Origin of the sequence: Occultella gossypii (assembly GCF_019947135.1) — a bacterium.
Classification (GTDB): domain Bacteria; phylum Actinomycetota; class Actinomycetes; order Actinomycetales; family Beutenbergiaceae; genus Occultella; species Occultella gossypii.
On the sequence record NZ_JAGSHT010000013.1, the window covers coordinates 1 to 115,343 of the forward strand.

At 71.3% G+C, this 115,343-nt stretch carries 99 protein-coding genes, 1 tRNA gene and 1 pseudogene; 34 read left to right on the forward strand and 67 right to left on the reverse strand.

Translation table 11 applies throughout. The features are described from left to right. A partial coding sequence (locus tag KCQ71_RS13355; RefSeq protein ID WP_223406661.1) for a choice-of-anchor G family protein occupies positions 1-2,357 on the reverse strand: 2,357 nt, incomplete at its 3' end. Between the two features lie 513 nt (positions 2,358-2,870). Between KCQ71_RS13355 and KCQ71_RS13360 the strand changes: the two genes are divergently transcribed. Beyond that, entirely contained in the window at positions 2,871-4,199 is a 1,329-nt protein-coding gene (locus KCQ71_RS13360) for a glycoside hydrolase family 15 protein (RefSeq protein ID WP_223406663.1), read from the forward strand. A gap of 51 nt (positions 4,200-4,250) precedes the next feature. Here KCQ71_RS13360 and KCQ71_RS27320 read toward each other — a convergent pair whose 3' ends face one another. Continuing rightward, positions 4,251-4,865: a LytR C-terminal domain-containing protein gene (locus KCQ71_RS27320; RefSeq protein ID WP_223406665.1), complete on the reverse strand. Its 615-nt coding sequence runs from the start codon at positions 4,863-4,865 to the stop codon at positions 4,251-4,253. Between the two features lie 27 nt (positions 4,866-4,892). Continuing rightward, the gene (locus tag KCQ71_RS13370; RefSeq protein ID WP_223406667.1) at positions 4,893-5,186 is read right to left on the reverse strand and encodes a DUF3263 domain-containing protein; all 294 of its coding nucleotides are present in this window, start codon (positions 5,184-5,186) and stop codon (positions 4,893-4,895) included. Between the two features lie 204 nt (positions 5,187-5,390). On the opposite strand from KCQ71_RS13370, the gene KCQ71_RS13375 reads away from it, so the two are divergent. The 3 genes from KCQ71_RS13375 to KCQ71_RS13385 all read left to right on the forward strand — a co-directional run bounded on the left by KCQ71_RS13375 (position 5,391) and on the right by KCQ71_RS13385 (position 7,320). Further along, on the forward strand, positions 5,391-6,089 hold the full coding sequence (locus KCQ71_RS13375) for a uracil-DNA glycosylase (protein ID WP_223406669.1): 699 nt from the start codon (positions 5,391-5,393) through the stop codon (positions 6,087-6,089). A gap of 95 nt (positions 6,090-6,184) precedes the next feature. Beyond that, entirely contained in the window at positions 6,185-7,096 is a 912-nt protein-coding gene (locus KCQ71_RS13380; protein ID WP_223406671.1) for an SGNH/GDSL hydrolase family protein, read from the forward strand. After that, on the forward strand, positions 7,093-7,320 hold the full coding sequence (locus KCQ71_RS13385; protein WP_223406673.1) for a hypothetical protein: 228 nt from the start codon (positions 7,093-7,095) through the stop codon (positions 7,318-7,320). The genes KCQ71_RS13380 and KCQ71_RS13385 overlap by 4 nt, the downstream gene beginning before the upstream one ends. 133 nt (positions 7,321-7,453) lie before the next feature. Here KCQ71_RS13385 and KCQ71_RS13390 read toward each other — a convergent pair whose 3' ends face one another. After that, complete coding sequence (locus KCQ71_RS13390) at positions 7,454-7,876, reverse strand: pyridoxamine 5'-phosphate oxidase family protein (RefSeq protein ID WP_223406675.1); 423 nt, start codon at positions 7,874-7,876, stop codon at positions 7,454-7,456. A 191-nt stretch (positions 7,877-8,067) separates the two neighbouring features. Between KCQ71_RS13390 and KCQ71_RS13395 the strand changes: the two genes are divergently transcribed. Beyond that, positions 8,068-9,984 (forward strand): acyl-CoA dehydrogenase family protein, encoded by a 1,917-nt coding sequence (locus tag KCQ71_RS13395; RefSeq protein WP_223406676.1) that lies wholly within the window; start codon positions 8,068-8,070, stop codon positions 9,982-9,984. Positions 9,985-10,034: 50 nt separating this feature from the next. Here KCQ71_RS13395 and KCQ71_RS13400 read toward each other — a convergent pair whose 3' ends face one another. Beyond that, on the reverse strand, positions 10,035-12,089 hold the full coding sequence (locus KCQ71_RS13400) for a S9 family peptidase (protein WP_223406678.1): 2,055 nt from the start codon (positions 12,087-12,089) through the stop codon (positions 10,035-10,037). Positions 12,090-12,170: 81 nt separating this feature from the next. Here KCQ71_RS13400 and KCQ71_RS13405 point away from each other — a divergent pair, with 81 nt between their 5' ends. Beyond that, positions 12,171-13,199: a peptidoglycan DD-metalloendopeptidase family protein gene (locus tag KCQ71_RS13405; RefSeq protein WP_223406680.1), complete on the forward strand. Its 1,029-nt coding sequence runs from the start codon at positions 12,171-12,173 to the stop codon at positions 13,197-13,199. A 65-nt stretch (positions 13,200-13,264) separates the two neighbouring features. On the opposite strand, the gene KCQ71_RS13410 is transcribed toward KCQ71_RS13405, so the two are convergent. After that, entirely contained in the window at positions 13,265-13,882 is a 618-nt protein-coding gene (locus KCQ71_RS13410) for an NADPH-dependent F420 reductase (RefSeq protein WP_223406681.1), read from the reverse strand. Between the two features lie 225 nt (positions 13,883-14,107). Between KCQ71_RS13410 and KCQ71_RS13415 the strand changes: the two genes are divergently transcribed. Further along, a complete protein-coding gene (locus KCQ71_RS13415; protein WP_223406683.1) occupies positions 14,108-14,773 on the forward strand; it encodes a TetR/AcrR family transcriptional regulator in 666 nt (221 codons plus the stop codon). A 73-nt stretch (positions 14,774-14,846) separates the two neighbouring features. On the opposite strand, the gene KCQ71_RS13420 is transcribed toward KCQ71_RS13415, so the two are convergent. From KCQ71_RS13420 to KCQ71_RS13445, 6 genes are all read right to left on the reverse strand, one after another. After that, positions 14,847-15,644 (reverse strand): excalibur calcium-binding domain-containing protein, encoded by a 798-nt coding sequence (locus tag KCQ71_RS13420; protein WP_223406685.1) that lies wholly within the window; start codon positions 15,642-15,644, stop codon positions 14,847-14,849. 100 nt (positions 15,645-15,744) lie between these two features. Continuing rightward, positions 15,745-15,820, reverse strand: a tRNA-Thr gene (locus tag KCQ71_RS13425). Positions 15,821-15,889: 69 nt separating this feature from the next. Next, positions 15,890-16,693 carry a DsbA family protein gene (locus KCQ71_RS13430; protein WP_223406687.1) on the reverse strand — a complete coding sequence of 268 codons (804 nt, stop codon included), beginning with the start codon at positions 16,691-16,693 and terminating at the stop codon, positions 15,890-15,892. Positions 16,694-16,697: 4 nt separating this feature from the next. Beyond that, positions 16,698-17,486 carry a DsbA family protein gene (locus KCQ71_RS13435; protein WP_223406689.1) on the reverse strand — a complete coding sequence of 263 codons (789 nt, stop codon included), beginning with the start codon at positions 17,484-17,486 and terminating at the stop codon, positions 16,698-16,700. Positions 17,487-17,577: 91 nt separating this feature from the next. Further along, positions 17,578-18,051, reverse strand: a complete 474-nt coding sequence (locus tag KCQ71_RS13440; protein ID WP_223406691.1) for a hypothetical protein — start codon at positions 18,049-18,051, stop codon at positions 17,578-17,580. A 94-nt stretch (positions 18,052-18,145) separates the two neighbouring features. Continuing rightward, entirely contained in the window at positions 18,146-20,290 is a 2,145-nt protein-coding gene (locus tag KCQ71_RS13445; protein ID WP_223406693.1) for a serine/threonine-protein kinase, read from the reverse strand. A 131-nt stretch (positions 20,291-20,421) separates the two neighbouring features. Here KCQ71_RS13445 and KCQ71_RS13450 point away from each other — a divergent pair, with 131 nt between their 5' ends. From KCQ71_RS13450 to KCQ71_RS13465, 4 genes are all read left to right on the forward strand, one after another. After that, positions 20,422-21,849, forward strand: a complete 1,428-nt coding sequence (locus tag KCQ71_RS13450) for an alpha,alpha-trehalose-phosphate synthase (UDP-forming) (RefSeq protein WP_223406695.1) — start codon at positions 20,422-20,424, stop codon at positions 21,847-21,849. Between the two features lie 78 nt (positions 21,850-21,927). Further along, positions 21,928-22,776 (forward strand): trehalose-phosphatase, encoded by an 849-nt coding sequence (otsB, locus tag KCQ71_RS13455; RefSeq protein WP_223406697.1) that lies wholly within the window; start codon positions 21,928-21,930, stop codon positions 22,774-22,776. A 116-nt stretch (positions 22,777-22,892) separates the two neighbouring features. Continuing rightward, positions 22,893-24,017 carry an ABC transporter ATP-binding protein gene (locus tag KCQ71_RS13460; RefSeq protein ID WP_223406699.1) on the forward strand — a complete coding sequence of 375 codons (1,125 nt, stop codon included), beginning with the start codon at positions 22,893-22,895 and terminating at the stop codon, positions 24,015-24,017. 120 nt (positions 24,018-24,137) lie between these two features. Continuing rightward, positions 24,138-25,385, forward strand: a complete 1,248-nt coding sequence (locus KCQ71_RS13465) for a DUF4032 domain-containing protein (RefSeq protein WP_223406701.1) — start codon at positions 24,138-24,140, stop codon at positions 25,383-25,385. A gap of 44 nt (positions 25,386-25,429) precedes the next feature. On the opposite strand, the gene KCQ71_RS13470 is transcribed toward KCQ71_RS13465, so the two are convergent. From KCQ71_RS13470 to KCQ71_RS13520, 11 genes are all read right to left on the reverse strand, one after another. Next, the gene (locus KCQ71_RS13470; protein ID WP_223406703.1) at positions 25,430-26,797 is read right to left on the reverse strand and encodes a Gfo/Idh/MocA family protein; all 1,368 of its coding nucleotides are present in this window, start codon (positions 26,795-26,797) and stop codon (positions 25,430-25,432) included. 37 nt (positions 26,798-26,834) lie between these two features. Further along, a complete protein-coding gene (locus tag KCQ71_RS13475) occupies positions 26,835-27,671 on the reverse strand; it encodes a carbohydrate ABC transporter permease (protein ID WP_372454034.1) in 837 nt (278 codons plus the stop codon). A 106-nt stretch (positions 27,672-27,777) separates the two neighbouring features. Further along, entirely contained in the window at positions 27,778-28,728 is a 951-nt protein-coding gene (locus KCQ71_RS13480) for a carbohydrate ABC transporter permease (protein ID WP_372454023.1), read from the reverse strand. Between the two features lie 74 nt (positions 28,729-28,802). Next, a complete protein-coding gene (locus KCQ71_RS13485) occupies positions 28,803-30,158 on the reverse strand; it encodes an ABC transporter substrate-binding protein (protein ID WP_223406705.1) in 1,356 nt (451 codons plus the stop codon). A 145-nt stretch (positions 30,159-30,303) separates the two neighbouring features. Continuing rightward, positions 30,304-31,371 carry a LacI family DNA-binding transcriptional regulator gene (locus KCQ71_RS13490; protein WP_223406707.1) on the reverse strand — a complete coding sequence of 356 codons (1,068 nt, stop codon included), beginning with the start codon at positions 31,369-31,371 and terminating at the stop codon, positions 30,304-30,306. 99 nt (positions 31,372-31,470) lie between these two features. Then, positions 31,471-32,685, reverse strand: a complete 1,215-nt coding sequence (locus tag KCQ71_RS13495; RefSeq protein WP_223406709.1) for a hypothetical protein — start codon at positions 32,683-32,685, stop codon at positions 31,471-31,473. Between the two features lie 58 nt (positions 32,686-32,743). Then, a complete protein-coding gene (rlmB, locus tag KCQ71_RS13500; protein ID WP_223406711.1) occupies positions 32,744-33,733 on the reverse strand; it encodes a 23S rRNA (guanosine(2251)-2'-O)-methyltransferase RlmB in 990 nt (329 codons plus the stop codon). Continuing rightward, positions 33,723-35,153 (reverse strand): cysteine--tRNA ligase, encoded by a 1,431-nt coding sequence (gene cysS, locus KCQ71_RS13505; RefSeq protein ID WP_223406713.1) that lies wholly within the window; start codon positions 35,151-35,153, stop codon positions 33,723-33,725. Before cysS ends, rlmB begins: the two co-directional genes overlap by 11 nt. A gap of 72 nt (positions 35,154-35,225) precedes the next feature. Next, a complete protein-coding gene (locus KCQ71_RS13510; RefSeq protein ID WP_223406725.1) occupies positions 35,226-36,086 on the reverse strand; it encodes a fumarylacetoacetate hydrolase family protein in 861 nt (286 codons plus the stop codon). Next, a complete protein-coding gene (locus KCQ71_RS13515; protein WP_223406727.1) occupies positions 36,083-37,186 on the reverse strand; it encodes a Gfo/Idh/MocA family protein in 1,104 nt (367 codons plus the stop codon). Before KCQ71_RS13515 ends, KCQ71_RS13510 begins: the two co-directional genes overlap by 4 nt. 22 nt (positions 37,187-37,208) lie before the next feature. Next, positions 37,209-38,324 carry an enolase C-terminal domain-like protein gene (locus KCQ71_RS13520; protein ID WP_223406728.1) on the reverse strand — a complete coding sequence of 372 codons (1,116 nt, stop codon included), beginning with the start codon at positions 38,322-38,324 and terminating at the stop codon, positions 37,209-37,211. 295 nt (positions 38,325-38,619) lie between these two features. On the opposite strand from KCQ71_RS13520, the gene KCQ71_RS13525 reads away from it, so the two are divergent. After that, the gene (locus KCQ71_RS13525; RefSeq protein ID WP_223406729.1) at positions 38,620-39,588 is read left to right on the forward strand and encodes a hypothetical protein; all 969 of its coding nucleotides are present in this window, start codon (positions 38,620-38,622) and stop codon (positions 39,586-39,588) included. Positions 39,589-40,008: 420 nt separating this feature from the next. On the opposite strand, the gene KCQ71_RS13530 is transcribed toward KCQ71_RS13525, so the two are convergent. The 5 genes from KCQ71_RS13530 to KCQ71_RS13550 all read right to left on the reverse strand — a co-directional run bounded on the left by KCQ71_RS13530 (position 40,009) and on the right by KCQ71_RS13550 (position 45,565). Next, positions 40,009-41,193: a mandelate racemase/muconate lactonizing enzyme family protein gene (locus tag KCQ71_RS13530; protein WP_223406731.1), complete on the reverse strand. Its 1,185-nt coding sequence runs from the start codon at positions 41,191-41,193 to the stop codon at positions 40,009-40,011. Between the two features lie 9 nt (positions 41,194-41,202). Next, positions 41,203-42,093, reverse strand: a complete 891-nt coding sequence (locus KCQ71_RS13535) for an SMP-30/gluconolactonase/LRE family protein (RefSeq protein WP_223406733.1) — start codon at positions 42,091-42,093, stop codon at positions 41,203-41,205. Next, the gene (locus tag KCQ71_RS13540; RefSeq protein WP_223406734.1) at positions 42,077-43,021 is read right to left on the reverse strand and encodes a carbohydrate ABC transporter permease; all 945 of its coding nucleotides are present in this window, start codon (positions 43,019-43,021) and stop codon (positions 42,077-42,079) included. Before KCQ71_RS13540 ends, KCQ71_RS13535 begins: the two co-directional genes overlap by 17 nt. Beyond that, entirely contained in the window at positions 43,018-43,974 is a 957-nt protein-coding gene (locus KCQ71_RS13545; protein ID WP_223406736.1) for a carbohydrate ABC transporter permease, read from the reverse strand. Before KCQ71_RS13545 ends, KCQ71_RS13540 begins: the two co-directional genes overlap by 4 nt. Before the next feature lie 124 nt (positions 43,975-44,098). Continuing rightward, on the reverse strand, positions 44,099-45,565 hold the full coding sequence (locus KCQ71_RS13550) for an ABC transporter substrate-binding protein (protein ID WP_223406738.1): 1,467 nt from the start codon (positions 45,563-45,565) through the stop codon (positions 44,099-44,101). Between the two features lie 173 nt (positions 45,566-45,738). On the opposite strand from KCQ71_RS13550, the gene KCQ71_RS13555 reads away from it, so the two are divergent. From KCQ71_RS13555 to KCQ71_RS13565, 3 genes are all read left to right on the forward strand, one after another. Beyond that, positions 45,739-46,653 carry a dihydrodipicolinate synthase family protein gene (locus tag KCQ71_RS13555; protein ID WP_223406740.1) on the forward strand — a complete coding sequence of 305 codons (915 nt, stop codon included), beginning with the start codon at positions 45,739-45,741 and terminating at the stop codon, positions 46,651-46,653. 83 nt (positions 46,654-46,736) lie between these two features. After that, complete coding sequence (locus tag KCQ71_RS13560) at positions 46,737-47,462, forward strand: SDR family NAD(P)-dependent oxidoreductase (RefSeq protein ID WP_223406742.1); 726 nt, start codon at positions 46,737-46,739, stop codon at positions 47,460-47,462. Continuing rightward, a complete protein-coding gene (locus KCQ71_RS13565) occupies positions 47,447-48,214 on the forward strand; it encodes a DUF624 domain-containing protein (RefSeq protein WP_223406744.1) in 768 nt (255 codons plus the stop codon). Before KCQ71_RS13560 ends, KCQ71_RS13565 begins: the two co-directional genes overlap by 16 nt. Before the next feature lie 12 nt (positions 48,215-48,226). Here the strand turns inward: KCQ71_RS13565 and KCQ71_RS13570 are convergent, their stop codons facing one another. Further along, positions 48,227-49,021: an IclR family transcriptional regulator gene (locus KCQ71_RS13570; RefSeq protein ID WP_223406746.1), complete on the reverse strand. Its 795-nt coding sequence runs from the start codon at positions 49,019-49,021 to the stop codon at positions 48,227-48,229. Between the two features lie 133 nt (positions 49,022-49,154). Further along, complete coding sequence (locus tag KCQ71_RS13575; protein WP_223406748.1) at positions 49,155-53,159, reverse strand: golvesin C-terminal-like domain-containing protein; 4,005 nt, start codon at positions 53,157-53,159, stop codon at positions 49,155-49,157. A gap of 364 nt (positions 53,160-53,523) precedes the next feature. Between KCQ71_RS13575 and KCQ71_RS27650 the strand changes: the two genes are divergently transcribed. Both KCQ71_RS27650 and KCQ71_RS13585 read left to right on the forward strand, forming a co-directional pair. Beyond that, complete coding sequence (locus tag KCQ71_RS27650; protein ID WP_223406750.1) at positions 53,524-58,233, forward strand: golvesin C-terminal-like domain-containing protein; 4,710 nt, start codon at positions 53,524-53,526, stop codon at positions 58,231-58,233. A 137-nt stretch (positions 58,234-58,370) separates the two neighbouring features. Next, the gene (locus tag KCQ71_RS13585; RefSeq protein ID WP_223406752.1) at positions 58,371-59,144 is read left to right on the forward strand and encodes a sialate O-acetylesterase; all 774 of its coding nucleotides are present in this window, start codon (positions 58,371-58,373) and stop codon (positions 59,142-59,144) included. Between the two features lie 50 nt (positions 59,145-59,194). Here the strand turns inward: KCQ71_RS13585 and KCQ71_RS13590 are convergent, their stop codons facing one another. Together KCQ71_RS13590 and KCQ71_RS13595 are read right to left on the reverse strand one after the other, a co-directional pair. Beyond that, positions 59,195-61,087, reverse strand: coding sequence for a DUF5107 domain-containing protein (locus tag KCQ71_RS13590; RefSeq protein ID WP_223406754.1), 1,893 nt, complete (start codon positions 61,085-61,087; stop codon positions 59,195-59,197). 68 nt (positions 61,088-61,155) lie between these two features. Further along, positions 61,156-63,000 (reverse strand): ABC transporter ATP-binding protein, encoded by a 1,845-nt coding sequence (locus tag KCQ71_RS13595; RefSeq protein WP_223406756.1) that lies wholly within the window; start codon positions 62,998-63,000, stop codon positions 61,156-61,158. Positions 63,001-63,085: 85 nt separating this feature from the next. Here KCQ71_RS13595 and KCQ71_RS13600 point away from each other — a divergent pair, with 85 nt between their 5' ends. From KCQ71_RS13600 to KCQ71_RS13615, 4 genes are all read left to right on the forward strand, one after another. Next, positions 63,086-63,529 (forward strand): MarR family winged helix-turn-helix transcriptional regulator, encoded by a 444-nt coding sequence (locus tag KCQ71_RS13600; protein WP_223406758.1) that lies wholly within the window; start codon positions 63,086-63,088, stop codon positions 63,527-63,529. A gap of 20 nt (positions 63,530-63,549) precedes the next feature. Continuing rightward, positions 63,550-64,380 (forward strand): hypothetical protein, encoded by an 831-nt coding sequence (locus KCQ71_RS13605; protein WP_223406760.1) that lies wholly within the window; start codon positions 63,550-63,552, stop codon positions 64,378-64,380. A gap of 88 nt (positions 64,381-64,468) precedes the next feature. After that, positions 64,469-64,798: a PadR family transcriptional regulator gene (locus KCQ71_RS13610; protein ID WP_223406762.1), complete on the forward strand. Its 330-nt coding sequence runs from the start codon at positions 64,469-64,471 to the stop codon at positions 64,796-64,798. A 15-nt stretch (positions 64,799-64,813) separates the two neighbouring features. Then, the gene (locus tag KCQ71_RS13615; protein ID WP_223406764.1) at positions 64,814-65,806 is read left to right on the forward strand and encodes a permease prefix domain 1-containing protein; all 993 of its coding nucleotides are present in this window, start codon (positions 64,814-64,816) and stop codon (positions 65,804-65,806) included. Positions 65,807-65,857: 51 nt separating this feature from the next. On the opposite strand, the gene KCQ71_RS13620 is transcribed toward KCQ71_RS13615, so the two are convergent. Both KCQ71_RS13620 and KCQ71_RS13625 read right to left on the reverse strand, forming a co-directional pair. Further along, complete coding sequence (locus KCQ71_RS13620; RefSeq protein ID WP_223406766.1) at positions 65,858-66,256, reverse strand: DUF1304 family protein; 399 nt, start codon at positions 66,254-66,256, stop codon at positions 65,858-65,860. A gap of 2 nt (positions 66,257-66,258) precedes the next feature. Continuing rightward, positions 66,259-67,353, reverse strand: a complete 1,095-nt coding sequence (locus KCQ71_RS13625) for a methyltransferase (RefSeq protein ID WP_223406768.1) — start codon at positions 67,351-67,353, stop codon at positions 66,259-66,261. 74 nt (positions 67,354-67,427) lie between these two features. On the opposite strand from KCQ71_RS13625, the gene KCQ71_RS13630 reads away from it, so the two are divergent. Further along, positions 67,428-67,847, forward strand: coding sequence for a MarR family winged helix-turn-helix transcriptional regulator (locus tag KCQ71_RS13630; protein ID WP_223406770.1), 420 nt, complete (start codon positions 67,428-67,430; stop codon positions 67,845-67,847). On the opposite strand, the gene KCQ71_RS13635 is transcribed toward KCQ71_RS13630, so the two are convergent. The 4 genes from KCQ71_RS13635 to KCQ71_RS13650 all read right to left on the reverse strand — a co-directional run bounded on the left by KCQ71_RS13635 (position 67,813) and on the right by KCQ71_RS13650 (position 70,495). After that, complete coding sequence (locus tag KCQ71_RS13635; protein ID WP_223406771.1) at positions 67,813-68,706, reverse strand: type II CAAX endopeptidase family protein; 894 nt, start codon at positions 68,704-68,706, stop codon at positions 67,813-67,815. The two genes, KCQ71_RS13630 and KCQ71_RS13635, sit on opposite strands and share 35 nt — an antisense overlap. Positions 68,707-68,809: 103 nt before the next feature. Then, positions 68,810-69,292, reverse strand: coding sequence for a 2-C-methyl-D-erythritol 2,4-cyclodiphosphate synthase (gene ispF / locus KCQ71_RS13640; protein ID WP_223406773.1), 483 nt, complete (start codon positions 69,290-69,292; stop codon positions 68,810-68,812). Then, positions 69,289-69,993 carry a 2-C-methyl-D-erythritol 4-phosphate cytidylyltransferase gene (gene ispD / locus KCQ71_RS13645; RefSeq protein ID WP_223406775.1) on the reverse strand — a complete coding sequence of 235 codons (705 nt, stop codon included), beginning with the start codon at positions 69,991-69,993 and terminating at the stop codon, positions 69,289-69,291. Before ispD ends, ispF begins: the two co-directional genes overlap by 4 nt. 19 nt (positions 69,994-70,012) lie before the next feature. Next, positions 70,013-70,495: a CarD family transcriptional regulator gene (locus tag KCQ71_RS13650; RefSeq protein ID WP_133107964.1), complete on the reverse strand. Its 483-nt coding sequence runs from the start codon at positions 70,493-70,495 to the stop codon at positions 70,013-70,015. Positions 70,496-70,757: 262 nt separating this feature from the next. Here KCQ71_RS13650 and KCQ71_RS13655 point away from each other — a divergent pair, with 262 nt between their 5' ends. Continuing rightward, on the forward strand, positions 70,758-71,240 hold the full coding sequence (locus KCQ71_RS13655) for a hypothetical protein (protein ID WP_223406777.1): 483 nt from the start codon (positions 70,758-70,760) through the stop codon (positions 71,238-71,240). A gap of 13 nt (positions 71,241-71,253) precedes the next feature. Here the strand turns inward: KCQ71_RS13655 and KCQ71_RS13660 are convergent, their stop codons facing one another. After that, complete coding sequence (locus KCQ71_RS13660) at positions 71,254-71,943, reverse strand: response regulator (protein WP_223406779.1); 690 nt, start codon at positions 71,941-71,943, stop codon at positions 71,254-71,256. Beyond that, positions 71,921-73,144: a sensor histidine kinase gene (locus KCQ71_RS13665; protein WP_223406781.1), complete on the reverse strand. Its 1,224-nt coding sequence runs from the start codon at positions 73,142-73,144 to the stop codon at positions 71,921-71,923. Before KCQ71_RS13665 ends, KCQ71_RS13660 begins: the two co-directional genes overlap by 23 nt. Before the next feature lie 227 nt (positions 73,145-73,371). Between KCQ71_RS13665 and phoU the strand changes: the two genes are divergently transcribed. After that, on the forward strand, positions 73,372-74,034 hold the full coding sequence (phoU, locus tag KCQ71_RS13670; RefSeq protein WP_223406783.1) for a phosphate signaling complex protein PhoU: 663 nt from the start codon (positions 73,372-73,374) through the stop codon (positions 74,032-74,034). A gap of 69 nt (positions 74,035-74,103) precedes the next feature. On the opposite strand, the gene KCQ71_RS13675 is transcribed toward phoU, so the two are convergent. The 17 genes and pseudogenes from KCQ71_RS13675 to dacB form a co-directional block, all read right to left on the reverse strand. Then, entirely contained in the window at positions 74,104-74,841 is a 738-nt protein-coding gene (locus tag KCQ71_RS13675; RefSeq protein WP_223406785.1) for a phosphoglyceromutase, read from the reverse strand. Positions 74,842-74,916: 75 nt separating this feature from the next. Continuing rightward, the gene (locus tag KCQ71_RS13680) at positions 74,917-75,945 is read right to left on the reverse strand and encodes a lactonase family protein (RefSeq protein ID WP_223406787.1); all 1,029 of its coding nucleotides are present in this window, start codon (positions 75,943-75,945) and stop codon (positions 74,917-74,919) included. Between the two features lie 101 nt (positions 75,946-76,046). Next, entirely contained in the window at positions 76,047-76,382 is a 336-nt protein-coding gene (locus KCQ71_RS13685) for a histone-like nucleoid-structuring protein Lsr2 (protein WP_223406789.1), read from the reverse strand. Positions 76,383-76,676: 294 nt separating this feature from the next. Continuing rightward, positions 76,677-78,218 carry a lysine--tRNA ligase gene (gene lysS, locus KCQ71_RS13690; protein ID WP_372454024.1) on the reverse strand — a complete coding sequence of 514 codons (1,542 nt, stop codon included), beginning with the start codon at positions 78,216-78,218 and terminating at the stop codon, positions 76,677-76,679. A 9-nt stretch (positions 78,219-78,227) separates the two neighbouring features. Next, a complete protein-coding gene (gene panC / locus KCQ71_RS13695) occupies positions 78,228-79,223 on the reverse strand; it encodes a pantoate--beta-alanine ligase (RefSeq protein ID WP_223407331.1) in 996 nt (331 codons plus the stop codon). Between the two features lie 60 nt (positions 79,224-79,283). Next, positions 79,284-80,156 (reverse strand): annotated as a pseudogene (locus KCQ71_RS13700) (Rossmann-like and DUF2520 domain-containing protein); the annotation flags it as partial. Further along, positions 80,153-81,736 carry a PH domain-containing protein gene (locus tag KCQ71_RS13705; RefSeq protein ID WP_223406791.1) on the reverse strand — a complete coding sequence of 528 codons (1,584 nt, stop codon included), beginning with the start codon at positions 81,734-81,736 and terminating at the stop codon, positions 80,153-80,155. The gene KCQ71_RS13705 and the pseudogene KCQ71_RS13700, both read right to left, overlap by 4 nt. Beyond that, positions 81,733-82,227 (reverse strand): PH domain-containing protein, encoded by a 495-nt coding sequence (locus KCQ71_RS13710; protein WP_223406793.1) that lies wholly within the window; start codon positions 82,225-82,227, stop codon positions 81,733-81,735. The genes KCQ71_RS13705 and KCQ71_RS13710 overlap by 4 nt, the downstream gene beginning before the upstream one ends. Before the next feature lie 86 nt (positions 82,228-82,313). Then, complete coding sequence (locus tag KCQ71_RS13715; protein WP_223406795.1) at positions 82,314-82,775, reverse strand: DUF3180 domain-containing protein; 462 nt, start codon at positions 82,773-82,775, stop codon at positions 82,314-82,316. Between the two features lie 3 nt (positions 82,776-82,778). After that, entirely contained in the window at positions 82,779-85,070 is a 2,292-nt protein-coding gene (gene folK, locus KCQ71_RS13720) for a 2-amino-4-hydroxy-6-hydroxymethyldihydropteridine diphosphokinase (RefSeq protein ID WP_223406797.1), read from the reverse strand. Continuing rightward, positions 85,067-85,918: a dihydropteroate synthase gene (gene folP / locus KCQ71_RS13725; RefSeq protein WP_223406799.1), complete on the reverse strand. Its 852-nt coding sequence runs from the start codon at positions 85,916-85,918 to the stop codon at positions 85,067-85,069. Before folP ends, folK begins: the two co-directional genes overlap by 4 nt. A gap of 126 nt (positions 85,919-86,044) precedes the next feature. Beyond that, on the reverse strand, positions 86,045-86,635 hold the full coding sequence (gene folE / locus KCQ71_RS13730; protein WP_223406801.1) for a GTP cyclohydrolase I FolE: 591 nt from the start codon (positions 86,633-86,635) through the stop codon (positions 86,045-86,047). 14 nt (positions 86,636-86,649) lie between these two features. After that, complete coding sequence (ftsH, locus tag KCQ71_RS13735) at positions 86,650-88,812, reverse strand: ATP-dependent zinc metalloprotease FtsH (protein WP_223406802.1); 2,163 nt, start codon at positions 88,810-88,812, stop codon at positions 86,650-86,652. 140 nt (positions 88,813-88,952) lie between these two features. Next, positions 88,953-89,507 (reverse strand): hypoxanthine phosphoribosyltransferase, encoded by a 555-nt coding sequence (hpt, locus tag KCQ71_RS13740; protein WP_154795670.1) that lies wholly within the window; start codon positions 89,505-89,507, stop codon positions 88,953-88,955. Then, on the reverse strand, positions 89,508-90,710 hold the full coding sequence (gene tilS / locus KCQ71_RS13745; RefSeq protein ID WP_223406804.1) for a tRNA lysidine(34) synthetase TilS: 1,203 nt from the start codon (positions 90,708-90,710) through the stop codon (positions 89,508-89,510). Positions 90,711-90,730: 20 nt separating this feature from the next. Continuing rightward, positions 90,731-91,810 (reverse strand): Rv3626c family coenzyme F420 biosynthesis-associated protein, encoded by a 1,080-nt coding sequence (locus KCQ71_RS13750; RefSeq protein ID WP_223406806.1) that lies wholly within the window; start codon positions 91,808-91,810, stop codon positions 90,731-90,733. A gap of 161 nt (positions 91,811-91,971) precedes the next feature. After that, entirely contained in the window at positions 91,972-93,396 is a 1,425-nt protein-coding gene (dacB, locus tag KCQ71_RS13755) for a D-alanyl-D-alanine carboxypeptidase/D-alanyl-D-alanine endopeptidase (RefSeq protein WP_223406808.1), read from the reverse strand. 103 nt (positions 93,397-93,499) lie between these two features. On the opposite strand from dacB, the gene KCQ71_RS13760 reads away from it, so the two are divergent. Both KCQ71_RS13760 and KCQ71_RS13765 read left to right on the forward strand, forming a co-directional pair. Beyond that, positions 93,500-94,015 carry an inorganic diphosphatase gene (locus KCQ71_RS13760; RefSeq protein WP_223406810.1) on the forward strand — a complete coding sequence of 172 codons (516 nt, stop codon included), beginning with the start codon at positions 93,500-93,502 and terminating at the stop codon, positions 94,013-94,015. Positions 94,016-94,114: 99 nt separating this feature from the next. Further along, positions 94,115-94,618: a pyridoxamine 5'-phosphate oxidase family protein gene (locus KCQ71_RS13765; protein WP_223406812.1), complete on the forward strand. Its 504-nt coding sequence runs from the start codon at positions 94,115-94,117 to the stop codon at positions 94,616-94,618. Between the two features lie 24 nt (positions 94,619-94,642). On the opposite strand, the gene KCQ71_RS27655 is transcribed toward KCQ71_RS13765, so the two are convergent. Next, complete coding sequence (locus KCQ71_RS27655) at positions 94,643-96,019, reverse strand: C40 family peptidase (protein ID WP_223406814.1); 1,377 nt, start codon at positions 96,017-96,019, stop codon at positions 94,643-94,645. Between the two features lie 351 nt (positions 96,020-96,370). Between KCQ71_RS27655 and KCQ71_RS13775 the strand changes: the two genes are divergently transcribed. Together KCQ71_RS13775 and metX are read left to right on the forward strand one after the other, a co-directional pair. Then, the gene (locus KCQ71_RS13775) at positions 96,371-97,723 is read left to right on the forward strand and encodes a bifunctional o-acetylhomoserine/o-acetylserine sulfhydrylase (RefSeq protein WP_223406816.1); all 1,353 of its coding nucleotides are present in this window, start codon (positions 96,371-96,373) and stop codon (positions 97,721-97,723) included. A 75-nt stretch (positions 97,724-97,798) separates the two neighbouring features. Continuing rightward, on the forward strand, positions 97,799-98,995 hold the full coding sequence (gene metX, locus KCQ71_RS13780; protein ID WP_223406818.1) for a homoserine O-acetyltransferase MetX: 1,197 nt from the start codon (positions 97,799-97,801) through the stop codon (positions 98,993-98,995). A gap of 24 nt (positions 98,996-99,019) precedes the next feature. Here metX and KCQ71_RS13785 read toward each other — a convergent pair whose 3' ends face one another. Then, positions 99,020-100,015 carry a Gfo/Idh/MocA family protein gene (locus KCQ71_RS13785; RefSeq protein WP_223406820.1) on the reverse strand — a complete coding sequence of 332 codons (996 nt, stop codon included), beginning with the start codon at positions 100,013-100,015 and terminating at the stop codon, positions 99,020-99,022. A gap of 89 nt (positions 100,016-100,104) precedes the next feature. Here KCQ71_RS13785 and KCQ71_RS13790 point away from each other — a divergent pair, with 89 nt between their 5' ends. Next, on the forward strand, positions 100,105-100,809 hold the full coding sequence (locus KCQ71_RS13790; protein WP_223406822.1) for a maleylpyruvate isomerase N-terminal domain-containing protein: 705 nt from the start codon (positions 100,105-100,107) through the stop codon (positions 100,807-100,809). Here KCQ71_RS13790 and KCQ71_RS13795 read toward each other — a convergent pair. The 5 genes from KCQ71_RS13795 to KCQ71_RS13815 form a co-directional block, all read right to left on the reverse strand. After that, a complete protein-coding gene (locus KCQ71_RS13795; protein ID WP_283248693.1) occupies positions 100,763-102,157 on the reverse strand; it encodes a hypothetical protein in 1,395 nt (464 codons plus the stop codon). The genes KCQ71_RS13790 and KCQ71_RS13795 overlap by 47 nt on opposite strands. Positions 102,158-102,265: 108 nt before the next feature. Beyond that, complete coding sequence (locus tag KCQ71_RS13800; RefSeq protein WP_223406824.1) at positions 102,266-105,214, reverse strand: FAD-binding and (Fe-S)-binding domain-containing protein; 2,949 nt, start codon at positions 105,212-105,214, stop codon at positions 102,266-102,268. Between the two features lie 163 nt (positions 105,215-105,377). Beyond that, positions 105,378-106,823 (reverse strand): hypothetical protein, encoded by a 1,446-nt coding sequence (locus KCQ71_RS13805; protein WP_223406825.1) that lies wholly within the window; start codon positions 106,821-106,823, stop codon positions 105,378-105,380. 204 nt (positions 106,824-107,027) lie between these two features. Beyond that, positions 107,028-107,561: a sigma-70 family RNA polymerase sigma factor gene (locus KCQ71_RS13810; protein WP_223406827.1), complete on the reverse strand. Its 534-nt coding sequence runs from the start codon at positions 107,559-107,561 to the stop codon at positions 107,028-107,030. Between the two features lie 151 nt (positions 107,562-107,712). After that, on the reverse strand, positions 107,713-108,663 hold the full coding sequence (locus KCQ71_RS13815) for a DUF6461 domain-containing protein (protein WP_223406829.1): 951 nt from the start codon (positions 108,661-108,663) through the stop codon (positions 107,713-107,715). 135 nt (positions 108,664-108,798) lie between these two features. Between KCQ71_RS13815 and KCQ71_RS13820 the strand changes: the two genes are divergently transcribed. After that, on the forward strand, positions 108,799-109,167 hold the full coding sequence (locus KCQ71_RS13820) for an ArsR/SmtB family transcription factor (RefSeq protein ID WP_223406831.1): 369 nt from the start codon (positions 108,799-108,801) through the stop codon (positions 109,165-109,167). Beyond that, on the forward strand, positions 109,164-109,685 hold the full coding sequence (locus KCQ71_RS13825) for an SRPBCC family protein (RefSeq protein ID WP_223406833.1): 522 nt from the start codon (positions 109,164-109,166) through the stop codon (positions 109,683-109,685). The genes KCQ71_RS13820 and KCQ71_RS13825 overlap by 4 nt, the downstream gene beginning before the upstream one ends. A 69-nt stretch (positions 109,686-109,754) precedes the next feature. On the opposite strand, the gene KCQ71_RS13830 is transcribed toward KCQ71_RS13825, so the two are convergent. Continuing rightward, on the reverse strand, positions 109,755-110,687 hold the full coding sequence (locus tag KCQ71_RS13830; protein WP_249422986.1) for an alpha/beta fold hydrolase: 933 nt from the start codon (positions 110,685-110,687) through the stop codon (positions 109,755-109,757). A 293-nt stretch (positions 110,688-110,980) separates the two neighbouring features. Between KCQ71_RS13830 and KCQ71_RS13835 the strand changes: the two genes are divergently transcribed. Then, positions 110,981-111,223, forward strand: coding sequence for a hypothetical protein (locus KCQ71_RS13835; protein WP_223406837.1), 243 nt, complete (start codon positions 110,981-110,983; stop codon positions 111,221-111,223). A gap of 8 nt (positions 111,224-111,231) precedes the next feature. On the opposite strand, the gene KCQ71_RS13840 is transcribed toward KCQ71_RS13835, so the two are convergent. After that, complete coding sequence (locus KCQ71_RS13840; RefSeq protein WP_223406839.1) at positions 111,232-111,543, reverse strand: hypothetical protein; 312 nt, start codon at positions 111,541-111,543, stop codon at positions 111,232-111,234. 252 nt (positions 111,544-111,795) lie between these two features. Then, entirely contained in the window at positions 111,796-112,389 is a 594-nt protein-coding gene (locus KCQ71_RS13845) for a TetR/AcrR family transcriptional regulator (protein ID WP_223406841.1), read from the reverse strand. 65 nt (positions 112,390-112,454) lie between these two features. Here KCQ71_RS13845 and KCQ71_RS13850 point away from each other — a divergent pair, with 65 nt between their 5' ends. After that, positions 112,455-113,612, forward strand: a complete 1,158-nt coding sequence (locus KCQ71_RS13850) for an FAD-dependent oxidoreductase (RefSeq protein ID WP_223406843.1) — start codon at positions 112,455-112,457, stop codon at positions 113,610-113,612. A 310-nt stretch (positions 113,613-113,922) separates the two neighbouring features. After that, positions 113,923-115,197: a tyrosine-type recombinase/integrase gene (locus KCQ71_RS13855; protein ID WP_223406845.1), complete on the forward strand. Its 1,275-nt coding sequence runs from the start codon at positions 113,923-113,925 to the stop codon at positions 115,195-115,197. Positions 115,198-115,343 lie beyond the last annotated feature (146 nt).

Sequence of the window (115,343 nt, forward strand, 5' to 3'; positions counted from 1 at the left end):
TCGGCGTTGGACGCCGCCTCCGCCGCAGCCGCAGCAGCCGCATCGGCATCCGCAGTGGACGTCGCCGCAGCAGACGCATCAGCGTTCGCCGCATCGTTGGCATCGGCATCCGCCGCCGCCTGTGCAGCAGCAGCCGCCGCAGCGTTGGCATCCGCATCCACGTTCACCGACGCATCAGCCGAAGCATCCGCGTTCGCAGCAGCCGCAGCAGCCGACGTCGCGTCCGCATCAGCCGCGGCCGAAGCCGTCGACGTCGCATCCGCATTCGCCGCCGCCTCAGCAGCAGCCTCCGCCGCCGCATTGCTGTCATCATCAGCCGTCGCCGCAGCAGCCGCCGACGCCGACGCGTTGGCGTTCGCATCGACCGAGGCATCAGCATCGGCAGTGGCGTCAGCATCGGCGGTGGCCGAGGCCTGCGCCGAGGCGTCGGAGGAGGAGTCGGCGTTGGACGCCGCCTCCGCCGCAGCCGCAGCAGCCGCATCGGCATCCGCAGTGGACGTCGCCGCAGCAGACGCATCAGCGTTCGCCGCATCGTTGGCATCGGCATCCGCCGCCGCCTGTGCAGCAGCAGCCGCCGCAGCGTTGGCATCCGCATCCACGTTCACCGACGCATCAGCCGAAGCATCCGCGTTCGCAGCAGCCGCAGCAGCCGACGTCGCATCCGCATCAGCCGCGGCCGAAGCCGTCGACGTCGCATCCGCATTCGCCGCCGCCTCAGCAGCAGCCTCCGCCGCCGCATTGCTGTCATCATCAGCCGTCGCCGCAGCAGCCGCCGACGCTGACGCGTTCGCGTTGCTGTCGTCGTCCCCAGCGTCCAGGCGGACCGTCGCCGAAGCGATGGACACCTCGGCGAGCGGAGTGCTCAGTGCCGGCAGCAGGGTGATCTGCACGGCCCGCTGCGTGAACGAACCGGCATCCTCGGCCGTGACGGTCGTGAAGTCGCCCGGCTCTTCCTGAACGTTCGCGATGACGGAGACGAGGTTGTTCGTGATCAGTTCCGCGATCGGTGAGATCAGCACGTTCGCCGTCTCGACGATCGGGCGGAAGATCGTGTCCAGCGTCCCCTCGTCGGTGATCGCCGCGCTGATCGGGGTGACCAGTGCCGGCAGGAGCGTACCGGTGACGAGCTGGGCGATCGGCTCCAGAAGGTCGCCGACCGGAAGGCCGATGATGCTCGTGCCTTCCAGGTCGACCACCGGGGGCGTCGAGCCCTCGGCTCCGACGAAGTCGCCCAGCGTCCCGGTCAGGTTGATCGCCAGGTTGCCGATGGGCAGGTTGAGCGGCGGGAGGCCGGTGACCTCCCCGGTGATCGCGATGGCGAGCTCGGTGGAGTTGATCGCGTCCGTGACCGCGTCGACCAGGAGGGCTGGGAGCTGATCGAAGATGCTCCCGATGGCTCCGTCCATGGCGGCTTGGATGACGTCCGGGCCGAGCACTTCGGTGTTCGGCGGCAGCCCGTTCAGGGTGCCGTCGTAGTCGCCGCCTTGTGAGTCGGCCACCAGTTTGGCGAGGTCGATGCTGATCTCGCCGGTGCTGAAGTCGATGGTCACGGCGCTGTCGGCGCTCGTGATCGGCTCGCCGAGCACGGAGTCCACGGCGGCCTGCAGGTCCACGTCGGCGGTCACGGACACGCCCAGGTCACCGACGGTCCCGATACCCAGCAGGAGCGTGTTGACCAGGGTCTGGACGTCCACCAGCAGGGGATCAAGGGTGCCCGCAATGGTCCCGTCGGCCCCGATCAGGCCGTTGATCGGGTCGGAGACCTGGCCCAGAGCACCGGAGAGGTCTGCGGAGAGGGCACCGAGTGCGTCGCTCTGCAGGATCAACCTGCCGTCGGCGATCTGGTAGTCGCCCACCGGAATGCTGCTCGCGTCGTAGGTCGCCGACGCCGAGAGGGCCCCGAGCTCGAGACGGGCCTGGGTGAGGAGCTCGGCCAAGCCGGCCTGCGCGAGGAGCGGCCCGAGATCGAGATAGGCGTTCTGAGCGGGGTCGCCCCCGCCGACGGCGATGGAGCCATCGGCATTGACCGCACCGGACGATGCGAACGGCACTGTGTCGGGCGCAGTGTTCGCGTACTGACCCAACGCACCGACCGCCACGATCCCGTTGGGGCCGAAGAGCTGTACCCCGTCGCCGAGGTCGATGTTCAGCGCTGCGAGGACCTCGAGCGAGAGCGGGTTGGTCACCGCGCCGGACGCGCTCGGATCGGCACTGTAGGCCGCTGCAAGGGCCGCGACCGCGTCAAGGTTGACAACGCCACCGCCACCCAGGATGCGTCCCTCTGCCTCCGACTGGTCGGTCGGTAGTGCGGCTGCGGGATCTGTGAGCCCGGTCAGCCCAAGAGCACCGGCGGTCATGGCCGAGACGGCCACAGTCGCTACTGCGGCCAGCGGCCGCTTCCATCGAGAGCGCGCGTGAGGTCGCGGCTCATCTTTCACGTCGTGCATATGACTCCCCCGAGTATCGTGATGATCCGCCGGGCGGCGATGCCCTCATGCGCTTCGTGGAGCACGAACCTCGCGAGGAGGGACACGAACGCCGCGACGGTATGGCGCCGACATCCGTTCCCTGGTTGGGATCTTGTCGACAGTTGGAACGTAGGCGAGGCACGCACCGACCGCGGAACCCGTAGGCGACGACGCATCAGCATGCTGCGAGCTCACCCGTGGCGTTCCGCGGATCCTGGCCCGCGTACCGCCCGCCGGCTCACCCCCGAATCGCCCTGGCTTCATCTCGTCTTCATCCCCGGCGATCTCACGCCTCGGACGCGAGGGCGGCACGCCGGCTGGCTGCGCGCAGCCGGAAGGACGGCGGATGCCACGAACCATCACGGATCCGGTCGGGTGGTAGGTCGCCTAGACTCCCTGAGGGTGAGCCGCTCACGTCGTGCACTCCTGGTCGTCACTGCCGCAGTCGCCGTGGTGACGCTGATCGGTGCGGCGGCGGTTCGTGATCAGGGCCGCGTGGACGAGGTGGGCCTCTACACGCTCGGGATCGGGGTCCAGGCCGATGGATCGGTGACGACGATCCCCCCGGACTCCGACGTCCACTACCTGCCCGGCACCCGCGTGATCGACCCGGGACCGGACGCGAGCGATGCCGACCGTGAAGCCGCCGAGACCCTGGCCGACGAGACGAGGACCTGGCTCGACGCGGGAACCGTGCCCGGCGCCGGCGGCCCGCACGAGGAGCTCGCCACGGACGCCCTCCTCGACCTGCACACGCTGACCCTCGAGGGTGGCGCCGCCGTCGCCGGGTTCTCGAGCAAGTGGCGCTACGTCTGGCCGCGCGACGCGTCGTTCGTGGCGGCCGCGCTCACCGTGACCGGCCACCACGAGGACGCCGTCGAGGTCTTCACCTTCCTGGACGGCGTGCAGCACCCGGACGGCAGCTTCGAGGCGCGCTACCTGCCGGACGGGTCCGGGCCGCCCGATGCCCGTGGCCTGCAGACCGACGGCACCGGCTGGGTGCTCTGGGCGCTCGCGTACGTGGCGGACGTGCTGGGTCCAGGCGCCGAGCGCGACGAGTTCCTGGCCACGTTCACGCCGATGATCGAGCGGTCCACCGGCTATCTGCGGACCCAGGTCGCGAACCCGCGGTCCCTGCCCGCGCCGTCGGCGGACTACTGGGAGCACCGCGAGAGCGCCCTCACCCTCGGCACCGCGGCCCCGGTCCTGGCCGGCCTCAAGGCGTCCGCGCGTCTGCACACCTGGCTGGACCGCGACGCCGACGCCACGGCTGTGGCTTCGGATGCCGACCGGCTCGAGCAGGCGGTCGTGGCGAACTTCGGGCAGACCGGGTACGGCCGCTACGCCGGGCGGTCCCCACGGGACGCGGCGACCGCGTTCGTGCTGCCACCGTTCCAGCCCGAAGCCCTACCCGGGGCGGCCACGGCCTGGGAGTCCTCGATCGACGAGATGAGCCGGCCCGCCGGCGGCCTGGCACCGGGCGGATCCTGGCCGGAGACCTCCATCTCCTGGACGCCGCAGACCAGCCTGTACGCCTGGTCCGCCGCGGCGAACGGTCAGACCGACCGCGCCGACGGATGGCTGAGCTGGATCACCGAGCACCGCACCCCGCTCGGGGCGATCCCGGAGAAGGTCGGGCCGGACGGCTCACCCGCCGGCGTCGCGCCGCTGATGTGGTCGGCGGCCGTGGTGATCCTCACCGTCGCCGAACTGGACGGCAACGCTCCCTGAGCCCGACGGCGGCACTCGCCGCCCACAGGTCCGGCTCGGTGGGGTGGGGCGTCAGTTCCGGAAGGCGTCGTCGCGCAGCACCACGACGATGCCGTTCGAGGCCGCCGAGGAGTCCTCGATGAGGTCGGTGACGCTGAGCAGTTCACCGACGGCCGCAGCCTCCTCGGCCATGTCCGCGCTGGTGTAGAAGACCGCCGAGGCGGTGGGCAGCTGCCGCGAGTAGTTGTCCGGCGTGACGGTCGTCCAGCCGTCCTCGGTGAGGACCTCGGCGGCCTCACCGGCCAGGCCGGAGATGCCGGCGCCGTTGAGGACGTATACGGACAGGTCCCGGTCGAGGTCCGCCGGTTCCGTGCTCGGCTCCTCGGTGGGCTCCTCGGTGGGTTCCTCGGTGGCAGGGGGCTCCTCGGTGGCGCCGTCCGTCGTGGTCGGCTCGCCGGCGTCGGTCGTGGTGGTCGGCGCGGCGGTGGGGTCGTCCGCACCACCGAACCCGCCGGAGAGCAGGCGCACGGCCCCGAACGCGAGCGTCGGGGCGAGGATGATCACCAGGATGAACGGCAGCAACTGCCGCCAGCGCGACTGCTGCGCGCGGTGCACGCCCTGCGGGGTCCGATCCGCGCCGAGGGCGTCGAACTCGTCCTCGGAATGCGGATAGTCCCTGTTACTCACACCGGAAGGTTAACGGTTCGGACTGACTCAGAGTTCATTGCCGAGGCGGCGTGCCGAGCGCTCGCGCTGGCGGGTGCTGCGCATCCGGCGCAGACGCTTGACCAACATCGGCTCCGCCGCGAGCGCCGCGGGGTCATCGATCAGGGCGTTCAGGACCTGGTAGTACCGCGTCGCGGACATGTCGAAGAGTTCCCGGATGGCGGTCTCCTTCGCCCCGGCGTACTTCCACCACTGCCGCTCGAAGGCGAGGATCTCGGCGTCGCGTTCACTCAGTGTTGCTGCGTCCGAAGTCTGCGTGGACAACACCCGCGCTGCCGACATCGTGCCTCCTCGTTCCCGGTTCAGTCGTGGACCGCTCAGCCTGCAGCGACCCGTGGTGGTTCATAGTAGGGGCAAACGACACGCGTGTCATTCCTGCCGCGCCGGACCCGCTGTGGTACGCGATCGGCCCGATCGGCGGACGCTGCCGTCAGCCCGTCGGGACCGGATCGACCCTTACAGCCGTCGATCTGCCAGGGTAGACGGGTGAACAGCGTCAAGGAGGGCGGCCCCCGCCCACTCACGGATCTGATCGACCCGGGCTGGGCTGCGGCCCTGGCAGAGGTGGAGCCGCAGGTGCACGCGATGGGCGAGTTCCTGCGGAGCGAGGTGGCCGCCGGGCACGGCTATCTGCCGGCCGGGGACCACGTGCTGCGCGCGTTCACGAACCCGTTGGCCGACGTCCGGGTGCTGATCGTCGGGCAGGACCCTTACCCGACCCCGGGTCACGCGATGGGCCTGTCCTTCTCCGTGGCCCCCGACGTACGACCGGTGCCGCGGTCGCTGCAGAACATCTACCGGGAGCTCGGCACCGACCTCGGCCTGCCGACGCCGGCCAACGGCGACCTGTCCCCGTGGGCAGACGCCGGTGTCCTGCTGCTGAACCGGAGCCTGACGGTCCGGCCGGGCGAACCGGCGTCGCACCGGGGCAAGGGCTGGGAGGCGGTCACGGACGCTGCGATCCGCGCGCTCGTGGCCCGCGGAACACCGTTGGTGGCGATCTTGTGGGGCAACGACGCCCGCTCGCTGACCCCGCTGCTCGGACAGACGCCGATCGTCGCGAGCGCGCACCCGAGCCCCCTGTCCGCCTCCCGCGGGTTCTTCGGGTCGCGCCCGTTCAGCCGCGCCAACGCCCTGCTCGTGGAGCAGGGCGGGCCGCCCGTGGACTGGTCCCTCCAGCCCTGACGCGGCCCGTCCAACCCTGACGCAGCCCGTCCCGCCCCGACGCAGCCTCGTGGAATCTCATAGCCAGGACGCGGTGACCGGAGTAGGAAGGAGTGGTGAACCCCGTGCTGCACCCGGTCTCCGATCCCGCCCGCTGGTCCCGGTACGTCGCCCTCGGCGACTCCATGACCGAAGGCCTGTGGGATCCGGACCCGGACGACCCTGCCCAGGTCCGCGGTTGGGCCGACCAGCTCGCCGGTTCGCTGTCCGCGCGCCGGGTCGATGCTGGGCTGGCCCCGCTGGAGTACGCGAATCTGGCGATCCGCGGGCGGCTCCTCGAACCGATCATCGCCGAGCAGCTCCCGGTCGCTCTGGAGGCCGAGCCGGACCTGATCTCCCTCGTCGGCGGGGGCAACGACCTGCTCCGGCCCGGTTCCGACCCGGACCGGATGGCAGCGATCCTGGAGGACGCCGTGCACACGATCCGGCGGGCCGGGGTGGACGTGCTCCTCGCGACCGGTACGGACACCCGGCAAGCCGGCGTGCTGCGCGCCATCCGCGGCCGGGTCGCCACCTTCAACGCGCACATCTGGTCGATCGCCCGCCGGCACGACGCCTACGTGGTCGACGTGTGGGGACTGCGGGCCATCCAGGACTGGCGGATGTGGGCGCAGGACCGTATCCACCTCACCACCGACGGACACCAGCGGATCGCGCAGGCGGCGCTGGTGGCGCTCGGTCTCACGCCCGACGACGCAGCCTGGGCCGATCCGTTGGCTCGCCTCGCGCCGGTCCCGACCGGGCAGCGGTTCCGGTCCGACGCGGAGTGGTTCGTCCGCGACGTCTACCCGTGGGCGACCCGCCGCCTGCGCGGCCGTTCCTCCGGGGACGCCCGCGTGCCCAAGCGACCACGGGTCGAGCCGCTGCCGCCCTCGATCTCCGCGGCGACGCCGTCGGACGCCGTCCGAGAGCCGGTGCCACCACCTCCGGAGCCGCTCGGACCCACCGACACCACAGTGCCGCGATGAGCGGCAATCGCCCGGACGGGTTCTCCTATCGCGAGGTGGGCACCGAGGTACGGATCACCCACCACGGCCGCCACGCCACGACCCTGCGTGGCGGTCGGGCCGCCGAGTTCCTGCGCGAAGTCGAGTTCGGCGATCCCCAGGAACTGATGGCCCGGGTGACCGGCAACTACAAACACGGCAACGAACGCACCGCGCGCAACCACCCACGCAACCGGGGCCGCTGAGCCACCCTCGCCCGCTGCCCGCTTGCCCCACGCGTAGGCAGGCAAGCGCGCCGCGAGCCACGTCCACCGGGGTACCACGCGGGACCCTCCTGCGGACCCGCGACGTCACCGCGCGGCGGAGCACCCGCCGTCGTCAGCTCGGACCGAGGTCCGCCGAGTACCAGCGCTGCGGTTCCATCCGGACGAGGAGCTGAACGCCGAAGCCGGCCGCCATCTCGACGTACGCGGCCGCGCCGTCGCCCAGGTAGCGGCGTGCCATCGCGAGGTGTTCGTCCTCGGTCGCCGCCCGGGACTCGACGACCGGTCCCTCCACGCTCACGTACCGCACCCGTGGCGAGGACTCCTCGGCGAGCAGCGAGAACCTGCCGGCGGCCTCGATCAGGCGCGACTTGACGGAGTCCGCCGGGGTCACCACCCACACCACCCGGCCGCCGGACTCGTAGCCGTACCAGACCGGCACCACGAGCGGGCCCCGGTCCGGACCGGCGCTGACGGCGAGCGCTCCGGTGTGGGGCTGAGCGAGGAACTCCTGCCGTTCGGCCTGCGGCATCGACATTCCGTTCTCCCTTCGGTTGGTCGAGGCGTCGACGCTACCCGCGACCTGTGACACACCACTGGCCGGGATTCGCGCGAGTGAGCGCCGAAACGGTTGTCACTTCCGCCGCCAACGCCGAAAACCGGCGGATGTGGTGGAACCGGGGGAGACTGGCTTGGTAGGGCTGGGCAGGTGTTCGCAGGGAGGCGATCATGACGGACCAACCGGTAGTCACCGAGCGCGAGGCCAGGGCCGTGGCCGAGCAGGCCCGGCAGAGCGAGTGGACCAAGGACTCGTTCGCCAAGGACCTCTACCTCGGCCAGTTCCGCCCGGACCGGATCTGGCCCCGGCCACCCGATGATCTCGAAGGCGAGGCCCGTGGCGAGCAGTTCCTGGCCGACCTGAGCGCCCACCTGCGTGAGCAGGTGGACGGGCAGCGGATCGAGACCGAGGACCGGATCTCCGATGAGGACCTGGCCGGACTGATCGAGCTCGGCGTGTTCGGCATCAAGATCCCGACCCGCTACGGCGGGCTCGGGCTCAGCCAGGTGCACTACAACCGGGCGCTGATGCTGCTCGGGACGGTGCACCCGAGCCTCGGCGCACTGATCTCGGCGCACCAGTCCATCGGGGTGCCCGAGCCGGTGAAGCAGTTCGGCAACCCCGAGCAGAAGGAGCAGTACCTGCGCCGGTGCGCCGAGGGTGCGATCTCCGCGTTCCTGCTCACGGAGCCGGACGTCGGGTCGGACCCGGCCCGGCTGCAGACGTCCGCCACCCGTACCCCCGAGGGCGACTACCTGCTCGACGGCGTGAAGCTCTGGACCACGAACGGCGTCCTCGCCGAACTGCTGGTGGTGATGGCGAGGGTCGCCCCGCACGCCGACGGCAAGGGCGGGATCACCGCGTTCGTGGTGGAGGCGGACGCCCCGGGCATCACCGTCGAGCGCCGGAACTCGTTCATGGGACTGAAGGGGCTCGAGAACGGGCTGACCCGGCTCCACCAGGTGCGGGTGCCCGCCGGAGCCGTGATCGGCCGTGAGGGTCAGGGTCTGAAGATCGCGCTCACCACGCTGAACACCGGGCGGCTGTCCATCCCGGCGCTGTGCGTCGCGGCGAGCAAGTGGTCGCTCAAGATCGCCCGCGAGTGGGCGCTCGAGCGGGTGCAGTGGGGCCGGCCGGTCGGCCGGCACCCCGCCATCGCCCACCAGCTCGCGTTCATGGCCGCGACCACCTACGCCCAGGAGGCGATGGTCGAGATCGCCGGCGAGCTCTCCGACTCCGGCGCCGCCGACATTCGGATCGAGGCCGCGCTCGCGAAGCTCTGGTGCTCCGAGATGGCCTGGCAGGTCGCGGACCGGCTCGTGCAGATCCGGGGCGGGCGCGGGTACGAGACGGCCGCGTCCCTGGCCGCCCGCGGCGAGCGTGCCGTGCCGGCCGAACAGGTGCTGCGGGACCTGCGGATCAACCGGATCTTCGAGGGCTCCAGCGAGATCATGCACCTGTTGATCGCCCGGGAGGCCGTGGACGCGCATCTGTCCGTGGCGGGCCGACTCATCGACCCGGACGCGGATCTGCCGGCCAAGGCCGACGCCGCCCGCGCCGCGGCCGGTTTCTACGCCGGCTGGTTGCCGCGGCTGGTCGTCGGCCCCGGGGATTCCCCCACCTCCTACGCCGACCTCGGCCCGCTCGCCGGGCACCTGCGATTCGTGGAACGCACGTCCCGGCGCCTGGCCCGGTCGACGTTCTACGGGATGGCCCGTTGGCAGGGCGGCCTCGAGCACAAGCAGGGCTTCCTCGGCCGGATCGTCGACATCGGAGCGGAGTTGTTCGCGATGACGTCCGTCTGTGCGCACGCCTCACGGCACGGCGGCGGGTCCGGCCCCGGCTCCCCGCATGCCCTGGCTGACGCGTTCTGCCGCCAGTCGAGGCTGCGGGTGGCCGGGCTGCTGCGGGCCCTGTGGGTGAACACCGACGGCGCCGACGAGACCCTCGCGTCCGACGTGCTCGAGGGCCGCTACTCCTGGGCCGAGGCCGGCATCATCGATGCGTCCGAGGGCACCGGTCCGTGGATCGCCGACGCCACCCCAGGCCCGTCGGCACGGGAGTCGGCGGCCCGCCGGTACCGCTGAGCGCTCGGCGGGCCACTGTCAGGGCGGTCGGTCGGCTCGAGCGCTCAGTCCTACTGGCCCGTCTCGCCAGACACCGGCAGGTGCTTGGCCCACCACGCGAGGATGTGCTCGAACCGGGCGATACGGTGCTTCGGCTGACCGGACCGGCTCAGCTCGTGACCCTCCCCCGGGAACAGCAGGAGCTCGGTGTCGACCCCGCGCCGCTTGAGCCCCACGTACCATCGCTGCCCCTGCTCGACCGGGCAGCGCCAGTCCTGCTCGGAGTGGATCACGAGGGTGGGCGTGCGGACCTTGTCCAGGTGCGCCATCGGGCTCTGCGCGGCGACCGCCGTCGGGTCGTCGCCGAGGTAGCGCCGCCCGAAGAACCAGCCGATGTCGCTGGACCCCTCGAAACTCACCGGGTCGAGGAAGCCGCGCTCCACGATCGCGGCCACGAACCGGTCCGTGCGGGTGGTCAGCCACGCCGTCAGGTACCCGCCGTAGGACCCACCGAGCACACCCACGCGGTCGGCGTCGAGCGTGGGATCGGCGGCCAGTGCCGCGTCCAGGAACGCGAGCACGTCTGCGGTGTCCCGGTCTCCGAACCCGCCGGTGATCGCCCGGCCGTGCTCCTGCCCGTACCCGGAGGAGCCCCGCGGGTTGCAGAACACGACGGCGTACCCGGCCGACGCGTACACCTGCACCTCGTCGAAGAACGTCGGGGTGTACTGGGCGTGCGGGCCGCCGTGGATGAGCAGCAGCACCGGGTGCGGGCCGGGGCCGGACGGCGTCACCACCCAGCCGTGCACGGGGTACCCGTCGTCGCTCGTGGTCTCGAGCTCGACCGGCGCGAGCACACCAGCTTCGGTGCGCAACCGGGCGGACAGGTCGCTGACCCGGGCCGGGCGCTCGCTCTCGACGAGCCAGAGGTCGCCGACGCTGTCGACGGCGGTCGCGGCGAACAGGATCAGGGCGCCGTCGTCGCTGGTGTCGGCACCGGTGACCTCGGCAGCGCCGTCGAAGACGGGCGTCAGCTCGCCGTCGGCCCAGCGCACGAGTTCGGTGGTACCGCGCCGTTCACGGGTGAGCAGCACCCCGCCGTCGACGGCGAGGAACACCGTGCCGCCGAGACTCTCGGTGACCGGGTCGGTGAGGCCCTCCAGGTCGGTGATCGCGGTCCCGTCCCAGCGTCCGCGGTAGAGGGCTTCAGAGCGGCCGATGAAGTCCATGTCGTCGTCACCGAGGTCCGCCCTCAGCAGCCAGACGGCGCCGTCGTCGGCGTCGTCGAACAGGACGGCGCCGACGTTGCCGGGGCCGACGTCGAGCACCCGCTCCGCGGACGTGCCCGCAGCGTCGTGGTGGACCAGCTCGGGGACGAGCGCATCGTGGACCCCGCGCAGCACCAACAGGCCGGAACCGTCGGGCGTCCACACCGGGCTCCGGTGGTCCTGGGCGGCCGAGGTGACCTGCACCGGCTCGACCTCCGCCGTCGCCAGCCGGCCGGGCACCGTGGTGCCCTGGGCGCCGTCGGTGCCGGTCTCGCCGGAGTTCTTCGGATCGGAACCGGAATCCGCGGACGGAAGGTCCGCCGTCGGGTCCGGCGTGGCCGGCACGTCGATCACGAACACGTGCTGCGGCCGGTCGCCGTAGAAGCCGACGCCGTCGTTGCGGTAGGTGAACGTGGTGATGTGCCGCGGCGGCTCGGCACCGGGACCCACCTTCTCGTCGGTGCCGTACCGGCCGGCCTCGGGCACCCGGGCGGTGTAGGCGATCCGCTTGGAGTCCGGGGAGAACACGGGCCGGCCGGAGATCCCGGTCGGGTGGTCGGTGAGGAGCCGGGGTTCGCCGCCGCCGGTGGCCATGACCGCGAGCTGGGGCTTGCCACCCTCGACGGCGCGAACGAACGCGAGCCACTGCCCGTCCGGGGAGATGACGGGCTCGGAGTCGTTCGAGCCGTGCGTGAACGGACGCGGCGCGCCGGAGGGCAGGTCCTGGCGCCACAGCGCGGTCCGGTAGGAGTCGTCCTCGACGTCGGTGCGGGTCAGCGCGACCACCGCCCAGGTGCCGTCGGGGTGCAGGGTCGGGGTGCCGGGTCGTGTGTACAGGCTCAGGTGTTCGGGACGCATCTCGCGAGCCTATTCCCGCCCGGGTGCCGAATCCGAATGGGACGATGGATGGCACCACCATCACCGACGGGGAGGTCGAGTGTGAGTGCGGAGCAGCCGGTGCCGGCGCGGCAGGATGACGGCCACGAGCACGACGACGATCTGGTCACCGAGGAGGTCGTCGAATTCGACGACGGCGTGGAGTACGTCCCGCCGCCAGCGCCACCGGGTGCGCGCGAACCCGGGCCGAAGTGGGTCACGCCGCTGCCCACGGGCGTGCGTGCCACCTCGAACTTCGGCCCTCGCGGCGGGATCCTGCACGCGGGCGACGACTACGCCCCGCCCAAGCCCGCCCAGCAGGGCATCCCGGTGTTCGCGATCGCCGACGGCGTGGTGGTCGCGGCCAAGGTCAAGGCGCTGAAGGGCCACTCCGGCAACGGCGTGCTGATCGACCACGGCGGCAAGGTCCGGTCCTACTACGGCCACCTCGCGTCGTTCAAGGTCGGCGCCACGCAGCGGGTGCGGGCCGGGCAGCAGGTGGGCGTGATGGGCCACACCGGCAACGTCAAGCCCTCCGGCGCCGCCGGCACCCACCTGCACCTGGGGATCCTGGTCGGTGGCGCATTCACCGACCCGTCCGTGTTCCTCTCGACCCGCGGGGTGAAGATCGGCAGCTCCGCGACCCACGACACCGGCCCGATCACGCCCACGACCCAGGGGCAGTCGAAACCGAAGGGCCACGACCCCGCGGTGGAGAAGGTCATGCGGAACGCCCTGATCCCGCTCGGCTACTACCGGGGCCGACCCGACGGCGTGGCTGGGGACCTGTACCGGGCCGCCGTCAGCGCCTATCAGCGGGCGCAGCTCTGGCCGAAGGGTGGGTTGCCGGCAAAGGGCTCCTGGGACGCCGGGACGCAGGCCCATTACGCCTGGACGAGAACGCTCCAGGCCACGCTCAACGACTGGGCCGGTGCCGACCTCACCGTGGACGGCGACTACCTCGCCAGAACCGCAGCGCGCGTCCTCGAAGTCATGACGCGCAACCACGGCGGCGCCTACCCGGCCAACGCGCGGGTCGACGGCGAACCCGGGCCGGTCTTCTGCCGGATGCTCGGTATAGCGAGTCAGTGACCCACCGACCATCGTCGGGGCGCACAGCGCGCTGACCGCCCACGGCGTGGACCGGGTCGGGCGGCTCAGCCGGCAAACTCGTTGATGCCGAGAGCGAAGTCCCCGTGGCCGACCCCGTTGCCGGCGAGTCCCACCGTGACCAGGCCCATTCCTTCCAGCCAGTGCGCCATCTTCAGGCCGCCGACGTCCAACGGGCGCAGGCCGATGCTCTCGATGAATGCCGTCACGCTCGCCTTCGCCTGTGCACTGTCGCCGGCGATGAAGACGTTGGGTCGGCCGTCTTCCAGGACGTTGCGGAAGATGGTGTTGAACGCCTTCACCACGCTGGCACCGGCCGGGGCCACGTTGGCGACTTCCTGCGCGATCGAGGTCTCCTCGCTGTGGGCCAGCCCGTCGAACGTCGCATTGAAGGGGTTGCTGATGTCGACGATGACCTTGCCGGCGAGGGCGTCTGCGTACTCGACGACGACCGGAACGACACCGTCGTACAACAGGGCCGTGATGACGATGTCCCCGGCCGGGACGGCGCCCCACTCCCCCGCCGCCGCGCCGAGAGCCTTGGCCAGGTCATCGGCCTTGGACTGATCGCGGCCCATGACCTCGACGGTGTTGCCGCCCGCTATTGCCAGCGTGCCGATGGCGCGGGCCATGTTCCCCGTACCGATGATGGTGATGTCGCCCATGAGGTGCGCTCTCTTCCTTGTTCTCGAGGTCTTGCCGTGTCTCGTTCGTGCCCGGGTCGGGCCCTGCGCGCCGGCCGCGAGGTACCGGGCCGGTTGTGCGGTGTGTGGTCAGATGCGGCGAGGAACAGGGCGCCTCTCCTCCTGGGTCGGGCCTTCGGAACGGTCTCCACTATGTACACCGTGCTGTCTGCGTAACGTACCGGACGCTCGACCGGAGCACAACCTATGTACACCGATAAGTACCCAACGGGCTACACTGGGTGTATGACGGAGTTGGAGAAGGGCCCCATGGGCCGGCGCCGTGGCAGGGGCGCGCGCGAGCGCATTCTCAGCGCGTCACAGCAGTTGTTCCGCGATCAGGGCATCAACCGCACCGGCATGGACCAACTCTGTGCGGTGGCCCAGGTGTCCAAGCGCACGGCCTATCAGCACTTCGCCAGCAAGGACGAACTCGTCGCCGAATACCTGCGCCGTTTCGATCCCGACGTCATGCCCGGCGTGTTCGACCGCACCGACCTCACACCCCGGGAACGACTCATCGCCGTCTTCGACATGCCCGCGTCCACGCCGCTGTGCCCCTACATCGCGGCGGCCGTCGAACTGCACGACCCCCAACACCCCGCATCCCAGTACGCACGCGACTACAAGACCGAGATCGCTGCGCGGCTCACCGAGACCGCCCGCGAAGCCGGCGCCACCAACCCCGAACAACTCGGCGAACAACTGGCGCTACTGCTCGACGGCGCCTCGGCCCGCACCCGAGTCCTCAACAGCGGGTCCTTCCCCACCGCCGCCGCCATCGCCGCCGTCCTCATCGACAACGCCATCCCCTCGCCAGCTCCAGGGCAGCCCAGCGATCACGGCGGAACGACCAGCAGAACCTCCGACTAGCGAACGTCTCGGTTGAGGTCACGGCGCGCCGAACGCACTTGTCGTGGACCGCGCCCCGGTACGCCGGGTCGACTCACTCGCAACCGACGCCGTCGTTGTCCCGGTCGAGGTGGCGGCCGTAGCCGGGATCGCCGGCATAGACCGGTGCGGCCCCGGCCGCTCGTGCCGCCGAACAGTTGGCGTACGGGGCGGAGGCGGAACCGCTCGACGAGGAGCCGCTCGACCCGCTCGACGAGGAGCCGCTCGACCCGCTCGACGAGGAGCCGCTGGACCCGCTCGACGTCGGTACCGCGGCCTCCCGCGCGGAGACGGCAGCCTCGCGACCGGCGAGCGCCGACTCCCGCTCGGTCAGTTCGGCGTCCCTGGCGTCCGCGGCCGTGACCCGGGCGGTCAGGTCCGCCTCCTGGGTCGCGAGGGTGGTCTCCCGTTCCAGGACCGCCGCCTCCCGCCCATCGACGGCCGCGACCTGGGCGATCATCGTCTCATTCTCGGCCCGCACCTGCTCGAGCTCCGTGGCGAGAGCGTCGCGTTCCGTGCCGAGTGCATCCAGTTCCACCGACGTGTCGTCGGCCAGGCTCTGGACCTCGTCCAACTGCGCGAGGAGTGCCTGGTACTCGGCCGTGTCCTTCGGGGCGGTCTGCGCGACGACGCCGATGGTCAGGCCGAGCAGCAGTGCGACGACGCCCACGACCACGGGCACGATCGTGGTGCGGTTCTTGGGTTGCTCCGGTGGCTCCGGCGCGAGCGGCGCCGCGTGGTAGCCCGGCCCGGTGGACGCGGACCGCGCGGATCGGTCACCCGGCACGGCCCGCCGATGGGGCGGCGGTGTCGGTCGGTACGGCGGCGGAGAGTTCGGGGGCACGCTGGTCATGCCAGATATGTACACCCTGGGGACGGTGCCAGGAGGGCGAATGACGGCCGGTGACGTCCGAGATCGCGGCACGCCGGCTGGACGCGCCGGACGCCCGACCTGGAGCCACCTGTCGGATTCGAACCGACGACCGTCCGCTTACAAGGCGGGTGCTCTACCAGCTGAGCTAAGGTGGCGCGCCCTCACGGGCTCCGGACGAGTCTGCCAGAGTCCGCGAGGGGCTGACCAAACGGGTTCGGGCTCCCTCACGCCCCGCCGGGGGCGGCCTCGATCGCCTCGCGGAGTACGCCGGGCTCGGTCCAGGTCACGTCCGGCGGTTCACCGTCGAGCAGGACCTGCGGGGTGGACCGGTTGCCGGTGTCCCGTTCCATCTGGTTCGTGGCGGCCTCGACCCATTCCGGGTACTGGCCGTCGGTGAACGTGTCGATGGCCTCCTGCGGCACGCCCACGTCCGCGGCGATCTCGGCGAGCTGGTCGTCCGAGAGCGCCACGAGCTCCTGCTCCTGGAACGCGAACACGGCGTCGGTGAACGCCGCGTACTGCTCGGGGGCGTAGTTCGCGACCGCCGCGGCGGCGATCGCGGACCGCTGCGAGGCGCCGGCCGCGCCCGGATCCACGATGGCCACCGGGTGGTAGACCACGGTCACGTCGCCGGCCTCACGCAGCTCGGTGAGGTCGGCGGCGTTGGCCGTCTCGAACTCGACGCAGTGCGGGCACATGAAGTCGAGATAGACATCCAGCACCGGGGCACCGGAGTTGGTGGTGCCCGCGGCGCCGTCGGCACCCACACTGATCCCGCCGTGCAGGTCGGAGTTCGCCGGCCGCACCTCGACGTCCTCGAGGTAGGACTTGTTCGCCTGCTGGGCGATCAGGATCCCGGCCACCACGATCAACGCGACGAGGGCGACCGCGCCTGCGATCAGGACGGCGCGGGTGCGCCGCTCCTTCGTCGCCTGCGCGGCGCGGATCCGCTCCGCCTCCGCCCGGGCGCGGTCCCGTGCACTGGCACGGACGGCTGCCGACCCGTCCTTGCCGCTCCTCGACGCCATGGCGTCAGGCGGCGTCGGTGACGGCGGCCAGGAACGCGCCCGGCTCCGTCCAGTTGCCGTCCCAGTCCTGACCGTCGATGTGGATCGTCGGGGTGCCGCTGACGCCGTCGCGCTGCGACTGCTCGGTGGCCACGCCGACCCAGTCGGTGTACGTGCCGGCCGCGAGGGAGTCCGCGACCTCCTGGGACACGCCCGCCTCGACGGCGATCGCGGAGATCTCCTCATCGGTCAGGCCCGGGCCACCCTCGGCCGGCTGGTTCGCGAAGAGGGCCTCGGCGAACGGCAGCGCCATCGCCGGCTCGGCATCGGAGACGGTGGCGAACGCGTTCGCGGCTCGCGTGGAGTACATGGTGCCCGCCGACGCGTTGTCCAGGTTGGCGAGCGGGTGGTAGGTGACGGTGGCCGTGCCATCCGCGGCCAGCGTGGCCACGTCCTCGCCGTTCACCTGCTCGAACTGACCGCAGTAGGGGCACAGGAAGTCGAGGTAGACGTCGACCTCCACGGCCCCCTCGTTCGGGCTGCCGGCGCCCTCGGCGCCGATCGGGATACCACCGTGCAGGTTCGACCCCGCGGGGACCTCGCCCTCGAAGTCCGAGAGCAGGGTCCGCCCTGCGGCCTGGTAGATGAAGAAGCCCGCGGTCGCGATGAGCGCGATCACGAGTACGACGGCGCCGATGAGGATGCCGCGGTTGCGCTTCTCGCGCTTGGCCGCCTGCTCGCGCAGTCGGGCCGCCTCGAGTCGGGCCGCTTCGCGGCGTTCCTCGCGGGAAGCCTTGGGGGTGTTCGCTGCCATGAGAGTCGTCCTTAGTCCTGGGTGCGCGGCGTCTGGCCGCTGCGGGTGCGGGTGCGGGTGAGCGTGCTGGTCGGCTGCGGGTTCCGCGCGCCTACGCGCACACCGGCGGACCGCGGCGCAGCACCTGCCGCGAGGGACGATCGGCGGCCACGGCGCTGGCCAGCCAGTCGACGAACACCTGCCCGACGGCGGGGGTCACCTTGGGCAGGGTCGCTCGCCGTGGTCTCAACAAGGCGTAGATGCCGTCGCGGACGGCGGCCGCGGCCTTCGCCAGCCAGTGCCCGACGGCGACGGCGGCGAGGTTCGCGAGCACGGCGGTCGCCGCGAGCGCGGCGAACACCCCGAGCAGGGTGGCCGTGTGCGGTCCGAAGCCCAGGTACCCGGTGGGGCAGTCCGCGACCCCGCGCATCTGCGCCACGTTCTGCGCGACGAACCCGATCAGGCCGGTGCCGCGCACACACTCACTCGAGCGCAGCAGCGCGGCGAAGCCGGCAGTCAGCGCCGGCCAGGCGAGCACGGTGGCCACGAGCAGGGCAGGGGACGTCGGGCGCGTGAGTGCGCGCACACGTCTGCTCCAGCCACCGGTCACGCCCCACAGGATACGGCGCGCATCTGATGGACCGGTATAGGGGTCTGGTCACACCCGACGTCCGGCCGGGTCAGAAGCGCGGGATCGGCGGCTGGTCGAACGGCGCCCAGTCCGCGCCGGGGCTACCGAGGAGCAGGAGAACCGCGGCCGTCGCCAGCAGACCGAGCGCGATGGCGACCCAGGCCCAGGCCCCGCGCACCCCTGGCGCGAACACCGCGAGCACCGACCGGGCTCCCTCCCGCGCGTGCCCGCTGGACGGGGTCCACCACAGCAGCAGCGTCACCACGGCCACGACGGCGGGCACCACGAACGTCAGTGGCACCGACGGCGACGCCAGCCCCCACACGATGACCCCGCCGAGCCCGGCCACGATCAGGCCCGGCAGGGTCAGCAGCGTGGAGAGGACCAGATGCCACGGGGAGGCGAGGCCGGCCGTGACCAGGTCCCACTTGCCCGGGCCGCGCCGGATCCGTCGCCCGCGCAGGCTCCGCGCCGCGGAGCCCACGGTGCCGACGAGCAGGAAGACGGCGAGGAACACCAGCAGTGTCCAGGACGGCCAGAGCACGCCGAGCCCGACGGCGGCCAGCCACCAGGCGCCGGTCACGCCCGGCCGTGGCTTGGCGGGGATGGCCCACGCCGGCCACTGGCCGGGGGCCTCACCCTGACCGGGCTGCCCAGGCTGACCGGGGTGCCCGGGCTCGTTGGGCGGTTCTCCGGAGGTGGTCGGGTACCAGGAGGTTTCCGACGGCGTGGGCCGGCTTGGTGGGCCCGCGACCTGGCTCGGTGGTGGCGCCGGGTACTGCTGCGCCACGTGCTGCTGCGGGATCGGCTGCTGTGGCATGGATGGCGCGGTGGGGTGGGCCTCGCGCATCGGGCTCGCCTGCGTCGGCGGGTACTGCTCACGCAGTGCGAGCGGCATGACCGCGGTCGCCGGGCGGTCGCCCGGCTGCGGATCGCGCGGCCCGCGAGGTCCGTCTGCGTCGGACTCGGCACCGGAGCCGGCCGACGGCGCGTACGACGGCGGATGCCCACTCGGCGGCCGGTACGTCGGCAGCTCCTCGCCCAGCGCCGTGGTGCCGGGTCCGGTCGGCGAGTACGACGGCGGACCCTGACCCGCTCCGGCGACGCCTCCCGCCGGAGGGTAGGACCGCGGCAGCTCACCCGCGGCAGCGCCGCCGGCGGCCCCCAGCGCACCCGCCGCACCAAGAACTCCCGCCGCACCCACGGCCCGTGCCGCAGGCGACTGCCCAGCGGAACCTCCGCCGTCGTAGGCGTCACCGTCGTAGCCCGCGGCGCCGTAACCGTCATCACCCGCGGAACCCGCGCCGTCGGCCCCGGCTGAGCCGCCACCGTCGAGCCCGGCGTCAGCCTCGTCCCAGTCGCCGGGCGCCAGCAGCGACGTGACCTCCCGGCCCTCGGCGTGATCGGTGAGGGCGCGGAGCACGGTGTCGGTGCCCATCCGCCGGTCGGGGTCCGGGTGCAGTGCGCGTCGCAGCACCTGCGCGACCCGCGGGTGCAGGCCCGCGACGTCCGCTCGGCCGGCCTCGACCCGCATCAGCACCCCGGGGCCGCGCCCGAACGGTGGCCGGCCGGTGGCCGAGTAGACGAGCACGGCGGACCAGCCCCACCAGTCCCCCGCGGACCCCGGGTCGGCGCCTCGCATCACCTCGGGATCGACGTATCCGGGGGTGCCGGTGACCATGCCGGTCTGGGTCAGCCGGGTGTCGTCGGCGAGCTGGGAGATGCCGAAGTCGATCACGACGGGGCCGTCGTCGGTGAGCATCACGTTGGCCGGCTTGAGGTCCCGGTGCACCACGCCGGCTGCGTGGATCTCCTCCAGCGCCTGCGCCAGCCCGTTCGCGAGGCCCGCCAGCTCCTCGGCGTCCATGGGTCCGTGCTCGACGATCGAGTCCTCCAGCGACTGCCCGTCGATCAGCTCCGTGACGATGAACGCCTCGTCGGAGTCCGCCTCCGCGTCCAGCACCCGGGCGACGTGCTCGCCACGCACCCGGTGCAGAGTGGCCACCTCCCGGCGCAACCGCTCCCGGGCGGCCTCGTCGGCGCTGAACACCGGGTGCAGCAGCTTCACCGCGACCAGCCGGTCCTCGGCGTCGAGTGCCTTGTACACGGTGCCCATACCGCCCGCGCCCAGTCGTGCGAGCAGCCGGTATCCACCCACCTCACGCAGTGGGGAGGAGGCCGGGCGCTCGTCCATATCGGCAACCTACGCCACCATCCAGGGCGGCCGGGGGCGGCCCGCCGCGCGGCCCACGCATGGCCGACCCCCCGGGCAGATCGGGCGGCACCCCGATAGCCTGGGGCCACACCACTGAAGAGCTGAGGGATATGTCCGGCACCCACGATTTCGTTGTTGTCGCCAACCGCCTGCCTGTGGACATCCAGATCGATGTCGACGGCGAACGTACCTGGACCCGCTCCCCCGGCGGCCTCGTCACGGCGCTGGCACCCATCATGAGGGCCAAGGGCGGCGCCTGGGTCGGCTGGTCCGGCGCAGCGGATACCGCGATCGAGCCGTTCGACGCCGACGACATGTGGCTGGCACCGGTGCCGCTGTCCGCCAAGGAGATCGCCACCTACTACGAAGGCTTCTCCAACGCGACCCTGTGGCCGCTCTACCATGACGTGATCGTCGACCCGGAGTACCACCGGGTCTGGTGGAACGCCTACCTCGAGGTGAACCGCCGGTTCGCGGAGGCGGCCGCGGTGAACGCTGCCGAGCACGCCACCGTCTGGGTGCACGACTATCAGCTGCAGCTCGTACCGCAGATGCTGCGTCGGCTCCGCCCCGACGTGCGGATCGGGTTCTTCAACCACATCCCGTTCCCACCGGTGGAGCTGTTCGGCCAGCTGCCCTGGCGCAAGCAGGTCATCGAGGGTCTGCTCGGGGCGGACCTGGTCGGCTTCCAGCGCACCGGGGACGCGGCCAACTTCCTGCGCGCCGTGCGTCGGTTCACGTCCTACGGCACCCGCGGCCAGGTCATCACCATCGGCAAGCACTGGACCCGCCCGGAGCGGCACGTGCGGGCTGCGACGTTCCCGATCTCCATCGACTCGGCGCAGCTGGACGAACTCGCCCGGACCGAGGCCGTGGAGAAGCGGGCCGCGGCGATCCGCTCCGAGCTGGGTGACCCGGACGTGCTGCTGCTCGGCGTCGACCGGCTCGACTACACGAAGGGCATCCGGCACCGGATCAAGGCGTTCGGCGAGCTGGTGGCCGAGAAGAAGCTCACCGTGCCCGCGGCCGCGCTGGTGCAGGTGGCCAGCCCGAGCCGGGAGCAGGTGGAGCAGTACAAGACGCTGCGCCACGAGGTCGAGCTGATGGTCGGGAACCTCAACGGCGAGCACGGCTCGCTCGGGCGCTCGGCCATCTACTACATGCACCACTCCTACCCGCAGGATGAGATGGCTGCCCTGTACCGGGCGGCGGACGTGCTGCTGGTGACCGCGCTGCGGGACGGCATGAACCTGGTCGCCAAGGAGTACGTGGCCGCCCGCAGCGACCTCGGCGGAGTCCTCGTGCTCAGCGAGTTCGCCGGTGCCGCGGACGAGATGAGCCAGGCCCTGCTGGTCAACCCCCACGACATCGAGGGCATGAAGTCCGTGATCATGAGGGCCGCGACCATGGATCCCCGGGAGGGGCGCCGCCGGATGCGGGCGCTGCGCAAACGGGTCCTCGAGCATGACGTCGCGCACTGGGCGAACTCGTTCCTGTCCGTGCTGGAGGCGGTGCCGCAGCGGACCTCGCACGTCTGAGCCCGCACCCGTCCGACCCCTCGCGCGACGGCGGTCACACGCGCCGCCTCGCGCTCACGAGCCCTCGAGGAGTACTGCATGCATGACACCCTGACGGCGGCGCTCGACGACTTCGCCGCGTCGTCGCCGATCCTGATCGCCCTCGACTTCGACGGCTGCCTCGCCCCGTTCGAGCAGGACCCGGCGAACTCCCGCCCGCTGCCGGAGTCGTCCGCCGCCCTGGCCCGGCTCGGCGCCGATCCGGGCGTGCAGCTCGCCCTGGTCTCCGGCCGACCGGCCGCGGACCTGCTCACCCTCGCCACGCCGTCCGCCGGCACCTGGCTGGTCGGCAGCCACGGTGGGCAGACCGGCGAGGTCCGCGCCGACGGCACCCTGCACCTGGACCCCTTCGAACTCACGACGGCGCAGGCCGAGCTGCGCTCCGCCGTCGCCGACGCGCTGGCCGAGCTGGCCGCGGCGTACCCGGGTGCGTGGGTCGAGAACAAGCCGGCCGCGGCGGCCCTGCACACCCGCGGGCTCAGCGCAGAGGCAGCGGACGAGGCACTGGACGCGGCGATGGCGGGGCCCGGCGGGTGGCCGGGGGTGCACCCGATCCGCGGCAACCAGGTCGCCGAACTGGCGGTCCTCGAGGTGACCAAGGGCCAGGCCCTCGAGCGCCTGCGGGCGCGGCTGCTCGGCGGCCCTCCGGCAGCACCGCGGGAGGTGAGCGAACCCGGGGAGGCGACCTCCGCCGTCGGGCCCCGGGTGCTGTACGCCGGCGACGACGTGACCGATGAGACGGCACTCGCGACCCTGCGAGACGGCGACGTCGGCGTGAAGGTGGGCGACGCCCCGACGGTCGCCGGCCACCGCGTCCCGGACGAGCGGGCGGTGGCCCGGATGCTGACCCATCTCGCGGACCGGAGGGCGACGCAGATCACACCGTGAGGTGTGGCACAATCATCTTGGCCCGCAGCCATTGCGAGCCGTGTCAGCGGAGACACTCTGACACCTTTCACAACGGATCGTCCGGCACGTACCTGCCGGTGAAGGGAAAGACCAACATGGCATCGGTCACTTTCGACCAAGCAACCCGGGTGTACCCGGGTCAGGAGCGTCCCGCGGTGGACTCGCTCAGTCTCGAGGTCGGGGACGGCGAGTTCATGGTGTTCGTCGGCCCGTCGGGCTGCGGTAAGTCCACCTCGCTGCGGATGCTCGCAGGCCTCGAGGACGTGAACTCCGGCCGCATCCTGATCGGCGACCGCGACGTCACCGACGTCCAGCCCAAGGACCGCGACATCGCGATGGTGTTCCAGAACTACGCGCTGTACCCGCACATGTCCGTGGCGGACAACATGGGCTTCGCCCTGAAGATCGCCGGCACCCCGAAGGCGCAGATCCGCGAGCGCGTCGAAGAGGCCGCGAAGATCCTCGACCTGACCGAGTACCTCGACCGGAAGCCGAAGGCGCTCTCCGGTGGTCAGCGTCAGCGTGTCGCCATGGGCCGCGCCATCGTGCGTCAGCCCCAGGTGTTCCTCATGGACGAGCCGCTGTCCAACCTGGACGCCAAGCTCCGCGTCCAGACGCGTACGCAGATCGCGTCGCTGCAGCGTCGTCTCGGGGTCACCACCGTGTACGTCACCCACGACCAGACCGAGGCGCTGACCATGGGTGACCGCATCGCGGTCCTCAAGGACGGTCTGCTCCAGCAGGTCGGCACGCCGCGGGAGATGTACGACACCCCGGCGAACGTGTTCGTGGCCGGCTTCATCGGCTCCCCCGCCATGAACCTTGGTACGTTCTCGGTCGCCGACGGCAAGGCGAACCTGGGCGACACGCACATCCCGCTGACCCGCACCACGATCGACGCGATCACCGAGGCGGACAAGGGCGAGATCACGCTCGGCTTCCGTCCGGAGTCCCTGGACGTCTCGTCCGAGGGCGAAGAGGGTGCATTCGGCATCAACGTGAACCTCGTCGAGGAACTCGGTTCGGACGCGTTCGTCTACGGCCAGCTCTCCGCCCGTGAGGTTGCCGAACACGTCACCTCCGGCGCCGGCGAGGCCCAGCTGATCGCGCGCGTCGACCCGCGCCGCCCCCCGATGAAGGGCGACAAGATCTGGGTCAAGGTCCGCCCGGGCGAGGCGCACGTCTTCTCCTCCGCCACGGGTGAGCGCCTGCCGGCCTGATCCACGCGCACCACACGAGGGGGCGGGTTCCTGACGGGGCCCGCCCCTTCGCGTATGCCCCGGTGCTTCCGCCCTGCACCGGCGCACGCGTTTCCCGGCCGAACCTGAGAGACTTCTTCCATGCCCCAGTCCCTGCAGATCACCGCCGCGGCCCCGGACCCGGCACTGCTGGACCTGCCCTGGCACGTGCCGCTCGAGGAATGGCCCGAGTCGCACCTGGCCGCGCTGCCCCGCGGGATCTCCCGGCACGTGGTCCGCTTCGTGAAGCTCTCCGGGCGGGTCATCGCGGTCAAGGAGATCGGCGAGTCCGTCGCCTACCGGGAGTACGCGCTGCTGCGGGACCTGAACCGCCTGGACGTGCCCTCCGTGGAACCGGTCGGGGTCATCACGGGTCGCACCTCCCCCGACGGTGAGCAGCTGAACTCGGTGCTGATCACCAAGCACCTGAAGTTCTCGCTGCCCTACCGGGCCCTGTTCAGCCGGTACCTGGCCCCGGACATGGCCACGCGCCTCATCGACGCGCTCGCCGTGCTGCTCGTGCGCTTGCACCTGACCGGCTTCTACTGGGGCGACGTGTCCCTGTCCAACACCCTGTTCCGGCGGGACGCGGGCGAGTTCGCCGCCTACCTCGTGGACGCCGAGACCGGGGATCTGCATGACACGCTGACCAAGGGCCAGCGGGAGTACGACCTGGAGATCGCCCGGGTCAACATCATCGGCGAGCTCATGGACCTGGCCGCCGGAGACCTCCTCGTGGACGACATGGATACCGTCGCGGTCGGCGAGATGATCGTGCAGCGCTACGAGGAGCTCTGGAACGAACTGACCGGCGCCGAGGAGTTCGGAGCGACCGAACGGTGGCGGGTCGCGGACCGGATCCGGCGCCTGAACGAGCTCGGCTACGACGTCGGCGAGCTGCAGATGACCACGGACGTGGACGGCACCACCGTTCAGATCCAGCCGAAGGTCGTCGACGCCGGCCACCACCACCGCCGGCTGATGCGCCTGACCGGCCTGGACGCCGGCGAGAACCAGGCGCGCCGCCTGCTGAACGACATGGACACCTATCAGGCGGATACCGACCAGCAGGGCGAGGACGAGGAGTTCGTGGCGCACGAGTGGCTCGCCGACGTGTTCGAGCCGACCGTGCGCGCGGTCCCGCGCGACCTGCGCGGCAAGCTCGAGCCGGCGGAGGTCTACCACGAGGTGCTCGAGCACCGCTGGTTCATGGCTCAGAACGCCGGGCATGACATCCCGCTGAGGGATGCCCTGACGTCCTACGTGGAGAACGTTCTGCGGCACCGACCCGACGAGGAGGCCATCCTCGGCCTCGACACCGCAACCCTCGCCGCGATCGAACCGGACTGACCCTACGGGCGCACGCTCCGCCGTCGGGCCTGGTGCCCGCGCGGCTACGGGCGCGCCGGGTCCGGTTCGGCGAGCGCGGCGGGAACGGAGGTGCCGGCCAGCAGGTCGGCGATGTCCACCCGGGCGCCCGTGCGGCGCGAGCCGTTCGCCGCGATGCCCACCAGCACGGACCGCAAGCCGTCCGCGAGCCCGGCGGGGCGGCCGAGCGGATCGACGGCGGGTCCGCGGAAGACGTCGGTCAGGAGCTGGCCGTCACCGCCACCGTGCCCGCCCTCGCCCGTCGGGATCGGGACCTCCTGCGCGACCTCCCAGTGCCGCTGCACGAGCAGTCGCTGCCCACGGGCGCGCACACCGTCGGCGCCGGCGACGTTGGCCGGGGAGTTGGCGTCAAGGATCGGGTGGCCGTCGGCGTCCGGGACCACCGCCGAGCGCTCCACGACCTCGAGCTCGGCGCGGCCCTCGGTGCCGTTCGCCGTCACCCGGTACCCCTCCCACGGCGAGTGGGCGTTCAGCGAGTAGGTGAGCACCGGTCCGCGGTCGTAGCCGACCATCACGGACATGTTGTCCTCGATGGAGATGCCCGCCGAGAACACGTCCACGTCCCGCAGGTACCCGTCGTGGTGCTCGGCCTCGTAGTACAGGCGCCGCAACTCCGGGTCGGTGCGCAGGTCGAGGGCGAACGGGTCCCGGGTGGGTGGGTCCACGGTGCCGCGGGCGGGGCGTTCGGGCAAGCCCCGGGCGAGCGCGTTGTCGCGACCGTAGAAGCGCAGGTCGCCCGCCGCGAACACCCAGGCGGGGCTGTCCGCGAGCCACCAGTTCACCAGGTCGAAGTGGTGGGAGGCCTTGTGCACCAGCAGCCCGCCGGAGTTGGCGCGGTCCCGGTGCCAGCGGCGGAAGTAGTCCGCGCCGTGCGCGGTGTCCAGGGCCCACTCGAAGTGCATCGACGTGACGGTCCCGATCCGGCCGGAGTCGATGACGTCCTTCAGGGCGCCGTTGCGCGGCGAGTAGCGGTAGTTGAACGTCAGCACGAGGGACCTACCGGTGGCGGCGACGGCGTCGGTGATCCGCTCGCATCCGGGCAGGTCGGTCGTCAGCGGCTTCTCCACCACGACGTCCGCCCCGGCCGTCAGCGCACGGGCGACCAGGTCCGCGTGGGTGTGGTCGGGGCTGGTCAGGATGACGCGGTCGACCCGCTCGGAGGTGATCATCGCCTCGAGGTCGGCGGGCAGGTACCGGGCCGGCAGCGGCGCGCCGGGCCGGGTCTGCGCGACCAGCTCGTCGTACCGGTCCAGCCGACCCGGGTTCGGCTCGCACCAGGCCACCAGCTCACCGGCGTCGTCGAAGGGTCCGAGCAGCGCGTCGATGTACATCCGTGCGCGCGAGCCGGTCCCGATGATCGCGTACCTCGTCATGGTCGATGTGCTTCTTTCGTCGGGGTACTGCTCAGGGCTACTTGATGCCGGTCGTGGCGATCCCCTTGACCAGATACTTCTGGCCGAACAGGAACACGACGAAGACCGGGATCAGGGAGACGATGGACATGGCGAACAGGGCGCCCCAGTTCGAGGACCCGGTGGAGTCCACGAACGTGCGCAGGGCCACCGGGACCGTGTACATGTCCGGGCTGGTCAGGAAGATGAGCGAGGAGAAGAAGTCGTTCCACGTCCAGATGAACGTGAAGATCGCCGTGGTGGCCAGAGCCGGCAGGGACAGCGGCATCATGATCCGGGCGTAGATGCGGATGTGGCCGCAACCGTCCAGGCGGGCCGCCTCGTCCAGCTCCTTCGGGATGCCCCGGAAGAACTGGACCATCAGGAAGATGAAGAACGCGTCCGTGGCGAGGAACTTCGGGACGATCAACGGCAGGAACGTGTTGATCCAGTCCAGCTCGGAGAACAGCACGTACTGCGGCACGATCACCACATGGATCGGGAGCATGATCGACATCAGCATGATCGCGAACCACAGCCGCCGGCCGGTGAAGTTCAGCCGCGCGAACGCATACGCCGCCATCGAGCAGGAGATCAGGTTCCCGAGCACGGCGCCCGCCACCACCACGGCGGAGTTGGCCAGGTAGTGGGTGAACGGGTGCGCTAATGCGTTCCACCCGACCGTGTAGTTGCTCAGGTCCCACTCGGCGGGCAGCAACGACGGGTCCCTGAAGATGATGTCGTTCGGCTTCATCGAGCTGGACACCATCCACAGCAGCGGATAGAGCATCACCAGGCCGAAGGCGATCAGCAGCAGGTGCCGCAGGATCGACCGCAGCGAGGTCCGCCACAGCACCGGCCGCCGGGTGGGTGGCGCCTGGGCCGCCAGCTCGGTGAGGGTGGGCCCCCGGCGCGTGGTGGTCGGGGGGTCGGTCCGGGGCCCCGCCGCGCCCGCCCTGGTCTCAGTCACCGTAGAACACCCAGTACTTGGAGGCGAAGAAGTTCACGGCGGTCATCCCGGCGATGATCACCAGCAGCAGCCAGGCCATCGCGGACGCGTAGCCCATGTCGAACGCGCCGAACCCTCGCTGATAGAGGTAGAGCGTGTAGAACATGGTCGAGTCCGCCGGGCCGCCGGTGCCGCCGGAGACCACGAAGGCCTGCGTGAACGACTGGAACGCGCCGATCAGCTGCAGCACCAGGTTGAAGAAGATGATCGGGGTGAGCAGCGGCAGCGTGATGGAGCGGAACCGCCGGGACCGGGATGCGCCGTCGATCGCGGCAGCCTCGTAGTAGGTCTCCGGGATCTGCCGCAGGCCCGCCAGGAAGATCACCATCGGTGCCCCGAACGTCCAGACGTTCAGGATCATCAGGGTGCCGAGGGCGTAGTCCGGGTGCGACACCCAGCCCTGACCCTCGATGCCGAAGAGCGCGAGGAACTGGTTCACCAGGCCGTTCGTGCCGAACACCTGCCGCCACAGGATCGCGATCGCAACGGACCCGCCGAGCAGCGAGGGCAGGTAGAACACGGACCGGTAGATCGCCAGGCCACGCAGGCCCCGGTCCAGCACGATCGCCAGCAGTAGCGCGGCCGCGAGCTGCAGCGGGACGGAGATCAGCACGTAGGTGAACGTGACCCCGAGCGAGTTCAGCAGCCGCTCGTCGGCGAACATCCGGACGTAGTTCTCCCACCCGATCCAGTTCGGGTCCTGCAGCAGGTTGTAATCGGTGAAGGACAGGTACAGCGAGGCCACCAGCGGGCCCGCGGTGATCACGAACAACCCGATGAACCACGGGGCCAGGAAGAACACCGCGGCCCGGTTGTCGCCCTTCTCCGCGGCGCTGCGGCCGCGGCGACGATGACCCCGGCCGGGCTCGCGCCGCATCGTGCTCAGCTCGCGGAGTGCGGACACGCTGGAGCACCTCCCCCGGTGCGCTTCGCGGATGCCGGTCCCATGCGCTCAACTCCCTCGCTCGACTCGGTTGCTCAGGAGATCGCCGCGGTCACTTCGGTCACGAACGCCGCACCCGCATCCGCAGGGCTGGTTTGGCCGAACAGCACCTCCTGGTTCAGCCGGGTCAGGATCCCGGCGCTCTCGGTGGAGCCGGTCGGCCCGATCACGAAGTCGCCGTCGATGAACTCGCTGACCTGGCTGAGGAAGTCGAACTCGACCTGGGTGGTCGGTTCGAGGCCCTGCTCGGACAGGTGCGCCCGGATCGTCTCGTTCGACGGGACACCGCGGTCGGTGCCGATGAGGTCGGCCGCGTCGGTGCTGTTCACGAGGAAGTCGACAAGTTGTGCCGCGGCCTCCGGGTGCTCGGTCTCGGCGTTGATCGTGTACAGCTGCGAGGCCTGCTGCCACATGGCGGACCCGTTCGGGCCGGTGTCACCGGGCACCCGGATGAGGATCAGGTCCTGCCCGGACGCCTCCCGGAACGGGCCCAGGTTGTTCGACCAGCCGAAGGACATCGCGGCCAGGCCCTGCCCGAGCAGCGACTGCTCCGGCGAGGTCTGGGTGGTCAGCTCGGAGGTGATCGTGGCCGGCGGCGTCGCCCCCGACTCCATCAGGCCGGAGCTGTAGGTGAACCAGTCGGCGACCAGTTCCGGTGTCGCGTTGAGCGACCCGTCCTCCAGGTACAGACCGTGCCCGGACTGGTGGTTGAGGTAGAGGTCGAGCACCTCGGCGGACGTCGGATCGGCCGCGCCGTAGGTACCGTCCGGGGCGTTCGCGCTGATCTCGGCCGCGATGTCCGCGAAGTCGTCCCAGGTCCACGAGTCCTGGTCCGGCAGGTCCACCCCGGCCGCCTCGAAGATCGCCGGATTGACCACGACGCCGTAGGTGTTCGCGCCGGTCGGCACCCCGTACTGGGTGTCGGAGAAGAACCCGTTGGACAATGCGCCCGCGTCGAGCGTGGAGGTGTCCAGGTACTCGGCGACCTCGGCGAGGTCGAGGAGCACGCCGCGGTCCCCGTACTCGCGCGGGTAGGCGCCGCCCATCGTGATCACGTCCGGGGCGTCCCCGGCCGCGACGGTGGTGGCGAGCCTGTCGAAGTAGGCGTTGAAATCCACGTACTCGGTCTCCACGGTGATGTCCGGGTTGGCGGCCTCGAAGACCTCCACGGCCTCGTTCGTGATGGCGGCCCGGTCCTCGTTGCCCCACCACGCGAACCGGATCGTGACGTCCTCACCCGCTGCGGAGGCGTCGGGGTCGCCCGCGTCCGTACCGCCGTCGTCCGCCTGCCCACAGGCGGCCAGCGCGAGCACCAGGCCCGCGCCGACGATGCCCGCGACGCCCCGCCCGCGGCCACGCTCGCGCCTCGCTGAGAATCCGATGTTGCGCATGGTCGATCCCTCCCGGCGCGTCCTCGCACCGATTCGCTTCCGCTGTGAAGTGAGTGTGGATGTCGATCTCCGGACGGCTCTCGCCGCCTTCTTTACACCGGTGTAAAGACACCATGTGCAGCAGGTCGCTGTCAAGACCCTTGGGTCAGTCGGTCGCGGTGGACTCGCGCGTCTCGATGCGGAACCCGGCGACGATCTCGTGCGCCGAGGCCGTCTCGTGCTCACCGCCGCGTCCGGCCAGCCGGTCGGCGAGGAGCCCGACGGCGGTGCGTGCGATCTCGGTCCGGCCCGGGTCGATCGTGGTCAGGCTCGGGCGCGAGAAGCTCGCCTCCTCGATGTTGTCGAACCCGGCGACGGCCACGTCGCCGGGCACGGAGAGCCCGCGCTCGAACAGTTCCCGCATCGCGCCAAGGGCCATCACGTCGTTGAGCGCGAAGACGGCGTCAAGGGTGACACCCCGCTCGAGGATCTCGGCCATGGCCCGGGCCCCGGTCTGCCGGCTCCACCGCTCGTCGCCGGCCACCAGCCGCGGGTCCACCTCGACCCCTGCGGCGGACATCGCGGCGCGGAACCCCCGCGCGCGCAGGTTCCCGGCGCCGGACTCCGAGTCGTGCCCACCGATCAACGCGATGCGGCGCCGGCCGCCGTCGAGCAGGTGCTCGGTGACCGTCCGGGCGCCTGCCTCGTTCGCCATCGCCACGTGGTCGACGCCACGGCGCAGCGCCCGCTCGCCGAGCAGCACCATCGGGAAGTCGACGTCGAGTGCACCGGCGTCCGCGGAGCGCAACGCCGTCGGCGAGTAGAGCAGCCCGTCCGTCATCCGGCGGCGCGGGCTGGTCAGCACCTCGAGCTCCCCGGCCCTGGTGCCGCCCGTCTGCTCGATCAGCACGGTCAGCCCGACCTGGTCGGCCGCCGCGATGACCGCGTCGGCGAGTTCGGCGAAATAGGCCAGGCGCAGTTCCGGGACCGCGAGCGCGATCAGGCCGGTCCGGCCGAGGCTCAGGTTCCGGGCCGTGAAGTTCATCTGGTACCCGAGCTCGTCGATCACCCTCAGTACCCGGTCCCGCATCTCGGGGCGCACGTGCGGGTAGGCGTTGACCACGTTGGAGACGGTCTTGAGCGAGACACCGGCACGCCGCGCCACGTCCCGCATCGTCACCGCGCGCACCGTCACGCTCACCTCCGCTCGCCGGGTCCGGACGGAACCCGCCACGGGGGAACTATGCCACCGTCAACGTGCGAGACCTGCCTGGTAGGCCGGCAACGCGCGAGCCCACGGGCCGGTCAACACGCGGTGACGCGGCGTCGGCGGTCAGCGCGAACTGAGGTACTGGCGCACCCGCGGCAGGGTGGCAACGGCACCATTGAGCAGCGCGCCGCTGAGCAGCACGATGCCGACGATCCCGAGCGCGCGCTCCCCCGCGGTGGCGCGCCCACCGGCACGCCGCGACCGCCCGGCGCGACGCAGCAGTACCAGCCCGATGCCCAGCTCGACACCCGCGGCAGCCGCCGGCACCCAGGACCGGCTCACCTCCTCCGCGCTCTCGTAGAGCGCGTATGCCCCGGCCCGGGCCTCGTCCGCGGCGACGTGCGCGGCGCGGCGCATCGCCTCGGTGACCGTCACCGGGTCGATCGTGACGACGTCGTCCAGGCTCGTCGCGTCGATCTCATGATCGAGGAACCCGGTGATCGCGGCGGGCAGCCCGAGCGCCGCCACGAGGGCTGCGGGTCCGCCGTCCGATGACCGCTCCAGTGCGGTGCGCAGCTGTGCAGGGTCCGCGTCGGGTCGGACAGCGGCCAGGTCGCGGACCAGGGCACCGGCACCGAGCTCGGCGTCGATGAAGGCAGCCACGAGGTCGGCCACCCGCTCCTCGGTGGGTACCGCGGTGAGCGTTGCGTCCCAGGTGAACAACTGCGTGCGTTCCGGGGTCTCGATGAGCGCGACCGACGGGAACACCGCGCCGCGCTCGAGCAGCACCGCGGGCAGGTGCTCGGCCGCCCAGGTGAGCTCGGTGAGCACCGCGCCGCTCTCGATCAGCACCAGCCGGTCGTCACCGTGCGGGGCGGCGTGCAGGCGCACCCCGGCGGCGGTGGCCAGCGATTCCAACTGCGGCAGGCTCGCCGGGGTGAGGACCACGGCCCGGTCCGGCACCCGTGCGGAGACGACGTCGATCTCGGGATCGAACGGGTCGTCGTCGGGCTCCTCCTGCCCCTCGCCCGGTTCTGGAGTGGCATCGAAACCGACATCGTCGAACGCGACGTAGGCCTGGCATTCGCGCGCGAGGGCCTCGGTGAGTTCAGCCACACCCGGGCCGGGCACGACGTGTTGGCCATCCTCGGCGACGACGGCGACGCGGTCGTCGGCGTCGGTCGCGATCGTCACGGCGACGGCGTACGGGGCCTCGGGATCGGACTCGATCAGCGCGACCACCTGGGCACCGTCCAGGAAGCCGCCGGCCCGGGCGGCGTGGGGCGTTCTCGCGCTGACGATCCCGGAGCGGCGGCGCCACGTCGGTGTACTCGTCATTCCCCGACCCTACCTACCGTCGGGCCTGCTGACACGCACAACGCCCGGCGTGGGCCGGTCACGCCGATGCGGCGTCGCGGCGTTTGCGGGCCACCTCGTACAGGGCGATCCCGATGGCGGTCCCGGCGTTCAGGGACTCGGTCGCGGCAGCGATCGGGATCGAGACGATCAGGTCGCAGGTCTCGCGGACCAGGCGGCCGAGACCCTTGCCCTCGGAGCCGAGGACCAGGACCAGCGGGTCGCCGGCGAGCTCCAGGTCACCGATCTCGGTGGGCCCGTCGCCGTCGAGACCGACCACGAAGCAGCCGGCCTGCTTGTACATCTCCAGGGCGCGGACCAGGTTCGTGGCGCGCGCGACGGGGACCCGCGCGGCAGCGCCGGCGGAGACCTTCCACGCGGACGCCGTCACCCCGGCGGCCCGCCGCTGCGGGACGACGACCCCGTCGACGCCGAACGCACCGGCGCTGCGCAGGGCCGCACCGAGGTTGCGGGGGTCGGTGATGCCGTCGAGGGCGACGATCAACGGAGTGTGACCGTTGCCGGTGGCAAGGTCCAGCAGCGCCTCGGGCTCGGCGTAGGAGTACGCGGGCACCTGGATGACCACACCCTGGTGCACGCCTCCGTCGGTGAACCGGTCGAGCTCGGCCTTGGAGACCTCCAGCAGCGGCAGCGAGCGGGCCGTCACCTCGCGCAGGATCTCCCGGGTCCGGTCATCGGAGTCGATCCGGTGGGACAGGTACACCGTGGACACCGGGATGTCCGCGCGCAGGGCCTCGACCACCGAGTTGCGCCCACCGACGTACTCATGGGCCTTTGCGGAGGAACGCCCCTGCGACCGCCCCTGCCCGCCGCCGCGCCCGCTCTTGGCCGCGTCACGATCGGAGGCCGCCTTCCGCTTGGCGGCCGGGTGGTAGGGCCGGTCCTCCGCCTTCGGCGTCGGACCCCGGGCCTCAAGGGCCTGACGGCCGTGGCCGCCGGTACCGACCCGGGCGCCCTTCTTGGAACCGGGCTTGCGCACGGCTCCCTGACGTCGAGAATTACCGGCCACTTGTGCCACCCTTCACGCTCCACCGGGCGCCGCCCGGGGAGTCCTCGACAACGATTCCCGCTGCCGTCAGTCTGTCGCGCAGGGCGTCGGCACGCGCCCAATCCTTCTCGGCCCGCGCCTGGACGCGCTCGGAGAGCACCGCCTGCACGAGGACGCCGAGCGCCTGCTCCGCTGCGCCGTCGGCGGCCCGTTCGCCGACCCACGGCTGCGCCAACGGGTCGATCCCGAGCACGTCGAGCATCGTGCGCACCTGCGCCTGCGCGGTGCGCACCTGCGCCTGGTCCTGCGCGGCCAGCGCCGTGTTGCCTGTGGTCACGTGCTCGTGCACGACCGCGAGCGCGGCCGAGACGTTCAGGTCGTCGTCCATCGCGGCGGCGAACGCTTCCGGCACCTCGGTGCCGGCCACCTCCTCGAGGGTGAGCGCGCCGACGAGCTCCACGGCGCGCTGAACGAACCCGGAGATCCGCTCCCAGGCGGCGCCGGACTCGTCGAGGCTGGTGTCCGAGAACTCGAGGGTGGACCGGTAGTGCACCGCGCCGAGGGCGTAGCGCAGCACGACGGCCTCGCCCCGCTCCAGCACCGCATCGACGGTGAGGGAGTTGCCGAGCGACTTGCTCATCTTCTCCCCGCCGACCGTCACCCAGGCGTTGTGCATCCACAGGTTCGTGAAGCCCCAGCCGGCTGCCTGCGACTGGGCCTGCTCGTTCTCGTGGTGGGGGAAGCGCAGATCGATGCCACCGCCGTGGATGTCGAAGGACTCGCCCAGGTACTTGTGCGCCATCGCGGAGCACTCCAGGTGCCAGCCGGGCCGGCCGCGGCCCCACGGGGTTGGCCAGGAGGCGCCGTCCGGGTCGGTCTCCTTGGTGGCCTTCCAGAGCGCGAAGTCCCGAGGGTCGCGCTTGTCCGAGGCCTCATCCTCCACCGTGGAGAGGTTCTCCAGGAGCTGATGGGTGAGCTCGCCGTACTTGCCCCACGAGCGCACGTCGAAGTACACGTTGCCCTCGTCGCCGACGTAGGCGTGCCCACGCTCGAGCAGCAGCGTGATCAGTTCGGCCATCTCGGTGACGTGCCCGGTCGCCCGCGGTTCGTACGCGGGCGGTGCGACACCCAGGATCTCGTACGCCCGGTTGAACTCCCGCTCGAACCGGTGCGCCCAGGCCCACCACGGCACGCCGGCCTCGGCGGACTTGGTGAGGATCTTGTCGTCGATGTCGGTGACGTTGCGGACCAGGGTGACGTCCAGGCCGTTACGGCTCAGCCAGCGGGTGAGGATGTCGAAGGCGATTGCCGAGCGCAGGTGCCCGATGTGTGGCGCGCCCTGCACCGTGGCGCCACACAGGTAGATGCCGACCCGTCCGCTCTCACGGGGGACGAAATCGCGCACCTCACGGGTGGCGGAGTCATACAGGCGCATGGTCACCACGGGAGTTTATCGGCCGCACGCCGGCCCGGGCACCCGCGGGGCGGTGCGGCCCCGCGGGTTGCCCCCGCGTCAGGGCGCGGCGATGACGTCCTGGCGCTGGGAGCCGAGGCCCTCGACGCCGAGCTCGACCACGTCGCCGGGGGCGAGCCACTCCTGCGGGGACTTGCCCATGCCGACGCCGGCGGGGGTGCCGGTGTTGATGAGGTCGCCCGGTTCGAGCACCATGAACTGGCTCAGGTAGTGCACGATGAACGTCGGCGAGAAGATCATGTCCTTGGTGGAGCCGTCCTGCTTCGGCTGCCCGTTCACGGTCAGCCACAGGCGCAGGTTCCGCACGTCGCCCACCTCGTCCGGGGTGACCAGGTAGGGACCCGCCGGGTTGAAGGTCTCGGCGGACTTGCCCTTGGACCACTGGCCGCCCCGCTCGATCTGGAAGGCGCGCTCGGACACGTCGTGCGCCGTGAGGTACCCGCCGATCACGGCTTCGGCGGCGGCCTCGTCCTCGAGGTAGCGCGCACGGGCGCCGATGACGATGCCGAGCTCCACCTCCCAGTCCGTCTTCTCCGAGCCGCGCGGGATGTGCACGGTGTCGTTCGGGCCGATGAGTGTGTTGGGGGACTTCGTGAACAGCACGGGCTCGTCCGGGGCCGCGGCGCCCGACTCGGCGGCGTGGTCGGCGTAGTTCAGGCCGATGCACAGGATCTGGTGCGGGCGAGCGATCGGAGCGCCGATACGCTGGTCGCCGAGGTCCTGCACCTGCCCCGCGGCTACGCGCTCGGCCACGACCGGCGCCAGGGCGGCCGGTCCACCGCCGGTCCAGAAGGCGGCGTCCACGTCGCCGACGACATCGGAGACGTCGACGTAGCGCCCCTCCTCCACGAGCACACCGGCCCGCTCCGCTCCGAACTCTCCGACTCGCAACAGCTTCATTGACTCTCGCCTCTCGTGGGATGCCCGGGCTCGGGCAGGGCTGGGACGTCGACGACCGACCCCGATCGGGCCGAGTCTAGGAGCGCCTCGACGGCGGCGACGGCGGCGGCCGCTGGGCGAGACGGGCCGAGGTTCTCGCCGCGGCCGAGGACCAGGTCGATGAATGCCTCGACCGGCCGGCCAGGTCGGTAGGCGCTGAGGTGCTGGTCCGGCTCGTACTCGAGCACCGAACCGTCCCCCCGCTGCCAGCGAACCCGGGCCCGCAGCAGGTCGTGACTGACCTCGCCGGTGCTGCCGAGGTAGCGGATGTGCTGGCGGTGCGGCACGCCGTCCGGGGTCGCCGCGGTACCGATCGCTACCCCGAGGGCGCCACGCTCGAGGGTGAACGTCATCGCGTCCTGCACGTCGACGTCGGTCCCAGGATGCTGCGAGTCGGTGAACGCGGCGACGCGACGCATCTGCTGGCCGGTGCACCAGCAGAGCAGCCCGAGCACGTGGGCCAGCTGGGTGGTGGCGTGGCCGCCGCCGTTCGCGGCCGAGTAGGCACCCGGGTGCCGCCGTTCGGGCGCGTCGTCGCCAGGGTCGGACCCGGCGGCCGCGAACAGTGCGATCGCCGAGGACGAGAACTCGGCCGTCACCTGCCGCAGTTCCCCGATGCCCTCGCGGACGGCCCTTCGCGAGAAGGTGGCCGCGGCGCCGTACTGGTGGGTCAGGCCGACCGCCAGGTGCAGACCGGCCCGCTCGGCCGCCGTCGTCATCGCGAACGCGTCCGCCGAGGTGACCGCGAGCGGCTTCTCGACGAGCACGTGCCGCCCCGCGGCGAGCGCGGTCAGGACCGGCTCGCGGTGGTGGGCGTTGGGCGTCGCCACGAGAACCACGTCGACGGCGCAGGCCGGGTCCGCGAGCGCCGTCGCCAGGTCCGGGTGGGCCCGGGCGCCGGTGCGCGCAGCGAGCGTGTGCGCGCGTGCCGCGTGCGGGTCGCAGACCGCGACGAGCTCGGCGTCGGGGTGCGCCAGGAGCGCCGGCACGTGATGGTTCGTCGCCCACCAGCCGGCGCCGACCAGAGCGAACCGAACGGGCGTCGCTCCGGCCGCGGTCATCGACGTGCTCCCACGAGCCCCATCAGAACCCGGCGTCTCCCGGGTCGATGCCGACGCCGGGTCCCTCCGAGGGCGCCGGCACGCCCGCTGGTGGCCCGAGGCCCACCATGATCTCGGCGAGGCATCCCGGGCCCGTGGCGGCCAGCAGGTGCAGCGCCCAGGGCTGCAGGGCCGAGGCGTGCGGCGCGAACGTCACGCCGTGTGCGCCTGCCACGGTCGCGAGCGTCTGTGCGATCCTCAGGCCGCCACACCAGGTGACGTCGGTCTGGAGCACGTCGACGCTGCGCGTGTTCAGCAGGTCCAGGCCGGCCCGCAGGCCGAACGCGTGCTCGCCGGATGCCACCCGGACCGGCGTGATCGCGCGGCGCAGTTCCTGGTGCCCGTCGAGATCGTCCGGGGCGAGCGGCTCCTCGATCCAGCCGAGCCCGAGGTCGGCGGCCGCGCGGGCGAACGCGACGGCGGTCGGCACGTCCCAGGACATGAAGCAGTCGACGGCGAGTGGGACCTCGGCGGGCACGCGCTCGCGCACGGCGGCGAGGACCTCGACGTTGCGCGCCACGTTGGTCGGGCCGTCCGCGGGTCCGTACGGCATCGGGACCTTGACGTACGCCGCGCCCGGCAGCAGGTCGGCAGGCAGGTCCACGCTCGCGTCCGCGGCGGTGAGGTAGTACGGCAGCGGCCCAGGGCTGCCGCCCAGCATCCGGTACAGCGGTACGCCGGCGGCGCGCGCGGCCGCGTCCCAGAGCGCGAGGTCGACGGCGGAGGTCGCCATGGCCACGGCGCCACCGGCCGCGTAGGGCTGCGCCACCCGGCCGAGTTCCGCGGTCAACCGGGCGACCTCGCGCACATCCTGCCCGACGAGCAGGTCGCGCAGGTGCTCCGTGAGCAGCGCCGCGATCACGGCGCCGCCGCGGGCCTGGCCGATCCCGAACACGGCCGGGTCCTCGGTGCCGATGTGGACCCAGACGACGTCGGAGCCCGGACCTCGCCAGGAGGAACGGCGCTCGCTGAACCGGGGGAACGGCGCCAGCGGCGTCGAGATCCGTTGGGAGTCCAACCAGGTGTTGGCCGAGAACGGTGCGGTCCGGACGGTCACCGATCGCACGGGGATCGCTGTGGGTCCGGTCGCCGTCGGCATGGAACCAGACGCTAGCGCATCCAACCCGGCGAGTTCTATGACACGAACACCGATTCGACATCTTGAACCGGCTGTCGAGTTGTGGGACGGTAACGGCGGGCAAACTTCTGCCGAACTCATCCGAACCGTGAGATGCAACGTAGCCACCGTCACGGCCGGACCAATAGTCTGCTGGCGGGCTCATATCCGGCGACATCCGAACACGTCGGATGCTGTCGGCGCAGGGAGCGCCCGACTGCATCATCAGATTGCATCGCTCGGCGACGCGCGATGTGCGACGAACCAAGGAGACTCCATGAAACGACTCACCGCCGTCCTGGCATCCGTCAGCCTCGCCGCCGCCGGGCTGGCCGTCACCGCCACCGCCGCTTCGGCCGGACTCACCACCCGGTGCATCGGCGACGCCGGCGCCGTCACCGTTCCTGGGGACCTGGTGGTCCCCGCCGACAAGACGTGTGTGCTCACCGGCACCACGATCGATGGCGCCGTCCGCCTGCAGCCGGGCGCGAACCTCATCATCACCGACGGCACCATCACCGGCGCCGTGGTCCTGAACGCGGACAGCTACTTCGACGCGGTCGGCACCTCGGTCGGTGGCAACATCAACAACCGCGACGGGTACGGCGTGTACCTGGAGGACGCCACGGTGGCGGGCGCGTACGTCGGCCAGGCCGGCGAGAGCGTCAACCCGTTCTTCTACGCCGTGGGCGCGGACGTGAACCGTCGCGTCGAGGCCGTCCAGGGAGCGCTCTACCTGGAGAGCACCCAGGTCGGTGGCCCGGTCACCGCGATCGGCACCGAGTACGCCGACGTGGTCGACTCCACGCTGCTGCGGGACCTGACCGTGTCCGGCAACGTCGCGGGTGCCACGCTGTGCGGCTCCGAGGTGGACGGCAACGTCACCTACACCGAGAACGGTGGCGTCCAGGTGGGCACCGGCTCGTCCATCGCCGTCTGCGAGGACGTCACCTACATCGGGGGCAGCCTGACCGCCTCGAACAACACCGTCGGCGTGGCCGTGAACGAGGCCATCATCCGCGGTGACCTCGGTGGCGAGGGCAACGACCCGGCCCCCACGGGCGCCGACAACCGCGTCCGCGGTGAGATCTCCGGTCAGTTCGTCGACCTGGCCCCGGCCTCGCAGCCGCAGGCCCGTACGTTCGGCGCCGAGGTGTCGAACGAGCAGCTGCTCCTCGACAGCATCACCGAGCGTCGCACGGCCGCCGAGACCGAGGCTGCCGCGGACGGTCCGGCCAACCTCTGAGTTCCTGGCACCACGCAGGACCGCTCAGGGCGCCCGGGTGTCGGCCATCGGCCGGCCCCGGGCGTCCTGGTGTCGGCCCAGGTCCCTCCCGCAGGCCTGGCCGCAGCCGCAGGCCTTCCCCCTGGCCTCCGACGCCGGTTCCCTGACGCGAAATGCGGGTCAGGGCGCGCTTGACCCGCACTTCGAGACAGCGGAACCGCGTCGGGATCTCAACGCGGCTCCACTGACGTGAATCGTCAATGCACCCACGCTCAACCCGCGCCTCGGGACATCGGAACAAAGCGCGCTCACCACTCCCCTGACGCGAAATGCGGGTCAGCGCGCGCCTGACCCGCACTTCGAGACAGCGGAACCGCCTCGGGACCGGAACCGATGCGGCACCCGGTCGGTGTACCGGGCGCGCCCGGCACGCGGCTCAGCTCAGCGGGCCGGGAACTGCGCCGCCAGGGCGCGCACGGCGTCCTCGTCGACGGTGACGCCGAGGCCGGGTGCCGTGGGCAGCGTGACCTGCCCGTCCGAGACGGCGCCGTCGGCCATGAAGTCCGCGGACATCAGGGCCGCGGACTTGATCGACGTGTGCGGTCCGTACTCCATGGCCGCGAGCGACTCGGCGGCGCCGCTGACCTGCAGACCGGCCGCGTAGGCCAGCGACGTGGCCATCGAGTGGTGCGGGGCGATCGGGACGTAGTTCGCGGCCGTCACGGCCGCGATCGCGAAGCCCTCGCTGATCCCGGTCCGCCCGATGTCCGGCTGGGCGATGCCGACGGCCCGCCGGGCGGTCCACTCGGCGAACTCGAACCGGTGCCGCATCGCCTCGCCGACCGCGACCGGGGTGGCGAGGTCCTGGGCGAGCAGTTCGTGGCCGCGCAGGTCCTCCGGGGCGAGGGGAGCCTCGAAGAACCAGATCCCCCGCTCGTCCAGGGCCCGGCCGAGCGAACGGGCCGGGCCGAGCTGGTGCACCCAGTGGGCGTCCACGGCCACCCGCGGCGCCGGCCGGTCGCCTGCGGGTTCGCCCGCCAGCGCCTCCAGCACGGCGTCCACCGTGGCCAGTACGGTCCGTGGGTCCGTGCTCAGGTGCAGCTTCATCGCGTCGAAGCCGGCCCGACGGGCGGCGACGGCGTGCTCCGCCTTCTCCGCGGGCGTCGCCCCGCCGACCGTGGTCAGGTAGAGCGGTACCTCGGTGCGGTAGGCACCGCCGAGCAGGGTGTGCACGGGCAGGCCGTGGGTGTGGCCGGTCAGGTCCCAGAGCGCGATGTCCAGGCCGGCGACGGCGTCCGCGTGGTGGCCGTTCAGGTGGCCGCGTTCGCGCATGGTCTCCTGGAGGCGGAACGCGGTGGGCCGTGGGCCGTCGAGCTCGGTGCCGACGAGCAGCGGGGCGAACACCTCGTTGATGATGACCGCCGGCGCCTCGGGGGCCACCGGCGCCAGGGCCTCGCCCCAGCCGACGTGGTCGGCGGTAGCGATCCGGACCAGCACCGTCTCGTCCCGCGCCGGGTAGACGCTGCGGACGTTCGGGGCGGCTCGGTACCGTGCTCCCCCGGGCTCCCGACCGGGAGCGAGGGGCAACTGCAGCGGGAACGCCTCGAGAGACGTGATGGTGGGCATCGGGAGTGACTACCTTTCGGTGTGGTGGTCGGCGGATCGTGGAGGCTGCGCGCGGAACGGCGCGGCCGGCGGGGCGGACACACCGACCTCCGCGGCGAGGATGCGGCCGCTGCCGGGCGGCACCGGGTCGAGGCCGACCTGCGCGGTGGTGATGAACAGGATGCCGTCGGCGATGGTCACGGCGCTCGGGCGCGGGACGCCGGTCTCGACGACCGCGATGAGCTCGCCGTCCGGGGAGATCCGGCGCACCTCGGCCGCGTCCCACATCGCCACCCAGACGCAGCCCTCGTCGTCGACCACCAGGCCGTCCGGGTTACCGCCGGTCAGTGTCGCGACCGTGCGTCGACCGCTGAGCCGGTCGCCGTCGACGTCGAAGGCCTCGAGGCGCCGGTGCGGCAGGGTGTCGATGTAGTACAGGGTGCGTCCGTCCGGGCTGAACCCGATGCCGTTGGACACCGTGACGTCGGTGAGCGCCGTCGTCACGGCGAGGTCCGGACCGATCCGGTACAACGCCGACGTCGGCTCCCGCGGGGCGGACTGGGTGCCGACCCAGAACGCGCCGTCAGGCGCGCAGACGCCGTCGTTGAGGAAGCGACCCTCGCCGTCGCCGAGCCCGCGCACCCACTCGGAACGGACCCCGTCGGGCGTGACGTGCCACAGGCTCTGCCCGCCCGCGACCGCCCAGCCTGCGCCGTCGTCGACCATCGGCGCACCGACCCCGATGCGCGGCCCGAGATCTGCGGTGAACGTCTCGGTCAGGACCGTGCCGTCGAAGGCGCCGGCGTGGAACGTGCCGAGGCGCATGTCCACCCAGAGCAGGTCGCCGGTGCGTGCATCGACCCGGATCGACTCGCCCTGCAGGTAGGTGGCCGTGCTGACCGGTTCAGCTCTTGACCGCACCGGCGATGCCTTCCACGAACGAGCGCTGGAGGAACAGGAACACGATGACGATCGGGATGATCGCGATCGAGGCCCCTGCGGCCAGACCCGTCCAGTCCGTGGTGTCGGTGCCGAAGAAGTTGTACATGCCGACGCCGAGAGTGCGCAGCTCGGGCCGCCCGAGGGTGAACACGAGCGGGATGAAGAAGGAGTTCCAGGCACCGATGAAGTTCATCAGGACCACGGTGCCGGTGACCGGCTTGGCCAGTGGCAGCATCACCGAGCGGAACGTGCGCAGATACCCCGCGCCGTCCACCCGGGCGGCCTCGGAGAGCTCGTTCGGGATCCCGGAGAAGAACCCGACGTACAACAGCACCGGGACCACCAGCCCCGGGGCGGCCTGGGCGATCGCGGCGCCGAGCAGGCCGTCCTGCAGGCCGATCGCGTTGACCAGCTGGAACACCGGGATGATCGTGTAACCGTGCGGGATGAACATGGCCACGACCAGGACGCCCATCACGATCTTGCGGCCCGGGAGGGTCTTCTCGGAGAGGGCGTACCCGGCCAGGGAGGCCACCAGCACCTGGATCACGACGACCGCGATGGCGAACGTCAGCGTGTTCAGCGTGTAGTCGCCGAACCGGCCGGTGGTCCAGGCCCGGACGAAGTTGTCCAGGGTCCACTCGTTCGGCCACAGCCCGATCCCGCCGAGCAGCATCTCCTGCGGAGTCTTGAACGCGGCGGTGACCATCCACAGGAACGGATAGATCCAGATGAAGCAGAACGGGATCAGGAACAGGTGCCACCAGCGCATCCGGCGGGCCTGGCCGCTGACCCGGTTGCGGGCGCGGGGCCGAGGCTGCGTCGGCGGGCCGGCATCGCCGGCGACCTGCGCTGCCGCGTCCGCACCGGCCTGGGCGCCGGCGCCGGGAGTGATCAGTGCGCTCATGCTGCGGTCCTCTTCAGCCGGCCGGCCAGGAGCGGTCCCTGGAGCAGGGTGATGATCAGGGTGAACACGCCGAAGATGACACCGACGGCGCACGCGAAGCCGTATCGCGGTGCGGCGATGCTCGCATCGAACGCGTACCGGTAGATGTACGTCGGCAACACGTCCGTGGAGAAGATCGGGCCACCGCCGGTGACGGCCTGGACCAGGTCGAACGTGTTCAGGCTGCGCTGGAAGGTCAGCAGCAGCACCACCACCGCGATCGGCATGATCACCGGGATCGTGATGTTGGCCAGCTGCTGGCGGGCACCGGCACCGTCGAGCTTCGCGGCCTCGTAGAGATCCTTCGGGACGGTCTGCAGCGCCGCCAACCAGTAGATCAGGGTGATCCCGAAGCCCTTCCAGATGTCCACCACGACGAGGGTGGGCAGCGCGACGTTCGGATCCCCGAGGAAGTTGACCGGGCGATCGACGAGGCCGATACCGAGCAACACCTCGTTGACCACGCCGCCGACCGGTGCGAGCAGCACCGCGATGACCAGGCCGATCACCGCCGTCGTGGAGACCACGGGCAGGAAGATGGCGAGCCGGTAGATGTTGCGCCCACGCAGGAGCACATTGTTCAGGAGCATCGCGAGGCACAGCGCGGCCGGCAGCTCGATGAACAGGGCGCCGAGGGAGAACAGGAACGAGTTCCAGAACGCGTTCCAGAACGAGCTTGAGTTGAGCGCCTCCCGGAAGTTGTCGAGGCCGACGAACACCTCCGGCGGCCCGACACCGTCCCAGTCGAAGAAGGCGTAGGCCCAGGAGGCGACGATCGGCCAGAGGCTGAACGCGGTGAACAGCACCACCAACGGCACCAGGAACAACCAGCCCCAGAGCACCGCCTGCCGTCGGGCGCGGGTCTTCGAGGGCGCCCCCGGCTTCGAGGGTGCCGTGATCGCGGCTGTGGTCACCGCTTCACCTCCATCGTCGTGGCGGCAAGCCACCGTGGTAGCCCTGCACCCCGGGTCGGGACGGGCGGGACGGCCCGAAGCTCCCGGCGGGAGCCTACGGGCCGTCCGTTCAAACCGTTCGCCATCAGGCGGTGTAGTCCTCGAGCGGGTCCCAGTCGGCGAAGGTCAACTGGCTCCGGAGGTCGGCGTTCTCCGCCTCGTACTGGACGATCAGGGCCTCGACCTGGGTGTCGATGGCTGCGGCCAGCGGCTCGTAGTCCACGTTGCTGACGATGGACTCCAGGTACGCGTTCTTGACGTCCAGGTCCGCATTGCCACCGGCATCGGCCCAGAAGGCCTCGGCGCCCTGTGCGAGCAGCTCCGGGTTCGGCGCGGTGCGGATGTCCGTGGCCGCCACGGCCAGGATCCCGGCCTGGTCCTCGTTCTCCTGGGCCTGGTCCTCCCACGCCACCTGGGAGGCGGTGAACGAGCCGAACTCCTCGTAGTAGGCCTTGTAGAAGTCGACCGAACCGAGGAAGTCCATGGCCGCGAGGGCCAGTTCGGGGTTGGCCGACTCCGCGGACATCGACCAGATCGGCTGGTGGGCGGCCGAACGCGCCGCGTAGGCGACGCGCCCGCTGTCCGGGAGCGGCATCGACGCGATCCCCAGGCCGATGTCCGGTGCGAGCTTGCGGATCTCGGCGACGTGCCAGGTGGCCGACGGGTACATCGCCAACCGCCCGGCTGCGAACTCGGTGAACGGCCGACCGCCGTCCCAGCTCTCCCAGCCGGGCATGTTCACGCCGTCCGCCTGCAGCTGCCGCCAGACCTCGACGGAGGCGACCACGTTCGGGTTGGCCAGGTCCGGCTCTCCCGTGGTCAGGTTGATGCCCGGCTTCTGCGCGAACGGCTGCGCCACCTCGATGAAGTACGGCACCGAGACGGGCGCCACGCCGAACACGCTGCCGCCGCCGTTCTCGGTGATCGTCGTCGCCATCTCGACCATCTCCGACCAGGTCTCCGGCGGGGCGTCGTAGCCGTTCTCGGCGAGGATGTCGGTGTTGTACAGCCACAGGTGGGTGTAGCCCCAGTCGCCCCACACGAGCGGGATGCTGACGAGCTTGCCCTCCCGGTGCAGGCCGGAGGACGTCGGCTCGAGCGACCCTTCCGGGAACCGGGCGGTGAAGTCGTCGTTGACGAGGTCATCCAGCGGGGCGACCCAGCCACGGTCGTAGAATCGGGTCAGCGCGGCGGCACCCTGCACCCGCATCACGTCCGGCCCTTCGCCCTGCTGGAACATCAGCTCGAGCGCGTTCAGCTGCTGGTCGGAGGGGTTCTCGATGATGTTCACCGTGACCCCGGGGTTGGCCTCCTGGAAAAGATCGAACTGGGCCCGGTAGAACTCGCTCGCACCGGGCGGGTCAGGAACCAGCGCAACGGTGATCTCACCGCTGAGGCCGCCACCCTCGCCCCCGGAGGCGCTGCCGGCATCGGTGGGATCGTCGTCGCCGCCACCGACCAGGTTGCAGCCGGCGGTTGCCATCACCGCGCCCGCACCGAGCAGCACCGAGCGCCGCGAGAATCCTCGCGAACTTCCTCGTGTCGTCGTCATTGCACAACCTCTCTGTTGTTACGGATGTCGCCAGGGATGCAGGCGTGATCTCCATCCATCGGCTCACTGTACACGTCCTCTGGTTCGATTATCTACGATATGGTTCAGTCACCCTTCGGCTGGTGACAGCATTCAGCCCAGGACCCTTCGACGGGGAAGAAATGAGGCTACTGATGCAGAACGTTGCGATCCGCGGGCTGGTGCCCGTACTGGCGACTCCGTTCACCGAGACGCTCGATCTGGACCGCGGTTCACTGCGCCGGCTCGTGGAGTTCCAGGCTCGATCGGGCGCCGACGGCGTCGCGATCTTCGGCATGGCGAGCGAGGCGTTCACGCTCACCACCTCCGAACGGGAGGCGATCCTGACCGACGTGGTCGCCGCCGCAGGCCCGATGCCCGTGGTGGCCGGTGTCGGCGCGACCGCCATCGCGCCCGCGCTGGAGCAGTTGCGCCAGCTGGCCGACGGCGGTGCCCGCGCGGCGATGGTGCTGCCCCCGTTCATGGTGAAGCCGGGCCCGGTCCAGCTCGTCGACTTCTACGCGACGCTCGCGGCCGAGGCGGTCCGGCTCGGCGTCAGCATCATGGTGCAGGACGCGCCCGGCGCCACCGGCGTGGCCATGACCCCGGAGCTGATCGTCGCCCTCTCGGACATCGACGGGGTGGACTCGGTCAAGGTGGAGGCCCCGCCGACACTGCCGAAGATGTGCGCGGTCGCGGCCGCGCTGGGCGATCGCCCGATGGCGATGCTCGGCGGGCAGAACGCCCAGTTCGTCCTCGACGAGTACGCCTGCGGGGCCGTCGGCACGATGCCTGCCTGCGAGTTCACGGACCTGCTCGCGGCGACCCTGGCCGCGTGGAACTCCGGAGATCGCGCCGGCGCCCGGGAGTCCTTCGCCCACCTGCTCCCGCTCATCGTCTGGGGCCTGCAGTCCGGTCCGGCCTGGGCGATCCACAAGGAGGTGCTGGTGCGGCGCGGCGTCATCTCCTCCGCTGCCGTGCGCGCCCCCGCCCAGCCGATCCCGGCACGGATGGCGGAACTGCTGACCGAGGTCCTTGCGCCACTGCCCCTGACTCCGGCTAGCGTCTGACCCACGGCCCCGCATCCGGTCCGGCCCACCGCCGGACCGGATGCGAGACGAACGACCCCGATCCACCGAGATAGGAGTGCGGAGTGCGCGCCGTCATCGTCGGTTCCAGTTCGGTCACAGCCCAGCGGATCGCCGAAGCGTTGGTGGCCGACGGCGCTCGGGTGGTCGGCATCAACTCCTCCGACTTCGAGCACCCGGCGCTGGCCGCGAACGTCGTCGCGGACATGTCCGATCCGTCGCAGTCCGAACTGGCCATGGCGGCAGCCGTGGACATCCTTGGTGGCGACGGCATCGACGTGCTCATCACCGCGGCCGCCAAGCAGCTCGGTGGCCGGCTGCACGAGACCACGGTGCAGACCTGGCGGGCCGTGCTCGCGGGCACCCTCGACACGACCTTCAACGCCATCCATGCGGCCGTACCCCACCTCGGACCGGGCTCCGCGATCGTCGCGCTGACCTCCGTGAACGCCTACCTCGCTCACCCCGGCAACTCGGCCTACGCGACCGCGAAGGGTGCCGTGCACGCGCTCATCACCCAGGCCAGCCTGGAGTACGCCCCGCGCGGCATCAGGGTGAACGCGGTGGCGCCCGCGCTGATCGACGGCCACAACGTGCCCGACGGTGCCGTCGGCTATCCGATGGGCCGCACCCCCACGTCCGAGGAGGTGGCGCAGGCGGTCGCGTTCCTGGCGTCGCCGCGCGCATCCGGCATCAGCGGCGTGATCCTGCCGGTCGACGCGGGCCTGTCGGTGGCCTCCCCGGTCGCCTTCACGCGTCCCGCCATGGTGGAACAGTGGCGGAAGCCGTGACCGAGGCCGGCCACGAAGCGAATGCCCGACGGCGAGGGCCGGGTCGCGCCACCGGGTCGCCTTCGCGCGGCACGGGTGGGGAGCCCGGCTCCGGTGGCTCGAGCGGCTCCGGCACCTCGGGCGGCTCGGGCGCGTTCGGTCTGGTCGAGACGATCACCACCTGGATCTGCCGGCTCGCGGCACTGAACGTGACCTGGCTCCTGCAGACCCTGGCCGGCGGGGTGCTGCTCGGGATCGCACCAGCCACGTCCGTGCTCCACCAGCAGCTGCGGACCGGACTGCTCGACGACGTCCAGCGCGGCTACTACCGCGCGTCCTGGGGGCGGTGGCGTCGTGAGTTCTGGCAGTCGCAGCAGCGCTACCTGATCCCGCTGCTGACCCCTGCTGTGCTCGGCTTCTACCTCTGGCTGCTGCGCGGGCAGGTGCTCACGATCACGATTGCGATCGTGACCGCCGTCTACCTGTGCTGGCTGATCCACCTGCCCGCCGTCGCAGCCCGGGCGGACGAGGCGGACGCATCGGACACCACGGCCCCGCGGCGACCGACGGCCCTGTGGCTGCTCACACTGCGGAGCTTCGCGGCGACCCCGGTGCCGTTCGTTCTCGCCGGCCTGACCGGTGCCGTCGCCCTGGTGCTCGGCTACCTGTATCTGCCGGCCGCGCTCGTCTTCGCCGTGCCGGCAGTCCCGGCCCTGGCCGCGGCGATGGCCGCCCGGCACGTTCCCGAGCCGTTGCTTCTCCCTACGGACTGACCGACGCTCGGCTCACGCCGTGAGTGCGGTGAAGCCCAGTCCGACCGAGATCCGGTCCGCCTGTTCGATGAGCAGCATCGCGAGGTGGTCCTCGTTCTCGGGCAGGTTCATCGCGGAGAGCGGCCCGGAGACGGACATGGCGGCCACGACGGTGCCCGAGCGGTCCCGGATCGGCGCCGCAAGGCAGGCCCGGCGCAGCGCGAGCTCCTCGTGCTCGACGGCGTAGCCGCGGCCGCGCACGAGGTCGAGCTCCGCGAGCAGCTCGGTCAGCGACGTGATCGTGCTGTTCGTGTATCGCGGGTACTCGGCGCCGAGGAGCGCCTCCACGTCCGCCGCGTCGTGGTCGAGCAGCAGCGACTTGCCGAGCGCCGTCGCGTGCAGCGGGCCACCCCGCCCGATGAGCGTGGAGGCACGCGGGGCCTGCTTGCCCTCGAAGTTGCAGAGGTAGAAGAGCCGGTCGCCGGCGCGTTCCGCGACGTTCACACCGAGGCCGAGCTCGGCCGCCAGGTCCTGGGCCACCTGCCGCGCCTGGTGATGCACGGGGCTCTGGTTCAGGACCACGGCCGCCAGGTTCACCACCTCCGGGCCGAGCGAGTACAGGCCGCTCCGGGGGTCATGGCTCAGGAAGCCGAGCGAGAGCATCGCCCCGACCATCCGCGACACGGTGGACTGCCCCAATCCGCTCCCCGCGACCAGGTCGGCGATACGCTGTTGGGGATGCTGCGGCGTGAAGGCGGACAGCAGCGAGAGCGCCCGGTCGATACTCTGGGCGCCCTGCATCGGCTCCCGCTCGGCTGCCTTCGCCATTCGTGTGCCCCTCCACTGGGTCGACTCTGATCGAGTCCGCCCCACTATAGCGGATATTGGGACAGACATGCAGCATATGCATGTCTCATTCGGAGCGGTTGCCGCGATCCTGGTCGGGGGCACGACCCTGGCGTCAGACGGCGAGGAACCGCACGGCGCTGGCTCGGTGGTACCCGCCGGTGCGGACAGCCAGGTCGACGGTCGCGGAGGTGCCGCGCGCGAACGTCCAGGTGCCGAGCACGCGCCACTGGTTCGCCTGCGACGTCTGGTCCACGCTGATCGTCTCGTCGCCGCCGGCATGGTGGACCACGTAGGTGGCCGCGGCGGTGGTCTCGACATTCGTCGGGTACCAGACGGCCACCTCGTACTCACCCGCGCTCGGCAGCGTCGGCGTCCAGGTCGCGACGGAGCCGTCGCCGTAGTCGAGGTGGCTGTACCGGGAGGCGTGTTGACCCCAACCCGCGAGGCTGCTGCCACGCCAGTCCCCCACCTCGGCGTACCCGGGTTCGCCGTCGACGTTGCTGACGATGACCCCGCGATCGGCCACGCGGACCAGGGCGTCGCTGAAGCCCACGCCGTCGACGATGGCCCGGAACCGGTAGGTGGTCCCGGGTCTGGCCTCGGGTGGCGCGGTGATCGTCCAGGTGTACCGGCCCTCGCTACGCGGCTCGACGACGTACGTGTGTCCGGTCTTGCCCGGCCAACCCTCGGGTGGTGACATCCGGATGTATCCCCTGACCTCGACCGGACCCGCGTTCAGCACCGTGGCGGTGAGCACGATCGTCTCCCCTGGCCCGGAGATCACGCCCTTGTCTGCGGTCAGATCGGCCACCCGGCGCGGGTCGATCACGGCCAGTTCCGCGCTGTCGAGCAGCACGCCGCCGTCCGGACCGGCCACCCACGTCGCGGTGGCCCCGACCGGGTGGATGCCCAGGTTCCCGGCCGCCCAACCGGCCGGTGGCGTGAGAGTGGTCTCGAGCAACCGGACGGAGCCCGCGGGGACGCGCAGCGGCTCCCACGGCGCACCCACCACCCAGCCCTCCGGGACCACCAGCGTGACCGTCACCGCGTCGATGTCCGCGGCCCCGCCGCGGACCCGGACCACGACGGGCACCGTCTCAGCAGGCGTGGTCGCCTCCCGCACGTCGACCTCCCCGGCGAGCGGGACGCCGTCGGGCACCACCCCGGTGACCACGGGCGCCAGCGTGAGGGTCCGCTCGTCGGTTGCCACGCCGCCGACGACCAGACGGTAGGTGAAGGTGTCGGTCAGCTCGGGCAGCCGGATCGTCCACTCGTGCGGGTACGGCTTCTGGTCCGCGCTCGTGAAGGAGCCGTCGTTGACGTAGTACTCGAGCGTGGTGGGCCGCTCGGTGTCGATGAACACGTACGCGTCTGCACCGCGGCGGTCGGGCCGCGGGATCAGCATGGCCCGGGACAGGCCGAATCCGGTGGCCGGATCGGTGTCCTCGACGTGGAAGCTCCGGGAGGTGCGGTCCACCGCACCCGGCTGCCACTGCCACGGGACAGGCCGGCCGGCGCCGCGAACGATCACGGCGGTGATGCCGTGCGGGCTCACCTGGATCGGCAACCGCCCGCGCATGACCCGGCGACGCCGTGGTGCGCCGCCGTCCGCGATCACATCCACCTCGTAGTCGCGGCGGGCGTCGACGCCGCTCAGGTCCGGGTCGAAGGTGACCACGCCGGCCTCGACCCGCGCGGAGGTGTTCGTGACGCTGAGGTAGAGGTTGTCGTTGCCGACCCCCGTGAGCCAGTTCAGCCGGTGGTTGTTGAGCGTGACGATGCCGCGGGGGAAGTACGGCCACACCCCCTCCTCGCCATAGAACGTGCCGGGACGGTGTCCGTAGACCGAGAACTTGAAGAACACGTAGTTCGTCTCGAACTCGCGCGGGAAGGCGACCATTCCCCCGGACCGGACGAAGTGCTCGCTGAGGAGGTAGTCGAGCGTGAGCCCGAGTTGTCCGGGCATGTGGCTGAAGTACAGCGACGTGAGGCCGGGCGGGCCCTGCAACGGGAAGTCCGGCTTCAGGTGCGCGGCCACGAACTGCCGGTAGTAGTAGCCCGGGTAGTTCGTCCAGCGACCGATCACGAGGTTGTGCGCCACCGCGGCCATCATCTCGTCGCCGGTGTAGTGCGCCAGGCGTAGCAGGAATGGTGCCCACCCGGGGATCATCGTGAACCCGCCGGGCGGGTCGAGGCGGGTGCTGTCCCCGATCTTGAACGTGGTGAGCTGTTCGAACGTCAGCCCGTTGGTCGCGACCACCCACGCCGGTACGGATTCGGAGGGCACCTCGGTGTTGGGGTACTCGGGGAGCGCGCCGCCCTCCCAGTGGTCCAGCTGGGCGGAGATCACGTGCCCCGTCGGTGCGTCCACGTCGCCCCCGGGGACCGGCCGCACCATGGTCTGGGTGATGAACCGCGCTGCCTCCGCGTGCGCTCCGGCGAGGATCTCGGGGTTGCCGGTGAGCTCGTACGCGACAACCATCTCGGTCCAGCCCTTGACGTAGCCGTAGGAGAACGCGCTCTCCGCCGAGTTCGTCGTGTACGGGGTCAGGATCTCGTCCCGGGCGTACCGCTCCGCCTCGGACTCCAGTTGGGTCAGGTGCGCGCTGTCCCCGGTCAGCACGTAGCTCTGCATCGGCGTGCTCACCGACGTCCGGTACGCCTTCGTGGTCCTGGCCAGCACGGCGTCGGTCGCGAGCTGGTGGATCCCGCCGGCCTGCCCGCGCAGCTGCCGAGTCATCGGCACCAGTGTGGAGGCGTCCCCGCTGACCCCACCGAGGCGCCACAGGGTCCGGTTTCCGTAGATCGGCGCCTCCTTGACCGGGGTGAAGCTGAACGTCGGCCGGGAGATCTGGTATTCGAGCGTGGGCCGGACGCGCTTGTCGTAGAAGTCGTCCGCCTCGTCCGGGTGGGCCGTGAGGTAGAACGCGGTGAGGAGGACGCTCGCCGTGGTGATCCGCACGGAGAATTCGTTCTCGGGGTCGACGAAGCCCTTCGCGCGCGACCACCAACCGCTGAACGAGCGGAGGAACTCCTCGGAGTCGTCGCCGTCGGGTTGGACCCGGATGAGATCGACGAGATTGTGCACGGTCTCGGTCAGGGACGTGTCGAAGACGTTCTCGCGGTAGGCCGCGTAGGCGTACTCGCCGCGGCACAGGTCCACGTACGTGTCGTAGAGCGCACCGGCAGCGGCGACGAGTCCGAACGCGTAGCCGACCGATTCGCCCGGCTCGAGGTGGGCGAGCAACCCGGCGTGCGGACGGTAGATGGTGGGCTGCACGTCGTCGGAGTCGTTGCGCAGGCTCATCCCGAACGGCTGGCCGTCCGAACGCAGTTCCCGCTCATGCTCGAACTCCATCACCTCGGCGGGGATGTACACGCCCAGGGTCGCCTGCCCGTCCCCGGGCAGTCCGTCGAGCCGGCGCTGGACCAGGGCCATCGGCGCCCACAGCTCCCAGGCCGCCAGGCTGTGCTGGTCGCCGATCACGCGAGCGTGCTGCAGTGCCCCGCACAACACCTCGACGGCGTCGTCCTCGGTCGCGGTGTCGAACGACTCGTAGGCCACGATGTAGTCGTCGGCTACGGACGCCTCCAGGGACCAGTGCGCCTCGGGCCGGTCGTGCGCCAGCGACCAACGGACCGTGAGGGCGTACCGCCCTTCGGCGATGCTCCGGAGTTCCACGGTCTCCTCGTCCAGCTGGACGACGGAGTCGAATCCGACCCAGTTCGGCGTCATCGTGTCGAAGTACCGGTGCCGGGTACCGGCGTCAGGACCGGTCAGCACCACCCATTGCTCGTCGAAGCGACGGTCCGCGGAGGTCACCGGGACCCAGGTGCCGTCGACACCGACGAACAGGTCGCGCACCACGGTGGCGCCGCCCTCCCAGACGGCGTGGTGGAACTCCAGTCGGTAGGCCTGGTTCTCGATCGTGACGGCTGGGGTCAGCGTCAGGCCGGGCTTGTCCAGCCGTCGTAGGGCGTCCGGCAGCGGGCCCTGCCCGGCGCCCGGATCGGCGCCGGCGGATAGGGCGGGGCCGCCGATCAGCGGTGGTAGAGCCGCCGTGGCGACCAGCAGCCGGAGGGCGCTGCGGCGGGAGATGGAGGGGTCGAGCGGCATCGTTGCCACACCTTTCCGGTGCCTCAGGGACGCCGGCGACACTCCGACGACGCCAGCCTGTTGAACTGGTGATCCATATACTGAACACCGACAAACGCTAGCAACGCGCCGATCGCTTGGCAAGACATCCTTTCCATCAGGTGGTTGTCGAATCCATATTTCAGCGCTAGCGTCCGTGATATAGATCCGTAACCTGTTCGGTGCTGCGGGGGTGTCCTCGGTCACGGTCGGCACGTACGGCGTCAGGGAATCAGTGCCGATCCATGCCCGCGACGTCCGCTCCGAGCCGACCCGCCATCCCATGCCGCCCGATTCGACCCGCGGGCATCGACGCCCGCGGTCACCATGAAAGGGAGACCAGATCGTGAACGAACACACGAACGGTCCGTTCCAGACCACACGGCGCCAGGCGATCGGCCTGCTGATCGGTGCCGGCGTGTTGCCTGCGCTGACCAATGTGGGCTTCGCCGGGGCCGCCCAGGCGGACCCGCTGCCGCGGCTACCCCTGACCGCGCCGTTGCGCGGCGTCGACAAGCCCAACCTGAGTTTCGAAGAGCTGACCACCATCTCCGGGCGGAACCACCGGATCACCTTCCACCGGGCCACCTGGGACGGCCCCGACGGCGGCCGGGTCGGCGCGATCGTGCGCGACACCCAGGTCCGCTCGGGTTCGACCTGGCTGACGGCGAGCGGCGAGTCGGCCCGGTTCGACGAGCAGTGGGTGGTGGTCGCCGGGGACCCGACGTTCCTCGGCGGCGGCAACTACTACCCGTCCGGGACCCCGCACTGGCTCGCCGCCGAATCCGTGAACCAGATCGGCGACACCGTGGTGGAACTGACCGCGGGTGTGGACGACGTGCTCGATCTGACGATCCGCTGGGACGTCTCGGGGAGCCTGCCGCAGGTGCAGTGGTCCCTGACCGTGCATGCGGACGACGGCTACGTGGTCGGCTACCAGGCGAATGCGGTCACGGACGAGGACGATGTCACCGAGGTGCTCTGCGGCTCGCAGCAGCACGCCCGGGTGATCGGCTCCGCGACCGCGATCAAGGCGTGGGAACTGTTCGCCCCGATGGCCCTGGTCTCCTACGAGGTCGACGGCGTCACGCTCACCACCGGCGTGTCCATCCCGGCGGACGTGCTCGAGTTCGAGCACGAGCGGTTCATCGGCCCCGAGGACCAGCCGTTCGCGATGAGCCTGCGCAACGAGTCGAAGCAGGTGCAGGCGGTCGCGTACGCGCCGCCGGGCGGCCTGCGCTCGGCCCTGACCGCGGGTCAGTCGGTCGGCTACGCGTTCGGCGTGGTCATCAGTGCCGCACCGTTGTACGAGACCCAGACGGCGCTCTCCCGCGCGGAGTACGGGTTCGACCGCTACCGCCGGAACATCTACGACACCTCGCTGACGGACACGGTCCACAACATCATGGACCTGGTCGCGATCGAGCCCGACGGCGATGACTCGGTCGACTTCATCCCGTCGGTCTCGGGGTGGTGGAACCGGGACAAGGGGTTCGCGAACATCGAGGCGGACCAGAACGTGCGCACCTCCGTGGCCAGCGTGCTGCTGAGCGCGAACCTGCTCGCCTCCCGGCCCGAGGCGGCCGGCGACTTCTGGCAGCGGCGGGCCCGCCCGCTGCTGGAACACATCATCTCCCGCCGGGACATCGGCCATACGCCCAAGGCCGGCTTCCACAACTACTCGCCGCTGGGCGGCTGGGTGGGGGACGCGAACACGATCGTGCCGGTCTGGGATCTGCTCCAGGGCAGGTCCGCCGGGGTGCACGCGATCGCACTGGAGACGATCTGGCGCAAGTACCAGTTCCAGGGCCGCACCCCGATGAACATCCCGCTCTCGGCGTACCTGTTCAGTGGTGACGAGGCCTGGCTCGCCCAGGCCGTCGAAGTGGGCAAGTGGTACGCCCGCCACAACATCGACACCCCGTACACCGTGAACCAGGGCACGTCCGCGTTCGGGTACACGTACGTCAAGGCCTGGCTGGAGCTGTTCGTGCTGTACGAGCTCACCGGTGACTCCGAGCTGCTCGCGGCGGCACACCGCGAGGCGAAACGGTACATGGGCCTTTTCGAGGTGCGGCCGGTCCCGGAGACCACGATCACGTCCCCGGTGGGCGAGCCCATCGACGACATGTACTACAAGTGGGAGGTCAGTGACGGCATCCCGACGTACCCGCGGGAACTGCCGATCACCGAGGAGAACGTTCCGGCCTGGATGGCCTCGACCACCGGCCTGACGTTCGAGCAGCTCAGCACCTACCTGAAGACCCCCGGCGGCGGCTTCACGCTGAACCCGATCTGGGCGCCGTTCCTGCTCCGCCTCGCGCAGGTGACCGGCGACGACTTCATCCGGGACATGGCGCACAACATGGTGGTGGGCCGGTTCACGAACTACCCCGGCTACTACAACCGGCAGTTCGTCACGGCGCCGATGCGGCCCGAGTACCCGATCGAAGGTCCGCCCGGTACCAGCAGCATCTACTTCCACCACGCGCCGGCCCAGCTCGGCCTGGCGATGGACTACCTGATCAGCGAGCACGAGTCCCGCTCCGAGGGTCAGATCACGTTCCCGAGCGCGTTCGAGTGCGTGTTCGTGTACTTCCGGTACCGCACCTACGGGCACACGCCGGGCTCGTTCTACGGCGATGACGGCGTGTGGCCGTACTTCCCGAAGGGGATCGTCGAGGTCACCAACCCCCAGCTGAACTGGCTCACCGCGGTCTCGGCCGACGCGTTCTACCTCAGCCTCACCAGCGAGTCGGCCCGCGTCGAGAACGCGCAGGTGACCTTCGACCAGGAGCTGACCGGGATCGACCCGGGCCGCACCTACGAGGTCGAGATCCGGATGGACAACGGTGCGCCCCGCAGCGGACGCATCGTGCGGGGCCGTCTCCAGGCCCGGGTCGCCGCGCACGGCATCACGACCGTCAAGATCCCGGGCGCGGGCGCACTCCAGCCCTGGCAGCAGCTGCAGGAGACGCCGGACCGGGCCGCCGTGAGTTACCACTTCGACGACTTCGACAACTCCGGTGGCACCACCGGGGACCGCGTCTACGGGATCACCCTGCCCCGGCCGGACCGCAGCGGCTACGACGTGTACATCCAGTCCAGCGCGGCGGACGGTACCGGTGTCCGCCTCGACTACCGGGTCGCCGGTGGCGACTGGGTGCAGGCCCCGGAGAAGGTCTATCCCTACGAGTGGACCATCGGTGTGGACGACCTCACCGCGACGTTCGACTACCGGGTCACGGTGGCCGGCGTGGCCCGCCCGGACCGCTCGTTGTACCTGCCCGCCACGGTGACCGGCGCGCTACCCGCCGGGCAGACCGTGGGCGGCGACCTGCTCCTGCGACCCTCGACCACGCCGTCGGACCCGGTCACGGTGACCGCACGGATCCGCAACACCTCCGGCGCTACCGCCACCGGGATCGAGGTCAGGGTCTATGCCCAGACCGGCTGGACGCTCGAACCGGAGTCGCCCGCGCCCACCGAGCTCGCCGACGGCGAGGTGGCCGACGCCACGTTCATCGTCACCCCCACCGCCGGCGCCACCCCGCGTTCGTACCCGGTGACCGGGCGGGTGCTGTTCAACGGAACCGGGAACCAGGTCCTCACGCCGGGCGCGGTCACGGTGTTCGCGGCCACCGATGTGATCGAGTGCGTCTCCGACCGGAGGGCGCTGCCCGGCCCGGGCGCGAGCGCCACCATCAGCCTCACCCTGATGAACCGCGGGCCGATCGCCCGGACCGGGACGGCCACCCTCGGCCTGCCGTCCGGCTGGACCGCGGAGCCGGCGGCGGCGGACTGGTCCATCGAGGCCCGGTCCCTCGCGGAACTGACGTTCACGGTCACCGCGACCAACGCCCCGCCGGGCAGCGGCGGCTCGGTCACCGTCAACCCGGGTGCCGGGATGGCGGCCACCTCGATCGCCTACACCGTCGGTGATCCGAACGACGTGATCATCGGGCCGGATGCGCAGGGATACTCGGAGGTCGGCAACTGGCTGGCGAGCAGCCTCGCCGGGCCGGACGGGTCGAAGTCCCGGTACAGCCCGGAGAGCCAGTACGGCGGCCAGGCGATCTGGACGCCCACGATCGCGACGGCCGGCACGTACGACGTATCGATCTGGTACCCGACCAACAACCAGACCTCCGAGGACGTCCTCATCGAGGTGACCAGCCCCACCGGGGCGGACACCCACCACATCAACCAGCAGGAGCTCGCGGGCCAGTGGCGCCTCATCGGCTCCTATGACCTGGCCCCGGGGGAACCCGCGTCGGTGGTCATGACCGCGATCTCCGGCCTGTACACCCGGGCCCACTCGGCGCGGTTCCGGCTCCAGGGTGCGCCCAACCCGCCCGGTGTCGAGGTGACCGGCGCGCCGGCCCACGTCGACCCGGCGACCGGTGCCGACCTCACGGTGACGGTGACCGGTTCGGACACCGACTTCACCGGCGAGGCCGTGGTGCAGCTGCCAGACGGGTGGGTGGTCGATCCGCCGTCCGCCCCGGTCGAGGTCGCCCAGGGCGAGAGCGTGGAGCTGACGTTCGCCGTGCAGCCGCCTGCCGACGCCCCGACCGACACCGCCTTCGAGGGCTCGGTGGTGGTCGCCGACGCGACGGAGTCGTTCGCCGCGGTGATCGGAGCGCCGCCGGACCCGCTGATCCTGGACAACCACTCCCCCGAGTACTCGGAGGAGGGCACCTGGACCTCGAGCAGCCTGGCGGGCTGGGACGGTCGAGCGTCCCGGTGGGCCCATGGCAGCAACGGCGCCCGCACCGGCAACTGGGCGCCGGCCCTCGCCGAGGGCGGACGCTACCTGGTGTCCGTCTGGTACGGCACGGACGCCAACACCACCCGCGCTGCGACCTATGACGTGGTGCAGTCCGGAGGCACCAGCGCCACGGTGCGGATCGACCAGCAGGAACGTGCGAACTCGTGGCGCACGATCGGCGCCTTCGACCTCGACCCTGCGACGGCGCACGTGCGGCTGCGCTGTGAGATGGCCGGGCACCACCGGCTGAACGGGGTGATGTTCACCCCGGTGGTCGCGCTCTGACACATCCGCCGAGATCGAATCCGGTCACCCTGGCAAGGTGACCGGGTGCGATCCTCACGCAGGCCGCACGCTAGGTTCTCCCTGGCCGGCCGGTTCTGCTCGGCACCGCCACACGGGACACAACTACGGGGGACCAGATGCGCAAGGATCAGGATGGCCACGAGATCTGGGTGATCATCGGGCAGTCGAACACCGCCTGCGGCGATGGATTCGACCCTGTCCTTGACGCGCCGGATCCGCGCGTGGACCAGTTCGTCGGCCGAGGACCGCTGTTCGGGCAGGTGATTCCGGCCGCCGAGCCGCTGCTCCATCCGATCGACATGGGTGTCCGAATCGGGTTCGGGCTGACCTTCGGCAAGCTACGTGCCCAGACGCTGCCCGAGCACCAGCGCGTGCTGCTGGTCCCGTGTGCGAAGGGCGGCACCGGGTTCCGGCCGTGGGGCGGCTACACCTGGGACCGCCACGATCTGGACGCTCCGTTCAACTTCTTCCGGTTCACGATCATGCAGACGGAAGCGGCCCTGGCGGCTGGGCCGAACAACCGGATCGGCGGCTTCCTGTGGCACCAGGGGGAACACGACACCACCCCCGAGGCCCACCCGCTCTACGCCGACCGACTTGACGATCTGATCGGTGGCCTGCGCGCCCGGTTCGGTGCGGACCTGCCGTTCATCCTCGGGCAGCTGAACCCCGACCACATGCAGCGGGTCGCGGCCGATCAGCCCGGCTACGCCGCGGTAGATCGGATCCACGCCGAAACCCCGGCGCGGGTGGCCCGCACCGCCTTCGTCACTGGCCCGGCCGGTAGCTACAACTCCGAGGCGGACACCATCCACTACAACGCCGCGGGCCAACGCGAGCTCGGCCGACGCTACTTCGCGGCCGCCCGGGAGCTGCTCGACCCGGCCTAGCCGACCGCTCGCCGAGGCGTGTGACCTGGTGGCCCTCGACGGCGGGATCCTCACCCGCCGTCGAGCCTTGAGGACATCCGGAAGTCGTAGTGGGCGGGCAACGGCTCGTCCGTGCCGACGAGACGCTGGAACTCCTCCCACAACCGGTCGAGGCCGACCTCGCCCTCGCGCAGGTCCGGCAGCACGAGCGGCGCCTCGAGCAGACGTGCGGCGCCGGCGGCATCGCCGACCCGGATCAGCGCGAGGCACTCGAGATAAGCGATGCGCGGATGTTCCCTCGCGTCGTCGGCGAGTCCGTCGAGTAGGGCGAGCGCCTCGGCGGCGTGGGATCCCTCGAGCAACGCGGTGAGCGCCTCGATCGCCAGCCCGGTCCGGCTCCGGTCGAGCTCGTGTGCGCGGACCAGGTCACGGGCGCGGGAGGCCCCGTCCGGTGCGGTCAGTGCGAGCGCGCGCCACGCGTCGGGCGAGGCGTACGCGTCCGCCGAGGACCGCCAGTGCTCACGGGCCCGCTCGGTGTTCCCGGCGGCATGTTCGGCGTGGCCAAGGAGGAGGTCCCGGAGCCAGCCCGGCTCGGCCGCCTCCAGATGCGCCTCCCACTGCGGACCGACCGCGGCGCTTCGCTGCAGCGCCGGGCTCGCCGCACCGGTCCTGGCGAGGTCGAGCCACGCCTGCTGCTCGGCGCTCAGGAGTTCGGGGTCGAACGGGGTCGCAGGATCGAACCCACGGTGACCGGCCGCCACTTCCAGCGCTCCCCAACCCAACGCGTCGACCCCACCGCGCAACGGGTGCTCGTGGACCGGTGCTGCCTCGAGCGCGGTCAGGTGCTCGTGGGCCCGGTCCAGCGACTCCTCGTCGACTGCGGCGCGGGCGGCCGCGGCAACGGCCACGTCCCAGTCGCCGTTCCCACCGTCGATCCGGATGGGTCGGTAGCTCTCGGTGAATCGCCAGGACTCCCCTGCGGGCAGCCGGAGGTGCTCGAGCTGGGTCCGGGCCAGCCCGGCCTGGATCTCGGCGTACGACCGCCGCCCTGACAGCCACTTCTGCCAGGTCACGCCACCGGGACTCCCACCCCAGGTGAACACCTTGCGGCCCATGAGCCGTGACGTGGACGCCTGGCCCAGGCCCACGCCGTCACCGTCCACGGCTGCGATCCACGGGTGCTCGCCGGCGGTGATGCAGAAGTAGTCGGCGCTGCCCGCATGCCGCGCCGGCCAGCTCACGTCGACCCCGTCCCGGACGGGGAAGGGGACCTCGCTCAGGCTCTTGGCGTATCCGAAGTGGAGTGCACGGTCGGCAGCCACGACGACCCGGGTGTCCTCGGTCTGCGGCACTGCGATGTTGCTCCACCAGTAGACCGGGAGGTCCGCGTCCGTGGGATTCTCGATGAGCACGTGGGTGAACAAGGAGTCGGAACCGTCGGGCAGCCAGGCGTCGAGTCGCCAGGTGACCCCGAGCAGACGCTCGTACGCCCACATCCGAAGCACGCCGTCGCCGACCGTCCCTGCTGCGACGGGCTCGGCGGTCAGCCCCCAGTGGCCGGTGGTGCCGAGGTTCCACTCGACGCCGCCGGCGAACCAGGCATTGCGCAGGGCGAGGTTGGCGAACTGGATCGCGTCGGGCCGGTGGAGGACCTCGCGCTGGGTCTCGAGGTCGACGAGGCTGAGCAGGCGACCACCCTGGTCGAGGCCGAACGTGGCCCGGAGGCGCCCGTTGTCCAGCACCGCGACGCGCTGCTGCGTGTCCTCGATGTCTCGTCCGTAGGCGTCCTGGTACCGGTACGGAAGGACCGTCGGGCGGCGCTCGAGGTGCGCCGGTCCGACCCCAAGGACCTGCTCCTCCGCCGGGGTGGCCCGCCGCCCTCCGCCGCCGTCGAGGATGAGTTCACCGTCCGTCCCGAGCCGGGACATCGGGAGGACGGCGGTGGTGATTGCGACGTTGCTCATGCGGCCCTTCGCTGACGGAGTTCACGAGTGACCAGAGGGTATCCGGCTCGGGTGTGAGCGGCCGTGCCCTACGCGAGAGCGGGACTGATGGCGACGGTGCCGGAGGTTCCGACCAGAGCGGCGTAGCGGCCGCCCCGGGCGAGCAGCTCGGCGTGGTCGCCGGACTCCACGATCCGCCCGTGATCGACCACAGCGATCTGGTCGGCGTCGCGCACGGTGGAGAGCCGGTGCGCGATCGTGATGGTGGTGCGGCCGGCGCTGACCACGTCCAGGGCTGCCTGCACGGCCCGCTCGGTCTCGTTGTCGAGCGCGCTGGTGGCTTCGTCGAGGACGAGCACCCGGGGATCGCGCAGCAGCGTGCGGGCGATCGCCAGCCGCTGCTTCTCGCCACCGGAGAACCGGTAGCCGCGAGCGCCGACGAGGGTGTCGTAGCCGTCCGGCAGGGCCACGATCAGGTCATGGACCTGGGCCGCACGGGCGGCCGCCTCGATCTCGGCGTCGTTGGCCTCGGGCTTGGCGTAGCGCAGGTTCTCCCTGATGGTGGTGTGCAGCAGGTAGGTCTCCTGGGAGACCACCCCGACCACGCCTGACAGGTCCTGCAAGGTCATGTCCCGTAGGTCGACGCCGTCGATGGTGACCCGGCCGGCCGTCGGGTCGTGCAGGCGTGAGACCAGAGCCGCGATCGTGGACTTGCCCGAGCCGGACTCGCCCACGAGGGCGAGGCTGCTACCGGCCGGAACGGCCAAGGTGACGCCGTCGACCGCCGGCCGATCGCCGTCGGGGTAGGTGAAACTCACGCCCTCGAGCGCGAGTGCACCACCGCCGTCGGCAGGCCGGACCGGCTCGGCCGGATCGTCGATCGTGACCGGCAGGTCCAGGTATTCGAAGATCCTGCTGAACAGGGCCATCGAGCTCGTCACCTGGACACCGACGTTGAGCACGCCCATCAGCGGCCGGAACAGTCCGGCCTGCAGGCTCACGAAGGCCACCAGGGTTCCGATGGTCATGCCGCCGGACGTGGCCGGCAGACCCGCGGCGAGGTAGAGGAGCGCGGGGATCGCGGCGAAGATGATGCTCATCGTGGCCATCCGCCAGCGCCCGGCGAGTTGAGCGCGGACCTCCAGGTCCAGCAGGCCCTCGGAGGAGTCGGAGAACTTGGCGGTCAGCGAAGGGCCGGCGCCGAGGGTCTTGCCGAGCAGCACCCCACTGACGGACAGCGACTCCTCGACCTGGCCGTGCAGGTTCGCGAGCGCACGCTGGCGCTTGGCGGTCACCTCGCGGCGCATCGTGGCGACCCTGCGGGTCAGCCAGATCGCCGGCGGGAGCACGATCAGGGAGAGCAGCGACAGCTGCCAGCTGAGCGCGACCATGGCGATCGCGGTGCCGACGGCGGTGGTCACGTTTGAGGCGATCGACGTCGCCGCCGTGGTCACCACGGACTGCATGGCGCTGATGTCATGGGTGAGTCGGGACTGCACCTCGCCGCCGCGGGTGCGTTTGAAGAAGTCGAGGGACTGGCGCTGCAGGTGCGCGAACACGTCCGTGCGCAGCCGGTGCATCACGCGCTGTCCGATCACGGTGGAGATCCACGTCTGGAACACGCCGAGGACCGAGGTCACCACCGTGACGCCGAGCATCGCGCCGACCAGGATGAGGAGCAGGGGGACGTCCTGGTTCGGGATCGCCTCGTCGATGAGGTGCCGGGTCAGGAACGGGGTGGCGAGTCCGATGGCGGAGGTCGCGACGATCAGTGCGACCACGGCGCTCAGCCGGGCCCGGTAGGGCGCGAACAGTGCGCCGATGCGGCGCAGGCTCACGGGATGGGACTCGAGCTGGGCCCGGTCCCTGGGATCGGGGCGGGCGGCGCCGTCGCGGCCACGGGGGCCCTCTGGGTTCATGGCGAGGTCGGCCATAGGGACATCACTTCCTTCGTCGTGTCTATGTCATATGCTGAGGTTACCTCATTATGAGGAAGGCGTCAATAGTAGGCTCCGGAGCGTGACGAACCCCCGGGGGCGTGAGCCCGAGCGCGCGCCAGAGAGCGAGCCCAGCGAACTGCTCATGCAGGCCACCCGTGCCCTGCGCCGTCGATGGGCGGCCTCGCTAGAGCCGTGGGGCCTCGCCCCGCACGAGGCCCGCGCCCTGCGGGTGATCTGCGACAGCGACGGCGCGCGCCTGTCCGACGTCGCCGCACACCTACGGATCGCTCCGCGCTCGGCCACCGAGGTTGTGGATGCCCTCCAGGAGAAGGCCTTCGTCGAACGCATGCCGGACCCTACGGACCGGCGCGCCGTGCTCGCGGTGCCGACGGACGCCGGCCGGGCCCTCGCCCAGGAGATCGGCGCGGCCCGGCAGCAGGTGTCGCGCGACTATTTCGCTCGGCTGGAGCCGCAGGAGTGGGAGCAGCTCACCGGACTGCTACGCCGCCTCATCTCCGACTGAGAGCGGCGCACGTCGGACCGATGGACATTGCCCGAGCGCTCGACACCGAGCACCTGATCTCGATCGGCCACTACCAGCGACTCCCATCCCCCGATCGCCCCACATCGCTGCAGTGCGCCGGCACCCTCAGCACCGGGCAACCGTGTCAGGGCCTCGTCTTCGCGCGGGCACTGACCAGTCGCGTACTGGCACCTCACTTCGCCTCGCGCAACCACGGCCCCGGCTGCGACAAGGCCGCCATCGAGCACGGGCCCACCGATTTCGTCGACGACGACGAGACGATCCATCAGGCAGCATCATCGACCCGGACCATCGTGCTCACGCCGACCACACCGGAGGAGGGCACACCCGCCGCGGGCCGTCCGCACAACGCGACCCCCGGACGCGACACCCGGACACATCGCCACCCGGTCGCAGGCTCCCCCAGCCTCGGTGGTGAACGCCGGGCCACGTTGCGTTCTGCGCTACGCATCCTCATCGGCCGTGGCTTCCGCGACGGCGCCCGCATCCGATGGGCCGGAACCGAGGTCGACGCAACCCGCTTCTTCATCCACCTCGACAGCATGGACGCGAGCGAAACCGCGATCCGCGGATACTGGGGACTCGTGGACCGTGCCGAACGCTTCCGCCGAACCGGCGCGGTCCACCTCCACTCTCGCATCGGGGCACTCGTGGTGATCCACCGCGACATCGTCGACGAGGTCCTCGGATTCCATGGCGGCGACCTCGCGGCACTCCATGGGCAGTACGTCCTGGCGACGTCGCCCGTGCGAACCTCCGCCGCCGGCAGACCCTACGTACTGGTCACGGAAACCTCCGCCTTCGCCACCTGGTCACCGCCCGCGAGGTAGCGGAATCCGCACGGTCGCCAAACTACTTGATCAGACGTAGTACGTCACGTACAGTAATTACTACGTCAGACATGGAAGGGAGGATGTGATGATCAGCGCGGACTTCATTCGCGGCTATGTGGACCTGCTGGTCCTCGAGTCGCTGCTGGACGAGCCCTCGTACGGGTACGCGATCTCGAAGCGGATCGAGCAGCTCGCTCAAGGCCAGTACGAGATGAAGGAGACGACCCTCTACTCGGCCGTTCGCCGGCTCGAGAAGTCCGGCGCCGTCACCTCCTTCCAGGGCACGCATACCCAGGGGCGTGCCCGCACCTACTACCGGCTGACCGACGCCGGCCGCCGCTTCTACGACGAGAAGTGCGAGGAGTGGCGCCAGACCGTCGCACTCGTCGGCCGCTTCGTCCGAGACTCACGCTGAGAGGGAACGACCCGCATGGATGCCATCACGAGCTACATCGACCACATGTTCCGCAGCCTGCCGCCGACCACCGAGGTGTCGCGGGCAAGGTCCGAACTGCTGCAGATGAGCGAGGACCGCTACCGTGAGCTGCTCGCCGAGGGGGTGAGCGAGAACGAGGCCGTGGGCCGCGTCATCACGCAGTTCGGCAACCTCGACGAACTTGCCGACGACCTCGGCATCCGCCGCGAGCTCGACCGCGCCGGCAGCGAGGGCGAGGGCGCATCGGTCGAGTTCTCACACGAGGAGGCCGAACACTTCCTCGACGTGCGGCGCCGGGGTGCTTGGTTCATCTCGGCCGGGGTCTTCGTGATCCTGCTCGGGATCTCACAGCTCGTGTTCTTCGCCGAGGGCACCGCCGGCGTCGACGGGAACACCGAGACCGTCCCGCTCGCGCTGCTCTTCGTATGCATCGCCGGCGCTGTCGCGCTGTTCATCGTCGGCGGGGTGTCCCTGTCCCGCTACGACCGGCTCGAACACAAGGAACTCCGCCTCGAGCCCCAGGTGGCCACGGCGTATCGCGCCCAGCGCGAGCGCGAGCAGGGCACGTTCGTGGCACTGCTCGCCGGCGGCGTTGCCTTGATCATCCTCGCCGTCGCGATACCGGCGATCTTCGTGGATGCCACGTCCGGGCCTGCCGGCAACCGCGCGGTCGCGTTGATGCTCGTCATCATCGCCATCGGCGTCACGATCCTCATCCAGGCCGGCATGCGCCGCGGCGCACTCGACCGGCTCACCGCGGAGGGCGATTACGCACCCGAGAAGCGGCGGTCGAACTCGATCACCGGCCGCGTGGCCGGCCCCTACTGGATGCTCGCGGCCGCCGTGTTCCTCGGCTGGAGCTTCATCGGAGACGCCTGGGACAGGTCGTGGATGGTCTGGCCGATCGCCGGGATCCTGTTCGGCGCGGTCGTCGTGACCATCGAGTCGTTCAGTCCGGACAAGCGCAAGGTCGACGGCGGCCGCTGAGCTGGTCGGTGAGGTAGTCCGTCGACCCGCTCGCCACGGGCCGGAGCCGGGCTAGAGCGCGATCAGGACCAGAGCGGCGGCCGGCAGAACCGACGACGAGAGCGTTCCCCTGATACTCGCACCCCGCGGACGCCAGTAGCCGAGCAGGTCGGCGAGGCCCATGAACAACGCCGACGCCAGCATGTAGAGGCAACCGACCACCACAACGGTGGCCCCGGTCGAAGCGCTGCCGTAGTTGATCATCCAGATGCCGACGAGCGTCCCAGCACCCGCGAGGGCATTGCGCGCGCCGAGGCAGAACGACCACAGGTGGACGTTGCGGATGCCGTCAGGCTCGATCCCGAGGAACTTCTGGACCCCCGGTCGTTCGATCAGGAATGCCTCGAACGGGAAGACCGCGATCAAGATCAGGGCCGCGAGGCCGGCACAGACCTGCGCGAGCATCTCCATGGCTACCTCCCAGCAGCGGTTGGAACTGCCTCGATGAGCGAGATCGTCGATATCGTCGGAATGACCCGCACCATCCGATAGCCGGCCCGGTCGAGGAGGGCGTCGAACTCACCCCGGGTGCGCTCGCGACCGCCGACGAAGATCATCATGTCGAGATCGAGGGACTTGGCGAGGTGCGGCGCGTTGCCGGGAGGCACCACGCTCTCCAGGAGGAGCAGCGTGGCGTCACGCGGCATGCTGTCGCGGACGTTGGTGAGGATTGCGGCCGCCTGCTCGTCGCCGAAGTCGTGGATCACGCGCCGCATCACGTAGAGGTCGCCGCCGGTGGGCGCCGCATCGAAGAACGAACCGACCTCGAGCCGGCAGCGGGACAGGACGCCGGCCCGACGCAGGTGCTCCTCAGCAGCTTCGATCACGGCCTCGCGCTCCAGCAGAACGCCGTTGGCAGCGGGTGCCGCGGCGAGCATGAGCGACAGGAGCTGGCCGTGCCCGCCACCGAGGTCGACGATGGTCACGAACCGGGAGAAGTCGTACGCGGTTGCGACCGTGGGCCAGTCGAGGGCCGTCAAGCGGGTCATCGCGTTATTGAACGTGGCGGCGAACCCTGGGTTGTGGTCGAGGTAGTCCCACATCGGCTCCCCGAGCGACGCCTCGGCACCGGGCCGCCCGGTCTCGATCACGTGCGTCAACCGACCCCATGGTCCCTGGTAGCTCGGGTCGCCAAGCATCAGGACGACCGGGAGCATCGAGTCCGGCGTTCCCGAGCACAGCCCGCGTGCGAGGGGAGTCAGCTCGTAGCGGTCATCCGACGCCTGGCGGAAGACGCCGAGCCCCGCGCAGGCGCGTAGCAGCCGGGCGGTCGCATCGGGATCGGAGCCGACCTCGCCGGCCACTTCACTTGCGGACCTCGGGCCAGCTGCCAACACGTCCGCGATGCCCAACCTTGCCGCCGCGTACAGGGTGTGAGTCGCCATGAACCCCGATGCCAGTTCGAGCAGGCCGACCTCGGGAGGGACCATCCGTCGCGTTACGGCCGCCAGAGCGGTCCGGACGGCGGTGGCGGCCCGGATGACGCGAACGGGTGGAAGTCTGGACATGAACGCGACCCCTACTATGGTCAGCAATGCTGACTATAGTAGTCAGCATCGCTGACGATTGCCAAGGGGTATCGATGGATATCGCGACGCTCATGTTCATCGCGTACCGCGCGATGGATGATCGGGTGGTCCGGGCCATGCGCGAAGCCGGCTTCGATGTGACAGTGGCGCAGGCACGCCTCGCCCAGCGGATCGGTGCCGACGGATCCCGCCTCACCGACCTCGCCGAGCAGGCTCAGGTCACCAAGCAGACCGCAAGCCTCCTGGTCGCGGCCCTGGAGCGAGAAGGGCTGGTCGAGCGGGTCCCGGATCCCACCGACGGGCGTGCGCGACTGATCCGGTTCACGCCGCGGGGGCGGGCCGGATCGGAACGGGCCCGCGACCTCGTGATGGCGGTCGAGCAGGAGTGGAACGAACTGCTCGGGCCCGAGCTCGCCGGACCCCTACGTGAGGCACTGATCAAACTCCGCGAGAACGTCGACCCGTACCGGTGACCGCGGCGCCAACCTGCGTTCCGGAGCGTTCCGCGCCGAGCGCGCGGCGGCTCGTTCGCGCACCCACCGCCGGGACTGCGACCAGCACGCCTGCGGTGACCAGCACCGTCGCCGCGAAGATCAGGCCACCGGTGAGGGCGGTGAACGGCAGCAGCGACAACGAGACGTTGCCGGCGTAGTGCATCACGACGGCGGCCGGAACCCCGCCGCGCAGCCGCTCGCTGATGAACCAGTACGTCAGCGACATCGGCACCATGCAAGCGAGGAAGCCCACCGCTTCCACAGCCCCGAGGCTCGACTGCGAGGTCCCGGTGAGCAGGAACAGCGGCACGTGCCAGAGCGCCCAGATGGTGCCCAGGACTCCGGCGGTGGCGAGCGGTGAGAGTCGGGCGCGCAACCTCGGCTGCACGTACCCGCGCCAGCCGAACTCCTCGGAGAGGGGCCCGGCCATGGTGGCGATCAGGAGGAACGGCAGCAGCCCGGAGTCGGCGAAGGATGCCGTGATGTCGGCGATCCCGAGCGCTGGTGCGCCGACCAGCGGACCGAGCGTGGCGGCCAGCACGGCGGGCGCCGCCCCCAGGCCGATCGCGGCCGGGAGCCAGAGCGCGAGCCGTCCGGGCCGCGGCACGCGTGGGCTCCGGACGCCGCGGAGCCGGTAGACCACTGCGGCCAGGCTCGGTCCGAAGCCGCCGATCGCGTAGAACGCGAAGACGGCCGGGCTCGAGAGGTCTCCGCCGAGCAACAGGGCGATCAGCCAGGACCCCCAACTCAGGGCGAAGGTCAGGACGAGGAAGCCGCCCACGCGGCGATCGGAGGATGCGAAGGTCGTGGCGGCCGGTGCGGCGGCGATGGTGCTCATGGGAACCAGCCAACCGCTTCCCGGTGGCACCCACCCAGGGTGCTTCCACCCGGAGTGCATACGGGTGCTGGCCCTACCCGTCACCCCTGGGCGGGAGCGAGGGTCAGCCCGCGGCGATGACGAGGGCCGTCGCGATCGCGGCGATCCCCTCGCCGCGCCCGGTGAGCCCGAGCCCGTCGGTGGTGGTGGCGCTGACCGTCACCGGTGCGCCGGCCGCCGCGGTCAGCGCCGCCTCGGCCTGGCCGCGCAGGCCGGCCAGCTTGGGCCGGTTCCCGATCACCTGGACCGCGATGTTGCCGATCTCGAAGCCGGCGGCGCGCACGCGGGCAGCTGCCTCGGCGAGCAGCCGCGCACCCGAGGCGCCCGCCCACTCGGGTTCGCTGGTGCCGAAGTTGGAGCCGAGGTCGCCGAGTCCGGCTGCGCTGAACAGCGCGTCGGCGGCGGCGTGGGCGGCGACGTCCCCGTCGGAGTGGCCGGCCAGGGCCACCTCGTCGGGGAAGGTCAGCCCGGCGAGCGCGAGCCCGGTCCGTCCGTCCCCAGCGAAGGCGTGCACGTCCACGCCGATCCCGGTGCGGGGTGCGCTCATGAGCCATCCTCGAGGTACAGGGCCGCGACCGACAGGTCGTGCGGGGTCGTGATCTTCAGGGCTCGCGCCTCGCCCGGCACCACGTGGACCGCGATGCCGAGGGCCTCGACCAGGCCGGCGTCGTCGCCGGCAGCCGCGGCCTCGGAGTCGGCTCGGGCGGCCCCGTGTGCGTGGGCCCGGCGCAGGAGGCCGGCGTCGAACGCCTGGGGTGTCTGGATCGCGCGCAGCCCGGACCGGTCGGGGGTCGCGACGGCGCGGGGCGGATCGCCGTCGTCGACGGCCCGGATCGTGTCCACGACCGGGACTCCCGGCACCACGGCCGGATGGCCTGCGCGGACGGCTGCGATCAGGCGGCCGATCAGGTCGGCCGAGGCCAGCGGCCGTGCGGCGTCATGGACGAGGATGACCTCGTCCGTCTCCCCAAGGGCACGAAGACCGGAGGCGACGGACGCTTGCCGGGTCGCCCCGCCGTCGACCACCTCGACGTCGACCGACGAGACCTGCCCGACGGCGGCGCGCACCTCTTCGAGGTAGGCGGCCGGCGCGGTGACCACGATCCGGCGGACCAGCCCGGAGTCGGCCAGAGCGCGCGCGGCTCTGGCCACGAGCGGCTCACCCGCGAGCGGCGCGAGCGCCTTGGGCACGGTGTGACCGAACCGGGAACCGGACCCGGCGGCGGCCAGCACCGCGCCAACGCTCACCTGGCGGCTCCGCCGTGGCTCAGGAGGCGAGGACCTCGTCGAGGATGGCCTCGGCCTTCTCCTCCTCGGTGTGCTCGGCAAGTGCGAGCTCCGAGACGAGGATCTGACGGGCCCGGGCCAGCATCCGCTTCTCGCCGGCGGACAGGCCGCGGTCGGCGTCGCGGCGGGACAGGTCGCGGACGACCTCGGCGACCTTGATCACGTCACCGGACGCGATCTTCTCGACGTTCGCCTTGTAACGGCGCGACCAGTTGGTCGGCTCCTCGGTGTACGGAGCGCGCAGCACCTCGAACACCTTCTCCAAGCCTTCCTTGCCGACGACGTCCCGGACGCCGACCAGATCGACGTTCTCGGCCGGCACCTCGATGGTCAGGTCACCCTGCGCCACCTTGAGCCGGAGATAGAGCTTCTCCTCCCCTCGGATGATCCGCTTCGAGATCTCCTCGATGAGGGCTGCACCGTGGTGCGGGTAGACGACGGTCTCGCCGACTGTGAAGGTCATGTGCTCGCACTCCCCTTTCGCAAGACCCAAGTTTACCACGCGAAATGGGCGCAATCTCGCCGCGCCTCCGCGTTTGCGCAGGTCATGGCGGTAGGCTGCGCCACCCCCGAACCGGGCGTCCGGTGCGAGGCTCTTGAGGAGAATGTGAAGGCAACGGCCGCATGCGGACAGGCATTAGGCTGACGTACAGGTCTTGTCGGTATTGCCAGACCCGCGCCCGCCGGTGCGTTCCGGGGCGTGGGCCCCTCGAAAGGAGAGCCCCGTGGCTCGCAACACCCGCCGTCTCGTGGCGTCCCTGCTGATGGCGGCCACGGCCGCAGTGGGCGTGAGCGCCTGCTCCCCGATCGTGACGCAGTACGGCACGGCCCCGAGCGACGGCATCCAGGTGGAGGTCGGCACCCAGATCCGCGGCGAGAACTTGCTCATCCTGACCCGCGCCGAGGGCGCCGAGGGCGTCCTCATCGGCGCAGTCGTGAACCGGTGGGCATCCCCCACCACGGTGAACCTGACGGTGGGCGAGGACCCCGAAGCCGCCTCGGTCGAGGTCGACGGCAACTCCACGGTGCTGCTCAACCCCGACGCGGAGCTGATCACCATCGCGGCTGTCGGGGCCGCACCGGGCGCGACCATCGACGTCACCGTCTCCTCGCCCGAGCAGGGCTCGGTCACCGTTGCGGTGCCGGTCCTGGACGGCACCCTGGCGCCCTACGACGAGTTCCTGCCCCCCGCTCCCGTGGAGGAGTGAGCCGCTCGGCTCCTCAGCGCTCGTCCACCAGCTTGTAGCCCAGTCCGCGCACGGTCACCAGCACCTGCGGGTTGACCGGGTCGACCTCGATCTTGGCCCGGATCCGCTTGACGTGGACGTCGAGGGTCTTGGTGTCGCCCACGTAGTCGGCGCCCCAGACACGGTCGATGAGCTGCCCCCTGGTGAGCACCCGGTCCGGGTTGCGCAGCAGCAGCTCCAGTAGTTCGAACTCGCGCAACGGGAGGGCGACCTCCGCACCGTCGATGGTGACCACGTGCCGGTCGGTGTCCATCCGGATCCGGCCCACGCTGAGGACCGCCGGGGTGAGCGCGTCGATCGACTCGGTGCCGCGCCGCAGCACCGCCCGGATCCGGGCCAGGAGCTCGCGGAAGGAGTAGGGCTTGGTGACGTAGTCGTCGGCCCCGATCTCGAGCCCCACCACCTTGTCGATCTCCCCGTCCTTGGCGGTCAGCATGATCACCGGGACGGCGCTGCGCTGCCGCAGCTCCCGGCACACTTCCACTCCGGACAGTCCAGGCAGCATCAGATCGAGGAGCACCAGGTCGGCGCCGGCGCGATCGAACTCCACGAGCGCATCGGTGCCCGTCGCCACCGCCACCACCTCGAACCCCTCACGGGTGAGCTGGTAGGTCAGCGGTTCGCGGTAGGACTCCTCGTCCTCAACGAGCAGGATGCGGGTCACGGCTGTCTCCTCCTGCGCCGGCCGGTGATGCGGGCGGCGCGTGTTCGTCGTGGGACGGCGCGGGGCCGTCACCATGGTCTTCTGCCTGGGGAATACGAAGGGTGAAGGTGGACCCGCGGCCCGGGGCGGACCACAGGGTCACCTCGCCACCGTGGTTCTGCGCCACGTGCTTGACGATGCTCAGGCCGAGCCCCGTGCCGCCGGTCTCCCGGGAGCGGGCGGGGTCCACCCGGAAGAACCGCTCGAACACCCGGCCCGTGTTCTCGCTGGAGATGCCCGGCCCCTGGTCCACCACCGCGATCTCGGCGATGCCGTCGCGCGGCCGGACGCCCACGCTCACCCGGGTGCCGTTCTCGGAATAGCGCAAGGCGTTGTCGAGCAGGTTCCGCACGGCCGTGACCAGTAACGAATGGTCACCGAACACCCGGAGGCCACCCGTCCCACCGACGACCACCGTGATGTCCCGGGACTCCGCCTCGACGCGGATCCGGTCCACCGCCTCGGCCACCACCGCGTCCACGGACACGTCCACGAAGTCGACCTCGTTGTCCGGTGCCTGGAGCCGGGAGAGTTCGATGATCTCCTTGACCAGGGCGGACAGCCGTACGGCCTCGCGCTGCATCTTCGCGGCGAACCGGCGCACCAGCTCGGGATCGTCGGCCGCGTCGGCGGCCGTCTCGGCGAGCAGCGCGATGGCGCCCACCGGCGTCTTGAGCTCGTGCGAGACGTTCGCAACGAAGTCTCGCCGGACCTCCTCGAGCCGGCGTTGCGCCGTCTGGTCGTCGGCCAGCAGGAGCACCCGCCCACCCGCCATCGGGGCCACCCGCACCTCGAACGAGAGGCGGTCGGCGCCCGGTACCGCCGAGCGGGGCACGTCCAGGTGCTCGTCGCGGATCCGCCCATCGGCGCGCACCGCGGCCACGAGGTCGTTCAGCGTCGTGTGGGTGAGCCGGCCGTTGCGGACCAGGCCGGTCGTGTAGGCGTCCGGGGTGGCCCGCAGGACCTCGCCACCGGGCCCGAGCAGCACGGACGTGGACCGCAGCGCGGAGAGCAACGCGGCAACGTCGTCGGAGACGGCGGGCGTCGGGACCTCCGGTTCGCGGGACTGGCTGCGTTCGCTCCACCGGAACGCGAGACCGGCGGCAGCCCCGACGAGCAGGCCGACCAAGCCCACCACGACCGGCAACCAGGAACCCTCCACAGCGCCAGACTAGGCCCCGTCATCGGGTGCTCCCAGCCACCAGCGGCCCGGTAGCCTGTTGTTCACCGTGGATGCACGACCCGTTCATTCGGGCATGGGATTCTGAGGAGTACGTGTGCGTGCGGCGGCGTCGCCCCTGACCGGGGCGCGGCGCGATCGGTACGCAGGGCACGCGCGGAACAGCCAAGGCGGACGACCGCCGTCGATGACCAGAGGGAGAACCACCGGTGCGAGCGATCTTCGAGCAGGAACTTGGCGCAGTCGGTGACGATCTGCTGCGGATGAGCCGACAGGTCCAGACCGCCGTCCGGGAGGCATCCGCGGCCCTCGCCTCCGCCGATCTCCAGGCGGCGGAGCAGGTGATCGTCGCGGACGACGCGATCGACCAGATCGAGCGTGAGCTCGACGACCGGTGCGTCAACCTGCTCGCCCGGCAGCAGCCGGTCGCCACGGACCTGCGGATCATCGTGTCGGGACTGCGGATGAGCGCGTCCATCGAGCGGATGGGGGACCTGGCCCGCCACGTCGCCCAGGTGACCCGGCTGCGCTACCCCGAGCAGGCGATCCCGGAAACGTCCCGCGAGCTCTTCGCCCAGCTGGCCGACGCCGCCAACAAGGTGGCCGCGGACGTCGTCCAGCTGCTCGAGACGCGTGACCTCGAGCTCGCCGCCGCCATCGAGCGGGACGATGACATCCTGGACCAGCTGCACCAGCAGACGTTCAACGAGACGCTCGGCCCGGACTGGACAGGCACCACCGCGCAGACTGTCGACGTGACCCTGCTGGCACGGTTCTACGAGCGCTTCGGAGACCACGCCGTCTCCGTCGCACGCCGGATCTCCTACCTGGTCACCGGCGACCTCGAGGGCCTCGGCGACTACAACAGCTGACCTCAGCCAGGCCCGCGAAGGCCGGGCCACCGTCGTCGGGAGGCCCGGCCTTCGCATGCTGTCGGTGCGTCAGCGACCCTGGTTGGCTACCGCCGCGATCGCGTCCTTGGCGGCGTCCGGGTCGAGGTAGCGGCCACCCGGGTTGACCGGCCGGAGGTCCTCGTCGAGCTCGTACACGAGCGGGATCCCGGTGGGCACGTTCAGCCCGGCGATGGTGTCGTCGTCGATGCCGTCGAGGTGCTTGATGATGGCGCGCAGCGAGTTGCCGTGCGCGGCCACGAGGACCACCTTGCCCGCGCGCAGGTCGGTGACGACGTCGCTCTCCCAGTACGGCAGCGCCCGCTCGAGCACGTCCTTGAGGCACTCGGTGGCCGGGATGGGCTCACCGGCGTAGCGCGGGTCCGCGTCCTGCGAGAACTCCGAACCGGCCTCGATCGGGGGCGGCGGCACGTCGTACGAGCGGCGCCAGGTCATGAACTGGTCCTCGCCGAACTCGTCGCGGATCTGCTTCTTGTCCTTGCCCTGCAGGGCGCCGTAGTGACGCTCGTTCAGGCGCCAGTTGCGCTTGACGGGGATCCAGTGGCGGTCGGCGGCGTCCAGTGCCAGGTTCGCCGTGGCGATGGCGCGACGCAGCAGCGAGGTGTGCACCACGTCCGGCAGCACGCCGGCCTCGACGAGCAGCTCGCCGCCTCGGGTGGCCTCGGCGGTGCCCTTCTCGGAGAGCGGCACATCGACCCAACCGGTGAACAGGTTCTTCGCGTTCCAATCGCTCTCGCCGTGGCGGAGCAGTACCAGGGTGTACGTCATGGATCCAGTCTGCCGCATCGCGGCGACCGGGCACGACCTGGGACCGGCAGCTCCGTGGAAGGCGGCGTGAACGGTTCAGACCGGCAGGATGAACATCGGGCTCGGCAGGGCGACACTCTCGCGCACGGGCCCGATGACGCCCTCGGTGATCGGGTGGATCGCGACCTCGTCGGACCGCTCCCCTGCGACCAGGAGCTCCGAACCGACGACCTCGAGGTGCCGCGGCCAGGTTGCGGTGACCACCTCGCCGGTCAGCTCGAGGCTCGCACCGTCGTCGGAGATGACGAGCGTGGAGATCGAGTCCGCACCGCGCACACCGACGGCGAGGCCGCCGCGGAAGGCGAGCAGGTGCGAGAGCTGGTGCACGTCCTGGCTCCGGCCGGGCATCGTCGAGGCGGCGACCCGCTGGACGACCTCGCCTCGGCCGTCGTCCTCGTCCCAGGCCAGCACGACCAGTTCACCGCTGAGCTCGCCGGCCACGTACAGGTAGTCGCCTGCCACGACCAGGTGACGCGGCCCGGTACCGGGCGGCAGGTCGGTGAGGATCGGCTCGGGATCCGGGCGGCCCATGTCCAGCGGGTAGGCCCGCAACTGGTCGGTGCCGAGGTCGGCCACGATGAGGAAGCCACCGCCGGCGGACAGGTTCGAGGAGTGCGCGTGCGGCCCGTCCTGGCGGCCGGCCACGGGGCCGGACCCGGCGTGCGACAGACTCATCACCGGGTCGGAGACGTCACCGGCCTCGGTCAGGGCGATCACGCCGACGCTGCCGTCGCCGTAGTTCGACGCATACAGCCAGTGGCCCTGCGGGTGCACGAGCAGGTGACAGGGCCCGGCCCCACCGCTCCCGGCCACGGCCGTACGACGGAGCGCGCACTCGGAGTCGACGGCGTAGGAGGAGACCGTTCCCCGCTCGCCCTCGCCGACGGCGAACAGCCGCTCGGCGGCGGGGTGCAGGGCGAGGAAGCTGGGGTGGTCCGCGGTCAGCATCCGCTGCGCGGACGAGTCCGCCCAGTCACCGCCGGACTGGCGGTCCAGCCGCCAGATCCCACCGGAGACATCGGGGGTGGACGTCGACCCGATCCACATGTGCCGGACAAAAGTCATGGCACCCAACCTAACGGTCGAGTGCCACGACTGGTGACCCGAGGGCGCCGGCCGGGCGCGATATCCCTCACAAGGAGACCGGCCTGCCGCGAGCCCCAGGATCAGTGGGCCTTGGCGTACGCCTCGCGGATCTCCGCGGAGACCCGGCCACGGTCGCTCACCTGGAATCCGTTCTCGCGGGCCCATTCACGAATCTTGCCCGCATCGGAATTCCCACGCGCGGAACCGGACGAGCGACGAGCCGTGCTGGTGGTGCGACGGCCACCTGAACGGCGGGCGTGACCGACCCACGAGGCAAAGGATTCACGGATCGCGGCGGCATTCGTTTCGTTCAGGTCGATCTCGTAGGTGACGCCATCTAGTGCGAACGTCACGGTCTCGACGGCATCCGAGCCATCGATGTCGTCGATGAGCAGGACGCGGACCTTCTGAGCCATGTGTATTCCTTGATCTCGTCAGTCGGGGGGAAATGCCCCCAAGTAAAATACCGGGGGGTTCAGACTGCCAGCATCCGCAACAACATGTCAAAGCTTGTTGAACGTAGAACTATCCTTCTCGTTTGGTATCGTCCCGCGATTCGCGTACGATCCGCGCATCCTCCGCGGCCTCCGCTCGGGCCCGAGCAATACGTTCACGCCGATCCGCATGGATCATTGCCCGAATGGCGACGACGAAGAGAATGGCCACACCCACGGAGGGGGCAAGGGCAGCCATCGCATCCCAGAATCCGTTCATCGGGGCTTCACCAACGGGAATGTGATCGTCTCGCGGATCCCCTGCCCCGTCAGTGCCATGAGAAGGCGGTCCACGCCCATTCCCATGCCGCCGGACGGCGGCATCCCGTGCTCCATGGCCTGCAGGAACTCCTCGTCCACACCCATCGCCTCGGCATCACCGCGGGCCGCGAGCTGCGCCTGGGCCTCGAACCGCTCCCGTTGGATCACCGGATCCACAAGCTCGGAATAGGCGGTGCCCAACTCGAATCCGCGCACGTACAGGTCCCACTTCTCAACCACGCCGTCGATCTCACGGTGCGCCCGCGTCAGTGGTGAGGTATCCACCGGGAAGTCCCGGACGAATGTCGGGGCGTACAGCTCCGCTCCGACGAAGTGTTCCCAGAGGTCCTCGGCGACCTTACCCGGGGTCGCAATGTTCGAGTTGATAGCGATCTCGGCCTTGTCCGCCAGGACGAGCAATTCCTCCATCGGGGTCCGCGGCGTGATCTCGATGCCGACCGCTTCGGAGAGCGAGGGATACAGGGACAGGTCCTGCCATTTCCCGCCGATTTCGTACTCGGTGCCGTCGGCCAGCATCATCAGAGTGGTGCCGAAGACATCCTGGGCGGCCGTCTGGATCAGCTCCCTGGTGAGCGTCGCCATCGTGTTGTAGTCGCCGTATGCCTGATACGCCTCGAGCATCGCGAACTCCGGCGAGTGCGAGGAATCCGCGCCCTCATTACGGAAGTTCCGATTGATCTCGAAGACGCGGTCGATGCCACCGACGACGGCGCGCTTGAGGAACAACTCCGGCGCGATCCGCAGATACAGGTCGATATCGAATGCGTTCATATGCGTCACGAACGGTCGCGCCGTCGCACCACCGTGCATGGTCTGCAGCATCGGCGTCTCGATCTCGATGAAGTCGCTGCGGTGCAGGAAGTCACGCATCGAACGCACCACCGCCGCGCGGGTCCGGACCATGTCCCGAGCCGCCGGCCGCGTGATCAGGTCGAGGTAGCGGCGCCGCACCCGAGACTCCTCCGAGGACTCCTTGTGCAGGGTCGGCAGCGGTCGGATCGCCTTCGCGGCGATCTCCCAGGAGTCCGCCATCACGGACAGCTCGCCCCGGCGGGAGGCGATCACGCGGCCGTGGGCGAAGAAGTGGTCGCCGAGGTCCACGAGCGTCTTGAACCGCTCGAGCGACTCCTGGCCCACCTCGGCGAGGGAGATCATGACCTGGAGCCGGTTCCCCGCACCGTCCTGAAGTGTGACGAAGCACAACTTCCCGGTGTTGCGCAGGTGCACGATCCGGCCGGCGACTCCCACGACGTGGTCCGTCTCGGTGCCTGGCTCGAGGTCCGGGTGATCGGCGCGCACGCCGGCGATGGTGTCCGTGACCGGCAGCGTGACGGGATACGGCTCCACACCGTCGGCCAGCAGCTTCTCGCGCTTCTCCCGCCTGATCCGGACCTGCTCGGGCAGGTCGTCACCCTCCTCGTCGGGGGTGACGGTCGGTTCGGTCGGCTCGGCGGGGGGCAGGAACTGGTCAGTCACCCCCCGATTCTAGCGATGCCCTGGATCTGCCCAGCTCACCACGGCATTGTCGATGAGCCGGGTGGTCCCCACCTGGGCTGCGATCACCAGTAGTGCGTCGCCGGCGCCCCCGACGTCCGGGTAGGGACTCATCGTCACCGGATCGACGAGTTCGAGGTAGTCCGTCCGCACGTCGCCGGGGGCCGCGGTCGCGAGCTCGGCGCGCGCAGCCTCGAGGACCTCTGCGGGCGGGCGACCCTGCTCGGCGGCCCGGGCGCCCGCGAGCACGGTCCGGGAGAGCACCAGCGCGGCGGTCCGGTCCGTGGGCGACAGGTGCACGTTCCGGCTGGACAGCGCGAGCCCGTCCGGGTCCCGGACGGTGGGGACCGCGACCACGTCGATGCCCATGTTCAGATCGGCGACCATCCGGCGCACCAGGGCGAGCTGCTGGGCGTCCTTCTGGCCGAAGAACGCGACATCGCCGGCCGTCAGGTTGAGGAGCTTGTGCACCACGGTGAGCATTCCGTCGAAGTGACCGGGCCGGTGCTCCCCCTCGAGGACCTCGCCCATCCGGCCGGCGACGATCCGCACCTGCGGCTGCGCACCGGGGTACATCTCCTCCACGGACGGGGCGAACACCACGTCGACCCCCTCCGCCCGGAGCAGCGCCACGTCGGTGTCCAGGGTTCGCGGGTAGGTCTCGAGATCCGCGGCGGAGGAGAACTGCAACGGGTTCACGAAGATCGTCACGACGACCTCGTGGGCGCGCCGGCGGGCCTCGCGCACGAGCGCCAGGTGCCCGGCGTGCAGCGCACCCATGGTCATCACCACGGCGCGGGTCTCGCGCGGTCGGAGCGCGCGCAGCTCCGCCACGGTGTGCACCACGAGCGGCCCGGCGCCGTCCTCGGCTGCGCCCTCGTCGGAGGCGAGCGCGGCGTCGACGGCACCGTCGTCGGAGGTGACCGCGGCGTCGGTGCCGTCATCAGCCGTTCCGTCAGCAACGCCGTCGACGGCGGAGCTCGCCACCGCGACGCCGCTCGCCGGCGCGGTGCGCGCGTCGCCCGCCGGCGCCGTGAGCGCGTCGAGGAGCTCGCCGGCCCGAGCCTCACCGATCCGGCCGTTGATCAGGGCGCGCTGTACGGTCGCGCGCGCCAGGGCCACGTAGGTGGGGGCGATGTCGAGGAGCCCGCGCCTGCCGCCGTCGGCCTCGGCCAACGCGGCCAGATGCTCGCGCACGGTGCCCACGTCGCCGCGGACCACGGGGCCGGTCAACGACGCCTCACCGCCCCTGAGCGCGCCGTCGAGCGCGGCCTGCAACAGTGGTGTGAGTAGTTGCCCGCCGTCCTCCACCCCAGCCGCGGCCAGCAGCCGGATGGCCTGCGCGGTGAGCGTGACCAGGTGGTTCGCGCCGTGGGCGAGGGCCGCGTGGTAGAGCCCGCGGACGTCCTCACCAAGGATCACGGGCTCGCCGCCGATCTCCACCACGAGGGCCTGCGCGATCGGCAGTACCGGAGCCGCGGCCGTGACCGCGAACGGGGCGCCGACGATCCGGGACAGGTCGAGGCTGGTGCCGGTGAACGTCATGGCCGGGTGGATCGCCAGCGGGATCGCACCGGCGGCGCGGGCCGGGGCGAGCACGCCGGTCCCGTATCGGCCGGCGGTGTGCACCACCAGTTGCCCGGGTTGGAACGCGCCGAGGGCCGCGAGGCCGGTGACCAGGTCGGCGAGCACGTCGTCGGGCACCGTGAGCAGCAGTAGCTCGCTGCGTTCGACGACCGCCTCGACGTCGAGCACCGGCACGCCGGGCAGCAGCGCGTCGATCCGCTCGAGGGTGTCCTCGGAGCCTCCGCTGGCCCCGACGACGGCATGTCCGACCGAGCGCAGGGCGCTCGCCAGCACCGTTCCCACCCGGCCCGCGCCGACCACACCGACACCGAGCCGTCCAGGTCGAGAAGTCACCCGTGCATCCTGCCACCCTCGACGGGTTCGTCCGTCACCGCGGCGCCGTGCCCGGGCAGCACGCCACCGTAGACGGCCCGCACCGGCGGGCTCGGAAGGATCCCACCGAAGGTGGCGGGGGCCGCCGTCGGATCCGGTGCTGCGCCGTCGGCCGCTGCGGCCGCGGCCGCGGTGCGCGGCAGCATCCACTGCTCCGGGCCGGCGTCCCGGCGGGCCCGGCGAGCCCGGTCGGCGACGTCCACCAGCAGCGCGCGGGCAACGTCGGCGTCGATGTGTGTGACGATCGGAGTGATCGGGCCGGGCGTGGAGTGCAGCGAGAAGTTCGCGACCCGCAGCCGGCGGTCCAGCGGCCCCTCGGACAGGCCCAGGGACTGGGTCCGCTCGTGCGGCACGATGACCAGCCGGCGCCAGACGCGGCCGGTGCGCAGGATGGTGACGGTGTCGGTGACGCGGAAACCGGTGCGGCGCCAGGTCCACCAGTCGAGCCAGCGCACCCGGCGCGGCGACGTGACGAACCCCTCGTCGCCGCCGGTGCCGGACAGGCCGGCCTCGAGCAGCTGGAGCGGCCGGGGGTCGCCGAGGTCGGGCTGGACCAGGTACAGCAGCCGGCCGACCTCCTCGGTCGTGGCGACCGGGTACAGCACGCTGCCCGTGGTCTCCTCGGCCCCGTACCCGGCGATGTTCACCTGGAGCCGCCACCAGCCGCGGGTGCGCCACAGCAGCGGCTGGGACACCTGCACGGCCTGCACCCGGCCCGGCGGCACCGTGCGGGCCTTCGACTCGAGCAGACCCTGCCGCACCCGGACGCCGTCGGGCGAGGTGGCGACGCGGAACGCGAACTCCCCCGCGAACCGGCCCCACACGTACGCGACGGCACCGAGCAGCGCGGGCCCGACGCCGAAGATCGGCGCCAGGGACTGGTTCACGACGGCGAGCACGATCAGCACCGCCCCGGCCAGCACGAACGCCATCAGCCAGAACGAGAGGGCGAGGGAGCCGATCAGCCGGCCGGGCGTGAGCGCGAGCACCTCACGCTCGGGCGCGGCAGGAGCGGCAGGCGCCTGGCCGCCGTCGGCCGCCTCGGAGACGGTCACTCCGGCGGCCCGGGCCAGGAGCTCGTTGCGCAGCCGCTGAGCCTCGTCCTCGGTGAGGAAGGACAGGGTCAGGTTCGAGCCCGCCCCGCCGGCCGACTCGATCTTGAGCGAGGCGAAGCCGAACAGCCGGGCCAGCAGCGGCTGGGTTACATCCACGGTCTGGACCCGGTCGAGCCGGAGGTGGCGTTGCTGGCGGAACAGCACGCCGGAGTGCAGGTAGACGCTCTCCGGGCTGAGGCCGTACCGGGTCCGGCTCCAGGCCAGGGCCGAGTAGCCGAGCCCGATCAGCGAGCCGACCACGATCACACCGATGATCACGAGGAGGAACTGCGTGGTGGGCAGGTCCAGCTGCCCGAGGGTGTCGGAGTACTGCCAGACGAAGATCGCGATCAGCGCGGCCGCGACCTTCCAGGCGTTCAGCAGCGGGGTGATGCGGTGCAGCTTGCGCCAGTCCACCTGGCTCTCGCCCGCGCGGTCTGCGCTCACAGGCCGGCCAACCTCGCCTCACCGCGGGCGGTCAGCTGATCCCGGAGCCGGGCCGCCTCATCCTCGCCCAACCCGGGGATCGAGGCGTCCGAGCCGGCCGAGGCCGTGTGGAGCTGCACCGCCGCGATCTTCATCTTGCGCGCGATCGGGCCGGCCTCGACGTCCACGTACTGCATCCGTCCGTAGGGCACCACCACCAGGGACCGGAACATCACCCCGCGTCGGATGAGCAGGTCGTCCTCGAGCTCTGCGTAACCGATGGACCGGACCTGCCGTGGGATCAGCCAGAGCAGCCAGGCGGTCAGCGCCAGCAGCACGGCCGGCAGGATCCACATCGCCGAGCCGACCACCACTGCGGGCCAGATCGTCACCAGGCCGGGCAGGCCGAGGAAGATCGCGACCGAGATCTGCCGCACCGGGATCAGTCGTGGGGAGATCGGGCGCCACTGCACGCCTTCGATGTCGAGTGCGGGGTTGGGCGTTGTCGGCATGCGGCCATTCTCCCTGATGTGCCTGCGCCTGCGCGTCCACCGCGCGGCGGAGCCCGACCCGTGGCGCGCTACCACGTACGGGTGAGTCAGCCGGGCGCGGGACCGTCGTCCTCGTCCTCCGGGGGCACCTTGCAGCACCACTGGGCGAACAGACCCGCCGCGACGAGCACGCCTCCGGCGAGGATCGCGACCCCGGACGCGAACGCCTGCTCGCGCGGCTCGGGTGCCTCCACACGGGGCAGCGAGAGCAGCAGGATCGCGAGGAAGTAACCGATGTGCGCGGCCCCGGTGAGCGCGGCGGCCTGCCCCAGCACGAGGATCCGGGCCGCGCCGATCGGGTCCGTGACGGTCCGCTCACGCACCGCCCGGCGCACCCGCAGGCCCAGGAGGACCACCACGACGGCCACCACGGCGAGCAGGACGATCACCGCCGCCGAGACCGGCGGCAGACTGTTTCCCCGGGTGTACCACCAGCGCAACGCGATGGCGGCGATCGTTCCGACCACGATGACCGTGGCCGCCAGCGCGCGCCAGCCGACCTGCTGCATCGGTCAGTTCGGGTCGCGGCGCAGCGGCTGCCACTTCGGGGGCGCCGCCGGCGGCTGCGGCTCCGGGTCTGACTCAGGCCCGGTCCAGGGACCGGACGGCCGGCGGGTCTGCTCGTCGATCTCGTCATCGCCCCGCTGGGGCGGGAACGAGACCGGTCCGGAGGAGCCGAAGCCCGCCGGCTCCGGCTCGGCAGGGGCAGGCTCGAAGCCCGACGGCGGCGCCTGCGGTTCGAGGCCCGACGGCGCCGGTGCGGGTGGTTCCGCGGGCGTCGGCCGCTCGGGCGCCGGGGCAGGGGGCTCGTAGGCCGGGGGCTCGTAGGCGGGGGGTGCAGGCGGCTGGGGCGGGACGGGCGGTTCGTACGCGGGCGGCTCGTACGCCGGCGGCTCGAGGCCGGACTGCGCCGGCGCGGCCGGCTCATAGCCGGACCGGTCCTGGCCCGACGGCTCAAAACCGGACTGGTCCTGACCCGACGGCTCAAAGCCGGACTGGTCCTGGCCCGACGGCTCAAAACCGGACTGGTCCTGACCCGACGGTTGGAATGCCGATGGCTCGGAGGCGGCCGGCTCGGCCGGCTGACCGAAGGAGGGCTGCTCGGAGACATGTTGCCCGTACGAGGGCTCCTCGGACATGTGCTGCCCGTACGACGGCTGCTCGTATGAGGGCTGCTCGTAGGGCGCCTGCGGTGTCGGTGGCAGCTCGACCGGGGCGTAGCCCTCCGGCGCGGGCGCCTGGTACTCGGGCGGCGCGGGCGCCTGGTACTCCGGCGGCACCATCGGCGCGGGCACCTGGTACGCCGGCGGCACGACCGGTGCCGATGGCTGGACCGGCGAGCCCTCGGACTGCGCCGCTGCCGGGCGTGCGAACGGGGAGTCGGCGTACTGCTCCGAGGCGGCCTCCGGCTGCTCGACGGCCATCGGCGCAGCGGGCTCGGACTCGTCGCCGTCGGTGTGGGCCAGGAGTTCGAGGTCCTCCACGGACTCCTGGCCCTGGTAGGACTCCTCGTCGAGGTCATGCACCGACTCCGCGGCCGCCTCCGAGGCGTACTCGGGCTGAACCGGCACCGCCCCGACCACCGGTGCGACGTCGGCCCGATCGTCCATGATGGCGTGGACCGAGGAGTCCTCGGCGGGCGCCGCCGGTGCCTCGGCGGGTGCGGCCTCGGCGACGGGCCCACGGGACCGTTGCCCCGCCGTCGGGTCCAACCAGTCGAGCGCGAGCCAGCGCACCCCGGACCGGTCCGGGGCGGTCTCGGCGAGCACGGCGACCGGTCCCCCGCCAAGCCCTGGCAGGAACGCGGACGGGTCCGCCTGCGCCCACGGAACCAGCACGAACGCGCGCTCGTTGGCCCGGGGGTGCGGGAGGGTGAGTTCGGGCTCGACGCTCGAGACGCCGTCGAAGGTGACGATGTCGATGTCCAGCGTGCGCTCGCCCCAGCGCTCACGGCGCTGACGTCCGTAGGCGTCCTCGACCTCGTGCATGCGCCTCAGGAGATCCATCGGCGAGAGGGTGGTGCTCGCCAGCACCACGGCGTTGAGGAAGTCCGGCTGGGGAACGGCGTCGGGCAGCACCACCGCGGCGGTGCGGGCCAACGGGGACACGGTGGTGACGGTCAGGCCGGGGACCTCGCGCAGGTCCGCGACGGCCGCCCGCATCGTGGCCCGCACGTCGCCGACGTTGCCGCCGATCGAGAGCACCACTTCCACGGGCTCGTCCGGCACCCGCTCCAGGATCGCTCCACCCGCTTCCGGTGCCTCCTCCGGCGCAGGAGCCGGCACTCCGTCGAACGAGGAATCCGCCTCGGCCGCCGGTGGGACGGCCACGGGTGCGACGACCGCGGGCATGGCTGCGGCTGCGACGGCGGGGGCGGCGAACTCCGCCTCGGCGGCCGGCCCGACCGGTGCGGCTGCGCCCGTGGGCTCCCCGCGGGTGATCGTGATTTGAACGTCCGTGAACGGCACCCCGACGGGCGCCTCCGGCTTGTGCACCGTCACCTCGACGGACCGGACGGCGGCGGGTGCGAGCGCCGCGTCGGCGATCCGGGCGGCGAGGGTCTCGATCAGGTTGACCGGTTCGCCCTCGATGATCGACACGATCTCCTGGGCGACGTCGGCGTAGTTGACCGTGTCGGCGAGGTCATCGCTGGCGGCCGCCGCTCGGGTGTCGACGTGCAGGATCACGTCGGCGAGGAAGGTCTGCCCGTCGCGACGTTCCTCCGGCAGGACGCCGTGGCGGCCCACCCCACCCAGCCCGATCAGGCGGATGACGTCGTGGGCGTGGTTGTCCTCGGAGTTCATGGTGTCCCTTCTCGACCTTCCGAACTGGGTTCATTCTCTGCCGAACGCAGCGCCTGGGCCACTCTGACGGCATCCACAGAGCCTGCCACCTCGTGCACCCGCACGCCCCACACTCCGTGAGCGGCCACGAGCGCGGTGACCGCGGCCGTGGCCCGGTCCCGGAACACCGGGAGCGACTCGGCGCCCGCGTCGTCGAGCAGCTGCCCGAGGAAGCGCTTGCGGGAGGCCCCGATGAGGACCCGGTGGCCGAGCGCCGTCAACGCGTCCAGGTGGGCGAGCAGGCGCCAGTTGTCGGCGCCGTCCTTGGCGAATCCGAGGCCCGGATCGATGATGACGCGCTCGGGGTCGACGCCCGCGGCGAGGATCGCCGCCAGGCGCCCGCGGAGCTCGCCGACGACCTCGCCGACCACGTCACCGTACGTCGCGTGCTCCGCCATGACGTCGGAGTGTCCGCGCCAGTGCGAGACCACGTACGTGAAGTCACCAGCCGCGACGAGGGGCACCATCTGCGGGTCCGCGAGGCCCCCGGAGACGTCGTTGATGAAGGTGGCACCGGCACCGAGGGATGCGGAGGCGACCTCGGCACGCATGGTGTCGACGCTGATCACGGCGCCGGCGGCGGCGAGCGCCTCGACCACGGGCACCACCCGCTGCAACTCTTCGGCGAGGCTGACCCGCTCCGCGCCCGGGCGGGTGGACTCGCCGCCGATGTCGAGGATGTCCGCGCCCTGGGCGAGCAGGTGCCGTCCGTGCGCGATCGCCACGTCCTGTTCGAACCACTGCCCGCCGTCACTGAACGAGTCGGGGGTGACGTTGACCACGCCCATCACGAGCGTCCGCGGAGTCATTCGGTCACCCTATCCATTCCCTGCACCGGTCCATCAGCGCGGGGACGGGGGCGCGACGTACCGGACGTGCCAGGGGCAGGGCGGCGCAGGCCGCGGCGAACGACCATCAGTCGTGCGCGGGCTCGATCAGTCACGCGCGATGAGACTCATCGCCTCGGCGCGGGTGGCGGTGTTCCGCATCTGTCCGCGCACGGCGGACGTCACGGTCCGCGCACCCGGCTTGCGCACCCCACGCATCGACATGCACAGGTGCTCGCACTCGATGACGACGATCACGCCGCGCGCGTCCAGCAGCCGGACCAGGGCGTCCGCGACCTGGCTGGTGAGCCGCTCCTGGACCTGGGGCCGCTTGGCGAACACGTCGACGAGCCGGGCCAGCTTGCTGAGCCCCGTGACGGTGCCGTCGACCGACGGGATGTAGCCGACGTGGGCGACCCCGTGGAACGGCAGCAGGTGATGCTCGCAGGTGGAGTAGACGGCGATGTCACGGACGATCACCATCTCCTCGTGCTCGATCTCGAAGAACGTCTGGACGACGTCCTCGGGCTCGGCATGCAGGCCCGCGAAGATCTCCGTGTAGGCCTTGGCCATCCGCTTCGGGGTGTCCCGCAGGCCTTCCCGGTCCGGGTCCTCCCCCACTGCGATGAGCAGGTCCCGCACGGCCCGTTCGACGCCCTCGGCGTCATACGGACGGGCAGCAGGCAGTTGTTCGGCCATGAGGTTGTGAACTCCTAGGACTGTCCCGGCGTGGACCCGCCCGGGCCGCTCTGGTCGGATTCGCCGGCCGCGCCCGGTGCCGGCCGGTCCGGTGCCGGCTGGCCCGGAGTCTGCCCGCCGACCGGTCCCGCGGTGGACTCGCCCGGGTAGGCGAACCGTTCCGGCACCTCGACGATCGTCTCGGCGGGCGCCTCGTCGTCGCCGGCCGCCGCGGCCTGATCCTGGGGCAGCATCGGAACGGCCCCGCTCGCGATCTCGCGCGGGGACTGCACGGGCGGCACGTCGCTGACGGCTCGGTGCTGGCTGGACAGCCAGACCGGGCGCGGCTGCCGCTTCGTGATCGGTACGAACACCTCGGCCAGCTCGGCCTGGTTCAGGGTCTCCCGCTCCAGCAGCGCGAGCGCGAGGTCGTCGAGCACCTGGCGGTAGTGGGTGAGGATCTCCCACGCCTCGTCGTGCGCGGAGTCGATGAACCGACGGACCTCGTCGTCGATGAGCCCGGCGACGTCCTCGGAATACTCCCGCTGGTGGCCCATGTCACGGCCCAGGAACACCTCGCCGTCGGCCTGCCCGAGCCGGATCGCGCCGACCCGCTCGCTCATGCCGAACTCCTTGACCATCTTGCGCGCGGTCGCGGTGGCCTTCTCGATGTCGTTCGACGCACCCGTGGTCGGGTCGTGGAAGACGATCTCCTCGGCGACGCGGCCGCCCATCGCGTAGGCGAGCTGGTCGAGCAGCTCGTTCCGGGTGGTCGAGTACCTGTCCTCGGCGGGCATCACCATCGTGTACCCGAGGGCCCGCCCACGGGGCAGGATCGTCACCTTGGTGACCGGGTCCGTGTACCGGAGCGCGGCCGCGACCAGGGCGTGACCGCCCTCGTGGTAGGCCGTGAGCTTGCGCTCCTTCTCGTTCATGATCCGGGACTTCTTCTGCGGGCCCGCGATCACGCGGTCGATGGCCTCGTCCAGCTCGTGGTCACCGATCAGCTCCAGCCCGGTGCGGGCGGTGAGCAGCGCGGCCTCGTTCAGGACGTTCGCCAGGTCCGCACCGGTGAATCCGGGGGTGCGCTTGGCCACCGCGTGCAGGTCGACCGCGGGCGCCATCGGCTTGCCCTTGGCGTGCACGTCGAGGATCGCCTCGCGGCCCTTCAGGTCCGGCGACTCGACGGAGATCTGCCGGTCGAATCGCCCCGGACGCAGCAGGGCGGGGTCGAGGATGTCCGGACGGTTCGTGGCCGCGATCATGATGACGTTCGCGTTCGCGTCGAACCCGTCCATCTCCACCAGGAGCTGGTTCAGGGTCTGCTCACGCTCGTCGTGCCCGCCGCCGAGGCCGGCGCCGCGCTGACGACCGACGGCGTCGATCTCGTCCACGAAGATGATCGCCGGGGCGTTCGCCTTCGCCTGCTCGAACAGGTCCCGGACGCGCGAGGCACCCACACCCACGAACATCTCGACGAAGTCCGAACCGGAGATCGAGTAGAACGGGACGTCGGCCTCACCTGCGACGGCGCGGGCCATCAGGGTCTTGCCGGTGCCGGGCGCCCCGTACAGCAGCACACCCTTGGGGATCTTCGCCCCGACTGCCTGGAACCTGGCGGGCTCGGTGAGGAAGTCGCGGATCTCCTCGAGTTCCTCGATGGCCTCGTCCACGCCGGCGACGTCGGTGAACTTGACCTTCGGGGCCTCCTTGGAGACCTGCTTGGCCTTCGACTTCCCGAAGTTCATCATCCGGGAGTTGCCGCCCTGGAGGCGGGACATCAGGAACCAGAAGAGCCCGACCAGCAGCAGCACGGTGAGCAGCGTCATCAGCAGCGACGACCACCACGGGGTCTGCGGGACGACGGAGTTGAAGCCACCCTCCGGCTCCGCGGCGGTGATCGCCTCGGCGACCGTCTCGCCCTGCGGTGCGGCGTAGTAGAACTCGACGTCGCGACCCATGTTCTGGTCCTCGTCGCCACCGACGAGGTAGTCCTCGGTGAGTGTGAGGTTGACCCGCTGCGAGCCATCGGTGATCTGCGCCTGCTCGACGGTGTCCCCGGCGAGCAGTTCGAGACCCGCGGACGTGTCGATCTGGCGGGTGCCGCCGCCGCTCATGAGCTGGAAACTCACGAAGATGACGATCAGCGGGATGAGCACCCAGATGAGCGGCCCGCGCAACAACTTCTTCACATTCATCCTAGGTGTGGGGCTGCGCCCCGTCCCTCCTGCTCGCAGTGTTAGACCGTGACGGTATACGACGGGGCCGTGAATTCCGGCATGTGTTCGCCTACGGCATGAACACCCGCGTCAGGGCACCGCACATCGGAGCGCCGACCTCAGCCCTGGTAGACGTGCGGAGCGAGCGTGCCCACGAACGGCAGGTTGCGGTATCGCTCGTCGTAATCGAGTCCGTAACCGACCACGAACTCGTTCGGAACCTCGAAGCCGATGTAGCGGACGTCCACATCCACCTTGGCGGCGTCCGGCTTACGGAGCAGGGTCGCGATCTCCAGTGAGGCGGGGTTCCGGCTGCGGAGGTTGGAGACCAGCCAGGACAGCGTCAGGCCGGAGTCGATGATGTCCTCGACGATCAGCACGTGCTTGTCCAGCAGGTCGGTGTCGAGGTCCTTGAGGATGCGCACCACGCCGGAGGACTTCGTGCCCGACCCGTAGGACGAGACGGCCATCCAGTCCATCTTGAGGTCGGTGTGCAGCCGGCGGGACAGGTCCGCCATGACCATCACCGCACCCTTGAGGACGCCGACCAGCAGCAGTTCCCGACCCGCGTAGTCGGCGTCGATCTGGGCCGCGAGCTCATCGAGCCGGGTCGCGATCTGCGCCTCGCTGACCAGGACCTTCTCAAGGTCCGAGCCCATGTCGTTGGCGTCCACTCAACTCTCCCGATTGTCACTGTGTCGATGAGGTGCGCTCGGTCCGTGCGGATCATCGAGTGCGGCAGCGCGAGCCGACGCGCCCCCGCGCAGGAACAGCCTGCCATACCTGCGGACCGCCTCGGTCGGCCCGGGCAGGTGGATCGGTCCCTGCCCGTGCCAGTCGGTGAGCAGGGCGTCGAGGCCCTGCACGTGCACCCGGGCGAGGGCGCCGTCGTCGGCGCCGGCCTCGAGGGCAGCCAGCCGAAGGGCCCGACGGCGCAGGGCCGGGTGGGCGTCGACGAGCACCGACACGTCGAGCACCACCGCCGCTGCTCCCGGCTCGACGGCGTCGCTTCCGTCGACGTTCTCGGTGCCGGTCCGGGTGCCGGTTTCGGTGCCCGTCGGATTGCCCGGCCCGGCGGTTGTCGGGCCGTCGGTCGCAACGGTGGCGTGCTCGAGCAGGTGCCGGGCCAGCTCGTCGAGCAGGTCGGCGTCGTCGCGGGCCAGGTCCGCGGTGCGGGCCAGCGCGACCTCCACCCCCGGCCCGAGCGCGCGGGCGAGCTCGGGCAGTACCCGCTCGCGCAAGGCCGCGCGGGGCAGTGCCGCGCCGGCCGCGGTGCGCAGCGGACCGTCGGCCGCGTTCGTCGGGTCCTCCCACGCCGCCAGGCCCAGAATCTCGCAGGCCCGTCGGGTTTGCTCCCGGCCCACACCGAGCAGCGGCCGCCAGAATGCCCCACGGATCGGCGCCATGCCGGCGAGCGCGCGGGTGCCGGAGCCACGCGCCAGGCCGAGCAGCACGGTCTCGGCCTGATCCGCCCGGGTGTGCCCGAGCAGCACCCCGGCCGCGCCGTGTTCGGCCGCGGCGGCCGCGAGCAGGTCGTACCGCAGTGCCCGAGCCGCGCCCTCGGGACCTTCGCCGTCACCGCCCGGAGCACCTGCGCCGTCGGGCCCCAACACCTCGGCCGGGGCCAGGCCGAGCCCGGCGCACACGGCGGCCGCCCGCTCACTGACGGCGCGGCTGCCGTGCTGGAGCCCGTGGTCGACGCTGACCGCGCCCGCCCGCAGCCCGAGCCGGGGTGCCACGAATGCGGTGGCCGCCGCGAGCGCGAGCGAGTCGGCGCCACCGGAGCAGGCGACCAGAACCAGGTCACCGCGGGCCAACGAGCCGTCGTCGAGGCGGTCCTGCAGGAACGCCCGGGCCGCCGCCCGGACGGCGGCCACGGCGGGATCCAGCCGGGGCACTAGCCGTGGACCCGCCGGACCCAGACGTCGGGGTCGGCGATCTCGGCGGCGGTGGGCAGCCGCTCGGGCGCCGACCAGACCGCGTTCAGGCCGGGGTGCCCGACCTTGGCCACGACGGCCCGGACGAACTTCGCGCCCTCGCGGTACTGGGCGAGCTTGGCGTCCAGGCCGAGGACCCGGCGCAGCACCGTGTCCACGAACCCCTGCCCGGAGCGGCGCGCCTCGAACGACTTGCGGATGGTGCGAACCGTGGGCACCACCCGCGGGCCGACCGCGTCCATCACCACGTCGGCGTGCCCCTCCAACAGGGACATGATCGCGATCGAGGCGTCCATCGCCTCCTGCTCGGCGTCGGTCAGGACGGCACCGAGGAGGGCGCCGCCGGAGGAGGCGGTCGCCGGTTCGGCGTCGCCACGCAGCACCCGGGGCAGGGCGCCGAGCAGGTCCCGCATCCGGGTCGCGGCGTCGTCCTCCACGAGCAGGGTCGCCAGCAGGTCCCGCACCTGGGTGCGCAGGTGCTCGGCGAGCCACGGCGCCGCGGCGAACTGGAGGGCGTGGGTCTGCTCGTGCAGGCAGACCCAGAGGTGGAAGTCGGCGGCCCGCAGGTTCAGCTGGCGCTGCACGTGCAGGATGTTCGGCGCCACCAGGACCAGGCGGCCGGCACCTCCCACGACGCGGCCGCCGACGTCCGGCCCGGCGGACGGCGGGGTGAACGGGTCGTACTGGCCGAGCACGCGGGAGGAGAGCAGGCTCAGCAGCGCCCCGAGCTCCTCGGCGGCGAACCGGGGGCCGCCCGGGCCCTTCGGGGCCGGCATCAGGTCGCCGACGAGGTGCCGCAGCATGCCGAGGTTGCCCTCGGACCAGCGCGGTCGGTCGATCACATAGACGGGGCCCTTGGCCGCGCGCTCGGCGGCCTCCGGCAGGGCGGTGACGGTGCCGACGAACTCGGGCGCCCGGGCCGCGCCGGTGCGCAGCGACGCCACCAGCGCGCTCAGCTCGTCGCGCTCGGCGGTGGGGCCGGGCCGGGCCAGCCGTCCGGCGCGTCGTGCAGCCAGGTCCCAGTCGACGGCGTCGCTCACCTGGTCGCTCCCGCCTCGGGCCTGGCCGTGGGCCGGTCCGCGCGCTGCGGTGTCACCTGCGGGCCGTGCGCGGCGAGGTTCATCCCCCAAGAGTAGGCGTCGTCACCGGCGCCGCGGTGAGTGAGCGGAACTGGCGGCGACCTCAGCACGCTCGACGCCGGTCAGGTGCAGCCGCAGGCGGCGAGCCCGGCGGCCCACGTGTCGATGGCCATCCGGGCCTGGTAGCCGGCCCCCGCAGGAAAGCCGTTGGCGAGGGCACTGAACGCGAGCAGGCGCCCGTCCGCCGTGGTCACCAGGCCGGCGAGCGCGACCGCCTGCGGAAGGGTGCCGGTCTTCGCGGCCAGGGTCCCGGCGGCGTCCGTGTCGCCGAGGCGGTCGGCCAGCGTCCCCTCGAGGTGCGCGACCGGCAGGGCCTGGACGGCTGCGAGCAGTTCCGGGTGGGTGCCGCCGGCGATCAGTACGGTCGTGTCGGTGAGCATCCGCGGCGTGAGGGTGCTGTCCCGGGACAGCCCGGAGGTGTCCTGGAACTGCGCGCCGGTGACATCCACGCCGAGCCCGGCGATCACCTCCAGCACCGCCGCGCCCGCACCGAGGAAGCTCGCCTCCTGGCCTGTCTGCACCGCGGTCATGCGGCCGAGCACCTCGGCGAGGACGTTGTCCGAGTGCTGCATCATGTAGGCGACGATGTCGCGCAGCGGCGCGGACGCCACGGAACCGAGCACGGTGGCGGTCTGCGGACGGGCGGCCCGGGTCACGTCCCCGGTCACCGTGACCCCGCGGGCCGCCAGGGCGGTCGCGAAACTCTGCGCCGCGGCCAGGGCGGCGTCGTCCTGGCGGCGGGTGACGCCGTCGACGATGCCGAGGTTCACGGCGAGCGGCGCGATCGGCATCGCCCAGCCGCCGGCCAGGTCCACCTCACCCCAGTCCGGGGCGAGCGTGGGGCCGGTGAACAGGGTGTCGTCCAGGGTCAGGGTCACCTCGGTGCGGCCCTGGGCGAGGAGTTCGGTGGCCACCTGCTCGGCGAGGTCGCCGAGCCCGGCGTGCCCGATCGTGGCGTCGGGGTCGCCGACGTCCGCGGCCATCGTGATGTCCCCACCGGCCACCAGGGTGACGGTGCCGTCGTCGCCGAGGACGGCTTCGGTGGTGAAGGTGTGCTGGTCCCCGAACGTCTCGAGCACCGCCACTCCGGTCAGCAGCTTCAGGGTGGAGGCGGGCACGTACGGGTTCGCGGCCGAGGAGGCGTAGAGCTCCTCGCCGGTGAGAACGTCCACGATCGAGACGCCGGGCGTGGGGCCGACCCGGTCGTCGGCGAACAGCGGCGCCGTCAGCGCGGCCAGGGCGTCCGCCGTCGGCAGCGGTGCATCCGGGTCGGCACCGGGCACGTCGGCGGGGTCCGCGACGATCGGTGGGGTGTAGTCGGGATAGGGCTCCGCCTCTGGCCACGGTGGGTCGTCGGTGAGCACGCCGGGCGCCTGATCGGTGATGTCGAGGTAGGCGTATCCGCCGAGTCCCGCGACCACCAGGGTGAGGACCAGCCCGACGGCGAGGCCCCGACGGCGTCGCTTGCGCCGTTTCGTGCGTGCCACTCTCACCCCATCCGGTCCGAAGCCACCACCCAGGGTTCCGCACTCCGGGCCGGTGTAGGCCAGACTAGGGCAAGGACCATCAGGCGAACGGGAAGAGAAGACCGTGGAATTCGACGTCACCATCGAGATCCCCAAGGGACAGCGCAACAAGTACGAGGTGGATCACGAGACCGGACGGATCCGCCTGGACCGGATGCTGTTCACCTCGACGCGATACCCGGACGACTACGGCTACATCGAGGGCACCCTCGGCGAGGACGGCGACCCGCTCGACGCGCTCGTGCTCCTGGAGGAGCCGACCTTCCCCGGCTGCCTGATCCGGTGCCGCGCCCTGGGCATGTTCCGGATGCGCGACGAGGCCGGCGGCGACGACAAGGTGCTGTGCGTACCCAAGGGCGACCAGCGTGCGTCCTGGCGCTCCGACATCGACGACGTCTCCGAGTTCCACCGACTGGAGATCCAGCACTTCTTCGAGGTCTACAAGGACCTCGAGCCCGGCAAGTCGGTGGAGGGGGCGCACTGGGTCGGCCGCGAGGACGCCGAGGCCGAGATCCGGCGCTCGTTCCAGCGCGCGATCGACACGGGCTACTCGCACCCGCAGCCGCACATCGCGCACTGACCGGGCGGGCGCACCTGGCGGGTTCTGCGCGGTGAGTCTCGGGGACGGCTGCGGTCTGTCCCGGGTGAACCGAGCCGACCCAACCACCAGGAGCCACCCATGTCCGGACCACACCTGACCCGCCTGGACCCACGCTACGGGGACGACCCCACGCCCGCGTCCTGGGCCCGCACCGACCAGCTCCTGGTCGATGCGGAGTTGTACTGGCTGAGCACCGTGCGCGCCGACGGGCGCCCGCACGTGACGCCGCTGATCGGCGCCTGGTTCGATGGTCGGTTCCACTTCGCGAGCGGGGACCGGGAGCAGAAGGTGCACAACCTCCTGGTGAACCCGCGGGTGGCCGTGACGACCGGGGCGAACACCTGGGCCGCGGGCACGGATGTGGTGATCGAGGGCACGGCGCAGCGGTTGACGGACCCGGCGCAGCTACAGGCGTTCGCCGATGCCACCCTCGCGAAGTACGGCGAGGCCTGGCGCTTCACGGTCAACGGTGACGTCGTGGGCGACGGCGACCACCCGGGCTGGGTGTTCGCGGTGACACCGGCGAAGGTGCTCACGTTCGGCAAGGCCCCGCACGCCCAGACGGCGCACCTGTTCGCCTGAGCCCCCTAGTGGGTTGAACCCGGACTACGGGCGGCCCGCCATGGGCAGCACGTTGGTCCACCAGATCGGCACGTACTCCACGTGCCCACCGGGCCGCGGGGCGTGCACGCGCATGCCGTCACCGGCGTAGATGGCCACGTGGTAGATGCCGCTGGCCCGGCCGTTGTCGGAGTAGAAGATCAGGTCACCGGGGCGCATCTGGCCGACCGGCACGTGGCTGACCGCCGCGTACTGGCTGCCCGTCGTCCGCGGCAGGCTGGAACCGGCGTTCTGGTACGCCCGCATCGTCAGGCCGGAGCAGTCGTAGCTGTTCGGGCCGGCTGCGCCGTACACGTAGGGCTTGCCCACCTGGGTGAGCGCCCAGGCCAGGGCCGCCGCGCCCGTGCCCGAGCCGGTGGATGGCGGGGTGGGCGCCGGAGCGGGAGCCGGCGCCGGGGCGGGAGCCGGAGCGGGCGCCGGTGCCGGAGCAGGCGCTGGGGCAGGTGCCGGTGCCGGTGCCGGAGCCGGTGCCGCAGGCGTCGCGGGGGCCGGAGCCGCCGGTGCGGCGGTGTCGGCCGCAGGAGCCGACGGCGTCGCGGCGGCGGGCGTGGACGGCGCGGCCGGCGTCGCGACGGGTGCGTCGATCGCGGCCGCCGCGGCCGCGCTCTCGCGCTCGCGCTGCTGCGCTTCGAGGGCGGCCTGGCGCTCGGCCTCGAGCTCGGCGGTGGTGTTCCGCAGCGTGGCGAGCTCGTTGATGAGGCCGGCCCGCTCGGACTGGGTGGTCTCGAGGGTGGTCTGCGCGGTGAACGCGGCCGCGTCGGCGGCGGCGGACGTCTCCTCGAGCTCCGCGGTGGCCGCCTCCTGCTCGGCGAGCGCGTCATCGGCCCGCTGGTGCATGATGTCGGCGACCAGCTCGGCCGCATCGAGGGTGCCGAGTGCGTCGGTGGCGCTCCCACCGAGCCGGTCGAACGTCGTTGCTCCACTGACCGCGTCCTGGACGCCGTCGGCGGAGAGGAACACGGACAGCTGCTGGAGGTCTCCGCCGTTGCGGTAGGCGGCGGTGGCGATACGAGCCACGTCCTGGCTCGCTGCGAGGACGTCGGCATCGGCCTGGTCGGCCGCGGCCTGAGCGGCGTCCGCATCCTGTTGCGCGGTCTCCAGGTCCACGGTGGCCTGGTTGTAGGCCTCGGTGGCGAGCGCCGCGTCGATGTTCGCGGCGTCGAGCGCTGCGGCGTTCGTGGCCAGCGCTACCTCGAGGGCGGCGATCTGGGCGGCGGTGCTGTCCGCCGCGGCCTGGGAGTCGTCGATGTCGTCCTGGCTCGGGATCGTCGGCTCCGCGGCCGCCGATCCGATCGCCAGGGTGCCCGCAAGCACCACGGAGCCGAGAATGGCGACGAATCGTCGCCCAGGTCGTGCTCTCACCGATCAGTCTCCGTCCGTTCGTGTGCGACCGAGCCGCGCCCCACCGGAACTACACCCATGTAATTTTTCGTCTGGGTCTATCCGGCGTGTCGGGTTGACGGTTCGTCGCTATCCGCGCTTCAACGTAGCGGAAGTTGTTGAATTTGTGAACACGAGCCCCAACATTCACATTAGTCACACGTGTCACAGGATCCGATCGCGGCACCAGCGCGCCGATCCGGCCCATCGGAGCCACCGATAACCGGACGTCTCAGCACGTGAGATTTGCCAGTTGCCCCTTGGGACGGCACCTATCGTGGGAAATCATCCATCCAGACCCTCCCCCACCCTTCACACTCACCGGAGAGCACCTTGAGCGAGAACTGGAACTTCGAGACCCGGCAGATCCACGCCGGGCAGAGCCCCGACGGTCAGACCGGCGCCCGCGCCGTGCCGATCTACCAGACGACCTCCTTCGTCTTCAAGAACACCGAAGAGGCCGCCAACCGGTTCGCGCTCTCGGACCTGGGACCGATCTACACCCGGATCGGCAACCCGACGGCGGCGACCGCCGAGGACCGCATCGCCTCCCTGGAGGGTGGCGTCGGAGCACTCCTGGTCGCCTCCGGACAGGCCGCGGAGACGCTCGCGATCCTGAACGTAGCCGAGGCCGGCGACCACATCGTGGCCAGCCCCAGCCTCTACGGCGGCACCTACAACCTGCTGCACTACACGCTGCCCAAACTGGGCATCTCGACCACCTTCGTCGAGAACCCGGACGACCCGGAGTCCTGGCGTGCGGCGGCCCAGGAGAACACGAAGCTGTTCTTCGGCGAGACCATCCCGAACCCGAAGGGCGACGTCCTCGACATCGAAGCCGTGGCCGGCGTTGCCCACGAGGTCGGGGTGCCCCTGTTCGTCGACAACACGATCGGCACGCCCTACCTGGTGCGCCCGATCGAGTTCGGCGCCGACGTCGTGATCCACTCCACCACCAAGTACCTGGGCGGCCATGGCACCCAGATCGGCGGCGTGATCGTGGACGCGGGCACCTTCGACTACGCCCAGCACCCGGAACGGTTCCCGAACTACAACACGCCGGACCCGAGCTATCACGGCCTCACCTACGCCAAGGACCTCGGCGTCGGCGGCGCGTTCGGCGTGAACCTCTCGTTCATCCTCAAGGCCCGCGTCCAGCTGCTGCGTGACCTCGGCCCCGCGGCCAGCCCGTTCAACGCGTTCCTGCTGCTGCAGGGCCTGGAGACCCTCTCCCTCCGGGTGGAGCGGCACGTGGAGAACACCCAGAAGGTGGCGGCGTACCTCGAGGCGCACCCGCAGGTCCTCTCGGTGAACTACGCCGGCCTGGCCTCGAGCCCGTACCACGCGCTCGCGCAGAAGTACCTGCCCAAGGGGGCCGGAGCGGTGCTCGCGTTCGAGATCAAGGGCGGTCTCGATGCCGGCCGTGCGTTCGTGGACGGCTTGGACCTGCACTCGCTGGTCGCCAACATCGGCGACGTGCGCTCCCTGGTGATCCACCCCGCCTCGACGACCCACAGCCAGCTCACGCCCGAGGAGCAGGCCGCCAGCGCCGTCACACCCGGGCTGGTGCGCCTGTCCGTGGGCCTCGAGCACATCGACGACATCGTCGCCGACCTGGACCTGGGTTTCACCGCGGCAGTCGGACTGGGTGCGGATCAGGCCGCGGCCGAGCCGGCCAGCATCTGAGCCGGAACCCATCCACCGAGCGAAGAGAGGCGGGGACGAACTACCGTGGACGCAGCCCAGCAGACGGAGGTGGCGATGAGCGAGTCACGACGACGCGCGAACCGTCCGTCCGCGCGCACGCGAACGCCAGGTGGTCCGATCCCCGCCTCGGCCGCGTGGCGGGAGGGCGACCCGGTCGGCCGGCGCCAGTTCGCCGACCTCGGCCCGCTGCATCTCGAGGCCGGCGGAAAGCTGCCCGAGGTCCGGATCGCGTACGAGACCTGGGGCACCCTCAACGCTCGGGCCGACAACGCGGTCCTCGTGCTGCACGCCCTCACCGGGGACTCCCACATCACCGGCGCGGCCGAACCGGGGCACCCGACGGCCGGCTGGTGGTCGGACATGGTCGGTCCCGGGCGTCCGATCGACACCGACCGCTACTACGTGGTCGCACCGAACGTACTCGGGGGCTGCCAGGGCAGCACCGGCCCGTCCTCGGACGCGCCGAACGGCACCCCGTGGGGCAGCCGCTTCCCGTACGTGAGCGTGCGCGACCAGGTGGCTGCCGAACGGGAGCTCGCCGATCGGCTCGGGGTCGGCACCTGGGCCCTGATCATCGGCGCCTCCATGGGTGGGCACCGCGCCCTGGAGTGGGCGGTCGGTGAGCCGGACCGGGTCGCTGCGGTGGCCGCCATCGCCACGTCCGCGCAGAGCACCGCGGACCAGATCGCCTGGGCACACGCGCAGCTCGGCGCGATCCGCTCCGACCCGCGCTACCGGGGCGGCGACTACTACGACGCCGCCGATGACGACGGTCCGCACGCCGGACTGGGCATCGCACGGCAGATCGCCCACACCACCTACCGCAGCGCCCGCGAACTGGACGAGCGCTTCGGACGACTGCCTCAGGGCGGCGAGAACCCGCTCGGCGGCGGCGGCCGGTTCGCCGTGCAGTCCTACCTCGATCACCACGCGAACAAGCTCGCCCGCCGCTTCGACGCGAACTCCTACGTGGTGCTCACCGAGTCGATGAACACCCACGACGTGGGCCGGGACCGTGGCGGCGTGGAGTCCGCCCTCGCCTCGATCACCGCGCGCACGCTCGCCGTGGCGGTCGACTCCGACCGGCTGTTCCTCCCGGCCCAGTCCGAGCGGATCGCCGAGGGCGCGCCGGACGGCACCTACCGGGTGCTGCACTCGGACTACGGCCATGACGGCTTCCTGATCGACTTCGACCAGCTGGGGCCGATCATCGCCGAGTTCCTCGGCAACCGCGCCTACCTCACCCGCTGAACCTCCGCCGTCGGCGCCTGCGCGTCAGCGCTCGTGGAGCGCGACGCCCAATTGGTCCGCGGCCTGCTGCAGCACCGACTGAACCGAGAGCGTGTCCGCCCAGGGCATGACCTCGCTCTCCACGGCCCCGGCGGCCAGGGCCCGGTTCACCTCGTCGAACTCGAGGGCGTACCCGGCGCCGTCGGGTGCGAGGTCCATCGGCTGCGGGTCCGCCCCGGAGCGGTGCAGCACGAGCGAGGTGGGGTGGTGGAACCGCGGTGGGATGTCGATCCAGCCGTCGGTGCCGAAGATCCGGCCCTGGCCCGGCAGCGGCAGCCGGAACGAGGTGAGCAGGCTCGCGGCGCGCCCGTCCGGGTAGCCGAGGCCGATCGCGGCCTCCGCGTCCACGCCGGTCTCGAGCAGCGTCCCGGTGGCTGTGACGGTCTCGGGGTCGCCGAGGAAGTACTGGGCGAACGAGACCACGTAGACGCCGAGGTCGAGCAGCGCCCCGCCCCCGAGCTCGAGCGCGAACATCCGGTCGGCCGGGTCGAACTCACGGCGTACCCCGAGGTCGGCCTGAACCGCCCGGACCTCGCCGATCGCGCCGTCGGCGATCAGTTCCCGCGCACGCACCAGGGCCGGCTGGAACCTCGTCCACATGGCCTCCATGACGAACGTGCCGGACTCGCGGGCCGCGGCGAACACCTCCTCGGCACCGGCGAGCGTGGCCGTGAACGACTTCTCCACCAGCACCGCCTTGCCGGCGCGTCCCGCAGCGATCGCCTGCCGGGCGTGGTCGGAGTGCGGTGTGGCGATGTAGATGGCGTCCACCTCGGGATCGGCGAGGAGGGCCTCATGGGAGCCGTGCGCCCGGATCGGGGTGCCCAGCGCGGCGCCGTGCTCGGCCGCGAACGCCTGCGCCCGCTCCAGCGAGGAGGACCCGACGGCGGCGAGCACCCCGCCGTCGACGTGACCGAAGTCGGCCGCAACCTTCGCCGCGATCCGGCCCGGCCCGAGGATTCCCCAGCGCACCTGCGTCATATCCCGCCCATCTCCCGCGATCGCCGTCGCGTCGTCAGTCACCGCTGCCGGTGGCGCGCGAGGCGCGCCGGTTCCGCCATCATGGTGACATGCCGACACCGCTGCCGACGCTGACCGCCGAACTACGGGACCAGTGGGACCTGCTCCGGAGCAGGCTCGACGACCTCGACGACGATGTCCTCGCCGAGCCGAGCGCCGTCGAGGGCTGGAGCGTCGCCGAACTGGTGGCCCACCTGGGGCGTGCCATGGCCGTGTTCTCCAGCTGCGAGCCGCAGCCCACCGACGTCGAGCCCCTGCCCCTTGAGGAATACGTGCGCGGGTACGCGATGGGAGCGGACGAGATCTCCCGCGGGACGAAGGCACTCGCCGCCGAACTGGCTGACGACCTCTTGCCCCGCCTGGATGAGCTCGTCGAGGCCGCGTTCGACCGGCTCGCCGCGCTGACCGAGGCCGGGCCGGACGCCGTGGTGCTCGCCCGCCGCGGACCGATCACGGTGCGTGACCTGGTGCTCACCAGGATCATCGAGCTCGTCGCGCACGGATACGACCTCGCCACCGACCTGCCGGCGCCTGCGCCCGTCGATGCCGGGGCGCGCAAGATTGCCGCGGAGGCGCTGCTCAACGCGCTCAACGCGATCAGCGGTTACGACCTGCAGGTGGGCGACGAGGCGGCCTGGATCAGGGCCGCGACGGGCCGCATCACCTGGCCCGACGCCGTTGCTGCAGCCGCGCTGCGACCCGAGTACCTCAGTGACGGCCTGCCCGACGTGAGCCGTTTTCTGCCGTTGGTCTGAGCGCTCGACGGCTCGGCTCGCCACCCGGGCCGGGCGGGGCCGTGGCTGCGCGATGATGCTCGGCGCGGGTGGTCCGGATGACCTCGGCGCGGGCGTCGGCCAGCGCGAGGCCGCCCTCGGCGAAGCGCCACTGTGACCAGGCATCCGCCGGCTCGTGACCCAGCAGGTGCGCAGCGGCGGTCGTGAGTTCGCCATGCTCGGCGCCACCGGCCAGCACCACCACGCCGTCCTCCCGGAGCCACGCCGCATGGTCACGTTCCCTCGAACGCAGCACGATGCGCACCGGTGCGTCCACCAGGGCCGCGACCGCGCGCAGGTTCTCCGAGGCCCGCACCGGCTCGGGCCGGCGTCGAACTCCCGGGCCCGCCTCAGGCCGGCCGACCGGGTCGGGGGGAGGAGCGAAGCGGGACTCGTGTTCCGGGATCGGAGCGGGCTGGTCGACCGGAGCTGCTGCTGCGGGCCGGGTCGCCGCAGCCCGATCCTGCGACGGCTGCACGGGTGCAGGCTGCACGGGTGCGACGGCACGTCCGGCCGGCTCTTGACCAGCGGAAGGCACGGGCTCTGGTCGGGCCCAGGCGGCCGCCGCGGTCCGGCCCGAAGGCTCCGGCGCAGGTCCGGCCGGTGCCGGTCCCGCGGGCGCGGGCGCCGGTCCCGCAGGCGCAGGTTCCACCGGCGCGCCCGCCGCACCCGCGCCCCGCTCACCCGCGCCGCGCGCACCCACGGCGACACCAGCGGCGTCGTCGCCCGCGGCGCCGGCAGGGCCGGCGAGCGGCGCGAGCTCGGGCACCGCCGCGCCGTCGAACACCCGCAACCGGGCGGGCGCCACGTCGGCGACCTCGAGCAGCGGGGCACCGGTCGGAGTCTCCCGGACGTCCACCGCGACCACCCGCACGCCGTGCAGCACCCGCAGGCCGGAGAGCACCTCCGAGGAGACGTCGCCGGCGAGCAGGTACAGCTGCGGTCCGGGCCTGGGGCCGGCCGGCCGGGCCTCCCGGAAGGCGTTCCAGTCCCTCCGGAACCCGGGGACGCCGGCGCGGTAGCGGCCCGCGATGGTCAGCCAGGGCGCCGCCGCATTCTCACCGGCCCGCGCGAGGGCGCGCATCAGGGTGGCCGAGTCGACCCGGTCCACGACCACCGCGGTGACCACCTGGCCGGCCGGGTCCATCGCGGTCAGCACGGGCTCGGCGCCGTCGCTCCAGCTGATCGGAAACAGGTCCGCCTCGAGCACGTCGAGCAGGTACCGGCGCAACGCCGATTTCAGCTCCGGGGTCAGTCGGCTCGGGCCCTGCCTTCCGAACGTCGCTGGGACGAGGTGTCCGGACTCGAACGCGAATGACGGCATCGGCAAGGGTCTCTTCTGATGGCAGCGGGGGGCGCGGCGAGCCTCTCGTGGAAGCGCGCCGTCCGATCTGACTCTCCTGCCCCGGCGTCCATTCTGACACTCCTGGCGCAGGGATCAAGGGCGCCGGAGCAACTGGGCCAGTTGCATTCCGGTAACGCCTGCCAACTGCTGCGCCTGGGTGCGGCAGGAGTACCCGTCGGCGAGGTACACGGCCCCCTCGGGTGCCTCCCGCAGCGCCGGCAACAGGGCCTGCTCGGCCACCGCGACCGAGACGTCGTAATGCCCCTTCTCCATGCCGAAGTTCCCCGCCAGCCCACAACAGGTACCGAGCGTCGACACCTGCGCCCCGGCCCGGCGCAGCACCTCCAGGTCCGCGTCGAAGCCCATCACGGCGTGCTGGTGGCAGTGCGGCTGGGCGATCACCTGCAGGCCGGACAGCTCCGGCGGCGACCAGTCCGCCGGCCCGAGCGGTGCGGGCGCGGTCAGCAGCTCCGCGAGCGTGTAGGTGCCCTTCGCCAGGGCCGCGGCCCGCGGGTCGTCGGGGAACAGGTCCGGCAGGTCCGAGCGCAGCACCGCCGTGCAGGACGGCTCGATGCCGACGATCGGGATGCCCGCCTCGGCGTAGGGACCGAGCACGTCCATCGTCTGGCGCAGCCGGGCCCGGGCCCCGTCGAGCTGCCCGGTCGAGATCCAGGTGAGGCCGCAGCACGCGCTCGCCTCGGGCATGCGCACCGTGTACCCGGCCTGCTCGAGCACCTCGACCATGGCGCGGGCGCCCGTGGTGTCCAGGTGTTCGGAGAACGAGTCCGCCCAGAGCAGCACCTCGGTCGCCGGCGAGGCCATGCCCGACGGCGGAGCCTGGCCGGGCGTCGAGGTCGCCCCGGTCGTGGGTGCACCAGAGTCGCGGGCTGCGCCCGCGGCAGTCCGGGGCAGGTCGCGCGCCCGCTTGCGCCACCACCGACTGAAGGGCTGATCCGCGAAGGTGACCATCCGCCGTCGGGTATCCATGCCACCACCGGCGAGCACGAGCTTGGCGATCGGGCGTACCCCCAGGACCGCGTTCACCAGCCGGGACACACCCGGGACCGACGTGATCAGCCGCGCCCACCGGGGCAGCCAGCCGAGCGCGTAGTGGCTGACCGGGCGGACCTTGCCGCGGTAGCTGCGGTGCAGCACCTCGGACTTGTACTGGGCCATGTCCACCCCGGCCGGGCAGTCGGAGGAGCACGCCTTGCAGGACAGGCACAGGTCGAGCGAGTCGTGCACCTCGGGCGCGTCCCAGCCCTGCACGAGGGTGCCGTTGGCCATCTCCTGGAGCACCCGGGCACGCCCGCGGGTGGAGTCCTTCTCGTCCTTGGTGGCCAGGTAGGAGGGGCACATGAACGAGCCGGCGTCGGTGAGGTCCGCCCGACACTTGCCGACGCCGACGCACCGGTGCACCGCGGTGGTGAAGTCGCCGTCGTCGTGGGCGAACGCGAAGCCGGAGCCGGTCAGCATCGGCAGCGGGCGGGCGTGCGGGCGGCGCAGGTCGTCGTCCACGCGCCGGGGCCGCACCACGACCCCCGGGTTGAGCAGGTCACTGGGGTCGAAGAGCGCCTTGACCGCCTCGAACGTGGCGATCGCCTCGGCCGAGTACATCAGCGGCAGCAGTTCCCCGCGGGCGCGACCGTCCCCGTGCTCACCCGAGAGGGAGCCGCCGTGGGAGGCCACGAGCCGCGCGGCGTCGAGCATGAAGGACCGGAACTGCGCGGCGCCGGCCTCGTCGGTCATCGGGAAGTCGATGCGCACGTGGATGCAGCCGTCCCCGAAGTGCCCGTACGGCAGCCCCGACACACCGTAGGAGTCCATCAGCGCCTCGAACTCGCGCAGATAGGTGCCGAGCCGCTCGGGCGGCACCGCGGCATCCTCCCAGCCGGGCCACGCCTGCGCACCGGTCGCGGTGCGCCCGGCCAGGCCGGCGCCGTCCGCCCGGATCTGCCACATCGCGGTCGCGTCCGGGCCCGGCGGCATGATCCGGGCCGCCTCGGTGCCGGCGTCCGCGACGATCGCGTGGGCGGAGGCGAGCGCGGCCTCGGGGGTCTCGCCGCCCACCTCCACGAGCAACCACCCGGCGCCCGGCGGGAGCTCCGGGACGGAGTCGGGGCCCTTGTGGGCGCGCACCACGTCGACGAGCTTCGCGTCCAGGCCCTCGATGGCGAGCGGGGCGTGCGCGAGCATCGCGGGCACGGCGTCGGCGGCCGCGGGCATGTCCGGGTAGCCGAGGGCGACGAGCACCGGCGAGCTCGGGATCGGCACCAGCTTCACGGTCGCCTCGAGGATCGTGACCAGGGTGCCCTCCGTGCCGACCAGGAACTTCGCGAGGTCGGTGCCGTTCTCGGGCAGTAGGTGCTCGAGGGAGTACCCGGAGACCTGGCGGCCGAACCGGCCGAACTCGGTGCGGATCAGGGCCAGGCGGGAGCGGACCAGGTCCGTCAGGCCGGGGATCTCATCGAGGGCGCCGGCCCCGGTGCCGGTGGTGAAGCGCCGTCCGGTGCCGTCCACGACGTCGAGCGCGACGGTGTTGTCCACCGTGCGCCCGTACGCGACCGCATGCGGGCCGCAGGCGTTGTTGCCGATCATGCCGGCGAGCGTGGCCCGGGCCTGGGTGGACGGGTCCGGTCCGAACCGCAGGCCGTGCGGCTTCGCGGCCGCCTGCAGGTCCGACATCACGACGCCCGGCTGCACGCGGGCGGTTCGGGCGACCGGGTCGATCTCGAGGATCTTGTTCAGGTGCCGGGAGAAGTCGATCACGATGCCGGGCCCGACGGCGTTGCCCGCCACCGAGGTACCGCCGCCCCGGGCGGTCACGGGACTTCCGTGCTCGCGCGCGGTGGCGAGGATCGCGAGGACGTCCTCGGTGCTGCGTGGGAACACCACCACCTGCGGTGGCACCCGATAGTTGGACGCATCGGTGGCGTATTCGGCGCGGCGCCGCGCGGAGGCGTCCACCTCCCCGGTGATCGCGCGGTCCAGGGCCGCGACCAGGTCAGCCAGCTCGGGCGCCACGGGGGGATTCGTGCTCACGGTCGACACGCCGTCAGTTTCCCACGTCGTCCGCACGTCGAGTGCTGACGTCCGCGCCTCGGCGCGGCCGCCGGACTCCCCCGCGCCAAGCCGTCATCGGTGGTCGAGGACGCCGTCGTCATCCCGCCCACCCGGGCCCCTCCGGCCCGGGCGGGCGGTGGTCTCATTCGGCGCTGAAGTCCAGCCCCGCGTCGGCGACGGCGTTCACGGTCCAGGTTCCGCCCTCGGTGTCGAACAGGCGCCAGGCCGGTACCAGCACCACCGAGCTGTCGCTCTGGTAGACCGACATCAGCACCAGCTCGGACCCGTTGATCGTCACCTGCCGCACCGGCCAGTCGATCGGGGCGCCCACCTGCGCCGGGGCCGGGGCCGCGGTCGGCGGTTCGCCGGAGTCGACCGGTTCGTCCGCCGGGCCGGCCGGCGCCTGCGCCGGCTCCTGAGCGGTGACGTCGGGCGCCGTTTCGGCAGTGCTCGCCGAGTCCTCCGCGGCGCCGGCCGAGTCCGCGGGCGACTCGGTGACTCCGCCGTCGGCTGCCGTGAACGGCATCATCCCGCCGCCTCCGCCGGCACCGAACCTCGGGTCGGTGAGCCGGTCCACGGCCGCCACCGGCGAGACCACGTCATAGGTACCGAGGGAGTAGACGTCCGCCAGCGAGCCCCAGGCGGAGGCGATCCCACCGGCCGTGACGGTGAACTGCCACCCGATCACACCCTCCACCGTGCCGGCGCCGATGGAGGGGATCGCGACCACGTTCGTCGCGTGCTCCCCCGGCTCCGTGATGCTCCAGTTGAAGTCGTCGACGTCGACCCCGGCCGCGGTCAGGACCTCCTGCGCGGCGACGATCGCCTCGTTCTCACCGACCGCCACCTGGTCGTTGCCGCAGTCGACGGTGCCGTCGTCGCCGCCGGAGTCCGGTTCGACCTGCGCACCCTCGGCGCACGCCCACGGGTCCAGTGCCGGGTTCGTGTAGCTCGTCGAGGCGGTGCCGTCGACGAAGACGGACAGCACCGGTCCGCCGCCCTCCCAGGAGCCCACCGTCCAGACTCCGTCGGCGAGCACCGGGTCACCGTCGAGTCCGAGCGCCTGCGCGAGTTGCGCCACCCGCTCGGCGGTCAGCGCCGCGGTCGCGTCGAGGCCGTAGGCCTCGGCCGCCGAACCGTCGGCCGAGAGCCCGTCGGCGGTGAACTCCGTCCGGCCGTACCCGGCGAGCATGCTCTCCGCCCCGACGGAGTAGTCCTCCTGCGCGACCGATGCGTCGCCGGCCGCACCTTCATCGGCAACGACAGTTCCGCCGTCGGGCTCCGTTCCGCCGGCGGCACCGATCGCATAACCGCCGCCACCGAACACCGCGAGCGCGGCGACCGACGCCGCGACGAGCAGGCCTCGTCGGCCCCGGCCGGCGGACGCGCGCCGCCTCCGCGCGCCGAGGAGCTCGTCGTCGTGCTCGGTGTCCTCGTGGTTGCCGTTGCCGCCGTCGTGACCGTCGCCCAGTTCGCCGACGCGGGCGGTCACCGCCCGGCGGAGCGCGGCAAGATCCGGGCTCGACCCAGTCGCCGGGTCGGCGGCGCGCAGCCGTGACAGTGCCTCGTCGGTACCCTCGGTGCTCATCTGATGTCCTCTCACCTGCGGGGTCGGGTGCCGCCGCATCCTGGCGGCGTCACCCTGCGTCCCCTCTGCCCTGCCTGTGTGTCGTCGACGGCGGATGTTGCGACGTGCGGTCGGCGCACCGGTGTGGGCTGTGCCTCAGGCGGCCGCACGCGGCCACAACCGGCCTGGTCGGGTCCAGACCGGTCCGGCCCGGTGCCGTCGGCGTCAGGCGCTGACGCGCTCGTCCCAGGCGGCGCGCAACCGTGCCCGCGCGCGGGACAGTGCGGCGGCCGCGCCGCCGCGGCCGATGCCGAGTGCGGCCGCCAACTCCTCGCCGTCGAGGCCCTCCCAGGCGTGCAGCATCAGGACGTGCCGGTCCCGGGCGCTGAGCGCCGCGAGCGCCTCGGTCACCTGGGCGTCCGCGACCACCAGATCGACGGGGTCGGCGGCGTACTCGCCGTCGACGTCGTCCGGCAGTTCCTCGACCGGGATCGGGCGGCCCTTGCGCCGGTGGTTGGCGAGCACGAACCCGGCCGTCCGGTACAGCCACGGGAGTTCGTGCCCGTCGGGGACGTCCGCACGGCGACGCCACGCGGTCGCGAGCACGTCCGCCGCCAGGTCGTCCACGTCATCGCGCGGGGCTCGACGCAGGAAGTAGCGGTGGACGGCCCCGGCGTGAGCCGTGAAGAGTTCCTCGAACCAGGCGTCCGAGCGCGCGGCGGCACCACCCGCAGGGGCAGGTCCGTCGTGGTCCGTCATCGTCACTCCCGAAGATGCTGGGGGCACGGGCGGATGCCACGGTGCTCTCGTGGTGCCTATGTCCCCAACGCCACGATCGTTTCACACGATCGGCGCCGTGTTCGGGCGTCGGTCAGCCGGTCCGGGAGCCTCCTGGCAGACGCGGGCGCCGTCAGGCTGACAGGTGCGTGCGAGCGCGGGCGAGAAGGTTGGCGAACGACTCGGTGTCGAGCAGGAACGACGCATCAGCGAGCACGTCCAGAAGAGCGGACGGGGCGTCGGGATTCGTCGCGGCGTAGAGCATCCGCCACAGCACGAGTTCGGAGCCTGCGCCGAGGAAGGCGCGCCGCGCAGCCAGGTCGGCGGTGTCGTCGAAGGCTCGGTTCGCCAGAGCCGAGGCCACCTCGGGACGCTCGGCTGCACCGGCCGCGCCCGCCGCCTGGGACGCGGCCTGCCAGGTCAGCTCAGTCACGACGCCATGGTCCGCGGCGACCGCCGCGCCGGCGAGCGGCGCCACCTCCTGGTGCCAGGTGTGCCGGGTCGGGTGCTGCTCGGGCAGTGGCGGCAGCAGGTGGTAGGCGCAGGGCTGGGTCTGGAGGTGCTGCCACAGGTCTTCCGTCAGCGACAACCCGGCGAGCTCGGCCTGGGCCCGCAGACCCCAGGCGACCGCGTCGAGCGGATCCAGATCTGGGCCGGGCAGCCCTAGTGGCCCGGCGAGTTCCCGGAACCTCTCCCCGCCGTGTGGCTGCATGTCGTTGATCCCGCCGATGACCGCGCCGTTCTCGGCGATCTCGACGTCCGTGAGCATGTTGACGTTCCAGTAGACGGCGACGGCGAGCCCGCCCTGGGACGCCTGCCGCAGCACCACGGCGCCGGCACCGACGTAGCCGTTGGGCTCGACCACCACGACCCGCTCACCGATGGCCGCGATCGCGGCCCACGGCCGCGCCACGTCCTCACCCCACGCCTCCTCCATCCGCGTCGCCGGCAGCGCCGGCGCGCCGCGGGCACCGAACGCCTTGAGCACAGTGGCGCCGTCGACCCCGTGCACCACGGTGATCGTGGCGCCGGCGGCCAGGTCGCTCGCACCCATCCAGCCCAACGGATCTGCGGAGTCCGGCATCGTCGCTCCTGTTCGGTCGATGGCGCCATCGTGTCATGCGGGCGCACGACGCCGACCCCAGCGTGGTCTGGGCGGGCACTCCCGGCACGGCCGGATCTCTTGACAGATTGGTAACCTCTCCGTTACCAATAAGCCATGGATGCATTCGTCGCTCTCGCGGACCCGGTCCGCCGAGACCTCGTGAGCCGACTGGCCCGCGGATCGGCGCGGGTCGTCGACCTCGCCGGCGAGCACGACATCAGCAGGCCGGCGATCAGCCGGCACTTGCGGGTGCTCGGCGACGCCGGCCTCGTCACGGCCGACGAGATCGGACGGGAGCGGCACTACCGGTTGGAGCGCCACGGCCTGAGCCCCGTGGCCGACTATCTCGCCGCCCTTGCACCGGCACCGCGCTTCGACGAGGCCGTGCTCGACGGACTCGACCTCGAGGTGCGACGAACCGTCCGCGACCACGCCACACCCCACCCGCACGGGAACCGAACCACGACGGAGGAGTCAGCATGACGAGCACACACACGCCCCAGGCCACCGGACGACGAGAGGATCGGGACGGGACGGCCTACCTCGTCTTCGAACGCACCTTCCGGGCGCCGATCGCGGACGTCTGGGCGGCCACGACCGAGTCGGACCGGCTGGTGCGATGGATCGGCCACTGGGCCGGGGACCCCACCAGTGGTTCGGTGTCGTTCTGGATGACGGCCGAGGCCGCGGACGCGCCGGAGGAGACGATCCACATCGACGTGTGCGACGCGCCCCGACGGCTGGTCATGCGTTCGGCGCGACCCGACGACAGCGCCATCGAGTGGACGTGGCAGATCGACCTCGCCGAGGCCGATGGCGTCACGACGCTGACGTTCGCCCAGGAGGTCGGCTCGGACGTCCTGGCGGAGGGCGTGGGCCCGGGCTGGGACTACTACCTGGACCGGATGGTCGCCGCCGAGACGGGCGCCGACCTCGCCGCGATCGACTTCGACCAGTACTACCCGGCACTCGCGGCGCACTACCGCGCCGAGCTCACCTGACGACTGCCTGACCGGTCGTCGTCGCCTCCGTCCCGCAGCATCACCGACCGCCCCGTCCGACCGCGCCCATCACCCGCTTGGCGCTCCTCCGCCGTCTGGCTTCGGCTTCGCCGGCGGGTGCAGCGTGCCCCGATGGATCTCGTAGACCGATGCGGTTCCGGGCGAGTCCGGGTCATCGACGATGGGCTCGTCCCGCATGAAGAGCCTGATGGCGTGGGCGAGTTCACCCGGGTGGCTGAAGTTGATCGCATGCGCAGCGCCCTCGATGATGACGACGAGCACATGGTTGTCGGTCTGCCCTGCGACCTCCCGGATCCGTTCGGCACCTGGCAGCAGCGGGTCGCGGTCGCCGAGCACGACCAGTGTCGGCAACGACAGTTCGAGCAGTCGCTCGAGCGTCGGGTACCGGGTGAGCGCGCGGAACAACCGCACCGTGCTCGGTACGCCGAACCGCAGATAGTCCGGCGTCGCCACGCTGAGCATCTTGGCCGGCTCCCGTCTGCCGTCCTTCGTGAGCTGACCGATCGCGCGTCGGAGCGGCTGGTTCTGGATCCCCCCGGCCGGCGAGACCAGAACGGCGCGATCCAGACGCTCCGGGTACAGATGCGCGAACTCGCAGATGACCGGACATCCCATCGAATTGCCCACCAGCGTGGTCGACCTCACCCCGCGGTCGTCCAGGAATCTGGCCGCCGCGTGAGCGAGGTCGGGCACGTCGAGCGCGTCGCGAGGTCGTCCGCTGCGCCCGAAGCCGGGAAGATCGGGCACATACGTGAGGAACTCGTCCGCGAGCAACTCGGCGGTCGGCAGCAGGTACCGACCGGACAGCCCGAAGCCGTGCAGGTGCGTCATGACCGGCGCACCCGGCGAAGCCAGCGACGCGCGATAGAACACGTCCACCCCGTCGACCTTGGTCCACGTGTCCGTCAGGCTGGATGCGGGCCGTCTCGGATGCAGTCGAGCGCGGTGACGATAACTCGCCCTCTCGGGGTTTCCAGCCATCAGCCTTCCCGTCCGTCGGGTGCCCCGCAGGTGGAGCGGCGGGGCACCCACTGTACTGCCGCCATGTGGGACCCACCTGGGTGAGCCATGGCCGGCGGTGGCACAATGCGACGATGCGGCTTGACTGGGGACGGGGCAACGTGATCCGGCTCGACGGCGTGGAGGTCGCCCAGATCCCGATCTCGCCCTGGAGCAGGACGAGCAAGGCGAACATCGCGGGCAGACCGTAGAAGCTGCGCCGGGGCAACGATTACCGGGCCACCCCGGACGGCGCCGCCGAGCCGACCTTCTCGGTGCAGCGCGAGCGCGGGAGCAGCGCGTCCTGGCACGCCGCCTCCGGCTCGGGCTGGTACGGACTGCGCGAGGAGGGCACGCTCTCGGTCGGGCTCACGCTGTGGCCGGCGCCCAGGTGGGACACACGGGCTACGGGTGGGCTCCCGAACTACGTCCGGCTGGACTGCGATCCGAGCATTCCGGTCGATGACGCGGTGCTGCTCCTGTGGTTCTGGTATGTCCTCGCCGCCTCGCCCCAGTGAACCGGGGCCTACTTCCGCGCGCCCTGCGCTGCCCACCGGCGCGCGGCATAGTCGACGCCGACGGCCAGCCGGTACACCCCGACGAGGGTGGCGAGCAGGCCAACGGCCGCGATGATGAAGCCGGTGGTCAGCCAGGCATGGCCGGGGTCGCCCAGGGACTCGCCGGTGAGCTCCCAGATCAGGGTCATCTGCCGGGCCTGATCCATCGCGGCCCAGCCGATCACCAGTAGCGCCACCCCGAAGGTGAGGACGACCGCGGACCCCACCGGCCCGGGGTTCGGGACCTTCAACTCGTTCGGCTGCGCCTCGGGCTCGCTCATCGGGACATGAAACCACGCCGCGGGTACGACATTCACCGACTCATCGCAATCCGGGGTGGGGCGGCGCAGCGGTCCATCAGTCGTCAAGCTGGGACTCTCCTTGACGAGGGGAGCGTATTCCGCCTCGATCGCCGTCCATCGTCGCGGGGTCGCGCCGAAGCCGGATAGACGTCGAGGTTCCCCGATCATGAGAGCGCGACCCGCCGAGAATGGTGTCTTGTCGATGCCACGTCCGGCGGTCTGCGGTACCGGTCAGCCGGTGCTGCGTGCGCCGGTGACCATCGCCTCGACCAGCCGTCGGACCACTGCGGCGTCGATGGGGCCGGGCCCGGTCACCAGCATGAACAGGGCGCCGCCGTAGAGCGTGATCAGCAGCGGCACCGCGCCGGGCGGGGCGCCCGCGTCCCGGAGCGCCAGGTGCATCGCCTGCGTCTGCGCCTCGGCGATCTCGGACAGCTTGGCAAGCGCTCCGGCCAGCGCTGGTCGCCGTTGGGCCTCCAGTTGCAGCTCGTAGATCGCGAGGTAGCGGGTCCGATGCGTGGTGGCGGCCGTGACCAACGAGGCCGCAAGCAGGTCGGTCAACTGGCCGGCCGCGTCCCCAGCCTGGTTCGCCGCGGCCGCGGCGGTCGCGGTCATCGACTCTGCGAGGTGGACCTCGGCGACTCGGTGAGCTGCAGCGCTGAGCAACTCGTCGCGGCTGGGGAAGTAGTTCGCGGTCGTGCCGATCGGCACGTGGGCCGCGCGATCGACGGCGCGGTGTGTCACCCCTCCGACACCGGCGACCGCCGTGAGTTCTACGGCGGCGTCGGCGAGGGCGTCGCGTCGTCGTGGGTTGGTGCGGGGCACCCGCTCAGTATGACAACATATGTTCCACAACAACTGTTGTGGAATAGGTTTCGGCGGGAGTGCTGATGGGATCGACAGCAGTGGTGGCCGGTGGCGGCATCGCCGGCCTGGCATCGGCCCTAGGCCTGGCGCAGGCGGGCTGGCAGGTCACCGTTCTCGAGCAGGCCACCGAACTCGGCGAAGTCGAGGCCGGCGTGGCGCTCGCGCGCAACGGCGTCGCTGCTCTGCGTGGTCTCGGGTTCGAGGATTCCTCGATCGAGACTCTCGGGGTGCCGACGCGCGCGGGCGGCATCTACGACCCGCACGGTCGCCCGATTCGTCCGATCGCGGACGATGTCGACGCCGTCGCGATGCGAGGCGTGCACCGGGCCCGGCTGCACTCGGCACTGCTGCAGCGCGTTCGCGACCTGGACGTCGACCTCGTCACAGGTATCACGGTCACCGGCGTGCGCCCTGGATCACCCGACGGCGAACAGGCGGTAGTGCTCACGACGGGCATCGAACATGCGGCCGATCTCGTGGTGGCCGCCGACGGCGTCCGCAGCGCCGTACGCACCGCACTGACGCCGTCCTCGCGAGCCGTCTACTCCGGCTACTCCAGCTGGCGAGCTGTGACACCGCTGGCGCGACAGCCCTCCGTACTGCGTCAGTACTGGGGGCCGCACGCGGAATTCGGGGCAATGCCGGTCGGACCGGATCAGACCTACTGGTACGGGTACGTCAAGATGCCAGAGGGGATCACGCTGCCAGACGAGCATGCGGCCGCCCGCGACCGGTTCGCCGACTGGGCGCCCGAGGTCGTCGACATGATCGAGCAGACGGACCCGAGCGCCGTGATGCGTCACGACGTCCTGCATCTGCCCGGTGGCATGCCCCGCTACGTCATCGGCCGGGTCGTCGCCACCGGAGATGCGGCCCACGGTGGCCTCCCGACCGTCGGGCAGGGCGCCGCCACCGCCTTGGAGGACGGCATCAGCGTCGCCAGGCTGGTCGGCGCCCCGGTCGTGGCAGGGCGCCCCCTGGCCGCGGCGCTGGCGGACTACGACTCCCAGCGGCGGCCACGCTGCCGTGCGATCTCCCGGACCGCGCTCGTCACGGCCCGGCTCGGCTCCCACCTCGGTCCGCGGTTCCAGGGTGTTCGCAACGCGCTGGTCCGGATGGCTCCCACGAGCGCGATCTCACGGGGTGCCGACGCCGTCATGGGCTGGAACCCACCGGCCTGAAGCGTCGCCCACAAGCGCCCGCAACGTCGGCCCTCGTGGCGACTCCGGCAGCCGGGAACAGGAACGGCGAGACCCCGACTATTCGTCGGGATCTCGCCGTTTTCGTGGAGCCGCCTCAGGGAATCGAACCCTGGACCTTCTCATTACGAGTTAGACGATCCGGTACTATGGGAGCATGAGCGCACCCCGGATAGCCGCCAGAATCGGCAGGATTCCGGGCCTCACGGCATGCTCTAGGTTTGCATCTGCGTACACTGGTTCTGCATATGCATGTGTGCACCTATGTGTGAACCGGGAAGGATGAGCACCGATGCCCAAGATCCGCAGCCATGGTGACGGCGGCCTGTACGAGTTGAAGTCGCGTGGGCTCTGGCGCGGGGTGCTCGACCTCGGGTATGACGCCGACGGCAAGCGCATCCAGAAGTCGGTGCACGCCAAGACCAAGACCGAGTGCCGTAACCGGCTCGACGAACTCAAGGCTGAGATCGCCAAGCATGGCGCTCCGCTCAACAAGCAGGTCACCCTCAAGGCGTGGTCCGCGACGTGGCTGCAGACCGTCGCCAAGGTCAACGTGGACCCCAAGACCTACAGCACCTACGCATCCGTCACCCGGCGCTGGATCATCCCCACGCTCGGCACGAAGCAGGTCGCCACCCTCAAGCCCTCCGACGTGCGAGCCCTGCGCACCGCGATCGTGGACGTCGGCAAGCGATCCGCCGCCACGGCCAGGACCGCGCACATCGTCCTGTCCATGATGCTCGACGCCGCCCACGCCGAACGGCTCTGCGCGACCAACGTCGCCGCCACCGTGAAGAAGCCCACCGGCGCCAAGGTCGAGCGCGGGGCACTCCCGACACCCGAAGCGCTCGCCATCCTCCGGGCCGCCGCGGCGCTACCCGACTCCGCCGGCTCGCGGTGGTGGTTCAAGCTGCTCGGCGGCCAACGTCAGGGCGAGATCCTCGGAGCCACCCTGGCGGACCTCGACCTCGACGGCGGCTACTACGTCGTGAACTGGAAGCTCGAGGAGATCCCCCGCGACCACGGGTGTGGCGGGACGTGCGGGAAGAAGCGCGGCGCCGCCTGCCCCGATGCCGTCTGGCGAATCCCTGACGGCTTCGAACTGCACCACGTGGTGGACCGCTGGCACCTGACCCGGCCCAAGTCCAAGACGGGCCGGGCCGTGCCGCTCGGGCCTGAACTGGTTGAGGCCATCCGCCGGCACATCGCAGCCACCGAGACGTGGCCGAACCCCTACGGTCTGATCTGGCGCAACCGTGACGGCTCCCCGATCCTGCCCAAGGACGACGCCGCCCAGTGGCGCGACCTCCTGCAGGTGGCCGGGGTGATCGCCGCGGCCGACAACCGCCCGGGCGGGACGGCGATGACCGGGCACCTCGCGCGGCACACCACGGTCACGATCCTCGCCAGCCTCGGCTACGACCACCAGTTGATCGGCGAGATCGTCGGCCACTCGTCCACGAAGGTGACGGAGATCTACCGTCACGCCCAGGCGGCCGAGAAGCGGGCCGCGATGGACGCGCTCGGCGGCGTGTGGGCCGAAGCGCTGCAACTCCCTGCCACCTGAACAACGAACGCCCCGCATCCGACCGGCTTGGTGCCGGGAAATCGTTATCCGAACGCGACCGGCGCTGTCGGTGCCGGGTCGTACCCTCGTCTCAATGCGATGAAGCAGAGGGTAACGATCCTCGGGGGTTCGGTGAGTTGGAACGC

Coding starts and splice junctions, on each gene's coding strand:
- KCQ71_RS13595 (WP_223406756.1), bottom strand. CDS start 63,000: ATGGCCGACCTCGCCATGAACCCAGAGGGCCCCCGTGGCCGCGACGGC.
- KCQ71_RS13810 (WP_223406827.1), bottom strand. CDS start 107,561: ATGACGGACCACGACGGACCTGCCCCTGCGGGTGGTGCCGCCGCGCGC.
- KCQ71_RS13685 (WP_223406789.1), bottom strand. CDS start 76,382: ATGGCTCAGAAGGTCCGCGTCCTGCTCATCGACGACATCGATGGCTCG.
- KCQ71_RS13710 (WP_223406793.1), bottom strand. CDS start 82,227: ATGCCGACAACGCCCAACCCCGCACTCGACATCGAAGGCGTGCAGTGG.
- KCQ71_RS13420 (WP_223406685.1), bottom strand. CDS start 15,644: ATGACCAGCGTGCCCCCGAACTCTCCGCCGCCGTACCGACCGACACCG.
- KCQ71_RS13630 (WP_223406770.1), top strand. CDS start 67,428: ATGGATATCGCGACGCTCATGTTCATCGCGTACCGCGCGATGGATGAT.
- KCQ71_RS13855 (WP_223406845.1), top strand. CDS start 113,923: ATGCCCAAGATCCGCAGCCATGGTGACGGCGGCCTGTACGAGTTGAAG.
- KCQ71_RS13825 (WP_223406833.1), top strand. CDS start 109,164: ATGACGAGCACACACACGCCCCAGGCCACCGGACGACGAGAGGATCGG.
- folP (WP_223406799.1), bottom strand. CDS start 85,918: ATGACTCCGCGGACGCTCGTGATGGGCGTGGTCAACGTCACCCCCGAC.
- KCQ71_RS13555 (WP_223406740.1), top strand. CDS start 45,739: ATGCAGAACGTTGCGATCCGCGGGCTGGTGCCCGTACTGGCGACTCCG.
- KCQ71_RS13790 (WP_223406822.1), top strand. CDS start 100,105: ATGCCGACACCGCTGCCGACGCTGACCGCCGAACTACGGGACCAGTGG.
- KCQ71_RS13605 (WP_223406760.1), top strand. CDS start 63,550: ATGGACATTGCCCGAGCGCTCGACACCGAGCACCTGATCTCGATCGGC.
- KCQ71_RS13620 (WP_223406766.1), bottom strand. CDS start 66,256: ATGGAGATGCTCGCGCAGGTCTGTGCCGGCCTCGCGGCCCTGATCTTG.
- KCQ71_RS13430 (WP_223406687.1), bottom strand. CDS start 16,693: ATGGCGTCGAGGAGCGGCAAGGACGGGTCGGCAGCCGTCCGTGCCAGT.
- KCQ71_RS13785 (WP_223406820.1), bottom strand. CDS start 100,015: ATGACGCAGGTGCGCTGGGGAATCCTCGGGCCGGGCCGGATCGCGGCG.
- KCQ71_RS13525 (WP_223406729.1), top strand. CDS start 38,620: ATGAAACGACTCACCGCCGTCCTGGCATCCGTCAGCCTCGCCGCCGCC.
- KCQ71_RS13550 (WP_223406738.1), bottom strand. CDS start 45,565: ATGACGACGACACGAGGAAGTTCGCGAGGATTCTCGCGGCGCTCGGTG.
- metX (WP_223406818.1), top strand. CDS start 97,799: ATGAGCGAGTCACGACGACGCGCGAACCGTCCGTCCGCGCGCACGCGA.
- KCQ71_RS13435 (WP_223406689.1), bottom strand. CDS start 17,486: ATGGCAGCGAACACCCCCAAGGCTTCCCGCGAGGAACGCCGCGAAGCG.
- KCQ71_RS13465 (WP_223406701.1), top strand. CDS start 24,138: ATGCCCCAGTCCCTGCAGATCACCGCCGCGGCCCCGGACCCGGCACTG.
- folE (WP_223406801.1), bottom strand. CDS start 86,635: ATGGCCGAACAACTGCCTGCTGCCCGTCCGTATGACGCCGAGGGCGTC.
- KCQ71_RS13850 (WP_223406843.1), top strand. CDS start 112,455: ATGGGATCGACAGCAGTGGTGGCCGGTGGCGGCATCGCCGGCCTGGCA.
- KCQ71_RS13585 (WP_223406752.1), top strand. CDS start 58,371: ATGCGCAAGGATCAGGATGGCCACGAGATCTGGGTGATCATCGGGCAG.
- KCQ71_RS13575 (WP_223406748.1), bottom strand. CDS start 53,159: ATGCCGCTCGACCCCTCCATCTCCCGCCGCAGCGCCCTCCGGCTGCTG.
- KCQ71_RS13635 (WP_223406771.1), bottom strand. CDS start 68,706: ATGAGCACCATCGCCGCCGCACCGGCCGCCACGACCTTCGCATCCTCC.
- KCQ71_RS13445 (WP_223406693.1), bottom strand. CDS start 20,290: ATGGACGAGCGCCCGGCCTCCTCCCCACTGCGTGAGGTGGGTGGATAC.
- folK (WP_223406797.1), bottom strand. CDS start 85,070: ATGAACTCCGAGGACAACCACGCCCACGACGTCATCCGCCTGATCGGG.
- ispF (WP_223406773.1), bottom strand. CDS start 69,292: ATGAGCGCACCCCGCACCGGGATCGGCGTGGACGTGCACGCCTTCGCT.
- KCQ71_RS13485 (WP_223406705.1), bottom strand. CDS start 30,158: ATGCGCAACATCGGATTCTCAGCGAGGCGCGAGCGTGGCCGCGGGCGG.
- KCQ71_RS13415 (WP_223406683.1), top strand. CDS start 14,108: ATGTACACCGATAAGTACCCAACGGGCTACACTGGGTGTATGACGGAG.
- KCQ71_RS13495 (WP_223406709.1), bottom strand. CDS start 32,685: ATGACGAGTACACCGACGTGGCGCCGCCGCTCCGGGATCGTCAGCGCG.
- KCQ71_RS13820 (WP_223406831.1), top strand. CDS start 108,799: ATGGATGCATTCGTCGCTCTCGCGGACCCGGTCCGCCGAGACCTCGTG.
- KCQ71_RS13840 (WP_223406839.1), bottom strand. CDS start 111,543: ATGAGCGAGCCCGAGGCGCAGCCGAACGAGTTGAAGGTCCCGAACCCC.
- KCQ71_RS13530 (WP_223406731.1), bottom strand. CDS start 41,193: ATGCCCACCATCACGTCTCTCGAGGCGTTCCCGCTGCAGTTGCCCCTC.
- KCQ71_RS13390 (WP_223406675.1), bottom strand. CDS start 7,876: ATGTCGATGCCGCAGGCCGAACGGCAGGAGTTCCTCGCTCAGCCCCAC.
- KCQ71_RS13815 (WP_223406829.1), bottom strand. CDS start 108,663: ATGCCGGACTCCGCAGATCCGTTGGGCTGGATGGGTGCGAGCGACCTG.
- ftsH (WP_223406802.1), bottom strand. CDS start 88,812: ATGAATGTGAAGAAGTTGTTGCGCGGGCCGCTCATCTGGGTGCTCATC.
- KCQ71_RS13385 (WP_223406673.1), top strand. CDS start 7,093: ATGAGCGGCAATCGCCCGGACGGGTTCTCCTATCGCGAGGTGGGCACC.
- KCQ71_RS13395 (WP_223406676.1), top strand. CDS start 8,068: ATGACGGACCAACCGGTAGTCACCGAGCGCGAGGCCAGGGCCGTGGCC.
- KCQ71_RS13715 (WP_223406795.1), bottom strand. CDS start 82,775: ATGCAGCAGGTCGGCTGGCGCGCGCTGGCGGCCACGGTCATCGTGGTC.
- KCQ71_RS13570 (WP_223406746.1), bottom strand. CDS start 49,021: ATGGCGAAGGCAGCCGAGCGGGAGCCGATGCAGGGCGCCCAGAGTATC.
- KCQ71_RS13765 (WP_223406812.1), top strand. CDS start 94,115: ATGTCCGGACCACACCTGACCCGCCTGGACCCACGCTACGGGGACGAC.
- otsB (WP_223406697.1), top strand. CDS start 21,928: ATGCATGACACCCTGACGGCGGCGCTCGACGACTTCGCCGCGTCGTCG.
- KCQ71_RS13805 (WP_223406825.1), bottom strand. CDS start 106,823: ATGAGCACCGAGGGTACCGACGAGGCACTGTCACGGCTGCGCGCCGCC.
- KCQ71_RS13610 (WP_223406762.1), top strand. CDS start 64,469: ATGATCAGCGCGGACTTCATTCGCGGCTATGTGGACCTGCTGGTCCTC.
- KCQ71_RS13650 (WP_133107964.1), bottom strand. CDS start 70,495: ATGACCTTCACAGTCGGCGAGACCGTCGTCTACCCGCACCACGGTGCA.
- KCQ71_RS13680 (WP_223406787.1), bottom strand. CDS start 75,945: ATGACTTTTGTCCGGCACATGTGGATCGGGTCGACGTCCACCCCCGAT.
- KCQ71_RS13450 (WP_223406695.1), top strand. CDS start 20,422: ATGTCCGGCACCCACGATTTCGTTGTTGTCGCCAACCGCCTGCCTGTG.
- KCQ71_RS13830 (WP_249422986.1), bottom strand. CDS start 110,687: ATGGCTGGAAACCCCGAGAGGGCGAGTTATCGTCACCGCGCTCGACTG.
- KCQ71_RS13515 (WP_223406727.1), bottom strand. CDS start 37,186: ATGACCGCGGCCGGAGCGACGCCCGTTCGGTTCGCTCTGGTCGGCGCC.
- KCQ71_RS13460 (WP_223406699.1), top strand. CDS start 22,893: ATGGCATCGGTCACTTTCGACCAAGCAACCCGGGTGTACCCGGGTCAG.
- KCQ71_RS13370 (WP_223406667.1), bottom strand. CDS start 5,186: ATGTCGGCAGCGCGGGTGTTGTCCACGCAGACTTCGGACGCAGCAACA.
- KCQ71_RS13400 (WP_223406678.1), bottom strand. CDS start 12,089: ATGCGTCCCGAACACCTGAGCCTGTACACACGACCCGGCACCCCGACC.
- KCQ71_RS13675 (WP_223406785.1), bottom strand. CDS start 74,841: ATGACGTACACCCTGGTACTGCTCCGCCACGGCGAGAGCGATTGGAAC.
- KCQ71_RS13520 (WP_223406728.1), bottom strand. CDS start 38,324: ATGCCGACGGCGACCGGACCCACAGCGATCCCCGTGCGATCGGTGACC.
- KCQ71_RS13410 (WP_223406681.1), bottom strand. CDS start 13,882: ATGGGCGACATCACCATCATCGGTACGGGGAACATGGCCCGCGCCATC.
- KCQ71_RS13540 (WP_223406734.1), bottom strand. CDS start 43,021: ATGAGCGCACTGATCACTCCCGGCGCCGGCGCCCAGGCCGGTGCGGAC.
- KCQ71_RS13470 (WP_223406703.1), bottom strand. CDS start 26,797: ATGACGAGGTACGCGATCATCGGGACCGGCTCGCGCGCACGGATGTAC.
- KCQ71_RS13625 (WP_223406768.1), bottom strand. CDS start 67,353: ATGTCCAGACTTCCACCCGTTCGCGTCATCCGGGCCGCCACCGCCGTC.
- KCQ71_RS13615 (WP_223406764.1), top strand. CDS start 64,814: ATGGATGCCATCACGAGCTACATCGACCACATGTTCCGCAGCCTGCCG.
- KCQ71_RS13590 (WP_223406754.1), bottom strand. CDS start 61,087: ATGAGCAACGTCGCAATCACCACCGCCGTCCTCCCGATGTCCCGGCTC.
- KCQ71_RS13510 (WP_223406725.1), bottom strand. CDS start 36,086: ATGAAGCTGTTGCGAGTCGGAGAGTTCGGAGCGGAGCGGGCCGGTGTG.